The organism is Arthrobacter sp. MYb224, assembly GCF_002975455.1.
In the GTDB taxonomy this organism is placed as follows: Bacteria; Actinomycetota; Actinomycetes; order Actinomycetales; family Micrococcaceae; genus Glutamicibacter.
Window position 1 is genome coordinate 57,186 of the sequence record NZ_PCPU01000007.1, and the last position, 111,344, is coordinate 168,529.

Here is a 111,344-nt window from a genome sequence, read left to right on the forward strand (position 1 = left end):
GGAAATCTGGTCTCTTTCTCGGTCGAGGACGGAACCCCGGTGGCCAAAGGCCAGACGGTGGCAGTCTTGGAAGCAATGAAAATGGAATCACCGGTCATCGCGCATCGCGATGGAGTCTTCACCGCGGCATCGTTTAACCCGGGACAGGCAATTAATCGTGGTGAGTCATTGGGAAGCATCGCTTAGCCAATGCGGGATTCTGCGAAGCACTGGCTAGATTAGAGGAATGAGCGTGAACGAGATCTACACTTCGATTCCGCTGGGCAGCGGATCCACCCATGCGCATACCAGCACCTGGGTGGCCTCGACGTTGCGCCAAGAAATCGCCCAGGGGCGGCTGTTGCCAGGCTCTAAGCTGTCGGAGCAGGCGCTGGCCGACGCGCTGGGAGTCTCACGTAATACCCTCCGCGAGGGGTTCACGCTCTTGGACAGTGAATTGATCATCACGCGAATTCCAAACCGTGGAGTGTTCGTGTCGTCCCCGGGTGCCGCAGACATCCGTGAGATCTACGCGGTGCGTCGCACCATCGAACCCGCAGCGCTTGCGTGGGGGCCCGCTTTGGATGTCCCGGCACTGGCCCAGGCGATCGTCGAGGCGCGCGCCGCGGCCAAAGCGCATGACGTTCCGGGCATGGCTGATGCCAATCAACGCTTTCATGAGTCCGTGGTGCGAGCCACCGGGAGCGTTCACTTGCTCGAACTCATGGGCCGAATTCTCGCCAAAATGCGCTTGGTCTTCCATTCGATGAGTGATGCCCCAGATTTCCATTCGCACTATGTGGAACGAAACGCTGCACTTGTTGAATTGCTGGCCTCCGGCCAACGGAACGAAGCAGCCCAAACCCTACTGGGCTACCTGGATACCGCGGAAGCCGAACTTCTCGACCATTACGAGTCATCTCAAAAGATCTAGGAGCGCTATGCCTGAGTCTTCTTTGCCTGCATTGGCCGAAACGATTGCACGTCGAGCCCACGAAGGGCAAAACGATAAGTCAGGCGCGGATTACATTACGCATCCTGCTCGCGTGGCGGCCAACGTTAGTGAACAAGGCGGTAGCGAAGAGGCCGTCGCAGTGGCCTGGCTACACGACGTCCTTGAAGATTGCGCGGTCACTTCCTCGGATCTTCTGTCTGCTGGGATCCCGCAGCGGGTCATCGATGCTGTCATTTCGGTGACCAAACGTGAAGGGGAACAAATCGAAGATTATTGTGCCCGGGTCCGGGCAAACCCCATCGGACTCATGGTCAAGTACGCCGACCTCGCGGACAATACCTCCCCGGAACGCACTGCGCTGCTTGAGGACGCGGTACGAACCCGGTTGGCGGAAAAGTACGCGTACGTCCACTCATTGCTGGCGAGCTAAGTGCGTCTGCGCCTGGTCGTCCAGTCCTGAGGTATACCAGGTTATGGGACCGGCATAGTCGGTCGTAGATTAATGTCCGGGCTGTGCCGATGACTTGGTGTGCGGAAATCGCTAACCAAAAACTGTCCTCAATACGGTTGCAGAGGCCCCTAGCCGTGCTCGCGAATACGCTGTGTCGTTGAAAATCTGCACGGCATTTTCTCTTCACATGATCCGTGAAGCGCGTAGCATCGAAGTACTAGGTGGGAAGGACCGTGCCGACATGTTTGAGAAATTCACCGATCGAGCACGGCTTGTCGTTGTCTTGGCACAGCAAGAAGCCACTGCTCGAAACGACGACCATTTAGGCACGGAGCATTTCCTGCTCGCTCTGGTGCGAGAACCTGATGGTATTCCTGCCAAAACTTTTGAGGCCCTGAACATCTCCTACGAAAATGTGCGCGAGCAGGTCAACGCGTTGGCAGGCAACGAGAAGTCCGGAATTACTGGCGAGCTGCCGATCACCAAGCATGTAAAGAAGCTCTTAGGGCTATCGCTGCACGAGGCCAAAGAGCTAGGCCATGACTTGGTCGACACCGAGCATCTCTTATTGGGGCTGCTTCGCGGTAGCGAAGGCATCGCGTCCAAAGCCTTCAAAAGGTTGGGAACCACTCCCAACCGAATTCGCCAGGAACTCATTAGGCTCTGGTCTGGTAATTCTGGTGAATCTCAAACCGGCAGCTAAGCCGGTCCTTCCAGCACTTGGGTGATCGCCACCTCATCATGCCTTGGGCCCAGCGTTCTGTTTGGAGAGTATCGTTAGAAACGGCTAGCAGGTCAATTAGTACGTGGCCAGAGCAACTTGAGTGGAGTTTGTCCGCCACGGATACTGCATATTTTCCTTGCGCCGCTGCTGCGACGGACCGAAGCAGCCATACTTTGGTTCATTTTCCGAAAGGACAAGACTTGAAACTGCCTGTAGCCGAACTACACATCCATTTGGAAGGTTCGTTAGAGCCCGAAACGATTTTTGCCCTTGCCGCCAAGAATCGGATCGCTCTGCCCTACCAGTCGGTGGAGGAGCTGCGGGAGCAGTACGATTTTAATAACCTTCAGTCCTTCCTTGATCTTTTCTACGCGAATATGGCCGTGCTGCGCACCAGCGAAGATTTCCATGAAATCACTCGCGCCTACCTGCAGCGAGCACACGATTCTGGTGTTCGTCACGTTGAACTGTTCTTTGATCCCCAAGCACATTTGGAACGCGGGCTGACACTGTCCGACGTGATTTCCGGAATCAGTGCTGGTCTTGATGAAGCCAAGCAGCGTTGGGGCATGACTCATAAGCTCATTGCCTGTTTCTGGCGACACGCCCCGGCAGCCTCTGCCATGGAAATCCTGCAGCTGATTGTTTCCGAAAAGCATGAGATCGATGGAATCGGCTTGGACTCTTCCGAGCTTGGATTCCCTCCTGAGCTCTTTACTGAGGTCTTCGCTTACGCCCGCGAGCACGGCTTGCATCTGGTGGCCCATGCGGGCGAGGAAGGGCCAGCTGACTATATCCGTCAGGCCTTGGACCTGTTGCGGGTTGAGCGCGTTGATCACGGCATCCGTTGCTTGGAGGACCCTGAGCTCGTGACACGCTTGGTCAATGAACAGATGCCGCTGACGGTATGTCCTTTTTCGAATGTGCGATTGCGTGCAGTGGATACCCTGGCAGATCATCCGTTGCCTCAGATGCTCGAAGCTGGGCTGAAGGTTTCCATCCATTCGGATGATCCTGCCTATTTCGGCGGCTATATGGATGCCAACTTTTCGGCCATCACCGAACAATTCTCCTTGACTGCCTCGCAGCTGGCTACGCTGGCCCGGAATTCCTTTGACGGATCTTTCCTCGAAGCGGGAGAAAAAGCGGCTCGCGTAGCCGAGGTTGATGCGTGGCTCGAATTACAGGCGGACGCGGAGCCGCGTTAATTAGAAGTACCGCGATTCCTTGGGGATGGAATCGCGGCACTGGACTCAACAGGTACTCGTACTTTGGGGGTTACGGCACCTGATACATCGAGTCCCTGGCATCGGTGATTAACATATGCCCGGGGGCGTGTCCGATAGCCAGCACAGGACGGGATTCCATGACAGCGGCTTGTGGGGTCACGCCGCATGCCCAAAAAATTGGAATGGTTCCGTCCGGAATGGTGAGTGCATCTCCGAAGTCTGGTTTGCCCAGATCCGTGATGCCTATTTCTTCGGGATTGCCCACATGAACCGGGGCTCCGTGTACCGCTGGGTAGCGGGAAGTGATACGCACGGCGTCCGCTACCTGAGAAGCCGGTATTGGACGCATGGAGACGACCATCGGTCCGGAAATACTCCCGGCCGAGGCGCTGCGAATGTTCGTCTTGTACATAGGCACGTTCACACCTTGGTCGATGTGGGCAACGCCTATGCCATTTTCAATCAGGGCCGCTTCGAAGGTGAATGAACACCCCACGATGAAAGTCACCAGATCATCTCGCCAATACTCGCTCAGATCCGTAGGTTCGGCTATTATCTGGCCGTTTTGGTAGACCGTGTATTTCGGAAGATCGGTGCGAATATCGCCATCGGGCAGTAATTCGTTGCTCGTCTGGCCCGCTTCCAGTACCCCTAGAATCGGGCAAGACTTCGGGTTGCGCTGGGCAAAGAGTAGTACCTCAAAGGCCAGCTCGCGTGGCACGATGATCAGATTCGCTTGGGCATATCCGGCAGCATACCCAGCGGTGGGTACGCTCAGTCCTTGCCGAAAGAGTTTACGGGCTGCTGACGGGGCCATACTGGCACGTTCGTCGCGATGTGGTTCGAGCGGGATCATGAAGTTCTCCTAGATCTCAGACGCGAGCTCAGGCCCACATTTTTGACAGGCCAGTGAGCGACATCCATCCGAGGTAAATGGTCAAGAGCCAAGTCAAGGCGCCAATAATCAACAGCCATGCCGGGTACTTGTAGTCGTTCAGCAAGTCTCGGCGGCGCCAAGCCACCCACAACAGGACCGCAAAGCCAACGGGGAGGATCAATCCGTTGAAGGCGCCGGCGAAGATCAGCAAGGTCTGTGGGGCTTGGCCCAGGAATAGGTAGATTGCGGCGCATACGGCGATGAACGCCACGGTGATCAGATTTCGTGTGCGTTCTTTGGTCACCGATTTGGTGACGAAGGAAACCGAGGTGTAGGCGGCTCCGATGACGGAAGTCAACGCGGCGGACCAGAGGATGACGCCGAAGGTGCGTAGTCCAATATCTCCGGCTGCTGCGCCGAAGGCCTCGGCGGCCTTGTTGTCGCTGGTCAAGGCCACGCCACCGGCAACGACGCCGAAGATGGCGAGGAACAGCAATACTCGCATGACACCTGTGACGATGATGCTGACAACCGAGATGCGGCTAACGGCCTTGACATGCTCGACGCCCGAAGTGCCGGAGTCAATCATGCGGTGCGCACCGGCATAAGTAATGTAGCCACCGACGGTGCCGCCGATCAGCGTTGTAATGACCAAGAAATCTATGTTTTCCGGCATCACGGTGTTCTTCAGCGCTTCGCCAACCGGCGGGGCAGCAATGATTGCAACGTAGAGCATCAACAGGATCATGATCGCCCCGAGGAGTACCACGATCCGGTCCAGTGCCATGCCGGCTTTCTTCGATAGGAAGATGAGAATGGCGATTGCCGCTGAAATTGCGCCACCTATTTTTGGGTCAACGCCCATCATCGCGTTCATGCCAAGACCGGTGCCGGCAATATTGCCAATGTTGAAGACCATGCCACCGATAAATACCAGCGCCGCAAGGAACCAGCCGACGCCGGGAAGCACCTTGTTGCCCAATTCCTGGGCGCGCAATCCGGAGACTCCGATAACTCGCCAAACGTTCAGCTGAACTGCGATGTCTACCAAGATCGAAACGACAATCGCGAAGGCGAAGGACGCTCCTAGCTTGACCGTAAATTCCGAGGTCTGGGTGATGAACCCCGGCCCGATTGCGCTTGTTGCCATGAGGAACATGGCGCCCATAAGGGCTGTGCGCCGTGCCCTACTGCTGAGCTGCGGCTGAGTCTCTGAATGTGCCATGGTTCCATCCATTACAGGTTGCGGTGACTGCGGTCACAAGTCTTGGTGACTCACAGAAGAATACAGGTTGTTCAACAATCTGCACAAGAGGTTGTTCAACAATCCTCTTCCCGAATTTCCCAGAGACCGCGGTTGACCTGTAACTGTGTACACAAACAATGGCACAAGAATTCTTAAAATACGACACCTCGCCCCGCGAAAAACACAACTTCAGAGTTTTTGCGAGCCGAGGTGCCGAGCGAGCATGGCTAGCCCTGACGCGCTTTCATCCTTGGATTCTTCTTGTTGATCACAAAGACCCTGCCGCGACGGCGGACCACTTGAGCACCGGGCACCTTCTTCAGTGCTCGGATTGAATTTCTAACCTTCATACGCTTTCACCTCTTCCCCATATATCCGACTCCTCCTGATCTGGCCCAGTTGCACTCGAAGCGCCATGCAGGGCCAGAAGCTGTTCATCGCTTAGTTCGCAGGATTCCAAGAGCGCCCTGACCTCAGCTTCGCAATGCTCCGAGCCGGTCAATTCCAGATGAGTGCAAGCAACGTCGCTTTCCCATGCCCCGGTTGATTCCATCCAGACCCGTGGCCCAGTACCGGTGAGCGCAACACGTACGCCGGGGCAGCTTGCCATCCAGAGCGTCCCGCGAACGCACATGCAGGTTGCGACTACCTCCGGCAGCACCTCGCGGAAACGGTCGGCATCAAGTGGTCGCTCGACTCTGATGAGAATTTTTGAATCTGCGATCTCCGAATCACCCGCGCCATGCGAGAAATGACCGGGGCGAGACCTAAGAAGGGCTTCGTGCTGGTCATAATCACCCAAAACAACTTCGCTTGCGCCTGAATTGAGCGCCGCATGCGGCGCTAATTCCGCGATCAGCCTCGCCCCATGCTCGTATTGCTCACCGGAAGCTTTTAGATGCTCAGCCGATTCGCCAAGAAGCTCTACGCTCACTCCTTCAACGAGCATCAGGCTATCGGCCAGCGCGAGTTCACGGATCAGGAACTCCCCTGCGGTTCGCTCATCATTTGGCATGGCATTGAAGCCTGACTCCCACAGGGTCCTTCGATCCCAGAACTGGTCTTCCGTCGCGGCCGGGTCCAGCGCGAGGACCACGTGGTCGATTGTGACCCCACGCCCCGCAAGCTCGGAACGCACTATGTCCAAGACCTGATCACTATGCCAAGTAGCCGGCAGCAGTTGGATCACCACGGCATCTTCGCGCCCAGGTAGGAGGCGCAACAGCGTCGGGAGAATTTCAAAGCGCACAGCGCAGCCTATGCAACCGTGCTCGAGTACGGATTCGGCGCGCTCGGTAGCATTATGCTTTCCTTCAACTCGGCGCAGGACACGATTGCCCTCTAGCAGATCGTGGCCAATAACCAGCGCCTCGGGATATTTCCCAAGCAGTCGACTGACGGCGACATCTCGGCAGTGGACTTCCAAAGATGAGACAAAAATAAGCTTCATAAGGCTCGAGCTTACATGAGAATGATTCTCAATATAAATAACGAATACTTCGTGTTAACCGGCAGCGGGCCGCCAAAATCATCAATGATTGATGATTTGGCGGCCCGCACCGTGGAAAATTCCTAGTGGAAGAAGTGACGCGCTCCGGTGAAGTACATGGTGATGCCAGCAGCGTTTGCCGCGGCGACAACTTCCTCATCACGAACCGAACCACCAGGCTGAACGACAGCCTTAACGCCGGCGTCAAGCAAGATCTGCAGGCCATCGGCGAACGGGAAGAACGCATCCGAGGCGGCAACGGCACCTTCGGAACGTTGCTCGGAAGCGGAGCCGTCAACGTTTTCCGCGCCCCCGGCGGCATCTGCACCGGATTCAACCTTCACGCCAAGGGTATTGGCGCGCTCGACTGCAAGCTTGCACGAGTCGACGCGGTTGACCTGGCCCATGCCGATACCCACGGCTGCACCGTCCTTGGCGAGGAGAATTGCGTTCGACTTCGCCGCACGCACCGCACGCCAAGCGAAGGCAAGATCTGCCAGCGTCTTCTCGTCGGCAGCCGGGCCGGCCGCAAGGGTCCAGTTCGCCACGTCGTCACCGGCAGCAGTGATCTTGTCACTGGCCTGCACCAGCATGCCGCCGGAAACCTGACGGAACTCGTTTGCGTTGCGCGCGTAGCCCTCTGGCAATGCCAGCAGGCGGATGTTCTTCTTGGCCGAGAGGATCTCTACTGCTTCTGGCTCGAAGTCCGGTGCGATGACCACCTCGGTGAAGATGCCCTTGACCGTTTCGGCCATTGCTTTGGTCACCGTGCGGTTAGCGGCGATGACACCGCCGAAAGCCGACACCGGATCGGTGGCATGCGCCTTGGCATGGGCCTCGGCGATTGGATTGGCCGCCTCCGGGGAAGCGACCGCAACGCCACAGGGGTTGGCATGCTTGATCACTGCCACCGCGGGCTGCTCAAAATCGAAAGCGGCGCGCAGCGCCGCATCGGCATCCACGTAGTTGTTGTAGCTCATCGGCTTACCGTGCAGCTGGTCCGCCTGAGCAATACCGGCTGGGGCCGCCTCGTCAACGTACAGGGCTGCCTGCTGGTGCGGGTTTTCACCGTAGCGCAGCGCTTCGGCACGCTGCAGGGCTACGCCCGCGTAGGCTGGCCAGTCGATAACACCGTCGCCGTCCTCGTCAAGGAACTGGCTGGCGGTCCAAGAAGCCACTGCGGTGTCGTACGCCGCGGTATGGGCGTAGGCCTTCGCCGCCAGACGCTGACGGGTCTTCAGATCGAAGCCGCCCTCTGCGGCGGCCTCGACGACCTTGGAGTAGAAGGTTGGGTCCACCACGATGGACACCGCTGCGTGGTTCTTCGCAGCCGAGCGGACCATGGCAGGTCCTCCGATATCGATCTGCTCGACAACCTCGTCCTGGCTGGCTCCCGAGGCTACGGTCTGGACGAATGGGTAAAGGTTCACCACGACTAGATCGATCTGCTCGATGTCCATGGCGGACAGGGTGTCCATATGTTCGCCCACGCGACGGTCGGCAAGAATGCCGCCGTGGATGCGCGGGTGCAGGGTTTTCACACGGCCATCGAGCATTTCCGGGGAGCCGGTAACCTGCTCTACCTCGGTGACTGGAATCCCTGCTGCCGCGATCTTCTTGGCGGTGGAACCGGTGGAGACCAACTGCACGCCAGCTTGGTGCAGTCCGGCGGCCAGTTCCTCCAGGCCAGTCTTGTCGTATACGGAAATCAAGGCGCGGCGGATGGCCACACGATCCAAGACGGTCTTACTCACGAAAATGCTCTCCCGGCGGTGAGATGAAAAGGGGCGGGCAACCAATGGTCGCCTTCCCTATTCTAGCGCCGGAAGCAGGCGATTCTTCAGTTCATGTCAGCGCTACTGAACTGGTTGCTCCAGCTGCGGGAAATGCTCGACGAGCTGCTGCGGTGTCAGGCAGAGTTCGAGCAGTTTTTCTGCATGATCGTCGTCGGCAACATAGGCGACCAAGTCGACCTTTGTCCGTTCGTTCAGCTCCTCACGCAATGACTGAGCGACGGCAACGAGGGTGTGATAATAGCGCTTAATTGTGCTCTCCCACCCTTCGCGGGTAGCCAGATCCGTCATCGCATCCGACCAGATTTGGGCGGCCGGGTCTTGGCATAGATCGATAGCGGACCAATGCCAATCGCTCGGTTCCCACTTATCTGAGTAGAAACTGTCGCCATCGTCTTCTTCGAGATCTGCCTCGATGGCACTCAGGACGGCATCGAGATCTTCGCTGTCCCCGTCCTCATCTGCCTCATCGGTCTCATCCGCGGAGTCTTGAAACTCATCCTCGGTTTCGGTGACATGCTCAACGCTGAGCTGCCCCTGAAGATCAGCGTCCGAACGATCCTCGTAGTTGTCGTCCTCGTCGAGATCTTCGCCGCGTTCCACCAGTAAGTCCCGAGATTCGCTTTGGCGATCGCGTTCGAGCGCTTCAACAGAATTTAATGCCAGTAGCGGCATTGCGATGTTCTCGCTCTCCGAGGTGCTGACACCATGCAGGGCAATGGCATAGAAGTTCTGTTCCGGGTGTTCGGCAATCACTTCCGCCGCGTGTCGAAGGGCAGCCACCCGTATCGCCTCTTCGAGAGCGGTCCAATCTACTCCCATGACCAGAGAATACTCCCTTCGGGCCTCGCGCAACAGGCCTTGACGAAGCCGTGCAAAAGGCGTAATGAGATGCGCTGAAGCTACAGATTTCGGTATGCTTCGACGCGAAGCGTGCCGCACTTTATGTGGCCGATCCTAGGAAAGGCCAACGACAGTGCCAACTGCCACACTCCCCTCCGGCACGCACATTGTGCAGGAGCTGCCCTTCAAATGGAAGGTGCAAGGCACCATCTTCATCATTGGTGGGCTGGGCTTCATGTTTGATGCCTGGGACGTGACCCTGAACGGTGCGCTCATCCCGTTGGTGGCCGCCGAATGGGGCCTGGACCGCCCCACGGCCGCGTTGCTTGGAACCTCTAACCTGGTGGGCATGGCGCTTGGCGCTTTCCTATGGGGAGGAATCGCGGACAAATACGGTCGCAAAAATGCCTTCTCACTGACCTTGCTGATGTTTTCGATATTCACCGTGCTTGGCGCGCTCTCCCCTAACTTTGGTTTCTTTGTCGCCTTCCGCTTCCTTGCAGGAGTAGGCCTGGGAGGCTGCATTCCGGTGGACTACGCCCTGGTTGGCGAATTCACCCCGGCAAAACTGCGCGGACGGGTGCTCACGGCAATGGATGGCTGGTGGCCCATCGGCGCGGCACTGTCCTTCTTCGTTTCCGGGTGGGTTATGGCCACTGCCGAGAACTGGCGCTTGATTCTCGCGGTGATGATCCTTCCGGCCTTCATGGTGTTTCTGGTGCGTTTGAAAATGCCCGAATCCCCGCTGTTCCTCGCGGCCAAGGGACGCGAGGTCGAAGCCCGACAAGTCATCGATGAATTGGTGCAGCGTACCGGTGCCGCACCTCGGGACTACGTCATCGAGGCGGCCCCATCTGGCAAGGGACCACGCTGGTGGGAGCAGGTCGTGGAGCTGTGGCGCTACTCGGCCAAGCTGACGGCAACCAGCTGGCTGTTGTTCGTCACCGTCTTGCTCGTCTACTACCTGGCACTGACTTGGCTTCCCACCATCTTGACCGAGGCCGGCATGGCGCAGTCCGCCTCGTTTTTCGCCACCGCGGTGATGGCCCTGATGGGTCTGGTCGGTGTGCTGATCGCCGCCTTGCTCGTAGAGCGAGTGGGCCGCAAATGGCTGCTCGGCATCTCCGCACCACTGGCGGGGATCGTGTTGATCGTGGTCGCCGTCAGCCTGGACGCACCGGCCACCGCGGTGGCCTGGATTCTGGTGTTCGGCGTTGTGGTCCAGGTGGCGATTCCGGTGTTGTATGCCTACGTCTCCGAGCTGTACCCGACCGAACTGCGCGCCAGTGGCTTCGGCTGGGCCTCAACCATGTCCCGCTTTGCCGCGGGCTTTGGTCCGTTGCTCTTCGCCGCGCTTTGGCCGATCGTCGGACTGCCCTGGCTCTTCGCCGGGGCTACCTTCTTGGTGCTCCTCGCGGTGTTGTTCATGGCCCGCTTCGCCCCGGAGACCCGCGGGCGCGACCTTCGCTAGGGACTGCGCAAGCCAAAGGGAGCACGAATGCTTCGTAGTGGACGAGGCGACTTTTTCCTCGCTTACCGAGGTATTGTGAGCTCATGCCTAGGCTCGGAACTGTGCGGCCGCTCGGCGTCACGCGCCGGGTAGCTTTCCCGCTGATTTTCGCGGGCGCCCTGGCGGGAGCGCTGGCCTCCTGCAGCGCGGACACCCGGCCGGATTCGGCCTGCATGCCGCCGGAATTTTCGCTGTCCCAAGGGACCGCGCAGCGCGGAGATCCGGTGCAAATTTCGGCACCAGATGCGGATTGCGACCCTCGCTACGGACCTCAAGCCCAGGTGGAAATCAGCGTCACCGATGCGCAAGGCATCGAAGTCATCCACACCACCGAACCCATGGGCGATGCCGGGAAGTTCAGCTACACCTTCGAAGTGCCGCAGGACATGGAACTTGGCAAGGCGGCTATCAGCGCCTTTCCGCACGCGGTGGACTGGTGCGATGACACCGGGGTGAACAACCGGATTTACGGCGGGCTGGCTATCGTTCGCGCTTCGTGCAGCATTCCCGTGAAAACCTTAGCGATCATCCGCTAGGCCGGCAAGGAATGCCGCCCCGTGCACCGGGCTTCGGGCCAAGAAGCGAAGGTCCTCGAAACCTTCGACGGCCAGTGCCGCGCGGAGGCGCTCTTGATAAATGGGCTGGTGCTCGATTACCCCACCGCCGAGCACCACGGGAGCGGAGATTCCCAGCTGGCCGGCGACAACGCATACCTTGGTCACCACAAAGGTGATCGCCCGCTGAAGAATTTCTTCGGCCGCAGCATCCCCCGACGCAATAGCTTGGAAAACTAGCGGTGCGCACCGGGCCCAGTATTCACGCGAACTTCGCTTGTGGAAGAGCCCAATGAGCTCTTCGGGATTCGCGCACTCGACATGTTCCAGCAACGACGAGGTCAGAGCCGACTCGCGCCGACCTCGGTTGAACTCATCCAGGGCGTGGCGTACCGCCTCACGGCCAAACCAGTAACCCGCTGCTTCGTCTCCCAGCAGGTAATCCCATCCCCCGTACCGTGCGGTCTGCCCGGCGGAATTCAGACCCCAAATCGCTGACCCGGTTCCCAGAATGACCGCGATCCCCAGGTCAGATTGCCCGGCGGCCAGGATCAGCCGCGTATCGTGCACCACCCTGACCTCAGCATCCGGAACAAACGGTTCGATGAGTTTGCGCAGCGCCAGGCTATCGGCGTCGGTGTCGATCCCTCCGGCACCTGCAATCACCAAATCAACCTGCGGTTCGCCGAGTTCCGCGAACGCTTCGCGTAGCGCCTGCCGGGCTTCGTCCAGGCTGACGTTTTGCACGTTGGCGCTGCCGGTGCGAACCTCTGCAACGATCTGGTCGTCCAGGTAGCGCACCGCGTGCGTTTTTGTTCCACCGATATCGAGCGCGATCAGTCGAAGCGGTGCTGATTTACTTGCGTGCGTCGATTCCATGGTGACCTTTGTCTGCCGTCTCTTCGGGCTCTTACCCGGCTTTAGCTTTTCATGGCGCTTGCCCAATGGCCGAGGAAGCAGCCAAACCACCTGCACAGAACGCGATTTTGCAGAACCGTCCACGTGAGAGCGCGGTGGAGAGCTCAACCATTCCGCTTATTGGATAGTCTAAATGCAAGCTTACTGTTCTCAAGGAACCGTTGTTCCGAGAAAGGCATTCATGCATGATGACATCTCGCTGACCACCGGACGCGTCAAACGCGTCCTCAATGAACGAATCCGTCCCTCGGTGTATTCGGATTCGGTCCCGTTCGAGGTGTCGTGGCATGAGCTGCCAGGTGAACCGATCCCCGCCGTGGAAGGTATCGCCCTTGACTACACGCCGACGCAGGTCGGCGCCGCGTGGGGTGCCGCTTGGGGTACCACCTGGTTCAGGCTTCGCGGGCAGGTCCCGGAAAGTTGGGCCGGACGCCGCGTGGAGGCGGTCATTGACCTGGGCTTCGATGCCAACATGACCGGGTTCCAGTGCGAAGGGCTGATTTACCGTCCCGACGGAATCACCATCAAGGCGCTGAACCCGCGCAATCAATGGGTTCCGGTCAGCGAGTCAGCCGAGGGCGGTGAACAACTCGAGCTCTTTTTGGAGGCAGCTTCCAATCCGGTGCTCCTTGATTATCACCCGTTCTTGCCCACCGAGCAGGGAGATATCCTTACCTCGTCCCCGCGCAAGCTCTACACCACTCGCCGCATGGATTTAGCGGTCTTCGAACCGGTCGTCCATGATCTGGTCCTCGACCTTGAAGTGCTGCTGGATCTGCAAGCCGAGCTGCCCGAAGGTCCACGTCGCATGCAGATTCTGCAGGCGCTGGATAACTCAATGGACGTGCTGGACCTGCAGCGCATCGTTGACACCGCGCAGGCTGCACGCGACCGGCTCGCCCAGGTGCTCGCCGCCCCGGCGGAACACAGCGCCCATCAGATTTCGGCGATCGGCCACTCGCATATCGACTCCGCCTGGTTGTGGCCACTGCGCGAAACCATCCGTAAGGTCTCACGCACCTGCTCCTCCATGGTGGAACTGCTGGATTACGATGATGAGTTCCTCTACGGAATGTCCAGCGCACAACAATACGCCTGGCTGAAGGAACACCGTCCCGAAGTGTGGGACCGCGTGAAAAAGGCGGTGGCCGACGGCCGTTTCCTCCCGCTAGGCGGCATGTGGGTCGAATCGGACACGGTGATGCCTTCCGGGGAGTCTTTGGTCCGTCAATTCCTCTATGGACAGAAGTTCTTCCGCGACGAATTCGGGATCACCTCGGCCGGAGTGTGGCTTCCGGATTCCTTCGGCTACTCCCCCGCGCTGCCGCAGCTGATGCGCCGGGCAGGCTTTGAATGGTTCTTCACCCAAAAGATCTCCTGGAACCAGCAGAATAAATTCCCACACCACTCGTTCTTGTGGGAGGGAATCGACGGATCGCGAATATTCAGCCACTTCCCCTCCATGGATACCTATAACTCGCAGCTTTCCGGCGAGGAAGTCGCCAAGGCTTCCCGACAATTCCGCGAGTCACGGCTGACCAACAATTCGATCGCCCCGGTGGGCTGGGGCGACGGTGGCGGCGGAACCACGCGCGAGATGACCGGCAAGGCGCGCCGACTGGCAAACCTTGAAGGCAGCGCCACGGTGAAGTGGGAACATCCCAACGACTTCTTTGACCGCGCCCAGCAAGAGTTGCCAAGCCCTCCGGTTTGGGTGGGCGAACTCTATCTTGAGCTTCACCGCGCCACGCTCACCAGCCAGCACCAGACCAAACAGGGGAACCGGCGCACCGAGCAGCTGCTGGTCGAAGCCGAACTATGGGCGGCCACCGCCACCATCTATGCCGGTGCCGAATACCCCTACGAGCGGATCGACGCGCTATGGCAGACGGTATTACTGCACCAGTTCCACGACATCCTTCCGGGTACCTCGATCGCCTGGGTACACCGCGAGGTGGTGGCCCGGTACGGGCAGGTCATCGAGGAAGCAGAAGCGCTCATTGGCGCAGCGCAGCAAACGCTCGCCGGAACCGGCACGACGTCGCTGACCTTCAACGGCGCAGCCTTTGCCCGTGCGGGCATACCCTTCGGGGCCGCCGGCGAAATTTGCGCAGCCGAACACGAGGCGGTGCAGATCGCCGAGCATGAGGGCGGATACCTGCTGGAAAACGCTCTGGTGCGGATTTTCGTCACCGCCGAGGGTCTGGTGAGCTCCGCAATCGATGTGGCTACCGGCCGGGAAACCATCGCTCCGGGGCAGGTGGCGAACCTATTGCAGCTGCATCAGGACTTCCCGAATATGTGGGATGCCTGGGACGTGGACAAGTACTACCGCAATCAGGTCACCGACCTGCGCGCGGTGGACTCGATGGAGCTTTCCCGTGAAGCGGATGGAAGCGTGACGCTGGAAATTCTGCGCAGCTTCTCGAATTCCAAGATCGAACAACAGCTCGTTCTGGCGCCTGGCTCCCGGACCCTGCAGATCAAGCAGAGCACCGACTGGCATGAGGCGGAGAAGTTCCTCAAGGTCTCCTTCCCGCTGGATATTCGTGCGGAGCATACGATCGCTGAGACGCAGTTCGGCTACCACCAACGAGTCACCCACGTGAACACCAGTTGGGAGGCTGCAAAGTTTGAAACCTCCATGCACCGCTTCGTGCTCGCGCAGGAGCCCGGCTTCGGTGCGGCACTGATCAACGATTCCATCTATGGCTTCGATGTCACCCGCGACTCCACCGAGGCCGGCATCTCCACCACCTTGCGCTTGTCGCTCTTGCGCGCTCCGCGGTTCCCGGACCCGGAAACCGACCAGGGGCGCCAGACCCACCGCTACGGTTTGGTCATCGGTGCGGATATCGCCTCGGCGACCGAGGCCGGAGCCTTGCTGAACAGCGCCGCGCGGGTCATCCAGGGTGCCACGCCGGTGGCTCCGCTGGTCACCCTCGACGGCGAAGGACTGGTGGTTTCCAGCGTGAAGCTTGCCTCCGATCGCTCCGGCGACCTGGTAGTTCGGGTCTACGAGTCGCTGGGACGGCGGGCGCGCGGCAGCTTGAAAATCAACGCAAAAATCGCGGCGGCGAGTACCGTGAGCCTGCTGGAAGATGCGCTCCCCGAGGACGGCCCCGAGGTGGCAGACGCTGAGGTGCGCCTTGCCTTGGGCGCCTTCGAGGTGCGCACGGTTCGCTTCGGCTTGGCCAGCTAGCCGGCTGCAGGCAAGGGGCCCCTGGTCCACGCGCTGTCTCGCGTGGACCAGGTACCCCTTGACGCTCCGTGAGTCGACCGCAGTATCCGGCGCCGCTACTGGATCATCGTCCCGTCGGGTGCGACCGCGTACCAGACTTCGTTGACCCCTTGGCCGGCAACATCACCCGCTTTGCTGTCACTGATGAAGGTGTACAGCGGCATTCCGTTGAGCGTCAGATGCATTTCGCCCTCGGGACTGGTGATAGTTCCAACTTCGCCGGTGACTCCCTCCAGGGTCGGGGTGTCGCTGGTGGTTGTGGCGATCGGCCAATTGGCCAGGCACTCGCCGGTGCAGGCGCTGGTCGTGGTGCCGGCCGTGTCGTTGGTGAAGTAGTACAGGGTCATGCCGTTCGCGTCCACCACGACATCACCCAAACTCGTGGAAGCAACACCCAAGTCAACGCCCGCAGCGGTGTCCATCGGCGCTTCGGAGGTGCTCTTCGGCCCGCCGTACATGCCGCCACCGCTGTCGTCGCCGCTGCCCGCGCCGCCACCGCAACCGGCAAGCAGCAAGGCCGCGCCAAACAACGCCGCGGCGGGAGCAGCAAAATTCCTGCGGCTGATCGTATTCATGATGCATTCCTTTCATCGGACGGGCTGAACGCTCTGGCCCCGGCCAAGCCCGAAACCAGGCGAGGCCATTGAGCAGAGTTGCCCGCAAACTGCCCTCAATGTCTAAGACGCAGAGAAATGTGTTCTGGTTCATGTTTTTGCAAATTTTTCTGCGCATACTTGGAATGTGTATGAACCATTTTCCGTACCGGCGCGTCTTAGTGGGTGAAGCTTTGCCCTCACGACGACTGACCGGAGCGAAGGTGCCATTAGACGCACAGGTAGTCTCCGACATCTACCGCGAGCATGGAGAGGCTCTGCGGCGCTTTGCCTTGCGTGTCGCGGACAATCGGGACGAGGCCGAAGATGTGGTGCAGGAGACCGTGCTAAAAGTTTGGAAAGCTGCGCCGGTATTGACCGGCTCGCTGCGCAGTTACCTGTTTGCGACGGCGCGCAATGTGATTATCGATCGGCACCGCCGGGCGGCTGCCCGAATCTCGGCCCTGCCCTTGGGCGAAACCGAACCGGAAGCCAGCGACTCCTCACGGGAAATATCCGAGGCCTTGGACCGGATACTGATGGAAGAAGCGCTCATGCGCTTGAGCTTCGAACACCGCAAGGTAGTTTTGCATCTGCATTATTTCGGTTCCACGGTGGCGCAGGCAGCACAGGATCTTGGTATCCCGGAGGGCACAGTGAAATCGCGGGCCTACTACGCGATGCGTTCCCTGCGCGGGATCTTAGAGGAGATGGGGGTTGGGCAGTGAACGAGCACCTTGATCTTGGAGCGTATGTGCTCGGCGGGCTGAGCCCTGATGAGCGGGCGGCCTTCGAATTGCACCTGTCCGGATGCTTGGAATGCCAACAGGAAATGGCTGCCTTCGCTCCCGTGGCCAGCCGTTTAGGTTCGGTGGACGCGGGCACTGCCCGGACCTTGCTGGAGCCGCGCCCCACCGAACCAGAGGCGAGGGACGAGGTTGATTTGCTGGACTCCTTGCGTGCCCGGCGTCGCTCGCGGCGCCTGATTCAACGTTCGGCGATCGCGGTCGCGGTCGCAGCTTCGGTGGCCGCCGGAGTCTTCCTGGCCCCGGTAGTGCGCCCGTCCCCAGCGCCGGATGCCAGCTATGAGGTTGTTGGCCTCACCGGGCAACAGGTCGGTCTGGGGCTGAACGCAAAGGCCTGGGGCACCGAACTCCGATTCGAAGGTAGCGGCCTTCCCACCCAGGGCACGCTGTCGCTCTGGGTGGTCGATTCCACCGGCGCGGTGGACCAGGCTGGCGCTTGGAGCGCCACGACAACGGGCAAGACCCAGATGACCTGCGCAGTACCAGTGCAGCTGGAGGAGATTGCCTCGATTCAGTTGCGCGACGTCGATTCGAAGGTTCTCGCCGAGCTGCACTTGCCTGCGCATCCCGCACCGCAGCCAAGCTAGCTGCTAGCGGTCCGCAGCCCGTGATCCTGCCATCCGGTTGGCCCCGGCCAGCGTGGCGGGAAAGAATTCAGCCGCTCCCGGTACGACCCTCGCTCAGCCCGCGATGTGGCCGGCGAACTTCCTACCAAGGAGATGGCTCGTAGTCCTTGAGGAAGCAGCCGTAGAGGTCGATGCCGCGTTCCCCGTCGACGATCGGCTGGTAGACCCGGGCCGCCCCGTCGATCAGGTCCAGCGGCGCGTGCCAGCCCTCGGCGACCATGCGGACCTTGGAGTCATGCGGGCGCTCGTCGGTGATCCATCCGGTGTCCACCGCGGACATCAGGATCCGGTCGGTGGCCAGCATTTCCTCGGCGCTGGTGCGCGTGAGCATGTTCAGCGAGGCCTTGGCCATATTGGTGTGCGGGTGCCCGGCGCCCTTGTAGCGGCGGGAGAACTGGCCCTCCATGGCCGAGACGTTCACGATGTACTTGCGGTGCGCGTCGCTCGCGGCCAACGCCGGGCGCAGCCGCGAGGCCAGCAGGAACGGCGCGGTGACGTTGCACAGCTGCACCTCAAGCATTTCCAGCGCGTCGACGTCCCCCAGGATCTGCGTCCAGGAGTTTTCGGTGACCACGTCGGGCACCAGCCCGCCGGCGTCGATCGCGGTGCCGGTGGCAATTTTTTCGACGGTGGCCGAACCCGCGGTCATCGCTAGTTCGGCGAGCGCCTGCGCATCGTATTGCGCGTGGGCTGCCGGTGCCAGCAGGGCTGAATCTTCGAGCCGGAACGCGCTGGCCAGCGCCTTGGGGTGTTCTGCCGGCGGATTGGCCTCGCCCCACAGTTCCGGTCCGCCGCGCACGAATTCGAGCTCAGCCGGAAGTTGCTGATGCTCGGCTTCGATCAGGTGCTGGTAGGAATTGGTGGTGCGCCGCACCGTCTGGGCCGCGTTATTGATCAGGATGTCAAGCGGACCTTCGGCGGCGACGCGGTCGGCCAGCGAGATCACCTGAGCGGGGTCACGCAGGTCGATTCCGACGATGCGCAGCCGGTGCATCCAGTCTGCCGAGTCTTCGATCGCGGCGAAACGCCGGACCGCGTCGCGTGGGAAACGCGTGGTGATGGTGGTGTGGGCGCCGTCGCGCAGCAGGCGCAGCGCGATATGCATCCCGATTTTTGCCCGGCCACCGGTGAGCAGTGCGCGTCTTCCGCTGAGGTCTGCGCGGGCGTCCCGGCGTTCGCGGCCCTGCGCGGCACAGGCGGGGCAGAGGTAATGGTGGAAGGCATCGACCGTGGTGTAGCGCTGCTTGCAGATGTAGCAGCCGCGCGGGCGCAGGTATTCACCTGCGCTTTGCTCCGCGGCGGAGGAACTCAGATCCAGACCCAGGGTTTCGTCATCCAAGCGATGTGGCGAGCCGGTGGCGGTGCGTTCGATGACCGCCCGGTCTGCCGCGGTGATTTCGGCGCGCTTCTGGGATTTGCGGTGGCGTTTGGCGGCCTTGAACATGTTGCTGGTGGCACGGCGGACGGCGATATGCCGCTCATCCTCGCTGGGAAGCCGGTGCACCATGCCCAAGACCTTCAGGGCGGTTTCGAGTTCGGCTTCGGTAAAGTGGGCGTCGTCGCCGGTGGGCTCTGCCGGGTGTGGATGTTCAGTCATGTCGCCATCCAGTCTACTTTGTGCCGTTGCTGGCTACTTGCCCGTTGCCAGATCCGCCAAGGTATCGATCAGCAAGCGGCGTTCGACCAGCTTGATGCGTTCGTGCAAGGTGTCTTCGGTATCCTCGTCGCGCACTGCCACGGCTTCTTGACGTAGGATCGGGCCGGTGTCTACCCCGGCGTCGGCGATGTGCACCGTGCAGCCGGTGACCTTGACCCCATAGGCCAAGGCGTCCCGCACGCCGTGGGCTCCCGGGAAGGAAGGCAGCAAGGCCGGGTGAGTGTTGATGTACGTGCCGTCGAAAGCATCGATGAATTCCTCGCCGACAATGCGCATGAATCCGGAGGAAACCACGTAGTCGGGCCGGTAGGACAGGCACTTTTCGGTGAGCTCATGATTCCACTGCCCGCGGTCGGCGTAGTCCTTGAAATTGACCACGAAGGTTTCGATGCCGGCGGCCGCCGAACGCTCAACGCCGTAGGTGCCGTGCTTGTCCGCACCGACTGCGGCGATCTCTACATGAGGCAATTCGCCAGTTGCCACGGCGTCAATGACCGATTGAAGGTTCGAACCGGTTCCGGAAACAAGTACAACAATGCGCATACAGGCTATTCTACGGTTCCTTTGGCGTGCGGTTATCGCCGCCGCCGGCAGGTGAAGTAACGGCGCTCACAATAGCTGCGCTGCACAGCCTAGACTGGGCAGAAGCGCAACCAGAAAAGGAGCATGCCATGACCGAGATCATTCCGGATGACAAGAATTGGACCTTCGTCCTAGAATCCGTCTGCACCGAATGCCATCACGACGTGAGGAACGTGTCTCCAGCCGATGTTATCGAACAGCTCCCCCAGCTCGTCGACCGCTACCTGCTCGCATTGCGCCGCCCGCAGGCGCAAGAGCGCACCAGCCCGACGCGTTGGAGCGATCAAGAATATGTGCTTCATGTAGCCGAGATGCTGGTGACGATGACTCGCCGTTTGGAGCTTATGACCACTCAGGATGATCCGACCTTCCCCAGCTGGGACCAGGACCAGGCCGCCGAAAAGGGCAACTACAACCAGCTCGAAGTCGACGAGGCAGCAGCACGGTTGCGAGCCGCAGCCTCGCTCTATAGCAACAAGCTGGCCCGCATCGACAGCTCCGACTATGGCCGCAAGGGGCTGCGCTCCAATGGCGCAGCCTTCACCGTAGCTACTTTGAACCAGTACGCTTGGCACGATGTACTGCACCACATTTGGGATTTGAAAGCCTAGCGGACTACTAGGAGTTATTTATTTCAACCGTTTTTTGCCCCGCGGATCTCCTTGATTAGACTGCTTGATAAGCACGCCAAATCCTCACAGTTCAAGGACCGCAAGAGTATGAAGAATCATCACGCCGGCAAGGTATTGGTCTTGGCTCTCCTCGGGCTGTTCATGCTTTCGGCCTGCAGTGCCGATACCGCGTCCGAAGAAACTACCGCCCCGGTTCCGGACGCAACCGAACTAATGCCGGTGTTGAGCGAAGAAGCTGGAGACGCAGACCGGCTACCGGAGGGTTTCGAGACTTCCGAGGCCTACACCGCCGAAGCGCTGAGGATGTTGGCGCAGTCGAGTTATGGCGACCATTTTGTGGCCGAAGGCGTCAACGGCGAGCTCTGCTTGATCACCGTGGCCGCACCAAAAGAGCAAGGCATGGAACCCGAAGTCGCCGCCTCAACCTGTCCACCGGTCGAGCATGTGGCCGAGAACGGTATCCTGCTAGCGGTAACCGGCGGCGAGTCGAGTTTCGACGTGGTGACATTCCTGTTGCCACCGGATATTTCAGAGCAAACCGCCACCGAGACGATCAACAAGCTAGTACCCAATAATCACACCGGCCTTCGTCCTGCGGTGGAAATCCTCAGCAATGATTCGGCCGTCTTGCTTGTCATGACTTCAGAGACTTCTCAGGAACTGGGCGATTTCCAGCTTCCCCGCCCGAATGGTGATTCGCTGACGATACGGCCATTGGATTAAAGCAAAAACGAACACCTTGGAATCTCAGATGCAATGATCTACGCTGAAACGCCAAAGTGCTCGACAGTTGATTCGGTCCATACGCGGGTGCGCCACCACCGCAGCGCTGTGCAAAAAGATCGCATGCTTTTCTGCGCCTCTCGCCCCGCTGGCTACAAGGCCCAACCAACTCGGAGGCCGGTTGCCCTTCGCTGAATTGAATGCGAACCTGAGGTTGCCGGGGTTTTCTATCCTTCTAGTACGGGATCAGTTTCGAACAAGGGAGCAACCAGATAGCCGATCGCGGTACCCAAACCAATTTGCAGCGCCAACGCGCCGGCGGTGATCCACATATGCGGGCCCAACTCGGTCAGCCGGCCAACGGCCAAGGAACCCGAAGATAACCATGAACCGCTCAAGCTCACGAGACCGGCGACTATTCCGGTGAAGATTGAAAGGCACATGGTGGACAGGCCAAGGGAGAGAATTGTAAAAGGGATGCGGCGGGCAAACCAATCTTCCAGATGGTTTTCTCCCACACGAAGGAAGTACCAGCCAGCAACGATTCCGGCAACTACCGGGAGCAAGAGAAATAGCCATTGATTTCCCGCTTCGCCCGAGGGCAATGCCGCGAAGAGCGGCATGGACGGCAGCGGACCCACGGTGGTTTCCAACGTTGAAAGCGTGCTTCCGGCGCCGATGCTAAAACCGCCACCGCTAATCCAAGACAGCACCCAAAATACCGCATTCGGGATCAGCCCCAGCTGCAGCAGGGTCAGCGCAAAGGAACCGATGGGGCCCGGACGCAGCTCCTGGTAAATATTTGCTACATCGGCCCAGTGCAATCCCACGGTCACACTCATCAAGATGCCGGAAATAGCTACGGCGGCCATATATCCGATGAAACCGGCCACGATGACGTGCCATACATAGGATCCGGCCCAACGCCGATGTGGCGAGACACGCGATATATGTGCCGCAACGTCGACGCCGATGAGCCTGCCCCAGGTACCGGCTTCCCGGCGTGCGCCAAAGATCAGTCCGATGAAGGCGATGATCAGCGGGATAAAGGTCGCCGGCACGACGTCTGCCCTCGCGTATGCGTTACTCGCCAGGAAGGCCATGCCGGTGCCGATGGCACCATAGGTAATGAATGCCCCTGCAAGGCCTTGCCACAACTGGTCGGTGTATGAGGCCCTCGCGATTCGCCGCCCTGCGCGCCAGCAGAAAATGAATGGCAGCAAGCTCAAGCCCAAGGGCAAAAGTGTCAACCACCCGGAGGCCGAGCTGGGATCTGCCTCCGGTCCGAGGTTCATGACTTCTAGCGGAACCCCGTGAATCAATAGCCACAGCAGGCCGCCAAATTGCAGGATCGTTTCAAAGGATTCTTCGAGGAACCCACCGCTGAAATACACCGCAACCAGGGGCACGATCAGCAGCGCCATGCAGAACACGACAGATTGCACAATCTCGAACACACCCTGCAGGGCAAGGGGCATTGGCCATCCGTTGCGCAAGCGCAGCATCACGGCTTTCATGGGTTTCTTTTCGCGGCTCATCATCTTCAATGGTGCCACCATTGCCGCCGCCCACCGAGAAGCGACGCGCAACGGCAACCCATCAGGTCATCGGACCGGAAGCTAGTAACTTGCCGGAGCAGCTGCCTGTCCATCGTCCTTAAAGCTCGCGGCCAATGCCTCCGTGGCCCGGGCAAGCAAGGCAACGTCGGCACCGACACCCACATAATCGGCGCCGGCTTCGATGTACTTTCGCGCAGTTGCCTGATCGAAGGCATTCACTCCGGCATATTTGCCGGCGGCTTTTGCTGCCTCGATGGACTGCAGCACGCCGGAGACCACATCCGGGTGGCCTTGCTGACCGATCACGCCCATTGATGCTGCCAGATCCGAGGGGCCGATAAAGATCCCATCGACACCTTCGGTGCCAACGATCTGGGCGACGTTTGACACCGCCTCAGCCGACTCGATCTGCACCATCACGGTGATCGTATCGCCTGCACGATTAAGGTAGTCGGGAATTCGGTTCCAGCGCGCCGATCGCGCCAGCGCCGAGCCGACACCGCGCACGCCAAGCGGCGGATAGTTGCATGCGGCGACCGCGCTAGCCGCTTGCTGGGCATCGTTGACCATCGGAATGATCAGCGACTGCACGCCCAGATCCAAGAACTGCTTGATAACGACCGGGTCGTTGACCGGCGGGCGCACTACCGGGATGGTGGAATAGCCGCGCACCGCTTGGAGCTGCGCCAAGATGTTCTGCAGGTCATTGGGTGAATGCTCGGCATCGATGAATAGCCAGTCAAAGCCTGCGCCCGCGCAGATCTCTGCGTTGAGCGCCGAGGCGGAGCAGACCCAGATGCCGGTGAGCGCATGGTCTGCCTCGCGCAGCGCGTCCTTGAGCGACGGGTCGGGTTCTACTCGAAATGACATGTCACGGTTCCCATCGGTCCGTAGTCCGCAAAGACCGTGTCGCCCTTGTCCACCGGCATGGGACGGGTGAATGAGCCGGCCAGGATGATCTCCCCGGCGTTGAGCTTGTCCCCGTGCGGAGCGATTTTATTCGCCAACCAGTACACTCCAGCGGCCGGGTGGTTTAGCACGCCCGCTGCGACCCCGGTCTCTTCGATGGTCTGGTTCTTGAACAGGATGCCCGAGACCCAACGCAGGTCGATGGCATCCGGCTTCATCGGTGTGCCACCGATGACCATGGCACCCATCGCGGCGTTGTCGCTAATGGTGTCGACGATGCTGCGGCCCTTCATCTCAATGCGGGAGTCTAGGATCTCCAGGGCCGGAATCACATATTCGGTGGCCTCCAGCACGTCAAAAATATTCGCGTTTGGGCCTTCAATATCTTTCTTCAGTTTAAAAGCGAGTTCCATCTCCACTCGTGGGAACGTGTATTGATCCCAGTTGAAGGTGCACCCGGTGTCCAGCACCATATCTTCGAAAATGATGCCGTAGTCAGGTTCGGTGATTCCGGTCGCCATCTGCATGGCGCGCGAGGTCAAGCCGATCTTCCTGCCTGCCAAGACACGGCCGTTGGCTTCGCTGCGCTGGCGCCACAGGTTTTGCACCCGGTAGGAGTCCTCGACGGTCATTTCCGGGTAGCGTGCGGTCAGGAGCGGCACGGGCGTACGGGTAGCGCCTGCCTCGACAAGTTCATCGGCAATCGCCGTGATAATTTCCTCGGATAGCATCGACGGCTACACCTTTCGCATTCGAATTAAATCTACATGGGCTTTGTGGATGACATAGCTCACAAGTAAATATGCTATCGAGCTTCAAGGCTTCTGGCACATCGTACTAACATCCGCCGCCCGCAACGTCCGGAGGCAACGGCTAGATCGTGGATCAGCTTTTGCTCCCCTGGATGTTCGCCAGTAGGGCTTCGAACGGAAGTGTGGTTAGCGGGTCGTTGGGGTTTGCCGTGTCGCTGACCGATGGAGCAATCGAGCGCGTATCCGCCAGATCGGTATCGGCTTGGAGGTTTCCTCCATCCGCGGCAAGGGCCACAATGACCTCGCGAGCCACCCGCCGGGTGCGTTCGGCCAGGGTCCCGGCAAGGCCCTCGCCGCCAAAATCTTCCGAAGCGGCAAAAACGGTAGTAGGCATGATCTGCGTACGCAGGTAGGAGAAGATCGGTCGCATGGCGTAGTCCACGGCAAGTTGATGGCGCTGCGAGCCGGCAGTTGCAGCCAAAACTACCGGCTTTCCGTCCAGCGACCTCGGATCCAGGATGTCGATAAAGGATTTGAACAGTCCCGAAATCGAGGCCGAAAAGACCGGAGTGACAGCCACCAGTACGTCGGAATTCACAACCGCATCCACGACTTCCTGCAGCGCAGGTGGAGCGAACCCGGTAAGCATGTTATTCACGATGTCCTGCGCAAATTCACGCAATTCTACGTTGAGTACGTCGGCTTGGACTCCTGCACCGGCCAGTTCCGCTGCGACGCTTTCACCGATCTGGCGCCCGAGCAGCGAGGTGCTCGAAGGGTTGCCCAGTCCGCCGGAGATGACCACGATTGATTTGCTCATTATTCCCATCCTGAATCCAAATTTTATATGCGTATGCATGTAATAACGGGCGGGCGGTTGATTCTATTCCCGCCCCGGCGCGAATGCCCCTGCAGCTCATCTTGGGAACTTGTTTTCATTATTGTGACGGTCGCAAAGATATTGATACGATGATCTTTATGAGCAATGACCATGCAGAGTCCAAGAATCAGCGCGACATCGAGTCCGGCGTTCGCACCGATTTCCGAAATGCCATGTCGTACGGAAGCTACCTGGATTTGGAACGCATCCTTTCGGCCCAGCACCCGGTCAGCGTCCCAGAGCATCACGACGAAATGCTGTTCATTATTCAGCACCAGACCAGCGAACTCTGGCTGAAGCTGATGCTGCATGAACTGCTCGAAGCTCGCCGACTGATCGACTCGGACGACCTCGGCAAGGCCCTGAAATGCCTCGCTCGTGTGAAACATATCCAGAAAACCCTCACCGAGCAGTGGTCTGTTCTCGCAACGCTCACACCACGCGAATACGCGCAGTTCCGTGGTTTCCTCGGCTCATCCTCGGGTTTTCAGTCATTCCAATACCGTGCGGTGGAGTTTATCCTCGGCAACAAGCACGAAGGCATGCTCAAGGTGCACGAATCAGACCCGAAGGCACACGAAACGCTCACCGAGCTACTTAACGAACCAACACTTTACGACGCCTTCCTCGCTGCGCTTTCGCGCAAGGGCTACCAGATCTCCTCAGAAATCCTCGAACGCGATGTCACCAAGCCCTGGGAATTCCAAGCGTCGCTAGTGCCAATCTTCAAGGAAATCTACGAGTCCGAAGATACCGTGTGGAATCTCTACCAGGCCTGTGAAGACCTAGTGGATCTGGAAGACAATTTCCAAGCTTGGCGCTTCCGCCACTTGCGCGTGGTGCAACGAACCATCGGCTTCAAATCCGGGACCGGCGGCTCATCAGGCGTCAGCTTCCTGAAACGCGCACTGGACCTGACCTTCTTCCCCGAGCTCTTTGCGGTGCGTACAGAAATTGGCTCCGACTAGCCCCCTTGCCGCATTCGCCCTTGATGATTTCGAGTCTAGGACCGGTAGCGCGGCGTCGGTGGTACGCACCATTGCCGGCCTCTACCTGCGCCATGAGACAACGCCGGTTCCACGTCCCCGAATCATTGAGATGGCTCGAGCGGCAGGGGTGTCGACTCCCGCAGCACAGACCGCTGTTTCGCGGCTCATCGACCGCGGTGTATTGGAAACCGCGGGGCCTGCGGCACTTTCGGTGACCACGCCCGCTATGGCGATGTTTGCCCGCGGCAATAGGCGTATTTTCACTCCGCGTTGCATGGAACATTCCGATCGTTGGGTCCTTGTCGCTTTTTCCTTGCCGGAAGCCCTGCGCGCCACCCGGCATCAGCTGCGCAAACATTTCGTCCAGTTAGGTGGAGGCCTCGTCTCGGCTGGCCTGTGGATCTTCCCCGAATATTTGCAATCCGAGGTCTTGGAAGTCCTGGGAGCCTTGGACGCGAGGAACTACGCCACGCTTTTCATTTCGGAGACATTCGACCACCCGGGATCGGCCCGTGAAGCCTCCGCACAGTGGTGGGACTTGGACAAATTGGCCAAACTCCACCGCTCTTTTCTTGCTGCCACGGCGGGACTCGACGCGACGTCGATAGACGCTGAAGATGCCTATCTCGGCTATGTCGTGCTCATTGATGCGTGGCGAGCCATCCCGTACCTTGATCCGGGTCTCCCCGAACAGATGCTCCCCGATAACTGGCCTGGCCAAGCAAGCCGGGAGCGGTTCGTGGAAATTTCGGCCGCCTTCAAAGACCGGGCTGCGGCACATGCCGAGCACCTGCTGCGCTTGGCGGGCTGAAATCCTTCGATTAGCGCCAGACGGGCTCATCTGTGCCGTAGGGAGCCGGCGGCCCTGCATAATCAAGTGCCAGGCCTCCACACGATAGAGCTGGCGGGGCATAGGTCAGTTCTCCGAACGTACTGTTGATCTTGCGCACTGCGGGTTGACCCAGCGGTTCGATGTCCGCAGTTGGCAAGGGCTGCTCCAGCAGTGCCGTAGCCGTGCGAACCAGCGAGAATCTCGCGTGGCCGGTCATTCCCTGGGTTCTTCGCGCAGCCGCCAAGGACACCACGGCCGCAGCCATCCCGTATCCGGTTGCATGATCCAGCGCCTGCACCGGCAATGCGCCCGGTCTGCCCTCGGCGTCCCGGTAGATATCCGCGATACCGCATGCGGCTTGTACGATGCTGTCGAAGCCACGACGCTTTGCGTAGGGGCCGGTGTCACCCCATGCGCACAACTCGACGATGATTAGATTCGGATAGCGTTCGCGTAGCTGCTGAGTCCGCAATTCGTGCGCCGCTAAAGCACCGGGACGGTACCCGAGTAAAACCACGTCTGCTTCGCTCAACAGCTCATGCACGGTGTTTGCCTGCCGCAGATCGCGCAGGTCAATTTCCGTGCTTCGCTTTCCGAATCCGGTTTCTATGTACTGGCCCTGCAGTTCGGGCATTTGCGGAGGATCGACACGTAGGACGTCGGCCCCCAACATCGCTAGGGTACGCGAGGAAGTGGGTCCCGCTATGACCCGGGTGAAGTCCAGGACGCGTAGCCCTCGAAGCGGCTTGGCTAAGTCTTGAGAATATTTCCACAATCGGCCCTGCGACACCTCGCTCATCGCGAACTCGACCCAAGGTCCGGCGGCAGCCGCTTGCCCCATTGCCGTAGCTTGCCATTGCGCGCGCGTTCGAACCTCTGCCGCGATCCCTCCGCAGGCGGTGATCAGTTCGACGACGTCGCCGGCTTCAACCATCAGAAGAGACTCAGCGAGCCGTTCGGGGCGGTCAATCCTCAAGGCTTGGAGCAGGGCGCGACGGTGATGCGGATAATTCGCGTGCGTGCGTATCCAGCCGTCGCTCGTTTGATAGAACCCAGAACAGGCATCGAACGCATCTCTTCGTTGCCCAGCGATGCGCAAGTGTTTCGTGGAAGCAAAGGCGGCGGCAGCCCTGCGAGCATCGATGGTGAACAAATCTTGGCTGCCGGTCAGCTGATTAACCGCCGCGGCACATAATTCGGTGGAGGCAATCGTTAGCCCCTCAACGTCCAAAGGCCCACCCCACCACCGCCGGGGCCCACTCCAGTTCTTTGCACGCAGAGCTGGAAGCAGCCCACACTGGGCAAATTCGGCATCGAGTGAAGGCACATCTCCGAGCTGGGAGGTACTCATCCCCGCGTGAACTGACTTTTAGGCATGTGGCTAGCGTGCCATTGCGCTCAATCACAGGCAAATGCTGCGGATACCGCGGTGCCTGCCCTGCAGACGCAGGGTTAAACACCTTGAGCTCGTGCCATTACCCAGCTGGGTAATGGCACGAGCTCAAGACCAAAAGCGAAATTAGTTCGCTGGTACGTTCAGGGTCTGACCAACCATGATCAGATCTGGGTCATTCAACTGATCGTCGTTCAGCACGAACAATCCACGCCAGTCCTTGACGCCCAAGCTGTCAGCAATCTTCGCAAGAGTATCGCCGGACTTTACGGTGTAGTCCTTGCCCGAGTCGGTAACCTTGATGTTGAAAACTGGTGCCTGAGGTGCCGCTTCAACGTGCTTGCCAGCGCTTGGCTGCGTGACCTTCTTGGAGCTACCGGTGCGCTCCAACGACTGCGAAGGCGCAGCCTTCTTGGTGGTCTGCTGCTTAGGCGCTGCCTGCTGCTTTGGCGCTGCCTGCTGCTTTGGAGCCTGCTTCTTTGGAGCTTCCGGAGCCGAGTTGCCCGATGGCGTGCCGCTCAGCCCAAGCTTCGCCGAGCAAGCTGGCCACGCACCCCAACCCTGTCCGGCCTGGACCTTGGTGGCGATACGAATCTGCTCGGCCTTCGAAGCCTGGTTAGGCATGCCACTGCCGCCGAATGCCTTCCAAGTCTGAAGCGAGAACTGCAAGCCACCGTAGTAACCGTTGCCGGTGTTGATGGACCAGTTGCCACCGGATTCACACTGTGCAAGCTTGTCCCAGCTGCTAGCCGCGGAAGCCGGCACGGTCGAGGCGACGACTGCGGTGCTTGCTACTGCTACGGCGGCCAAGGTGGCTCCACCGCGACGAATGATGTTTTTGGTCTTCTGCTGGATCATGACTCTCCAGTGCCCTTCCACGCTCAGGCCTTCCTAGGCCATCCCTGTGCACCGCTCTGCGTCGCATTTCGACTTTTTTTGAAGTACTGCCCTGGTGAGCGGTTTGGAAGTCCCGGCAGTAGGTGTTTCCCCATAACACTGCGAGTGTTATCGAAACGTTATAAATGACCATAGCGCACGACCCCGCACCCTACGCAACTCAGGATTCTTTCAGAAACCCTGTAAATACAGGTCAAAACGGCCAAAGAAATTTTTTCGACGATCCCTTTTTTGGGCGATTTCTTCGAATCCACCGCCGAAGTTGTTATCTTTTCTAAGTGGATCTTGCTTGTGCTTTTGTGATACAGCTTCCACCGTTTTCTCGCTGTGTCCTCCACCTAGGTTCACTGCCCGATGGTGCACTAACGAGAAAGTTTGTTTCCTCACCGTTCGCCACCTCCTTGCCTCCCGAGCCGCTGATTGGGAAACTTCGATCCACTTCTAACTGCCGCCTCACCGCACGGTATTTAGGTAGTGTGGGACTCGGAATAACAAGTAGTGTTTCTGCAAAACGGCAGATAAGGGAACCCGATGGCATTTAGCGACCGACTGACCAAGGAACGAGTCAGGGAGGCCTTGAGCTGCTATCCCCGGGCGATGCGAGAATTCTTCCGAATCGACGGGCTAGACGGAGCCGCTTCCCTTTCCTACTATATGGTTCTAGCGATGTTCCCCGGACTGCTGGCACTGATCTCTTTGCTTTCGCTGGTTGGAGCAAGCGAAAGTAGCACTCAATGGATTATGGATCTGATTCGCCAAAGCCTCGCTGCTAGCGGACAGCAAACCGGCGACGCCCAGCAACTAGTCGAAACCGCTGAGCAGCTACTCACCGGCCTCGCGAGCTCAGCCAAGGGCACATTTTGGGCCATTTTGATTGGTTCCCTCGGTGCCCTGTGGAGCACCTCCGGATACGTGACCGCATTCAGCCGGCAAATGAACCGGCTTTTCGGTGTACGCGAAGGTCGTCCACAATGGAAGAGACGCCCGCAAATGTTTGCCATCACCGTGCTGATCATGGTCGTGGCCGTGATTTCTTTGGCACTGCTGGTAACGTCCGGTTCGATCGCACGGGCCATGGGAAATCTTTTCGGACTCGGCGACAGCTTCGTGCTGCTGCTGAACATCGCCAAACCGCCAGCCCTATTTGTGATGATCCTGCTGGTTCTTGCCTTGTTGTACCACTTCACCCCGAACGTTAGACGCGTAAAGTTCCATTGGTTTTCCCCAGGAACATTTACGGCTCTGATAGTTCTTGGCCTTTCCGCAGTGGGATTCACCGTCTACCTCGCAAAATTTGCAAGCTACTCGGCCACATACGGAGCGATTGGCGGCGTCATTGTTCTCGTTCTGGCCTGCTGGATCAGCAATATCGCACTCATTATCGGGGCATTGGTAGACATTGAATTTACCCGTCTGCGCCAACTACGAACCGGCCTTGCCTCAGCAGCTGAGGTGCATCTTCCCTTGCGCGACAACACCATGGTGGCTCGCGAACAACTTGCGGTTTACAAGGACTTAGTCCGAGCCCAGGAGATTCGCATCAATCATGGCGGAGATCCATTACAAGATATGGAAATTGACCCGGCCGGACGGACCAAGCGCAAAACAAAGTGGCTGCCGGTTGGCATTGCGGCTGCCACGGCTTGGCTGGTGTCGCGTAGCCGTGCGACTAAAAAGCTAAAACAGCCGAAGAAGACTCTGAACTCCTAAGAATATGCCGGCTCCGCCCAACGCCATGATGACCAACAGCCAAAGCGTGGCAAAGGTCCCGGTGGCGCGGGCAATCAGGTAAGCATCGGATTGCTCAATGTCACGGCGCCGCCAAGTATGAACTGCCAAGACCTTGAGGTAATCACGGATTCCCGAGCAAAGCAGGAATCCGCCAAGGAGCAAGGCCAAATATATGTAAGCACTGGACGGTGCAAAGAAAACGACTCCGAGAGCGACCAAAGCGCTCGCGCTGCACACGACAAATGCTGGCCAGTTACGCACGAAAACTAAGGCAAGCACAAAGAACAACGCGTATATGCCCAAGGCTCTGCCGGCATAGCCGGCGGCAGTGGCCCACAATAATGCAGCCGAGACTAGAAGTGGCGCGGGATAGCCAAAGATCCCAGAAATAATGATCGAGACCTTTCCCCGACCACGGCTGACAACTTCGCCGGAGTGGTCCCAGCCGAGGCGGAGCCCAGTGACGAAGCGCCCGGTGAACAGCGCACTGATTACATGTCCTAGCTCATGGACCAGAGTGGAATACATTCCGGTAATTCGCCATACCGGGCGTGGAAGTACCAGCCCAAGGACAAGGACTAATAGGATTGTCCATTGCCCGGAGACGAGATCAACAGGTTGCGATTCCCATAGCCGAGCCCAAGCTCCATTGAGATCTACAATCATGTTCGCTCCAGATGCATTTCGATCGTCGATTTCTCTCATTCTTTCAATCCCTAGCGCATTCCCCGAATTGCCACTTCGACCATGCACCAACTTCTGGGGATGGTCACAGGTGAGAGCAATACGATTAACGGCAGCATACTGTTGTCGTTTTCTGGAGGTTTCCTTGTCTCGCTTAGCTTCTACCGCCATTGCCGTCACCGGATTGACTGGCGGATACGCCACGGGTCGCATCACCAAGAAGCGCCCACTTGCCGCGGTGGTGTTGGCAGCAGCCGGTACCGGGGCATTCTTCATCTGGAAAAAGGATGCCGGAACAGCCAAGGCAATTGCCTTGGTCGGCGCATACCTCACTGCTTTCGGTGCATCGCACCCATTGTCAAAGAAAATCGGAGCTTGGCCAGCGGTCAACACGGTCACCGCCGCGGTGGGTGTTCTTTCGCTAGTTGTCGGCGGCGCGACGAAGCCTTCGCAAGACTAGGCAACGGACATCAATTGGTCGGGGCAGAGTGCTACGTTGACTAGGTAACCACCCAGTCTGCGAAAGGCACCGCCCCCGTGTTCTTCTTTGGTGATCAGTTCGTCTTTTCGGCTAGTGACCTTGCGGTCGCAGTCGACTGTCATTTTCAATCGTTGTGCCTGCTGGATGTAAAACTCGGGCGCCGGGGAAAGACCGAGTCGGCTACCGACGAAATGCTTGTAAGAACCGCGGAGCTCGGAGACGTCCACGAACGAAACGTGCTTGCGGAACTAATTGAGCAATACGGTGACTACGACCCGCAGTCCGGCACCGGCGTCAAACAGCTCCTCACAAGACCCGAACACAATGCTGCGTCCTTGCAGGCAGCGCACCGCGAAACCATCCAAACGCTTCGCAGCGGTGCGGACGTCATCTTCCAAGCTACGTTCTTTGACGGCTCTTTTATCGGATTCGCCGATTTCTTGGTTCGCCAGCCCGACGGCAGCTGGGCTGTTTGGGACACCAAACTCGCAAGGCATGCCAGGGTATCCGCATTGCTTCAAGTTGCCGCCTACGCAGACCAACTGCAAGCCGAAAACATAGCCGTACACCCACAAACAACATTGGTTCTTGGCGACGGTACTCACTCGGTGCACCGAATCGACGAGATCCTCCCGGTGTTCCGCGCTCAGCGCGAACGATTTATCAAGATGGTCGGTGAGCACTCCGCAGCCAATGGCCCGGTGCTCTGGGATTCGGACACGATACGCATTTGTGGCCGTTGTGATTTCTGCGCGGAGCAGGTGAGCACCACACGCGATGTGCTGCTGGTAGCCAATATGTCGATGGTGCAACGTGAGAAGCTTCGCCGACAAGGAATCTTCACTATCGACCAGCTTGCCGCAACGAACGCCAAGGAAGGCACCTCGCTGGCCCGCACGGTCGATCAGGCAAGAATGCAATTGGGTTTGGGACAGGTGGACGGTACCGAGCAGGGGGTGTCCTACCGGGTGAAGTCGTCGCAAACGATATCGACGCTGCCCAACCCCGACCAAGGTGACATATTCTTCGACTTCGAAGGCGACCCGCTATATCAGGAACCCGTCGATAACTCGTGGGGATTGGAATACCTATTCGGGGTCATTGAAAATGATACTGGAGCACCGGTATTCCGCCCCTTTTGGGCACACAGCCGCGCCGAAGAACGACAAGCCTTCTTGGACTTTATTGAGTACGTGCAAGCGCGCCGTCAGCGCTTCCCGAACATGAAGATCTACCACTACGCGGCCTATGAAAAAAGTGCACTACGTAAACTCTCACAGGTTCATATTGCAGGAGAAGACGAAGTCGACCAGTGGCTCCGCGACAATCTACTCATTGATCTCTATGAAACGGTACGAAACTCGTTGGTGGTGTCCACCCGTTCGTATTCAATCAAGAAGCTTGAACCGCTATATATGAAAGAGCATCTGCGCTCCGGTGATGTCACCGATGCGGGTGCTTCCGTGGTCGCCTATGCCCACTATGTATCTGCGCTGGCCTCCGGTGCTGATGCGCAGGCAGCGCAGATTCTCGAATCAATCGCTGACTACAATGAATACGATTGCCTGTCGACGCTTCGCTTGCGCGATTGGCTCTTGTCGCTCGTAGACTTCCAGCCACAAAGGCATCCTGATGTAGAGCTTTTGGACGAAGTCCCCGACGAATATGAGCCCACCGAAGAAGAGCTACGGCTCCAAGAATATTTGGCCGGGCTCCCGCACAACCAAGCACTGAGTGACGATGACCGGGCAATCGCCATGGTCGCGGCGGCCACTGGCTACAATCGCCGCGAGAGAAAGCAGTTCTGGTGGGAGCATTTCGACCGGCTCTCCGCACCTATGGACGATTGGTCCGAGGTACGCGGCATCTTCACGGTGGACTCCGCAGAGCTACTTGAAGATTGGCATAAAGCAACCGAACGCGCCCGGACGTTGACCAGAGTCACCAAGCTTTACGGAACTCTGGCCGAAGGATCACTGCTCAGCCCGGGCACCGGGGTCTTTGCCATGTTTGCCGCACCCCTGCCCGAAGGCATGGAAGCAGGCGACGACGCGCTTCGCGGCGGAGCTTTCAACGCCACGGTGGTCGAGGTTGGCGAAGGATGGATTGCCATCGCAGAAAAGACCAGTGGGAAAGTCTCCGAGTACGGGTCTTTCCCCGTCGCGCTCACCCCAGGCCAGCCAATAGCCACCAAAAGCATTGACGAAGCATTGGCACAGATCGCCCAAGAGGTCGGTGCCATTGTCCCGGAGCTACCGCAACAGCCTGGCATAGATATTCTGCGTCGAATTCCACCGCGGTTGAAAACCCTAGCTACCCCGACCGCCCCAGCAATAGTGGACGGTAACGCCCAAGTTTATCCTGCCTTGGTGGAAGCCCTGAAGGACCTGGATCATTCTTATCTTGCTGTTCAGGGCCCTCCGGGCACCGGCAAGACCTTTGTCGCTTCGCATGTGATTCACGAATTGGTTAAGGACGGCTGGAAGATTGGAGTCGTCGCCCAATCTCACGCGGTAGTTGAAAACGTTTTGCGCAAGGCCATCGAAGCAGGCGTGCACCCCGATCAGGTTGCGAAGGAAGTCAAGCACAAGGACCCTGTGCCGTGGACTGGTATCAGCGCCGCGGCGATTGACGATGCGATCCGCTCTGCAGACGGTGCGCTAGTTGGCGGCACCGCGTGGACGATGACCGGCAAACGGATCCCGGCCGCGAGTTTGGATTTATTGGTCATCGACGAAGCCGGACAGTTTTCGCTGGCTAACACCTTGGCCGTTTCACGGGCAGCACGTAACCTTCTGCTGCTCGGAGATCCGCAACAGTTACCGCAGGTAACCCAGGGTTCTCATCCCCAGCCTGTGGATGAATCAGCATTGGGCTGGCTATCCGAAGGTCGCCCGGTACTACCGGAGGAATTGGGCTACTTCCTTGCAACATCATGGCGCATGCACCCGCAGCTTTGCGAAAAAGTCTCGGCGTTGAGCTACGACCACAAGTTGTTCTCCGCGAAGGCCGCGGGGCTCCGCGAACTGAGAGGAACAGCCCCTGGCGTTGAGACCCGCATCGTGCAGCACCGTGGGAACACGACCAGCAGTGCCGAAGAAGCCTCAACCATTGCGGGGCTAGTCCGCGAGCATCTGGGAATGCTGTGGAATCCGGGTGGCGGGAAGGAACCGCGGGTACTGGCCGAAGCAGACATTCTTGTCGTGGCCGCCTACAACGCCCAGGTGAATCTGGTGCGCGAGATCCTTGACGGGGAACAGCTTTCCGGGGTGAAGGTCGGCACGGTGGACAAATTCCAGGGTCAAGAAGCACCAGTGGTACTGGTGACAATGGCCTGTTCAAGCGCCGACGATGCTTCACGAGGTATCGATTTCCTGTTGAACCGAAATCGCATCAACGTGGCCATCTCCCGAGGCCAGTGGAAAGCGGTGATCGTGCGTAGCGAGCGACTCACCGACTTCCTGCCATCGAATCCCGCCGCATTGTCGCAACTCGGTGCTTTCATGGCGCTTTAACCATTGGCCGTCCATCGATTCGGCGCGTCTTTCACCGCGCCGAATCGATAACTTCTGCTACGTCAAAGAAGGACTTCAGCACGGGCCGATCCCCGCGTTGCTCTTTGTCGAATTGCAGGCCATCGACGTTTATTCGCATCTGCCGCTGGTAATCATCGCGTTGCTGCATCCATGCGGTGATGGTGCCGTCTACACCGTAGAAGTACATAAACCCTTCCTTCTTCAACAGCTCAAATCGTGCACCCGAGTATGACCCGGTGCGAGCGATATCTGAGCCAAAAGGGTAAATGAACTGATCGGTTTCGCCCAGGATTGGTTCGACTTCGTCCTTCCACAGCTTCATGTCACGTTTGAAACGGCCCAGGCTCACGGTTCCGGTTGCGATATGACCCCATGAATGAGAGGCGAAGACCCACCCTTCCTTTTTCATCGCCTCGGCGATTTTGGTTGCTTCTTCCCGGTCCTTTTTAAGATTCTTACTATCCGGATATTGGCTTTGCGAAGTCCGGTAGCCGAATACACCGTTATAGCCGGTCATGGCGATGATCCCGCGAGCATCCCGGTAGGAAAAATCCGGATGCTCGGCTACAAAGTCATCGAGCACTGTGGTCACGTCGTACGCGCCCACATGCTTCTTACCGTCACCGTCTACATATTCGTTTCGGACGTTGCCCTTCTTATCGAGCACCAGCCGGTCGGCGAAACCATCGCCTTCCATATATTCGTAGTAGCTCAGGTCATCAAGGGATAAGACGATGGGTTTTTTCCCGGCCGGAAGCATAATTTCCCGGTAGCTCATATTTTTCTTCTTATCGAGACCGGCGAAGTCAGCAGGGTTGACCAGCACGAAATCACGGCTGTGCAGCTCTTGGAGGATCGCTTCAAATTCCTTTTGCGTCACCATATAGTCCCGGTAGCCCTGTGCCCTATTGTCTTTATCGAAGGCGCGCTTCGGATCAACAACGAGCGAGTGGAAGAATAAGTGCGGAATCTGGTCGGGGTGTTCCCACGCAGAGGTGCCCTTCTTTTCAGATTCGAGACCCCGAACCAAGTCGTTGAGTTTGGCGCTAGGGTCTTCCTCCGCCAGTTTGATGGCGGCGTTGTAGTCGTACCCGTCGGCAAGTCGATTGATCTGGGCAAGGACGCCTTCTTCGCGTGCAGCTTCATCTGCAGCCTTTTGAGCCTCTACGGCTGCTTGAGACGCGCTACTAGCAGCTATTTCAGGGTCGACTTGGTCACTACAACCGGCCAATGCCAAGACGACTGTGGCCACTACCGCGATCTTGATGTGCTTCACTTCGCATCTCTCTCCTCGTAGCGGCTATCCCCATGGACGCTACGATTTCTCCTTGCCATCACCTTGTTTCCGACCTTACACATACTTATCTGGGGTTTGTACCCTTGGACGCAGTCGGCCGGGCAACAACTTGGCAACACTTTTCACTTCACAATTTCTCACATGAACCTTCAGGCTCGATGGCTTAGAATTGATAGGTTAGGCGTCGAAAGATCAAGGATGTACATGCAGCCCTCGCATCGCGCGAACAGCTTGTGGCTTCAGTCCCAGCAGTTCAGGAGTTCGGCAGCATATCGGCTTCTTACCGCGCAGCCTTGGGCTGTTGCCTTTATCCGATCAGAATTTACTGCGGACAAGCCACGTGTAGCCCTAGAACTTTTCCATGCTTCATTGGATTCGTTCTTGAAGCTCGCTCGCACCAGCGACGAACAGATTCCCCAAACGTATTCCGCCCAAGACTTCGCCGAGGTCTGGGTCAAGCAGGGAATCTTGGCCCGTCCCCTGATCGACGGGCGTTTCGTCTACGAACCGAGCGCACAGACCTTGCGTACCCTGCGTTTCCTCGCAGATTTTTCGGCTGACGACTCGCACCTGAACTCTTCTCGCTTGAATACCTTGCTGTCCTCGCTGGAGTCCTTAGCCCACGAGACAGATCCAGACCCTGAAGCGCGTATTCGTGCCTTGGAGTCACAGATTGCCATGCGGCAAGCGCAGATCAATGAACTGCGCACCGGTGATGCTCCTGCGGTGCTTTCGCGTGCCACCGCGCTGTCCGCGACTCGCTCGGTGCTTGACTTGGCTTCGAGCCTTCCTGCCGACTTCCGCCTAATGCGCGACGGGGTTCAGGAGATGTTGCATTCCCTACGGGAAGGCATCTTGGACGCGTCTACGGCAAAAGGCGTTGCGGTAGGCCAAGTCTTAGAAGCCGACCGCCAGCTCCGTTCAACCGCCGAGGGCGAGACCTTCCGGGGCTTCACGGAGTTCCTCAACTCTCCAGACGCGCAACAGCGTTTCCGCGCCGCACTTTCTGAAGTCCTAGAACGCAACTTCGTGGACGACCTCGATACTCCGGAACGCCAGATTCTGACCAATTTGCTTCGTGAGCTCCGACGTCAGGCAGCAGAAGTCCATACTTCGTACGGAAAGCTCTCCGAATCGCTGCATGCCTTTGTTCAGTCTGAGGACTACCAACAAGCACAGCTTCTGCGCCAGGCGGTACGTAGTGCTGAAGCGGCGATCGTGAAGTCTGTGACGCTCAGGCCACGCAGTGCTTTGGCTCCGCTTGAACTTTTCGCCCCACAGTTCATGACGCTTGCTGGCCTAGGCATCTTTGACCCGTCCGAGCATGTGGCCCCGCCGCCGTTGGCGGCAGCACCGGACTACAGCGCCTCCGATATCGTGCGCACCCCATCCACTCCGCAAGCGAATATGGCTTTCCTCCGTGAGTCGGTAACAAGCAAGCTTGGCCACCGCTCAGAGGATCGGCTCCCGCTCGATGAAATTTTCAATGATCTGCCCGAAGAGCACCGCCATCTGAATACCGTGCGTGCCTTGATCGAAATAGGCCGGACCAACGGCGAATCACTGAGTGAAACGGATTTGATGACCATCACCTTCCGGCAGGTTGATGGTTCTGAACGTACAGCAATTCTTCCCGCCCTAACTTTCACGAAGGAGCCGCTATGACCAGCACAAATTCATATGCTGCACCCATCACCGAATCGCTCTTTGAGGGAGACCGCGGCAACTTCTCATTGGAGCTGCGGCAATTACTAGTACGTTTGCTACGCGGCCCCTACCTCGATGGGTCAACCGACCCGGCGGCTTGGCAGCTATTGCTAGACCAGCAGGAAGTAGTAGGAGCCTATGTTTCGGAAATTTTTCTGACCATCTCCATGGACACGGATCGAAAAATTGCGATGCTTACTCCAGCGCAAATCGATCAGGTGCACACCTCTCCGATTGCCCCGCGCCGCGCCTTGAAGCGCGACGAAACCTTGCTCGCGCTACGCCTGCGCCTACTGCTGGAACAGCATTCCGGCACCGGAACCGACGCAGTCCTTTCACGAAGCGCCATGCATGAGATCTTGGCCGAACATCGTAGTCCCTCCGATCGCGATGACAAACGCTTTGCCGAATCCTGTGACGCGGCAATTGCCCGGCTGAATTCCCTGCGCTTGCTCACCGGCACGGAATTAGCCGACGAATTCAGGATTTCTCCGGCCCTAGCGATGGCCCTGCCCATTTCACGAATCGAAGATATTCCCCAATATATCGCTGCGATCAATGCAAACGAATCGACGCTGAATCTGTCCGCCGACACTTCCGAAGAACTGTCCCTGGATTCAACCGACCTGGTGCAGGAGTAGCCGATGAGTATAGAAATGACCCTCCCGCTCGGTGGCGCCCTCAACCCGGGACAGCATCGGCTCTGCCGGATCCAGATCGTTAACTGGGGCACTTTCCACGGCCTGCACAACCTTGAAATTGATCGCGCTGGAACGCTGGTCACCGGACACCCCGGCGTGGGTAAGTCGACCTTGTTTGATGCCATGGGGCACATCTTCTTTGCGACCCCCAAGCTCAACGAGTCTGCAAACGATGCCGCAACTCGCGCCGATCGCCGCACCACCTTCTCCTACCTGCGTGGCCGCAAGTTCAAGACCAGCTCGGGCACCGTCTATCAGCGCCCCGGCGCTACATGGAGCGCCATCTTGCTGGGCTACGAGGATGGCCTGGGCAACACCGTCAGCATTGGCGCGGTTTTCGACCTGCCAGACGCAGGGTTAGAGAATCAGGTGTCCAAGCATTATCTGCTCAGTGAAGGCGCGCTGGATATTGCGGAGCTTGAACATCATGGGCCACGACGTTTTACCGTGTCTTCGCTGTCCAAGTCTTTGGAACCAACCGAGGCATTTGATACGCACAAGGCCTTCATCGAACGTGTCCGCCGCCGCCTTGGGGTGGAAAGCGACAAGGCTTTTGCCTTGCTTCGCACCTTGCAAAACGGCAAAGGGTTGGCGAAGGGTGTCAACCAGTTTTTCCGTCACGAGGTGTTGGAAGAACCCACCACGCTGAAAGCGGCAGCGGCGGCGGTGGAGGACTTCGCCCATCTGCGCGGCATCTACCGTCAATTGGATACGGCGCGCGCACAGCGCGATGTGCTGGCCCAGGTTCCAGAGCAGGATCAGGTTTATCGAACGCTCGCCCAACGCATCGGCGAGACCGAACAGCTGCTCAATAGCGATCTGCAGCAACTCGATGCCAAGGTCCGCCAGCATATTCTGCGCAACGACTTGCACCGTCATCAACGCGAACTAGCCGAGCTCAAGGAACAAGAAGCTGACATTCTGGCGCGCAAGAGCCGGACCGAGGGCCAGCTTCAGTCGCTCGCGGCGGCCCACGATTCCGCTGGTTCAGCCTCGCTGATGCTACTAGAGCGTGAGGCGGATGCGGCACGCAAGGCACTTTCGGAAAAGGAATCCGCGTTACGCGCGTTGCAGGAACAGGCGACCGCTGCCGGCTTGAACTTCGAGTTCAGCGCCACCGGGCTCGATGAGCTGCGCGGGAATGCCGCCCGGACCATGCAACAGCTGGCTTCCATCACCAAAGATGCGCAGACGGTTGAGTACGAGGCCATGGCCTCGCTGATGGCGCTGCGCAAGCGTGCAGAAGCATTGGACGAGCAGATTCGTTCCTACCAGCGCCGTGGCACGAATATCGATGACCGTTCAGTGGCAGCACGCAGAGCCATCGCATCGGCTTGTTCCTTGAGCGAAGAGCAGTTGCCCTTCGCTGGCGAACTGATGGATGTGGCCGCTGACTCGGCCATCTGGCGGCTGGCTGCCGAAAAGGCATTGCGCTCGCTGGCTCGCACCATTTTGGTGCCAGGCGAATTCCTCACCCAGGTAACGCACGCAATTGACGAACTCGACGGATTGGGTCGAGTACGTTGGGTCGATACGTCGGTCAAACCACGCGAAGCAGAAGCCGGACCGGCCGATTTGGTCAGCAAACTCGACTTTGCTTCAGGTGAAGCGGGAACCTGGCTGCGCACCAAGATCACCGCCGATTATCCGCTGGCCTGTGTGGAGAATGACGCGGCGATGCATGTGCATCCCAAGGCCATCACTCCCGCAGGAACCATCAAATCCGGTGCGGGTAGCTTTGAACGCGATACCCGCAGCGTCCCGGCCTCTGATTATCTGCTTGGTTTCACCAACGAATCCAAAATTTCGGAATTGCAGAACAAAGCCGAACGCCTCAAGGAACAGATCCTGAAAGCCCAGGATGCCGCCGATGAACGGACGGCAGCAAAAAACCAAGTCGTTGCGAAGTCTCAGCTGCTTGCGGCCATCGTTGCCGACGAACGCAATTTTGCCCAGCTAGATGCTTCAGCTGCGCTAGATTCCCTGCGTCGCAGCGAGCAGAAGCTCGGCGACGCACTGGTGCTTTCGGGCGATTCTTCGAAAATTCGCCAGCAGATCGAAAACGCAAAGGCAGATTCTGAGCAGTTGGTTGGCGACCTCGCGTTGGTGCGCTCGCGTATTGATGATCTAGAGCTACAGAACGAACGTGCGCAGAAAGTGCTCGCAACCACCGAAGGTGAGGATGCAAACGGCAACTGGGTCTCCGCTGTCCCTACTCATCTGCGTCACCATGCGATCCTTGGCCCGATTTTGGAACAGGTGGCTGCGGGCGATTGCCCGCCAGTAGATTCCATTGGCGAAGCCTTCGCCGAGGTCAAGGTGCAGCTAGGCGGCCAGCTCAACGATTTCTCCTCGCAACGCCATGAAGTAGGTGGGGCGCTAAGCGACACCTTCAAACGCTTTGCCCGAGAATTCGGTACCTCGCACGCGCAGACGCACGGAACAACTCCGGAAGCCGCCGAGCACTATGCCAAACTGCATGGTCAGATCGTTGCAGACGGATTGCCCCACCACGAAGCACAGTTCCGCGAGTACTTTGCCAACCGTTCCTACGAACGCTTCAGCGACCTGTTGCAGCTGCTTGACGAGGAACGCCGGATGATTTCCGAGCGAATCAAACCGCTAAACCAGATCCTTGCCGATGTCACCTTCGAACATGGCTCGATGCTGCGGTTGGAAGTTGAAAACTCGATTCCCGTTGAGGCTGAAACCTTCCGCAAGGAACTGAAGGCGGCATTAAATGACGCCTACACCACCAAGGAAGAAAGTACTCTGGCGAAGTCCTACCAGGCACTTGAAGCCCTAGTTTCCGCACTGAGCGATCCAGGCTTGAACGCCTGGCGGTCTACCGTGCTGGATGTTCGGCAACACGTGGTGATTAGCTGCAATGAGCACAAGCCGAACGGAGAGGTGGAGACCGGCCTGGAACCTGGCACGCTATCCGGTGGTGAGGGCCAGCGCTTCACGTCCTTCATCATGGGCGCAGCCCTGGCCTATCAGTTGGGCTTTGCCTCGGCGGGTTTCACTTCCTACGGCACCGTGATGATTGACGAAGCGTTCATCCAAGCGAACTCCGAATATGCGGCAGCTGGCATCCGTGCGCTGCAGGAGTTCGGTTTCCATCTGGTTCTGGCGGCGCCGGAAGACAAGATCGATTTGAGCCACCACCTGGGTTCCATTATCGATATCATCAAGCATCCGGGATCTAATATCTCCGGCTTCGTCACTACTGGTCGCTCCCCGGCGCTGGCCACCACCATTACGCTGCGTGGTTAGCGCGGCAAGACAACAGGCAGCACCCAGCCCTGCTCCCAGGAGCATTTCGGCAAATTAAACACGACGGGGTCGGAATAGTTGCTCATCAACTATTCCGACCCTTGCCGCATCATCAATTACTCGGTAGCGAGCCCCTCCACCGGAGATAGCTTCGCCGCACGACGTCCTGGTGTAATCGAAGCAAGCAACGCTGCCAGGAGGCTCACCAGCAGAACCGCCGCCAGCTGCAGCCATGGGATCTCGTAGCTCATACTTCCCACGCTGGACAAGGCGCTGTGCGCACCGAGCAATCCGTAGACCGCGCCGAGAATGAGTCCCAGCAAGGCTGCCACGCCACCGATCAGCACCGCCTCCGTGGCAAGCATGGAACGCAACTGCTTCTTCTTCAGCCCCAATGCGCGCAGCAGGGCGTTTTCCCGGGTGCGTTCGAGCACCGACAGGCTCAACGTGTTGGCCACGCCGATCAATGCGATCAGCACGGCTACGGCAAGCAGACCCGAAACGATCATCAGCAACACGTCGATAATCTGGGAGAACATTGCCTTCTCCGTCACGCCGCCGGAAATCATCGAATTTTCAACACCCGCGACATCCGCAATGGATTCCACCAGCTCAGTGACCGCCCCATTGGAGAGCGACGGATCAACCTTGATCGCTACCCCTGACATCCCCTCCTTGTCGGAGATGCCTAGTTTGGCTGCGGTGTTTTCGGTCAATGTGTTCGAAACGAAGCTTGCCGAAGTAGTTCTGAGCTTCACCGGCTGACCGTTGACCGTCGCGTGGTCCGCCTCGATCTGCCACCAGGTCGAAAGCAATTCGCCATCTCGTGGAACGATCTGCTCGTCATGGACTACCGATGCGTACGACTCCGGGTCGACAACCATCGCGTACTCTTCGCTCGAGGAACCGTCGGGGAATTCGGTGGCAACGGTGCGCATGGTGTACGCCGACACGCTTTCAACGCCCTCCAGCTCGGCGAGCTTAGGCGCCACGGAGTCACTAGTCAAAGTGTCTTGAGCCACCGTCAAGTCGATCGGGTATTCGCCGCTGATGCTCCCATTCAAGGTGGCCTTGGCACTCTGCCCGCCGACCATGATCATCGAGACTAGCGTGACGCCGATCAGCAGCGCGGTGGCAGTAGCGGTGGTGCGTCCGGGGTTTCGAACGGCGTTGAGCGAAGCCAGCCTGCCAGCCACCGAGCGACCGGTCATCAGCTTGCCGATACCGAACACCGTGGCCGGAACAAACAACGAGGCCAGCATCAAAATGCCGGGGAAGGACAACAGCCCACCGGCGAAGGCAATCAGCAGCTCGGAATTGAGTGCTCCATAGGCTAGCAAGGCTGCGCCTGCGAGCGTCAGTAACGAGCCGAAGATGATGCGTACGAGGCCTGCACGGTTCTTGACGCTGGCCGCATCAAATGGGCGCAAGGCGGCAAGCGGGGCCAGGCTCATGGCTCGACGCGCCGGCAGCCAGGCAGCCAGAACAGTCATCACGATACCGACGGCCAAAGGAATAATGATGCCGCGAGCATCCACGGCCAAAGTTGCGTAGGACATTTCAGGTACTAGATTTCGCAGCAGCTGAATCAGGCCTGCCATCAGTGCCACGGCCAGAGCTACACCCACCACCGAAGCGATAACGCCGATCAGCAGCGCTTCGATCAGCACCGAGCTGCGGATCTGTGCGCGTTTGGCACCCAGGGTGCGCAAGAGCGCCAGCTCGCGGGTGCGTTGCGCGATGACTACCGAGAAGGTATTCATCACCACCAGACCGGTGACTATCAGCGCGACCAAGGCAAAGACCAGCAAGATGATGGTCAGCTGATCGGTTCCTCCGGTCATGCTTGCCACGTCGTCGAGCACCTGTTCGTCGGCGGTGTTGACCACCACATCGACCAAGTCCTTGCCATGGAAATACTCGGCCACTGCGGCTTGGGTTTGAGCGACGTCCTTCTCCGCATCGATCACCAGCCTGTTCAGCTGGGCATTCTCGCCTGCAAAGCGTTCCCAAGCGTCTTCTTGCATGGCGAGCTGGGCGAAGGAGGAAGACATCGGATCGGTGGTAGTCTCCACGATTCCGACGACTTTCAATTCACGCATCTTCGCGTTATCCTCCATGCTCGACAACGCGACGGTGTCGGCAACTGAGAGGCCCATCTGCTCGGCATGCTCCTGGTCGATCACGACCTCATCGGCGCCCAGCGGGGCACGTCCCTCGAGCATCGACATACCCGAGAGCTTATTTTCTGCGGAGATGGGTTGCAGCATTACGGTGTAGCCGTTGTCGCCGGTACGCAATGCTGCGCCCATGACTCCGTCGCCATAAACGCCTGAGACTTCGGGAAGATCACGGATTTCACGGACCGTATCCATGCTCAGCATGCTCGTGTCGCGATCGTTGGGTGTTAGCTCCCAATCGACCGAGGCCACCAGGTCGGCGTTCTTATATGAGTCGCCCAAGCTATTCTTTAGCGTTGCACGCGTAGAGGAATCCACCGCGAGGGTGGCGCCAAGGAAGGCCGTGCCAATGGCGACGGCCAGGAGCACGGCGATATACCGTCGCGCATAAGTTTTAATGTTCGCTATTGCTACCTGAAGCATGATCCTACTCCGCTAGGGAGGCGAGAGCCTCGGTGACGCTGGCTACGGTGGGGTCTTCGAGCGAACCGACGAGGTTTCCATCCTTCATCAGCAATACGGTGTCCGCGTAGGATGCTGCAGCCGGATCGTGGGTGACCATGATGATGGTCTGTCCCATTTCGCGGGTGGAGGTGCGCATCAAGGAGAGCACTTCAGCACCGGTTCGAGAGTCCAAGTTGCCGGTCGGCTCATCGCCGAAGACGACTTCAGGGCGGGTGAGCAATGCACGAGCTACGGCTACGCGCTGCTGCTGTCCACCGGAAAGCTCGTGTGGTTTGTGCGTCAGCCGGTCACGCAGACCCAACGAATCGATGACGACGTTGAACCATTCACGGTCGTGCTTCTTGCCGGCTAAGGACAGCGGCAGCAAGATGTTGTCCCTGGCATTTAATGTTGGAACGAGGTTGAAGGATTGGAACACGAAGCCGATCTGCTCGCGGCGCATAGTGGTCAGCTGGTCATCGTTGAGTTCGGTAAGGTTCTTGCCACCGATGATGATTTCGCCAGAATCGGCGTTGTCCAAGCCCGCCAAGCAGTGCATCAGGGTCGACTTGCCAGAACCTGAGGGTCCCATGATTGCGGTGAAACGGGAACGGGCAAAGGCCACATCCACTCCGCGCAAAGCTTCGACTCGGGTGCTGTCACGACCGTAGCTCTTGCTTAGTCCTCGAGCTTGGACTGCATAGTCGGTTACCTGCTGTGTTTCAGTTGTCATGCATCAATTATATAAAGCTCCTAGCCAATTGAGGATCGGTCAGAAGGTTTGCATCTACGCTGCGGGAGTCATACCACGGGATGAGAGAGCCTCCCGGTACCCTCATCCCGTGCACGGTCACGAACGCCTAGCACTGCGAATGGTAGTCCGAGTCGCGGTGGCTTCGGGGTTCGATCTGGAAGGTTGAATGCTCGATGCTGACCTCAAAATGATCCGCCACGCACTGTTGAAGTTCACGCAGCAGTTGACCGGCCGCACCGGCCGTGAACATGTGGTCCTCGGCGACAATATGCGCGGTGAGCACCGGAAGGTTCGAGGCAATTTGACTGGCGTGCAGGTCGTGAACGGCGATCACGCCCGCCTGTTCTTCCAAGTGCCGGCGTACCGATTCAAGGTCCAACCCACGGGGCGTTGATTCGAGCAAGATATGCGTCGTCTCCCCCAGAAGCTTCACGGCGCGTGGCACGATCAGCGCGGCAATGACGAGCGCTGCGACCGAGTCCGCGCTCGCCCATCCGGTGAAATGGATTGTCAGCGCGGCAATAATGACCGCTACGGATCCCAGTGCGTCATTCATGACCTCGAGGAACGCAGCGCGCATGTTCAGATTGGCCTCGCGCCCCGCGGAGATGATCCACATGGCTAGGAGATTTCCGGCCAAGCCGACGATACCGAAGATCAGGAGGCCTTCGGCGTGCACCTCTGCCGGTACAAAGAGGCGACGAACCGCGTCGATGGCCGCGTAGATGCCGACGGCGAGCAACAGTGCGGATTGTAAGGTCGCGGAGAGCACCTCGGCGCGGCGGAACCCCCAGGTGCGTTTGAGTGTGGGCTTGCGCTGAATCAGATTGGCTGCGGTCAACGCAAGCAAGAGCCCCACCGAGTCGGTCAGCATATGGGCCGCGTCGACGAGCAAAGCCAGCGAGTTGGTAACTAGCGCGCCAATAATCTCCGCGAGCAAGATACTCACGGTAATCGCAAATGCCCATGCCAGCCTGGTGCGGTTCACATTTGAGTGGTCATGTTCATGGCCATGGCCAGAAGTGTGCTCATGCCCCATGCCCTAGGCCTCCAGAGATTGGTGCGGGTGAGCTTCGTGCCATCGATGACCGCTGGCGCTGGAACTTGCCAACTTCTCCGCTTGGGTGAGAATCATTGTCAGTTGCGTGGTCTCAGTAAGGGAATAGAGACTTGCACGTCCCTGCGTGCGCACGGAAACGAGATCGCTTTCGCGGAGGCAAGCCAGATGAGCGCTGACGGTGCTTTGCGCTAGCCCAAGGTGTTCGGTCAGCTCTTTGACCTTGTGTTCACCTGTTTTGAGATGCACCAGGATGAGCAACCGCGTGGGGTCAGCTAGGGCGTGGAACAACGCTGCCATTTTCATGCGTTGAGTTGCTCCAAGCTTTGCATCGACAAAAGACTCTATTATCGCCATATGACGATAATAGCTCGAGCTTCTGCAAATGGCCGTTTATGACTCTGCGTCCTCGATACGCAAGTGGCATGATGATTTCATGAGTGAAGATTTAGTTATTGGTGCAGACGGGTTGGCCCGCCCGCAATGGGCCGCAAGCAACGCGCTGCTGCGCGAGTACTACGACACCGAATGGGGCATGCCTGTCACCGGGGAACAAGCCCTGTTTGAACGACTCAGCCTAGAGGGCTTCCAGTCAGGTTTATCGTGGGCCACAATTCTGGCCAAGCGCGAAAACTTCCGTTCCGCCTTTCAGGGATTCGACCCGCAGTTGGTCTCGGCCTACGGTGAGCAGGATTACGAGCGACTCATGGACGATGCCGGTATTGTCAGAAATAAACTCAAGATTCGGGCAACCATCGCCAACGCTCAGGCGACGCTCGCATTGCGTGACGATGGAGGCCTGTCCCAGCTGATCTGGTCTTTCAAACCTGAAAGCACCCCGTTCCCACGCACCTTGGCTGAAATTCCCACGCAGAGCCCGGAGTCCAGCGCGCTGGCCAAATACCTCAAAAAGCGTGGCTTTAAGTTCGTTGGCCCAACGACTATGTTCGCGCTAATGGAGGCTATTGGGATCGTTGATACGCACCTAGTCGGCTCACATCGCCGCGGCACCTCTGGCGTCTGGCCAGCCTAGATGAAGTTCACGGTTCCAGTGGACGGAGTTCTGGATGCCTCGCACGCACTCTCGGTCCTGGCTATCCATTCATTGCCGAATCAGGAGCGGCTGGATCGCGAAGCGTCGAGCGTCGTCCGCGTGCTACGCATCGATGATCAGCTCCACGAACTCAAAATACTGCTCGGCACCCACGAGGCCACGGTGCACACGCAAGCCCCAAAATCGCTGCACCCCAGACTCGCCAAGATCATTAGCACCTGGCTAGGCCTAGCTGACTCGAATGAGCTCAGTTATCAGCAACTGGCCACCATCAGTGCCCTGCAGCCAGCATTGGACAACTTCCCGAACCTGCGGCTTATCAGCTACCCGGACCTCTTTGAGGCGCTCGCCACGACAGTTCTAGGGCAACAGATCTCAACGAGCGCAGCCCGAACCCTCGCCACCCGATTCGTCGAAGCGCTCGGAGAACTTCACGCCTGCGGACTGCGGGCGTTCCCCGATGCGCACGCCACCGCGCAACTAACCGCCGAAGAACTCCAGCAGGTGATCCGCTGCCCGCTTTCCCGCGCAGAGACGCTTCTCCGGGTCGCCACGTGGTTTATTCACACCGGCGGGCGTCTAGCCGAAAACCATGACGAGTTCCTCAGCAGCCTGCTCGCCCTGAAAGGCGTTGGCCCCTGGACACGGGACTATGTTGCATTGCGTGGCTTACGTCAGAAGTCCATATTCTTGGATACGGACTTAGTAGTGAAACGGGCCATGCGCCAGTTGCGCATCCCAGACATTGAATGCCTTCAGCTTCCAGAAGGCGCTAGATCACTGGCCACCGTCTTGTTGTGGGCCTTCGAAGCAAACAAAAATTGAGACGCACCGACAGATTCTAAGCCGATACGTCTCAATTTTGCGGTTCGGCTGATTGAGCAAGCCAGCTGATCCCCTGTTTACAATTTTCCTGGTACCGCCGGCAACTACTGCATGGTGAGTAAGCCACCTGGTAGCAACCGAACGATCCCCGTCGATCAAATTGCTTGCCTTCCCCGTCCACACACGGGGTAGGCATTGACCTTAGCTTACGGCAAATTCAGCCAATAACGTCAAGCATCAATGATCATATTTCCGATTATTAAGCTTAGGGGTGCCTAATTAACCGAACTTGCAGTTCACGGATCATTTGCACTGCAGGCCCAAGGCTCCATCCAGGCCAATTGCGTTCGGGCTACTCGTTGAATATTTGACCCACGGGCGTCCGCTTTTCAGCTTGGAATACATCTTCCGCGCGGCCAAAAGCCCAGTAGGCCGACAGCGACATATCCCGACGGTCCACGCCACGCTCGTCATAGAAATAGGAGCGCAGTGCCTTCATCACCTCACGCTCGCCATGCGCGAAAACTTGCACCCGTCCGCCCGGCCAAGGGTGCTGGCGCACTGCCGACTCAAGGGTTGAGGCCTCCGGGGTAAACGCCGCGCCGCGATGGATCCAGCGGATATCAACACCACGGGGTGCGCGCATTTCAATTTCGTCCCCTGCGCCTTCGACCTCAATGAGCACCTGCCCCACCATGTCTTCACGCATGGCCTCGAGCGATGCCGCGATCGCAGGAATCGCAGTCTCATCACCTACGAGGAGGTGGAAATCGAATTCGCCCTTGGGCTCATACATGCCACCGGGGCCCGAGAAGCAGACAGAGTCGCCGATCTTCGCATCACGCGCCCACGGTCCGGCCAGCCCATCGCTTCCATGGACGACAAAGTCAACTTCAATAGTGCCCGCGGCCGCATCGGAACGGCGCACCGTATACGTCCGGCGCACCGGCATATCTTCTCCGGGCAGCCGTTCGCGCAATTCATCCATGTCGTAGGGTAGCGTCAAGCCCAGCTCCGGCTTGGCGAAAAGTATCTTGATGTAACGGTCTGTCGCTGATTTGTCGACGAAATTCTCAAACCCAGGGCCACCAAAGGTGAGGCGAACCAGGTGTTCCGAAATTTGCTGCCGCTTAACAACCTGCAAAACAACTTGCGGGCGCACCGGGCGCCCACCCTCTGCTCGTGCCACAAAAACACTTCCTAACTGAATAAGACTAGATAGACCTACCCTAATTCATTTACAGCCCACCAGTTATCGCGCGAACGTCGATGGACCTTCCAACACAGCCAATGATTCACGCTCCGCGATGCTCAAACGTTGCACGCGTGAAGTTAATGGGTCAAAATAGGCCAGCGTTGTCGAGGCCTTTACGCAGACGTGGCCCTCCACAGGATCTCGGAATTCATAACAAATATCAAAACTCGCAGGCTTGATATTCGCTACCCACAGATCGACTCTGACCGGAACATTCCGATATTCCAGCGGCCTGGAGTAGCGCACGCGATGCTCAACAACAAGGATCTGCACCCCATTGGGGACCGCGGAGAATATATCCACCTTAGGCTTGGAACCTGGTGCGCCCGTTCCGCCAGGTACGCCGAAGCCAGCGATTCGCGCCTCTTCCATAAGCCGAATCAGATTGACGTTGTTGACATGTCCATATGCGTCCATGTCGCCCCAACGCATGGGTACTTCTACGCACAGTACCGAGCCGGACATTATTTTTCCTCCCCCAAGCGATCATCGGGACGAATCACATCATAAGCAGCTAATTGCTCTAGGATCTGGGACCCGTCGGGCTCGTAGCTCCAGCGAATGCCTGGTGTCGTGCGGCGCAAATCAGTTGAACGCCCACCGGCGAGCACCGCTTCGGAGGGCGTCAATTGACGGATGACTATCGTGTGCACATGCTCCGGGTAGCGCCGGGCAAACTCCGCGTAAATCGTCGGATCATGCTGCCCGTCGTCTCCGATAAGCATCCACTCAATGTTTGGAAATTCCACAGCGAGCCTGCGCAATTGGTCAACTTTATGTTGCATACCGCTACGGAACCAGCCTCGGTCGGTTGGCCCCCAATCGGTCAGAAGCAGCGGACCCCGTGGATACAAATTGCGCGAGATGAATCGTTCCAGAGTCTGCGCAACATTCCACGCACCGGTAGAAAGATAAATTGTTGGGCTCGTCGGGTGCTCCGCCAAAACGCGTTGCATCATCACCGCCATACCCGGCGTCGCGACGCGGGCATGCTCCGAAAGCACGAAGGAATTCCACGCGGCGAGCAGTGGCCTAGGCAGCGCCGTCACGACAACCGTGTCATCCACATCGCTAATGATGCCGAAACGTTGCGTCTCGTCGATGACGAGAATCTGCGCGGTGGCGGATTGCCCATTGTGGGCAGTGATTTCAATATCGTTCCAGCCAGCTGGCAGATCCACCGAAAGTTTGACATCTAGGACGCCGCCGCGGTCCGCGAGGACTTCGAACCGCTTTCCGTCAGCAAGCACAGTGACTTTCCCAAAAGGAAGTACCGCCGAGGTGAAGTTGCGGAACCCTCGGATCCCATCTTCGACAACCTTGGCATGGTGCTTGCCACCCTCGAACGCGCCGGGTTTAGCCATGACCACGCGAGCGAGAACCCGCACCCATCCGCCTTTTTTGGCCGCATATCCGTACCCGTTGTAAGGAAGGATAACCGGACCCAATCCCTTGTCGATGGCACGGCGTGCTCGCCATTGCAGGACATGGTCCTCAAGTCGCGAGGCTACGTGGCGTGCGACCCTATTACTTGCTGCATGGCTCATGTTAGTAGTCTTTCATGTTCGGCGACTGCAACGCGTCTAAAAACAAATGCGTCACAAACTCTTGAACTTTTCTACATAACGTAGAAAACTAGTTGCATGAGATATCAGCACACTAATGATGCTCCAGTTTTGGTGCTCACCGAAGAACAGTCCTGGGAGCTATTGGCTCACACGGCACATGGCCGAATAGCCACTGCGGCGGCCGGAACCGTGGACATCGTTCCGGTAAATTACGCGGTGCATAAAGGAAATATCTACCTACGCACTGCGCCGGGAAACAAACTCGCTTCGATGGTCGTGAACTCCTCGATTGCTTTGGAGGCCGACGGAATCCTTTCCGACGAGGCCTGGTCCGTAGTGGTGCACGGTACCGCAGAAATTTTGGAGCACGAAGCAGATATCAATGAGGCTCTCGAAAGCGGTGTCAGCCCCTGGGCACAGAGCATCAAAGATTTTTGGATCAGAGTGACCGTCAACTCGATCTCCGGTCGTCATTTCATCCTCGGTGAGCAACCGGAAGCCATCTAATCCCTCCGCATATGCGGTAGCAACACGATGGGCTCGCGGACAGCACATTGTCGATACCGGCCGCGAGTCCAGATTCTGCAGTTTGCTGCTACCTGCGATATTCGTAGAATCCTTCACCGCTCTTACGGCCTAGTTTCCCCTCGGTCACTTTCTGCGTGATCAACGGGTGCGGTTGGTCCACCTCCTCACCGGTCTCTGCGTAGGTCGCTTGGGCAATGAAATCGATAACGTCCAGACCCACGAGGTCCATCAGCTCAAAAGGCCCCATCGGGTGCCCCAGCGCGGTACGCGCCGTGGTGTCTATATCTTTGATGCTGGCAACCTCCGCAGAAGCCAGATTGAGCGCTTCACGCTGTATTGCCCCCATCATGCGGTTAGCAATGAAACCCGGGATTTCTTTATTCACCAGCACCGGCTCTTTCCCTAGCGCGCGGGCGACCGCCGTCACCGCCTGGATGGTCTCATCACTGGTTTGCTCGTTGCGCACAATTTCTACGCACTTCATGACCAAGGCGGGGTTGAAAAAGTGCATATTGCAGACCTGGCTCGCGCGCCCGCTGGCCTCAGCCACTTGGGACGAAGCCAAGGTCGAGGAATTGGTTACCAAGATGGCATGAGCTGGAGCGTTTTTGCCCAGTTCGGCGAAGATTGAGCGTTTAATGTCTAAACGTTCGACTGCCGCTTCGATCACTAGGTCCGCTTGGGCCGCGCTAGCGTCCAGCTCGGTAGATTGGCTCAGCCGTGCCAAGGCGGCGTCGGCAAACTCTGCCTGCAGCTTGCCCTTAGCGACACGTCCGGCGGCCCAACTTTCCAGATCGCTGCGAGCCGCGTCCAAAGCGCTGCCCGAGATGTCCTGCAGGATCGTGGTGTAACCGCCCAGTGCGCAACTCATCGCAATCTGCCGGCCCATAGTTCCGGCGCCGATGATCAGAATAGTCCTAATATCCATTAGTTCCTCTTCCTAGCCGCGGAGATACACGGTAGTGGTGTGGGTATAAAACTCGCGGGCGGCGGCTCCCTGTTCTTTCGGCCCGTATCCGGATGCTTTCGCCCCGCCAAATGGTACGTGCGGATCGGCTCCGGCAGATTCGGAGTTCACATGCAAAATACCGACGTCCAGGCGTTCTTGCGCGCTAATCGCCGTAGCCAGGTCGCGAGTGAACAGCGCAAGACTCAACCCGAATTCGGAATCCGCGGCGGCTTCGAAGGCGGCCTCGGTTCCGGAAACGCGCAGCACACTGAGTACCGGGGCGAAGAATTCCTCACGCCAAGCGCAATTTTCCCGACCCCGAGAATCGCTTGGGATGCCAAGCACGGTCGGTGCCACGTAGTTTCCGCTGGCTGGAACTGCGCCCTCGAAGATAACGGTGGCGCCTTCCGACCTAGCTTTTGCGACGCCCGCCCTGACCGATTTCGCCGATTTGGCGTCGATGACCGGTCCCATCTGGACCCCTGGATCCAGTGGATTTCCGGTTACCCAGTTTGCCAGTCGCGAGGTGAGCTTTTCCAAGAATTCATCGGCAATCGAGTCATCCAAGATCAGTCGACTCGTAGCGGTGCATTTTTGCCCGCTGGAGCGGAATGCCCCAAAGAGTACCTGTTCGCTGGCCAGGTCCAGGTCTGCATCGGCCAGCACCACCGAGGCGTTCTTTCCACCCATTTCTGCTTGCACTGGGATGCCACGCGCAGCACCCATAGCGCAGAGCTTTCTCCCGACACCTGTGGATCCGGTGAATGACAAGCCCTCCAGATGGGGGTGGCTCATGATCGAGTCTCCCAGTGCGCCCGGACCGATCACCAGGTTGAGCACCCCGGCAGGTAGTCCGGCGGCTTCGAAGGCTTCGACCAACCGCACCGCCAGCAGCGGGACCAGGCTCGCCGGCTTGAAAACCACGGTATTTCCGAAGATCAGCGCGGGGGCGATCTTCCAGGCGGGGATAGCTATCGGAAAATTGAATGGGGTCACAATGCCCAACACGCCCAAGGGCTTATGCGAGACCAAGATCTGCTCCCCAGCGCGCGGAGATTGGAACATTGTTCCGGCGCTACGTTCGGCTTCACCTGCATAATAGGAGAGGATCTGTGCCGCACGGCGTACCTCGCCTATTCCTTCTGCGAGCGTTTTACCTTCTTCACGAGTAAGTTCCGTACCGATTCTCTCCGCATGCTCCGTGAGGTAGGCCGAAGCTCTCAGCAGATAACTGGCACGTTCGGCCATCGGGGTGGCCGCCCACCCTGCCTTCGCCGCGTTCGCGGCTTCAAAGGCTTCAACTACCTGGTTGGCATCTGCCGCTTGGCCTGCGGCAACAATCAAGGAGGAATCGGCGGCGCTGGTGGAGCTGAGCTCGCTGGCGTTTCCCGGAAGCCAGACACCGTTCAGGTACTGGCGAAGGCTTTCCACTTTCGTCTGCTGTGTCATATTCTAAGTTTTTCCTTGTACTGATTTTTAGCGGAAGGCCGGGACACCGGTGAGCTTATTACCCAAAATCAAGGTGTGTACCTCGTCGGTACCTTCGTAGGTGCGCACCGACTCGAGGTTATTTGCGTGACGCAGTGGCGAATAGTCCAAGGTGATACCGTTTCCGCCAAGGATGGTGCGCGCTTCGCGGCAGATCGCGATTGCTTCGCGGCAGTTGTTCAGCTTGCCAACGGATATCTGGTGCAGGTCGAGGGTTCCTGCATCTTTCTGGCGCCCGATATGCAGGGCGAGGAGGAAGCCCTTGTTGATTTCCAAAGCCATATCCACCAGCTTCTGCTGGGTCATCTGATAACCGGCCAATGGCTTGTCGAATTGCAGCCGTTCCTGGGAATACTTCAGCGCCACCTCGAAGGAGTCACGCGCCGCTCCCATGGCGCCCCAGATAATGCCGTAGCGGGCTTCGTTGAGACAGGAGAATGGGCCCTTGAGATCGAGAACGTTCGGTAGCACCGCGCTAGCTGGCAGCCGCACATCGGTCAATTCGATCTCGCACTGGATCGAAGCTCGCATCGATAGCTTCGGCTCGATTGGTGTGGCCTTGAATCCAGCGGTCTCGGTAGGGACCACGAACCCGCGGATGCCTTCGTCGGTCTGCGCCCAGATGACGGCAACCTTTGCCACATTTGCCAAGCCAATCCAGCGCTTCATTCCGTTGATCACCCAGTCGTCCCCGTCGCGGCGGGCAAAGGTCGTCATGCTCGACGGGTCGGATCCGGCGGTTGGCTCCGTCAGGCCAAAGCAGCCGATTGCTTCGCCGGAGGCCAGCTGTGGCAGCCACTCTTGTTTTTGTTCCTCAGAACCATGTTTGTAAATGGCGCTCATGGCTAGCGATCCTTGGACCGAGACGAAGGTGCGCAGTCCGGAGTCGCCGGCTTCCAGCTCGGCTCCCGCAAGCCCATATTCGACAGCCGAACGTCCTGCGCAGCCGTAGCCTTGCAGGTGCATGCCCAGCAGACCGAGTTTGGCCATTTCTGGAACGATTTCCAGGGGGAACGTCGCTGTTTCGTACCAGCTGGCAATGTTTGGTTTGATGTTTTCGTTCACGAAGGAGCGGACCTGATTCCGCAGGGCAAGTTCTTCGCCGCTGAGCAGTGCATCAAAATTGATCAGGTCTGCTGGGTCAATGGCGGTGTTAGGTGAAGGGGCAATCATTTGAGCTGTCTCCTTTAGAGGCTGGTGGTGCTGAGGAAGATATGCTGGTGTTCACCCAAGGCCGGGGGCACTAGCCGATATGTGGGCTTAGTTCGGGACAGGACGATCGGGTTGGCAATTTGCCGGGAGCTTCGTCCGGTTTTTAGATCGTTGATCGTTACCACCGGTTCCAGTCCTAGCTCGTCGGCGAACTCCAAGGCTTCAAGAACCGAGTTAACCTTTCCTGCAGGTACTCCGACCTCCATGAGTCGATTTGTCCACTGGGCCGCCGATCCTCGCCTGGTGACTTCTTCGATCAGGTCTTTGAGTTCCTGCCGGTGTTGCACACGCGAAAGATTGTCTGCGAACCGTGGATCTTGCGGCAGGTTGGTCAGTCCCAGCTCTGTGCCAAGGGCGGTGAACTGGCGGTTGTTTCCCACCGCGATCACCATGACACCATCAGAAGTTGCGAAGGTTTCATAGGGCGCAATACTTGGATGTGCGTTCCCCAAACGCGGTGGCGGATTACCGGTAACCGCGGTGCTGCTAGCTTGATTAGTCAATCCCGCCAGCAGGGAGGTCATCAATGAGATTCCTATATTTTGCCCCTGCCCGCTAATATCCCGTTCCCGAAGCGCCAAGAGTATTCCCGTCGTGGCGTTCTGTGCCGCGAGGACATCAACCAGCGCCACTCCCACCTTGCTTGGCGTTCCATCGGGCTCACCGGTGATGCTCATCAGGCCTCCGACCGCTTGAACCAGAAGATCGAAGCCTGGCAGCGAGGCGCCGAGCCCATCGCCAAATCCCGAAATTGAGCAGTAGACCAACGCAGGATTCGATGCTCTCAAGGACTCGTAGTCCAGGCCGAACTTGGCGAGCACGCCCGGACGAAAATTTTCCACGACAACGTCGGCATCTCGGATGATCTCGCGCAGCTCGGTTAGTTCCGCGGAGTTGTTGAAATCTACAACGATTGCCTGCTTATTGCGGTTCACTGCCGAATAGTAGGTACTCACCCCGTCTTCGGTGACCGGCGGCAACCATGCCCTGGTTTCATCTCCATCTCGGCTTTCTACTTTCAGCACCTCGGCGCCAAAATCGGCCAGCGTCATGGTGCATAACGGACCGGCGAGGATGCGGGAGAGGTCAACGACCTTGATTCCTTGCATTGGTTGAGTCATCGGGTTACCTACGTTCTCGTCATCGAAAAACGTTGTTACATGTTGCATGCAACTGTATGGCAAATGGTCTCTGTGTTCAAGACCACCCCTATATGTTTATGGCTCTAGAAGATCAATTCGTCCAAGCGCGTCAAATAGCGCTCGGCCTCAAGTCCCGGGGTCCGCGCGCAGACAGCCGTCACGAGCATCTGCGCAGTACGAAGCACGTGGTTGCGCATCGCAGTAGCCGCGCCAGATGGGTCACGTTCCAAGATGGACTTCATCAATTCATCTCGATCGCTGGCCAGGTCTTGGCTGGTTCTGGCCTGAGGAATCGTTACTTGTCCGTGCGCGAGCACCAGGTTGCGCAACTCCCCCACGATGCCGTCAAGTTTGGCGTTGCTTGCCAGGCTTAGCAGATAGAGGTGGAACTTTTTATCTGCCTCCAGCGTTGCCCGGCCATCCCCGGTCTGCCCCACCTCAAGCATTTCACGGTGCAGCTCACGAAGAGTTCCGAGGTCTTCTTCGCTAGCATTGAGCACGGCTCGTGCGGCTGCAGGTGGCTCGACGATCAGCCGGACCTGAAATACCTCCACGATGTCGTCTAGCGAAATCTGGTTCACGCGCACGCCACGATTTTTCGCGACGGTCACGATGCCCTCTTTTTCTAGTAGCTGCAGCGCTTCGCGGACCGGAGTGCGTGAAACTCCGAGCTTTTCGGAGATAGCAATTGCCGAATAATGGTTGTCCGGGGTCATTTCGCCGGACACGATAGCAGCGCGGATCTTCGTGGTGACTTGCTCGGTCAACGATTCTTTGGGCGAGATCGGTTGCATGCTACTCATATTTGAAGTCTATCTTCCCCTGTCAATGTGGGCGCTGAACACCCCGCTGCACTTTTGCGCTGCGGGATTTCGTTCCTCGCGGATTCCGGTGCCGGCGTTCGCCAATACCGCGGTGCACCAGGCTCCCATGCTCCTGAGATCCTGCGGTTTTGAACTCTATTGGGCGTCGTATTACTTGGTTCGTGAATGCTTCTTCACAGACTTCGCTCTTCTGCCAGCGGTCTCAGTCAAAAAGATTAAGGTGCACTTAGAACACCAAGATAGGGTGGAACCGTGAATGCTCAGATGACTCCCACCCGACTAGCTCTGGCCGAATCGCTGCGTCAGGCAGCACTGATTGCCGCGCTCAAAGCTGCACCACAAGTTCGTGAAGCATTCCGCGGAAGTGTCGGCGCCGAAGAAAAAACGAACGCCCATGATCTCGTCACCGATGTAGACCGGCAAAGCCAAGAGATCATTACCCAGTCGCTACGCGAGGCCTTCCCAAAGTCTTGGGTACTCGGCGAAGAGAACATAGCCGCGGACTCAGGCATAGCCTCCCCGACCGAAGTGCAATGGATTGTGGACCCTATTGACGGAACCAGTAATTTCGTTCACGGCGTCGCGTTCTTCTGCATTTCAATTGCCGCGGCAATCGACAACGAGTTGGTCGCAGCAGCAATAGTCGATCCGATCTCCGGAGATCAGTTCAGTGCCAATAGTCAGGCTGCTTATCACAATGGGGAATTATTGAGCCCAGGCAATCGACCTGAACAAGCACGCGCAAACTTGATGACAGATTACCCGGGAGCCGAGTCCATGCTTAAGGACGGCCCCTTGGCGCTTGAGCTCTTTGGGCAGTGGATTCAGGATTTCGCCACCGTGCGGCGCAAAGTTTCTGCCGCTCTGGGGCTCGCTCATGTGGCCGCCGGCTGGTGCGATGCAAGCGTGGGGTTCGATACGAAGCCTTGGGACGTGGCCGCGGGAGCGCACCTGATTCGAATGTCCGGCGGAAGTTACCGAGGCTTGGCTTTCGGCAAGCAGGTGGCCGCTGACCATCTCTGCGAAGGTTTCATCGCCCAAGGCCCAGGAGCCGACTACGAGTCGTTGGCTCGATCAGCCTCGCGGGTTCATCAGTTGAGAAGCCAGAGCCAAGTCAAACAAATCTGACAATACCCAGATTCTTATCCGGTGCACCACAGATTGCTTGGCTTCGGTCGTACCATGAGTGCATGACACCACGTATCCAACGAACTGCACATTCCGCCGTGCAGCATCATGGTGGCGGAGGGTTGATCCTCGGAGGAATCGGAGCCATGTTGCTCTTCGGTATCTTCGCAGTGATGTTGGCAAGCCAGTCCCTAGACTGGGTGCCACTGCTCATAGGCATCAGCCTGGGCTTCTCCACATTAATGTTTGGCGTGGTTTACCACTTCACGCACTAACAAGAGTCACTTCGGCGCCCCCTTCGAAGGGCGCCGAAGCTATGCCTTACTCGCCTAAATGCGTCGGGGCGAACATGCGTAAGAGCGTCTGAACCACGATGACATTTGGGCCTTCTCCGGCGAATGACTCGCGTAACGCGTCACCGATCTGGTCAGCTTCGACCAGTCGCGCAGGAACTCCGAAAGCCTGGGCTAAGGCAACGAAATCCGGGCGTTCCAGCTCGGTGGCCGTTGCCTTGCCAAAAGCCCCTTCCATGTATTCACGCAGAATTCCATAACCACCGTCGTCAACGATCAGCCAAGTGACCGGCACGTTGTGCTGTTTTGCCGTGGCTAATTCTGCAATGGAGTACATCGACGAGCCATCACCGGAGACCGCGAGCACTCGCGCTTGCTCGGGCGTAGCTCCCTCGATCTGCAAGCCGATGGAACCTCCAATGGCCGAGGGGAAACCGAAACCTAGGCCACCGGCACCCTGCGCCGAATGGAACTCTCCCTGGCGCGAATCCCAGCAGCTCCAACCCCAATAAGCCGCAATGGTCATATCCCAGAAGGTCTGCATTTTCGCGGGCACTGCCTCGCGGATATCAGCCATGAACCTTCGTTCATGGTCCAGGCCCTGCTCCGCCAGCCGTGCCTGCACCTTTGCCAAGGTCTGGGTGACGACTTGAGTCGGGCTCTGCCCATGCCAATCTGGCCCGTTGGGCAGGCTTACTTCCTTAAGCTTCGAAGTTAGGAACTGCAACGCCGCCTTGGCATCCGCGCGGATACCCAATGCTGGCGTATTTGACTCAAGGACGCGCGGTTCGGCATCAATTTGGATTATGTGCCCACGAGGTGCGAGCGAGAAATAGTTGCTGGAGACTTCGCCGAGCGCTGAGCCCACGACCACCAATACGTCAGCATCTTCGAGAACTTCGGTGACATGCCGATCCTCCACCCAAGATTGCAAAGACAATTCGTGATCCCACGGGAATGCACCGTTGCCTCCCGGGGTGCAAAGCACCGGGGCATTGAGCTTCTCGGCCACCTCCAGCAATTCGTTTTCGGCTTGGGCCCGACGGACACCTCCGCCCGCAACAACCACCGGTCGCTTTGCTTCCGAAAGCCAGCGAACCGCTTCATCGATCAATTCCACACGTGGTGGATGATCGTAGGCTTCGGCAAGGGCATCACGCACCGGAGGAATGAGCACCGATGCCAGCAAGACATCCTGCGGAACTTCGATCCAGACCGGCCCCATCGGCACGGTGATCGCCTGCGCCCAGGCATCTTGGATCGCCGAGGGAATACCCGAGGCGTGATGCACCGTCTGCTGGAACTTGGTGACGTTTGCGGCCGAGGCCTTCTGGTCATCGAGCTGGTGCAGCATGCCTTTTCGGCGAGCGCCCAGTCCATCCAAAGGAATCTGGCTGGCAACCACCACCATGGGCACGCCGGTGGCATAGGCTTCCTGCAAGCCGGCGAGGGCGGTCAGCGCTCCCGGGCCGGTAGAGAGGAAAAGCACTCCGACCTCTCCAGTGGCCCTGCTGTAGCCGTCGGCGGCGAAGGCCGAGTTGTTTTCTACCCGGGAAGAAATGAATTGCAGATTGGAGCGTGAGAGCGCATCGAACAGCCCCAGCGCATGTTGTCCAGGAATGCCGAAGACCGTTTTCGCGCCGAGCGCTGTCAGCGTCTCAACGACGAGATCTCCACCGTTACGTTGTACTTCGTTGCCCATTAGTTGTTCTGTCCGTTCAGCTGACGGTATTCGCTGATCAGGCTGATCAGGTCATAGGTGACATGTGAGGCAGCGACGCCGGTTAGCTCCGCATGATCGTATGCCGGTGCCACCTCCACGATATCGGCTCCCACGATTTTCAGCCCGCGCAAGCCGCGCAAGATTTCCAGCAGTTCGCGGCTGGTGATGCCGCCTGCTTCCGGGGTGCCGGTGCCCGGTGCGTGCGCCGGATCCAGCACGTCGATATCGACCGAAATGTACAATGGGCGGTTGCCGATGCGGTCCCGAAGTTTCGCGACGATCTCTTGCACGCCCTGATAGTAGACATCTGAGCTGGTGACGATGCCGAAACCGAAGCGCTTGTCGTCTTCGAGGTCTTTTTTGCCGTAGAGCGGGCCTCGGGTTCCTACATGGCAGATCGCCTCGGTATCGAGAATGCCTTCCTCCACCGCCCGCCGGAAAGGGGTTCCGTGGGTGTATTCGGCTCCGAAGTAGGTGTCCCAGGTATCCAGGTGGGCGTCGAAATGCAACATTGCTACCGGCGCACCGGCACGTTGCGAGGCCGCACGCAACAAGGGCAATGCGATGGTGTGGTCGCCACCGATGGTCACCAGCGTTGAACCGTCTTCGGTCAGCTCCAGCGCATTGTGCTCGATGGTCTCGATGGCCTCGTTGATGTTGAACGGGTTGACCGCCATATCACCGGCGTCGGAAACCTGGCTCAAAGCGAAGGGGGAAACCTCGGTGGCCGGGTTGTATGGGCGGATCAACCGAGAGGACTCACGGACGTGGTTTGCTCCAAAACGTGCGCCGGAACGGTAGGAAACACCGGAGTCAAAAGGAACACCGACGATCTTGATATCGGATTTCTGGACTTGGTCCAGCCGCGGAAGCCGTGCATAGGTGCCGCCTCCAGCATAGCGCGGAATTACCGCGGCATTAATGGGTCCGATGTTCCCATTTTCTTCGATCCGGACTTCTTTCATGAGCGCTTCTTCCCGGCACACTCGACAAGAGTTGCCTAATATGAAACATGAGTTTCCTCCCATGCTATTTATCGGTGCGCTGACCGTCAAGGTGCAATCAACAGCGAAGCCACGAAAACCGGTTTTTGCTGGTTAAAACAGCGATCCCGCAACACCGATTGGGTTGCGGGATTAGGTCGCTGATTTGGAACGTGAAAATGCGATGAAGCGAATAGTGCGCATTCGCAGGAAACGAGTTACCCGTGCCACCGGGCCAAGTCCGCAGCGCCGATCAGCCCGGCATCCGAGCCAAGCTCGGCTCGTACAACGCGAGCAAACGGCCGGTAGCCTCGCCCCGGCAGTAACTGCCGGTAGGAGGCCTCCGCCTGTTCGACCAGGCAGGTAGAAGCAGACCCAAGTCCCCCGCCGATGACCACGACACCAGGATCCAGCACAGCCGCAAGATTCGAGATTCCCCTCCCGAGCCATCGGCCCATCTCATCGATGAGCTCCATGCAGGCAGGGTCGCCATTGACCGCCAATGCCGTCACCATCGCTCCGCTCACCTTGGCTGGATCCGCATGGCAGGCTTCACGCAGGCTATGCGCCCGCGGAGAATCCAACCGGACAAGCTCCGCGCCTTCACGGCCCAGTGCGTTGCCCGACGCGTATTGTTCCCAGCACCCTCGATTTCCGCACGGGCAACGATGGCCGTCCACCACCAAAGTCTGGTGCCCGAACTCCCCTGCGACGCCAAAACTGCCACGCAGAATACTGTTGCCGAACATGATGGCACCGCCGATACCCATGCCAAGGGTCAGGCAGACGCTCAGCTCTTCGCCTCGCGCAGCTCCGAAACGATGCTCGGCCCACCCTGCGGCGTCGGCATCATTATTCAGGACGACCTGGCGGTTCATCTTCGACTCAAGACGTTCACGCACCGGCTCATCACGCCATGCAAGATGCGGGGAGAAGAGGACATGCGAACCGCTTCGGTTAATCCAGCCGGCGGCCCCGACGCCCACGGGCATATGAGCATCCCCGTCGCTGAGCTCGCTGACTACCTCGGCAATAGAATCTTCGGTCAAGGCTGCGCTCCGGCCCGGAGTAGGGCGGAAGCTTCGGCGAAGAATCCGGCCGTGGCCATCGACCACGCCCCCGGCGATCTTCGTCCCGCCGATGTCTATGCCGACCGCAAGGTTTTCGGTAGACATTTCACCCTCCCAATGCGCGAATGTAGTTCAGCAGCTAGCCTTCGAAGGACTTCTTGCTGCTCGCTACCAATGCCCGGTCCACCTCATGGAACCCAAAACAGAAACCTGCCGAAAGCACGAAGGACTTAATCGCAATCTCGTCGAGTTCATCCGCCACATATACCAGCTGGACGGGCCCGGCAAGCACAAGTAGCACCAGCGTCCACACGGCATATACCCAAGAGGTTTTCGCCTGTGCCATCTGCGGGTATTGAGAACGACGGTGAATAGTGCGTAAGCCGATGACCAGAATGACCCCCGCCAGAATCGCCGCCCCAGCGATGAAGAAATAACGTTGAGTGCGGATCAATGTCATGGTCACACCAATTAAGACACCGAGAATTGCAGACATCCACCAGCTCGCGGAGCGCAGTTCGACCAGTTCAGCCCGTGGCTCGCTTTCCGTCACGGAGCTCCCTTCGGTTATTTATCGGCGTCGAGAAAAGTTGTTGACGCTATGTCAAGGATACGCTTTGGGCTTTGCCCGGCCGAAACCCGGCACGGACGGAAAACGCGCAAACCCTTCAAAAGCGCATTGCGGTTTTGGTCAGAGCAACAGCGTCCAGGTCACTACGGCGGTCCGGTCCGAAGTATTTTCCCAACTGTGCGGCTCACGGCCCGGGAAGGTTACCGTATCGCCCGCTTGCAGTTCAATGCGGTCCTCGGGCAGAACCAAGGTAAATTCTCCGGAAATCACGTGCAGAACTTCCACCTTGCAATCCACCGAATACAGCTCGGCTTCCCCCGAGCCCTGAGGCGCGACCTCTGCCCTAATCATCTGCACCCTGGTCTCGGCGCGGGGAGTGACCAGTTGTTCGGTGATCCCTTGACCACCCAAGGCGATTCGCGGCGCGTGCTCCAGCCTGACCAATTTGGTTTCAGGTACTGAGAAGAGCTGTCCAACCTCTAAGCCCAACACTTCGCAGAGCCTGAGCAACGTCGACACCGAAGGGCTAGTCAAGTCTCGCTCCACGCGAGACAAGAACCCCTTGGTCAGTCCGGACATTTCGGCCACCTGGTCGATGGTCATTCGTCGGGTTTGGCGTACCCCACGCAAACGGGCGCCGATATTAATCGACGAGCCGGTGGGCTCTACGGGCAGTGTTTTCATGCTCTCCCACCATTTTGACACCGGCGCAGCCCTAGCTTGGCAGTACCCGGCCTACAATTCCGCTAAACCAATCCGGTTCAGGTTCCTACACTGCGTCAGTTTACCAATAGGCAACGAGAACTTCGCCGAACTCACGCTTCAGTCCTGAAGTCAGCAAACAAGCCCTCAATGCGCCGTCGCTGTTTATTCAATCGCCATGAAACTAGACTCGGCACATGGATACCGATAGCAATCCGTCCTCCAAGAGACTTCGGAACTATTTGAACGAGGCCCGAAACACCGTGCTCTGGAAGTGTCAGGGACTCTCCGAAGAGTTGGCCCGCCGTCCCATGACGGATACCGGAACACACATGCTTGGTGTCATCTACCATCTAGCAATCACCGAATACGGTTATTTCGGCGAGTGCCTAGGTCGTGTGCCCAACGATCGGCATGTGCTTCAACTACTGCAAAGCGATGATCCGCAGATCGACTTCCTGCCTCCCGCCAGCTTCTCCGTAGAAGATGTTCTCGCGTTGTATCGAAAGTCCATCGCATTCGCCGAGCAGACGCTCGATGAATTGAACTTAGAGTCCCCGGCTGAGGTCCCCTGGTGGTCAGTGCATCGGCATACCACCGTGGAGCATCTCATTGTTCATATGATCGCGGAAACCTCCCGGCATGCTGGGCATCTTGATATCGTCCGAGAGCTTCTCGACGGACAGGTAGGACTGCGTGAACAGGCGAGAAATATCCCCGGCTTTAGCCCTGAGCAATGGAAGCAACAGCGCTCCACCCTGCAGCGAATCGCCGAGCAGTCCTAACACCGGTCTTGGTTAAAGCTCGCTCAAACCCCTAGCCGGGCACCGCCTCAAAGTGCTCGCATAAGCTCGCACCAGCTCGGATGGCCTCATCCGAGCCCAGCGGCTAGAGCACCAGCTTTGAAATCCTCACCACGCAAATGATTCGGATCCCCTTCCCTTCCTCGCACGCCTGAAGATCTCGAAGGCCAAGGCCTCGCCTGCGACGATGGAACTCTGGTTGATCGCTGTAAGGAGCTGGCAGGCTTGGGACTTGGCCGTGACTTTCACCCTCGCAGCATGCGCTCCGGCAGACTCCGGGATCTCAGGCAATGCAACCTTGCCGGGGAAAACTCGTTGTCCTTCTCAGGATTGCAGAATGAGAATTACCTGCGCAGCGTACAGCTCACAGACGCGAACGGCATCGTGCGCTTCACCAGCATCTTCCCCGCGTATTACGCCGGACGCTGGCCGCATATCCACCTCGAAGATTGCCCGGCCCCAGAACTCGTTCACCGATTCGGCCAACGCTATCGCCAACTCAAAGGCAGCCCTGCCCCAAGAGGCCCGTAATGCGGTGCATGCAGCGACCGGTCACGAGCGGTCGGCAACTAATCTGAAGGGCGCCACCTGCGGCGAAATCACCTCCGGTTACGCCGTAAAGTTCGAAGTCGAGGTCAACCCCTGGACCGAACCCCGCGACGGGGCATGCCTGGCGGTGGCCCCGGCAACGACGGCGGGCCGGCAGGAGAATCACCGGTAATGCCGGATGGGCAGGGCCCCGGCCAGCAATCTGCACCTTCGGCGAGCGCAGAATCCTAATCGGCACGGGGCCGTGCACCATGAGACCCGCGAGAGCTGCGTATGACGTTTCACTACGCGGCCGGATGGCGCACCGGTGTAACATCGTGGTGTTGCTTCACGAGATGCGGCGCCAAGCTCCGACTGGCCGCACACCAACCCCAGGTTCATGGGTGGTTCGGATGAAGAAGCGGTCCGTACGCCAATCGGCTACGGGCAAGAGCTCTTTTAAGGGTCCACGATAGTTATGGCTTTAAACGTCCTTCCCATTATCGACCTGCAAACCGGCCAGGTGCAGTTTCCGCTTCGCGGGGTCTGGGTCAGCTATTACGTCACGGACCCGCACCTGCTCACCCGTTTGCTAGCCAGAACCGTGGGTCCGCCGAGCTTCGATAGTCAGCGCGAGGAACTTTCGGTATTCGTGGCAGTTCGGGGGCAAAACGCTGGCACCGCCCACGTATTTAGTCTTGCCAAATTCCCAGTGCTTGAATCGCTCACTAAACTAGGGGGTTGAACCTAATCCGGATCATCTGCCCGTGAACATGATCCAATCTGCCGCAGGAGACGCATCCCCGTGATGGCCCAAACCTCAACTCCCGAACCAACCAAGGCGCAGATCCGCCGCTGGCGCCAGTACATGGCCGATGAGGTCGCCGAAGGCGCGATCTACCGTGAACTGGCCGAAAAGCGCACCGGACAAGAACGCCAAATTCTCCGTGGGCTAGCCGAAGCGGAAGAACGCCACGAAAATTACTGGCGAACCAAGCTCGGCGAACATGTACGCCCGGTCCGCCCGTCCATGCGGCGCACAATGTTGCGTTTCATGGCCCGTCATTTCGGTTCGGTGTTTGTCTTGGCGCTGGCCCAACGCGCCGAAGGCAACTCTCCCTACGCCACCGATCAGGACGCCGCTCCGCAAATGGCGGCGGACGAGCAGGTGCATGAGGAAGTCATTCGTGCTTTGGCTACGGTCGGCCGGTCCCGGTTGTCCGGCAACTTCCGAGCCGCAGTATTCGGGGCGAATGACGGTCTGGTCTCAAATCTAGCCCTGGTCATGGGCATCGGGGCCACCGGTGTGGCCTCGTCCCTCGTGCTCTTCTCCGGAATTGCCGGCCTGCTGGCTGGCGCGCTGTCCATGGCTGCCGGGGAATTCGTGTCAGTCCGTTCCCAACGTGAGCTTCTCACCGCGTCGCGCCCTACCCAGGTCACGCTTTCTGCCGCCCGCGACCTCGATCTAGATGCCAACGAATTGGTCTTGATCTACAAGGCACGTGGCATGAACAATGAGGATGCCGAACACCGCGCGGCAGAACGCATGGGGCTGTTTACCTGCGATTGCAACCCCTCCTTCTCGCTCCATCCAGAAGTTCGCAGCGCGGAGCTGGAACGCGAACATGAGGAGCTAGGTTCGGCACCGGGAGCCGCCATTTCTTCGTTCATGTTCTTCGCTTCCGGCGCAGTTATTCCGATCCTGCCTTACATCTTCGGGCTCACCGGGCTAGCTGCGGTGAGCGTGGCAGTCGCTTTGGTCAGCATCGCGTTGCTGCTCACCGGCGGCGTCGTTGGCCTGCTATCCGGCGCGTCCCCGCTCAAACGCGGCATCCGTCAGCTGGCCATTGGCTTGGGTGCGGCCGCTGTAACCTACTGCTTGGGTTTGCTCTTCGGCACCACCGTGGCTTAGCTCCAAGAAGCAGACTACTGGCCGTTGCCCCAACATGATGCGTCGTGGGGCAACGGCCGGTCTCGTTATTAGAACCGCGTGCGGCGCCGCAATGGAGTCATTGTTTCAATGAATTCGACAGCTTCTTGCACCGAGTCCACCAAAGCTATCCTGCTTTCCATGGCCCTCCCGGCGGCAAGCGCCTGCAGCAAGGGCCAGACTGGAAGCTTCCGGGTCCAATGCTCGCGGCCCACCAACACAATGGGAGCTACGCGAGCGCCAGTCGCGTAGTAGTTTTCGCAGGCGTCTTGGAATATTTCCTGGACTGTCCCGGCTGCACCGGGAAGCACAATGATTCCGCCATTTGCCTGTTCGAGCAGGATGGCTTCGCGAATCGAGTTCGTGAAAAACTTTGCTATATGCGTGGCGAACAGGTTCGGTGGCTCATGGCCATAAAACCAGGTGGGTACGCCCATTGAACTTTTCGTGCTGGGGAATTTTTCACGCACTCGCAATGCCGCACGCGCCCAGGCAGTCCGATGACGGATCGCGTCCGGAGCTTGTGCGAGGATATCCACGGCTCTACCGATAGCCGTTTCGTCATAGTCTGCAAGCCACGCGCCGGCGTTAGCCGCTTCCATGGCCCCTGGTCCCCCACCGGTAACAATCGAATAGCCTCGACCGGTCAGCATTGCACCGAGCCGTACTGCATCGGCGAATTCTTGCGTGCCACGTGCTACCGCGTGCCCACCCATGATCCCGATCATGGGTGTCTCGGCAAATACCCCGTCGTAAACAGCATTCAACATGGCCTGGCCAATATGGTGATCATGCAAAGTCGTTGCCATCGTGCTGTCATCGGTAGAAAATTCCGCAGGTGAATTTGCTTGCGAATAGGTATAGATCTGCGCGTCGAGCACCTGCGAGTAGGGCGCTTCCTTGATCCCCGCGTAGAGCTCTAGCGGGGAATAGAGCTCACGTTCGGAAATATTGAAGGGCAGTTGCGCTCCGGTACTCATGCATAGCCCGCCGGTTGCTTCCACGAGCGAACGTCCGGCCTTGGAGTAGACGCAATCAATAAAAAGGCAGTCGGCAAGGTCCAAAGCGCCTAAGACCGCGTCCCTAGCTTGAAGATCAACCCGGTGTACGCGCCAGTTTCGGGCAAGCGATGCTTGGGTTTCCATGGCTTCGGCGGCGAGCCTGTCGAACTCAATCACTGTGGTGATATTGACCGCTCGGGCGGGGAGGTGGGGCCACACATGAGACATGCACCTACGCTACCTTGAACACAAGTGATTATTCACAGTTAGCGTCCTCAACTTTCACCTACGCCCCGAACGTGAAACGATGAGAGGATGACTGATTCTGTGCCACCACTCATTGACGCAAGGCACCTACTGGCGTACCTGGGTGACGTTCCATTCTTCTTCGGGCAACAACTTGCCAAGAACGACGAATCAGTGACTGAGGTCGCCTTTGACGAAACCTCGAGTGTCATCTCGGGTACCGTCCTCGAAGATGGTCAGAAGTTCTCACCCACTCTCACGGTAATTCGCAGCGCTTCGGGCTGGTCCATCGACGTTTCGGCCTGCAGCTGCGACAAAGGCTCGATCTGCCCACATATCGCGGCGCTGTCCCTCACCGCCAATAAGATCGCAAAGCTGCCCCGCCCGGCGGTCGTCCAAGAGCAAAAGACCGTTGCCGCTTGGTCCCAGCAAGTGAACACCTGGTTTGAAGAACCCGAGCCGGGGCCCGCAGACGGACTCTTAGGGTCCCCAAATGACCCGGTCGTGGCCATGGCCTTGCAGTTCATGGTCTTTGATTCGAAAAATACCTCCCAGCAACAGCAGTGGATGCCTTCGGGAGCGGTCCCCCACCCCACGCGCAACAAACGCTTCCGTTTGGGCGTCCGCCCCATGGTGCGCAATTCCGAGGGACGCTGGGTTCGTGGACAGCTGCGCTGGACTACCATAGCGTTCAAGACTTACGGCTGGAATATGCTGCGCAATCAGCACCATTGGTTCACCCGTTTTGCTGCGCTAGCTCGAAGCAACACTCAGCTGCAGTTTAAGGTCGACGAAGACTGGCTGTTCCTCGATGAGTATGCCTCGGATCTGCTGTGGCCAATGCTTGGCGAAGCTCAAGATCTTGGCATCGAGCTGATTAGCACCCGCAATGAGACCAGCGTGAATATTGACCGCCAGTCCAGATTTGAGTTGCTCGCCGACCTCGGCCAGGACAAATCGCTCACCGTGGCTGGACACTTGAACATTGCAGGTCAGGGCCTAACGCTCAACGCAGAGACTCCCAGCGGAACGATCTCGGACCACGGGTTCTATGTTGAATTGGAAGCACCTGAACAAATCTGGTTGGCGCCAAGCCAAGAGATCGTTCCCGCTCAGCACCGCCGCTGGTTTCAGAATCGCGAACCCTTGCAGGTTCCCGAAGATCAAATGCAGGACTTCTTCGCCGGTTCGTACGCGCGCCTTGCGCGCCGTTTCAATCTGCGCAGCATAAGCAAGGATCTAGTACTTCCCGCCCTGGCCCCGCCGATGGTCCACGCTGATGTGAAATTCATGCGTGAGGAAAAGGAAGATGGCAGCATCAAGGAATCTGCCACCATTGATTTCCAGATCCACTACCCGGGAGTGCCCAACGACCGCGAGGTCTATGACGCCCAGGCCGAGGATTCTTTGCGTAGCACGGTCAATGACGTCTTCGAGCGGCACACAGGCATCAGCAACCACGACTTGGACTCGAAGTTCTTCTCCGGTGAACACATGATTGTTTTTGTTTCGGAGCTGCTGCCCGCCCTACATGGCCTGTCCATCATGAAGATCACCGAAGAAGGTATTCGCCCGGTTTACCGTCAACTACGTGAACTTCCGCGGCTGAAGATCAACGCGGTGAGCCACGAACGCAATGACTGGCTTGATTTGGGCTTGCTGATCGCCGTAGGCGACCATGAAGTACCTTTCTCCACCATTCTCGAGGCGCTCACCAGCGGTGCCATGAAGGTCAAGCTTCCGGATAACACCTGGTTCTCACTGGACCACCCGTTATTTGCCAAGCTGAAGGCGCTGGTCGATGAGGCTCAGGCGCTGAATGACAAGCCCAAGGATGCCGACCTGAAGCTCTCGGTCTTCCAAGTCTCGCTCTTCGATGAATTTGATGAGCTTGCCGAGGGAATCGAAGGTGCCGACCTATTTATCGGGCGCATGCGTTCGCTCCTGCGTGTGGCGGAAGGTGAAGAGGCCGAAGTGCCCGATACGCTCAATGCCACCTTGCGCCCGTATCAGGTCGAGGGCTATCAATGGCTTGCGCGCCTGTACCGAGGCGGTTTTGGCGGCATTCTTGCCGACGACATGGGACTGGGCAAAACCCTTCAAACCATCGCGTTAATGCTTCACGCACGCAAACTCTGGGATGACCCGAAGCATGTGGCGCAGCTACCAGCCGCTCAGCGAAACAGTGCCCCCTTCCTCGTCGTTGCTCCAAGCTCCGTTGTTTCCAACTGGGAGATGGAGATCAAACGGTTCGCTCCGAGCCTGAGCGTGATCACCGTAGAAGGTACCCTCGGTTCCGAACGCGATCTGAACGAACTAGTGGCCAACTATGACGTCATCCTGACCACCTACACGCTGCTTCGGCTCAACGATGAGATGTATGAATCCCAGCGATTCGCTGGCCTGATCCTGGACGAGGCTCAGTTCGTGAAGAATCGTTCGACCAAGGCCCACCGCAGCGCGGTGAATATCCAGACGAACTTCAAGCTGGCGGTCACCGGCACGCCAATGGAGAACAACCTCGCCGAGCTCGGCGCGCTGCTTTCGTTGACTTCTCCATCGCTGTTCATGAATACCAGCCGGTTCAACCGCCAGTTTGCCCGCCCCATTGAAGTGCTAGGCGATAAGGAAACCCTGAAGTTACTGCAGCGCCGCGTGAAACCTTTCATGCTGCGCCGCACCAAGGAATCTGTCGTCTTGGATCTCCCCGCCAAGCAAGAACAGCAGGTCTTGGTGCGTCTGAGCGAAGAGCACCAGCATGTGTACGACACGCATCTGAACCGTGAGCGACAGAAGATCTTGCACCTTGTTGAGGATCTGGACCGCAACCGCTTTACAATCTTCCAGTCCCTGACCCATCTACGCATGCTTGCCTTGGAACCTTCGCTGGTTGACCCGGAACTTGCCGAAATCCCGGGCTCTAAGTTGGAAGCGCTCTTCGAGCAGCTTGAGGATGTGCTCAGCGAACAGCACCGCGCTTTGGTATTCTCACAATTCACTTCCTACCTGAAGGTCCTTGCGGCAAAGTTGGAAGCACGTGGTATCCCGTACGTATATCTGGACGGCAACACACGCAACCGTGCGAAGGTCATTGAGCAGTTCAAGGACGGCGAAGCGCCGCTGTTCCTGATCTCGTTGAAGGCCGGCGGTTTTGGCTTGAACTTAACCGAGGCCGACTACTGCTTCCTACTTGACCCTTGGTGGAATCCTGCCGTAGAAGCGCAGGCGATCGACCGCACCCACCGAATCGGGCAAACCCGCCAGGTGATGGTTTACCGGATGATTGCCCAGGGCACCATCGAAGAAAAGGTTGTTGCTCTCCAAGAATCCAAGCGGAAGCTGATCTCCACGGTTATGGACGAAGCCGATGGATTCTCGAAGGCTTTGACGGCTCAGGATATTCGCGGGTTGCTCGAATAACAGCTTTATTACATCTGCGTTGTTTGACGGGCTTTTACCAGCGAATCGCGCTATATTCAATATGTCTAGTTGCGTGTTCTCTGCCACACTGAGCGCAGGCAAAGAGGCAAGCCCCGGAGGTCTTCTCCGGTGGCACAACGCAAGATGAAGGCGGTTATAACCGTGTCCCTGATTAAATCGGAGACTCTGAGTACACCGAGTGACGACTGGATGAGCGCATCGGTGAGCACTGAACAAGATCGTGTGGTGATTGAAACCGAGCAGGAGCGTCTGTCTCTGGACAACGAGCGGCTCTTGGAAAAGATCCGGCGAGTTATCGCTTCGCCGCTCGAGGAAATTTTCTATAACCCAAAGCACCGGATGCTTTTGATACCTGGTGCTTTCGCGGTCATCGGCTCCTCGTTCTTGAGGGTCGACACGGACGCAGCTGCTGGCCTACGCGGCTAGGACATTGTCCGAGTACAGGTAAAGCCCCACGGCATCGAAAACCGATGCCATGGGGCTTTTTCGCGTCTGCGAGTTGCCTAGGGCTTAGAGAGCCGCGAAAACTTCGCGCAACAGGACGGCAGTCTCCGAAGGAGTCTTGCCTACCTTCACGCCGGCAGCTTCGAGAGCTTCCTTCTTGGCCTGAGCGGTACCTGCCGAGCCGGAGACGATGGCGCCAGCGTGGCCCATGGTCTTGCCCTCGGGAGCGGTGAAGCCAGCCACGTAGCCAACAACTGGCTTGGTGACGTTGGCCTTGATGTAGTCGGCTGCGCGCTCTTCAGCGTCGCCGCCGATCTCGCCGATCATCACGATGGCCTTGGTCTCTGGATCAGCTTCGAAAGCGGCCAGGGCATCGATATGGGTGGTACCGATGACTGGGTCGCCGCCGATCCCGATGGCGGTGGAGAAGCCCAGGTCGCGCAGTTCGAACATCATCTGGTAGGTCAGGGTACCGGACTTGGATACCAAGCCGATTGGGCCCTTCTTGGTGATGTTGTTCGGGGTGATGCCGACCAGTGCTTCGCCTGGTGTGATGATGCCTGGGCAGTTAGGGCCGATAATGCGGGTGATCTGGTTGCCGTCGGCGTCAACCTTCGACTGTGCCAGCGCCCAGAACTCGGCCGAGTCCTGCACTGGAACGCCTTCGGTGATGACTACGACGAGGCCAACCTCGGCCTCGATAGCTTCAACGACTGCGTCCTTGGTGAACTTAGGTGGGACGAAGACGATCGATACGTCTGCGCCGGTCTCGGCCTTGGCCTCAGCCACGGTGCCGTACACCTTGATGTCCTTGTCACCGTGGGTGACGGTGGTGCCGGCCTTGCGGGCGTTCACGCCACCGACAATGTTGGTGCCAGCCTTGAGCATCAGGGCGGTGTGCTTGGTGCCTTCGCCGCCGGTGATGCCCTGGACGATGACCTTGGAGTCCTTGTTCAGGTAAATGCTCATTGTTCGCTTATCCCTCTTACTTCGCTGCGTTGGCGAGCTCGGCAGCCTTGTCGGCGCCCTCGTCCATGGTTGCTGCCAGGGTCACCAGTGGGTGGTTGGCTTCGGCCAGGATGGCGCGGCCTTCTTCAACGTTGTTGCCGTCAAGGCGGACAACCAGCGGCTTGTTAGCGGAATCGCCCAAGGTGTTCAGCGCGCCAACGATGCCGTTTGCTACGGCGTCACATGCGGTGATGCCACCGAAAACGTTCACGAAGACCGAATTGACCTGTGGGTCATTCAAGATGACGTCCAGGCCTGCAGCCATAACCTCAGCCGAGGCTCCACCGCCGATATCCAGGAAGTTAGCTGGCTTCACGTTGCCGTGGTTCTCGCCCGCGTAGGCTACAACATCCAAGGTGGACATAACTAGGCCAGCACCGTTACCGATGATGCCTACTTCGCCGTCCAGCTTGACGTAGTTCAGGCCAGCGGCCTTTGCCTTGGCTTCCAGTGGGTCTGCTGCGCCCTTGTCCTCAAGCTCTTCGTGAGCCGGGTGGCGAACCTCGGATGCGTTCTCATCCAGGGAAACCTTGCCATCCAGTGCAACGATGTCACCGGCACCGGTCTTCACCAGCGGGTTCACCTCAACGAGGGTGGCGTCCTCTTCCTTGAAAACAACCCACAGCTTTTGCAGGGTGTCGGCAACCTTTGCGCGCAGTTCTTCAGGGAAACCTGCTGCGGCAACGATTTCGTCGGCCTTGGCAGCGTCGATGCCAACCAATGGATCGACGGCGACCTTTGCCAGTGCGTCCGGACGCTCAACTGCGAGCACCTCGATCTCCATGCCACCTTCTACCGAGCACATGGCCAGGTAGTTACGGTTTGCACGGTCCAGCAGTACCGAGAAGTAGAATTCCTCAGCAATGTCGGCGCCCTGGGCGATCATGACCTTGTTGACGGTGTGGCCCTTGATGTCCATACCGAGAATGTTGGAAGCGTGCTCGAAAGCCTCGTCTGCGGTCTTGGCAACCTTAACGCCGCCAGCCTTACCGCGGCCACCGACCTTGACCTGTGCCTTAACTACAACAACGCCGCCGATCTTCTCAGCTGCGGCTTTGGCTTCTTCCGGGGTGTAAGCGACGATACCGGCAAGCACGGGAACCCCGTGTGCCTCGAATAGATCGCGCGCCTGGTACTCATACAGGTCCACGGGTTTGTGTCCTTCGTTCGAAGTTCATGCTGACTCGCGACATGGCCATAAATCGAAATCCATGCCACGCCCTAGAGAGCGCAACGTAACTATCGGCAGTCATACGGCGCCGTAGCCGTGCGCACCTCTCAGACTATCCCTACTTTTACAAACTTCCCACTTTTACAGGCTGTAGAGAACCGCCGAGCAGCCTGTCGCCGGTTTCAAGAAACCTCAAAGCGCGCGCCAAAGATTCTTCGGTTAGTCAACCATTTCTAATGGCGCGTAACGCAATAGAAGCCGTTTTTCCGAGTCAGCAAATTGCACTTTTGCAACCGTCTTATCACCGACACCTTCGATCGCGATAACAACACCCAAGCCAAAGCCAGAATGTTTCACGTTTTGACCAACCTTTGGAATGACAATTTCTTTGTTCTGCTGCACGCGCTGCTTGGCCACCGGAGCGGCGTTGTGCCCACGAGATGCAAAATTCGAAGCATTGCCGGCACCCCAATGAGATCCACGGTCATACCGACTCGTGGCGAAATTCACCGTTCCGTTACTCGCACCCCACCCTGAAAGCTGGGCTCCTTCACGCTTCCAGTCCAACAAGTGGGAAGGAATTTCATCGAGAAACTGACTTGCAGGGTTATATTGCGACTGTCCCCACAAGCTACGCTGTTCGGCACGCGTCAGGTACAACCGTTCCCTAGCCCGCGTTAGCCCCACATACGCTAAACGTCGTTCCTCTGCCAATTCCTTTTCGTCGGTCATGGAACGCTGGTGCGGAAAGACTCCGTGTTCCATGCCGGTCAGGAACACTACCGGGAATTCCAGCCCTTTCGCGGTGTGCAGCGTCATCAGCGTGACCACACCTTCACGAGCCGCCATTTCTGCGCCTTCGCTATCCGTAGGCGCCTCGGGAATCTGATCTGCGTCGGCCACCAACGCCACCCGCTCCAAGAACCCTTCCAGGCCCCCCTCCGGCTCATCATTCACATAGTCACGGACCACCGCGACGAGCTCTGCAAGGTTTTCTACCCGGGATTCATCCTGCGGATCGCTCGACGCGCGAAGCACCTCGAGATATCCGGTCTGCTCCAGCACCGCTTCCAGCGCTTCGGCCGGGCCGGAGCCTTCTGCAACAGTCTTCAAATCGTCCATCAAAGACACAAAAGCCGCGGTCATCTTGATGCCACGAGTCCCTAGACCCGGGGCTTCATCGGAACGGCGCAACGCTTCCATAAATGAGATCCGGTCGCGTTCGGCTAGCGCTGCCACCGCTCCTTCGGCTCGGTCGCCGATGCCGCGTTTGGGCTCGTTGAGGATGCGGCGAACGTTAATGTCGTCTTCGGGATTCACCAATGCTCGCAAATAAGACAGGGCGTCTTTGATTTCCTTGCGGTCGTAGAATCGGGTGCCGCCAACCACCCGATACTTTAGATCTACGCGCATGAGCTGCTCTTCGAGAGCTCGGGACTGAGCGTTGGTGCGATAGAAAATGGCTACATCGCCCGGTCGCACGTCTTCTTCGTCGTTGAGCCGAAGGATCTCCTCTGCGATCCAGCGCGCCTCGTCCCCCTCGGATTCGCCCACGTAACCGGTGATTTGATCGCCGTCCCCGCTGGCCGTCCACAGTCGTTTATCGTTGCGGTCCGGGTTCCGTTTGATCACTTCGTTCGCTGCCGAAAGGATGTTCTGGGTGGAACGGTAGTTCTGTTCAAGTTTGATCGTCGCCGCGTCTGCGTAATCCTTTTCGAATTCCACAATATTGCGAATATCCGCTCCACGAAACGCATAAATCGACTGATCGGAGTCGCCGACCACCGTCAGTTCGCCAGGCATGGTCAGCCCATCAGGTCCGGTTAGTTCTCGTATCAACGAGTACTGCGCGTGGTTCGTATCCTGATACTCGTCAATCAGCACATGGCGGAAGCGGCGACGATAGTTGTCCGCCACCGCTGGGAAGGCCCGGAACATGTAAACGACCTGTCCAATCAGGTCGTCAAAGTCCATCGCGTTCGCCGCGCGCAGCCGTCGGGTATAGCCCCGGTAGACCTCTGCCACGGCTCGCGCGAACGGATCATTGGTGTTCATGGTGGAGGCGAAATCTTCTTCGTCGATAAGTTCGTTCTTCAACGACGAGATCTTGTGGGCGATGGCCTTGGGCGTGAACCGCTTTGGATCAATGTCCAGTCCCTTGGCAATAAGCGTGATCAAGCGCAGGGAGTCGGCCGAATCGTAGATCGAGAAGTTCGACTTCAAACCGATAGTTGCCGCCTCACGGCGCAGAATGCGTACACATGAGGAGTGGAAGGTAGAGATCCACATCTTTTTTGCCCGATCTTCACCGATCAGCGCGGAAGCGCGCTCACGCATTTCCGCTGCGGCTTTGTTGGTGAAGGTGATAGCAAGAATTTCGTGCGGTCGGGCCCGTCCGGTAGCTAGCAAATACGCAATGCGATGAGTCAGCACACGGGTCTTACCAGAGCCAGCACCAGCAACGATCAAGAGCGGACCGCCGTGATAGCGAACTGCCTTGTCTTGCTGTTCGTTCATCCCCACCAATAGCTCTTCGGGCGTTGGTAAAGTGCGCTGTGCCGGCTCCGCGGCGAAGTCATCGTTAAGGAAATCCATGGTGAAGCCAGTCTACGTGGGCTCTGCGACGGTTTCACCGACCTACCCGGCATAATGGACGGTATGGCAAAGAACGTTAAGAAGAGCAAAGAGTACCGCAAGCCAGCGCATTTCCAAGATGAGCAGGCCAAGAGGCTCGGTCAAGGACTGCGAGATTCTGCGCAGCAACGTGAATCCACTTCCAATCCGATGCTGTTGATATCGGCGGGGTTGGTCACGTGCGTGTTCCTCTTTGTGTACTACCACCTGCTCACGATGCACCAGATGACCGATCTCAGCAACGGGTTAGCCATGCCAGATCAGCGTGTCTTCGGTTACACGGTGTCGGATATTGAAGCGCTACGTGCAGCCATGGATTCGGATGCCACCGGACAGCTAAATTATCTTCACAAGACCGCCGGATTGCTGTTCCCGTTGCTGACCGGGCTGTTTTCCATGCTGATCTTCATTCGGTGGATCCCCAACCGTCAGATGCGCTGGCTGGCCTGGCTGGCACCGTTGCTGTTTGCGGTGACCGACCTGTGGGAGAACTTTGCCATTGATTCGCTCTTCGGCGCGGAACTCAACGAAAGCACCGTCGTGCTCGCTTCGATCCTGACCACGATTCGGTGGGCCACGCTATTCATCACGGCTGCGCTAGTCTTTGGCTTGGCGGCTCGTCGTGCGAACAAGGCGATGATTAAGAAAATGGCTCAGATTCGACAGCAGTCATCCTGACAAATTCATCATCAACTTCCTAGTAGGATAGTGTTGATGGCGCGCTTAGCGCCTGCGCCCCTGTAGCTCAGTAGGATAGAGCGACCCTCTCCTAAAGGGTAGGCCGTCGGTTCGATTCCGGCCAGGGGCACCAACAAAAAGTTGAGGTCCCGCTCCTAACCGGAGCGGGACCTCAACTTTTTGTTGGTCTTATCGAACGACTTAGCGCAGTAGCAGTGCGGTAGCCTTCGGCGAGAGCGAGGCATCCATGACGACGCATGCGCCACCGATGGCGCCAACCTGCGAGCCTAGGCTCGAGGTGCGGGTACCGACCTCGTGGACTGCACGTAGCCCGAAGCGACGCTGAACGGCTTCATCGACTTCATCAGCAACGAGCTCGCGAACCTTGTCCCACTGTGGACCGCCGAAGACGATCTCGCGGACGTCCAGCGCATTGGCCAGCTGTCCGGCGACTTCACCCACCCGAATCATCGATTCAATGATCAGCTCCTTGGCGACGGCGTTGCCTTCCAGCGCAAGTTCGGTGAGACGGTTGATGCCTTCGGAGCGCTGCTCCGGGCCCATGATTTCGTAGGTCGGCAGTTCCAGTCCGCGTTCCTTAGCCTGGGCGGCCATGAACTCGTAGGAGGTGCCTGTAGCCAAGCAATCGTCGGCGCCGCACTCTTCGCAGGCGACGGCCTTGCGTCCGGTGGAGTAATGCCCGATTTCGCCAGCGTTGTTGCTCGAACCGTGGTGGACTTCGCCGTCGATGACGATACCTGCGCCGAAGCCGTGGCCGCAGTAAACGAAGACGAAATCATCTGATTTCTCTTCCTTGGACTGCCAACGCTCACCGACCGCAGATGCGATGGTGTCCTTTTCGATGATTACCTGCAAGCGCAGTAGCTTACGAAGTGGATTGACCAGCTCTACATCTGCCCAGCCATCGAGCAGCGGTGGGTTGAGCACCACACCGTCTTCGACGTTAACCGGTCCGGGTACGGCAATGCCGACACCGACGATGTGTTTTTTCGGCACACGAATCTCGGAAATCAATTCCTTGACCGTGTCTGCCATCAGCTGGATGGTTTCCGCGGCTACTTCGAGATTCGGTACATCGATACTGCGCTCACGCAATACTTCGCCGCGCAGGTTCATGGCCACGAAGGTCAGCACGCTTGGGTCAAGATGGATGCCGATGGACACTAATCGGTTTCCCTCTAGTTCCAGAACGGTTCTCGGCTTACCTGGACCGGACACAATGGTTCGGTCTTCGCGAACGATGCCATCGTCAAGAAGACGACGAACGACGTTTGAAATTGTCTGTGGTGAAAGTCCAGTCGAACCTGCGAGCTCCACACGGCTGATGCCGTCCGGGGCTCGTCGGATGGACTCAAGGATAACCGCCTGGTTAAAATCGCCAAGGCGGCCTAAGTTTGTTCCCCGTCGCATTAAAGCTCCATAGATCTATAAATTTGATGGATCGATCTCTCTATTCCAACATCCGGCCAAGACGTCGTCGTACGATCTGAAACTGCGAGTTCTCTAATCACGACGTTGCTCAACTAAAAACGTTGGAGATCCAATAATGCACGTTACCATTCGTCACGAGTTTTCACACGCGATATTGTGTTTTGGTGATGAAAAATTTAACTATCTCGGCAGCGTGTTTAATCAACGATCAGGGACAAATTCTTCTTGTTCGGAAGCGTGGGACTTCAAAATTCATGCAACCCGGCGGAAAACCGGAAGCGGGCGAGACACCCTTAGAGACCGTGATGCGCGAGGTACATGAGGAATTAGGGGTGAAGTTCGAGGAAAAAGACTTTGCAGAGTACGGCCAATGGCTTGGACCGGCGGCCAATGAAGCAGACACCTCAATACAAGCCTATTTGTTCGGCGCAAGATATAACGGTTCCCCCAAACCATTAGCCGAACTCGAAGAGCTCATGTGGATCCACCCCCACGATGCCCTATTGCGTGATGACATCGCCCCACTATTACGCCAGCACGTATTGCCTACCCTTCTCGCTCGGAGAAACGCTCCCAACTAACGAGCAGATATGTAGAAGAGTTTGTCACGTGGCGTTGAGGACCGACCTCGAACCACTTTCATTGGTGCCCGCGGCCATGACAGCTCACCGGTTCTCTGGCATCGCCACGAGTTCCGCGTAGTGCAGGAATATGGCGCATAAGCTGCTTTAGTTGCGATCCGGGTCCTGGGCCGAATTGAACTGAGTTTCATAGAACTTTGAGTAGGCGCCTTGTGCGCTTAGCAAGCTCTGATGCGTTCCACGTTCAACGATGCGTCCACCGTCGATCACCAAAATTTGATCCGCTTGCCGGATCGTTGAAAGCCGATGGGCAATGACCAAAGCCGTGCGGTTTTCCAGCGCCTGGGACAGCGCCAGCTGCACAGCAAGTTCACTGCGTGAATCCAAAGCTGCAGTTGCTTCGTCGAGAATGACCAGTCCCGGATTCGCCAGAATCATTCGGGCGATCGTCAGGCGTTGGCGTTCACCGCCAGATAGCCGGTATCCGCGTTCCCCGACCACCGTGGCCAGTCCGTCCGGGAGGGCTTCGATTTGGCTCCGCAACTGCGCGTCTTCCAAAGCCGACCAAAGTTGCTCTTCGCTGGCGTCAGGGTTTGCCAGCAACAAATTGGAGCGTACGGTCTCGTGCAACAAGTGCCCGTCTTGGGTGACCATGCCCAGTTCGCCATATAGGGACTTGAGGGTGATATCGCGCAGGTCGTGTCCGTTGAGCGTGATAGCACCGCCACGCACGTCGTAGAGCCGTGCGAGCAGCTGCGCGATGGTCGATTTACCAGCGCCGGAAGAGCCGACCAACGCGACGGTGTGACCGGGCTGAATTTCAAAGGAAATATCGTGCAGAATCTCTTCGCCACCGCGTTTGTCGAGCACCGCAGTATCTTCCAGCGAGGCTAGCGACACTTCCTCGGCACTCGGGTAAGCGAAGTTCACCTTGTCGAATTTCACTGCCACAGGCTCTACTGGAAGGGCAATCGCGTTCGGGGCGTTTTTGATCAGCGGTTCGAGGTCTAGCACCTCAAACACCCTGTCGAAGCTAACCAGCGCGCTGGTGATCTCCACGCGGGCGTTAGCAAGTCCCGTAAGCGGCGTATACAGGCGGATAATGAGCATCCCGAGCACTACCACGTCACCCGCCGCCATCTCGCCACGCAAGGCATAGAACCCGCCCAGTCCGTACACTAGGGCCAGCGAAAGCGCCGCGACCAGCCCTAGCACCGTTACAAATGCGAATTGCCGCATGGTCATCTTGATGCCGATGTCGCGTACTCGCGCAGCCCGCAATCCAAATTGCTCGGATTCTTCGTTGGGACGCCCATAGAGTTTGATCAGCGTAGCTCCGGGTGCGGAGAATCGTTCGGTCATCTGGGTGCTCATTGAAGCGTTCAGATCTGCCGACTCCTTGCGCAGCCCAGCTAGGGACTTTCCGAAGCGTCTTGCCGGCAGCAGGAACAGCGGGAAAAGGACCAGCGCCAGGATCGTGACCTGCCAGGAGGTAGTGAGCATGACGATAGCGGTCAGGATCAGTGCAACTGCATTTGAAACGATTCCGGATAAGGTTCCGGCGAAAGCGGCTTGGGCCCCGATAACATCTGAATTGAGCCGGGAGGTCAGTGCTCCGGTGCGAGTTCGTGCGAAAAACGCGATGGGCATCTTCTGCACGTGGTCAAATACCTTGGTGCGAAGATCAAAGATGATTTGCTCACCGAGGTTAGAGGACTGCCAGCGTACGAGCATCGCGAATATCGAATCGAAAACGGCGACTACCACCATAACGATCGCCAAGTTCCGCACGGTCTCCCAACTGCCTTGCGCCACGATTGCGTCAACGACTCGTCCGGCAAGCACCGGTGTGATGACAGCAATTGCCGCTGACAATACAGAGAAAATCACGAAGATTATCAGACGTGCTTTATAGCTGAGTGCGAAGTCGAAAACACGCCGCGGGGTCTCTGGACGATATGCACGTCGCTGTTCGCTCTTTGAGAGCTGCCACAGCGTACTCCACGCCGCGCCTTCCATACTCACGAGTTACCTCCGTGATTTGTTCAGATTAGTACTAACGTCTCAACATCTCACGGAGTCCGAATATTTCCTAGCTGGCATGAAGGTATTGAGCCCATGAAGAATCAATATGGTCAAGTCCGGAAACCAGATGCCCTCCCACCCTTGGCTGATGCGGTGTGAGCAACAATTGCCATCCCAATTGCGAGAGCATCTTGTCGGCCTTGCGGCTGTTACACGACAAGCAGGCCGCTACGAGGTTCTCCCAGGTATTCTGCCCGCCTCTGCTGCGCGGAATTACGTGGTCGATGGTGTTAGCGGTTTTTCCGCAGTAGGCGCAGCGGAAGTGGTCTCTACGAAGAACGCCCCTACGGGTCACATGATTCATGTTCCTGTAGGGGCGTCGCACATATCGTTTTAACACGATCACGGTGGGGCGCGGTAAGTCGCCGTGCGAGCTGCGCACGGGTGACTCGTGATCTTGCAAAATGATTGTTGCTTTCTCGGCAAGCACAAGGAGCAAGGCGCGACGGAAAGTCACCACCGCTAATGGCTCATAACCTGCGTTCAAAACCAACGTTCGCATTCGCATATTTCCTTCAATGAGCTTGTGTGCATCACTAGAAGTTGATGACGACGAGCTCGTCGCAGTTAGATCTCTTGCCGTTAGCCTATGCGATATATTGCCGATTTGGCTTCAAGATTAGGAAGATATTCGTTGATTTTCATCGCGAAGTAGCCCGTAGTTCACCCGGTTAAACGACCATTGGCCACTGAACATTACGTTCGATGGCCAATGGGAGCAGGCTGCTTAGCCAGCTAGAGTGTAGTAACCGTACATCGGGTTGCGGGTCACCGAGTGGATCATGGTATCCACGGTTGGGTTCTGCGCGCCGATCATCTGGCCTCCACCTAGGTAGATGCCTACGTGGCCGCCACCGTTCTGGAACACCAAGTCGCCCGGCTTCGGGCTGCTGGTGCGCTTGAACTGGCCGGATCCGAGGATCGCGGAGGTGCCACGAGCGATGTTGATGCCGTGCTGCGCGTAGACGTACTTCACGAAGCCAGAGCAGTCCCAGCCGCTTGGAGTGTTTCCGCCCCAGACGTATGGAACGCCCGAGTACTTCGAAGCCGTAGCCGCGATACCGGTGAGGTTCTTGCTCGGGACCGAGGATTCCTGCTTGGTGGATTCCTTCTTGGTCTCAGTTGGCGCGCTCTGCTGGCCATTGCCGCCGCGGTTCTGGCGGGTCATTGGTGCCATGGAGTCCGAGCTACCCGAAGAATCGGAGTTGCCCGAGTTTTCGCGAGTGGTTGGCTCGATGTCATCAGCGACAGCGATAACGACCGGCTCGGGCTTTGGCTCAGCAGTGAAGCTGGCGCGCTCGATCTCGACGTTATCCGCCTTCTTGGTGGATACCTTGACTGCCTTGACAGCAACGCGTTCCGGGTTGATCGTGTCAACCGGGGAAGCTGATACGTCACGTGGGGCGGTTGCCTGACCTGGTACGCCCAGGGTGACGATCAGACCGGACGCAGCAGCAACAACGGCTGCCTGACGTCCGACCGAGCCTGCATTCGAGGACACTGCCTGCGAAATGCTAGCAAGTGGGTTGGTACGTGCTGCTGGGGCGCGGTGGCGTCCCGGCGCTTGACGCTTGGTCACAATAAAGCCTCTCCTTGATACCTACGAGGTAAGCTGTCGGGTTCGAAGTGGAGTTACCTCGGTGGATTCGAAGTTTCCTTCTCTTCCACTTAACCCCTAGGGTTGTTAGCCAAAACTAACGACCCGATGTTGGTTCCCCCGTCACTGCCGTACGAGTTGTGTATAACTGCTCATTGCGCGTTGGCAGTGCTCGGTTCTCACGCAATGTTGCTCAAGGATTCCCCTTGGCACGCTGTTTAGCCTATAGGACTATCTTTCAAATGTCACGTTTTGATCACGGTAAGGTGACGAACGTCGTTATAACCAGCCGGCGGGGTCTTTGAACTGACCGTCGACAATTACTTCGAAGTGCACATGCGGTCCGGTGGAATTACCGGTGCTACCAGCCAAAGCGATGACATCTCCGCGCTTGACGGTGTCTCCCACGTTGACTAGTAGTTGCGAATTGTGGCTGTACCCGGTTTCCAGGCCGTTTCCATGGGCCAAGGTGACCCGCTGACCGGAATGACCTGCCCATCCGGAGACTGTGACCTTGCCCGATGCTGCGGCATAAACCTTTGTGCCGCTCGGCACACCGTAATCTGTGCCACTGTGGATCATGAAGCCGGCGCCAGTTGGGTTCTTGCGGTGCCCAAAGCTTGAGGTAATGCGGTTGCTATCCACCGGACGCTCGAGCAATCCACCGGTCGAACCGACCTTCTGAATGTCGCCGCCGGAAGCGGTGAGGATTTCAGAGAGCTTTTCTTCGTTGGCCACCTTGGGGTTGATGTCGGACTTCAAAGCCGCACGCTGCACATCTAAGCCAGCATCGCTTGGAGCTTTAACATCGACCACTGCGGAAGTTGCGGTGCGCTGCGCGCCCGCTACCACTGGGCCCTCTTCAGGCACGGCGCTACTGAGCTGCGGAGAAACCGCGGCTAGTGCCAAACCCGATACCGCGGCAACAGCAGCGATCTTGTGGGTAAACCCAAGTCGGGAAGTCTTTTTTGGCGAAGCGCGAAGGCTCTGAACGAGCTCTTCGTTACTTGCTACTACGCCTTCAGGCGCAACAACTGGCTTAGCTGTAGGTAGGGCAATGACGTTTCCGTCAACATCCTGGGTAGCAAGAGTTTTCTGCGTTGGCGCAACGCCGTAACGCTGACCCGACTCAAAGCGGCGCCCGACATAATCGGCGCAAAGCGGCTCTGGAACTGCTACTGCTTCGACAGCGGCTGCGCGTGATGCGCGGCGACCAACGGATCGTTCTGTGGCGGCCGCTGCGATCTCAGTGATCGCATCGATCTCGACGTCTGCGGCACGGCGTCGACCCGTCGTCCTGGTTTCTGCCAAAACATTCCTCTCATATCTACACCTGCGAAGTTAGCTGTCGGGTTCGGCCCTGAGATTGGTCCGGTCCTGCCTGTTGGCATGACTTCACCCCAAGACGAAGTATTCGTCGAATGAGTGGGTTCCCCGCTATTGCCCTTAAAAATCATTTCGCATCCAAGAGGCAGGACAATACTCGGCGTTTACGCTCTCGGAATCGGCACCAGTTAGACAACTGGCACCCTTTGATAACCCTACCGTTCGATCGGAAAAGTTACAATTTCGTTACCTTATTTAGTGCGTACAAAAACGTGCGCACTGACTTCGACTGGCAGTTCCAGCGCACCTTCGACGCCCTGCACGCGAACCACGACGTAATCATCTGCGCGCTCTAAACTAACGATCGCTCCGGGCCGGATTCCGCCTTCGTTCAGTTGTCCGAGCAGGATTGGGTCGGTCTGGATCGGCTCTGCAAGACGCTCAATGGCCACCGGGCCAATGTTCCCGGAGAGCAACGCGTTATCTAGATTCTCGACCTCATGTGAGATTTCGGTTACTTTTGGCCCGCCAAGGACTTCAAGCCCGGGAATTGGGTTGCCGTACGGAGAGACCGTGGGCTTGCCCAGCAGGTCGTATAAACGACGCTCGACACGCTCGCTCATCACGTGCTCCCAGCGACACGCCTCATCATGTACATATTCCCATTCAAGACCGATCATGTCCGATAGCAAGCGTTCGGCCAGCCGGTGCTTACGCATCACGCCCGTTGCCAGTTCGTGACCCTTTTCGGTTAAGGCAAGATGACGGTCGGTAGAAACCACAACGAGCCCATCGCGTTCCATTCGAGCGACTGTCTGCGACACGGTGGGGCCGGAATGCCCCAGACGTTCTGCGATTCGCGCGCGCAAAGCCACGATCTCCTCTTCTTGAAGCTCAAGAATGGTACGCAGGTACATCTCGGTTGTATCAATTAGGTCAGACACGTTAGCCACTCCTGGAAGTCACAACAGTTAGGTTCGCATAAGAAATCGGAACGTCAGTATGCAACTCTACTTGGTATAGCCGCAATCCCTGCGACGGCCTCGTAGTTTGCATGTCGTAACCGACGGTCTCGTTTTTCTCTCATCTCCCGCAGTTTGCGAAGATGTTAACTGAAACGTCGTAACTATCCTGAACTATTCCTTCGCGCTCGCGATCGGTCGGGAAGTCAGCACCTTCAATCAAAACGCTATTAGAGGAGCGAGATGAGCACCGGCATCAACATTCCAAGGAACCTTCTGCCAGCCGACGGACGATTCGGCGCAGGACCGTCCAAGGTTCGCCCCGAGCAAATTCAGGCAATCGTGGACGCAGGTGCCGACCTATTGGGCACCTCCCACCGTCAGGCGCCGGTCAAGAATCTGGTTGCGTCCGTGCAGGATGGCTTGAAGGAAATGTTTAGCGCACCCGAGGGTTATGAGGTGCTTCTCGGAGTTGGCGGCGCCACCGCATTCTGGGACGCTGCAGCATTCTCCCTAGTGCGCAATAAAGCTCAGCACTTGTCCTTTGGTGAATTCGGCTCGAAGTTTGCCAACGCTACCGACAAGGCCCCATTCCTTGCGGCCTCCTCGATTATCACCTCCGAGCCTGGTTCGGTTCCGAGCCCCGTTGCCGAAGCTGACGTGGATCTCTATGCCTGGCCGCATAATGAAACATCCACTGGCTCCGCTGCCCCGGTCAAGCGCGTTCCGGGTGCCAACGAAGATTCACTGATCGTCGTTGATGCAACGAGTGCCGCTGGCGGCTTGGATGTAGATCTGGCGCAGACCGACGTGTACTACTTCGCCCCGCAGAAGAACTTTGCTTCCGACGGTGGCCTCTGGATTGCATTCGCCTCCCCCGCAGCAATTGCACGCATCGAGGAGATTGCAGCTACCGATCGTTGGATCCCAGACTTCTTGAATCTGAAGACTGCGCTGGACAACTCGTTGAAGAACCAGACCTACAACACGCCGTCGTTGACCACCTTGGTGACTCTCGATGCGCAGGTCAAGTGGATCAATTCCAATGGCGGCTTGAAGTGGGCGGCGGCTCGCACCGCCGAGTCAGCTGGCCAGATTTACGCATGGGCCGAGGCTTCAAAGGTTGCCACGGCATATGTAGCCAACCCGGATCACCGCTCAAACGTCATCGCCACGATCGACTTCGACGACTCGGTGGACGCGACGGAAATCTCCAAGGCGCTGCGCGCCCACGGCGTGGTGGATGTTGAGCCATACCGCAAGCTCGGCCGAAACCAGCTGCGTATCGCGACCTTCGTGGCTATCGATCCGAGTGATGTCGCGGCACTGCTGAAGAGCATTGATTATGTCATCGAGCAGCTCTAACTTCTGAGCGAGCAAAAGCGATCCGCGGTTTCACCCCATTGGGGCGAAACCGCGGATCGCTTTCGTTTTTCTAATGCCTCGCTCCGCTAACTTTCCTTGCGTGTCCGGTTACGCTGGGCTGCGCGGCGACGAGCCGCCGTGCGTTGCGCGGTGCGTCGCCGACGCACCTGACGGCGCGCAGGGGTTTTGATTCCCTGTTCGGACGTCGCCTCCTGTTGGCCGGTTGCTTCGTGTTCGGCTGTGGCATTGGTCGGCTCCGACAAGTCCTCCAGGGTTTCGTTCCCAGCGGGATCGGCAGCGGTGTTCTCTGCGCCGGAGTTCTCAGTTGCGGTTGCACTAGGGTCAGGTTCATCCTTGGGCTCTTTGGCCTCGGCTTCCGCCGCCTCGATTTCTTCTTTGACTAAGCGCTCGGCCCACGGGACCCATGCCGGTGCAAGAAGTGCGTCTTCACCGGCAACAATGCCAGCTTCGCAAACGGTTAGGTCTTTAGCTTTTGCTCGTGGCACCCGTGCGATTGTCGCGAACCAAGTCCAGCCCCGATAACCCTTTTTCTGGGAGACAAATCGATGGGTGACTAATCGTTCACCTTCGGGCGTGGCTCCGAGATACTCACCGATCTCCGTTTCTGCCGCGATCTCGATGAGTGCGTTGCGCGCAACATCAACCGCTTCCGCGAGGGTGGTGTCTAACTTGGGTTTACGGGCCATTATTTAAACGTCCAGATCATCGGCTACCGCGCGTAGCACGGTAGCAACCTTTTTGCCGTGTGCTTGTTCAGGATATCGCCCCTTGCGCAAGGTATTGGATACCTGATCAAGAACCTTGATCAGATCCTCGATCATTGCGGCTTGCTGCTCGGGATTCTTCCGTTTTGCGCGAGCCACCGACGGAGCTTCCTCCAAGATGCGCAGGCTCAGCGCTTGAGGACCACGGCGGCCTTCGGCCACGCCAAACTCCAGGCGTGTGCCCGGGCGCAGATCATGAACGCCTTCCGGCAGCGCCGCGGCGTTCACGTATATCTCTTTACCATCTTCGGTGGTAATGAATCCGAAGCCCTTGGCCTTTTCGTACCACTTAACCTTGCCGCTAGGCATGATCCCTTACCTCGTTCGTTTCTCGTGCTGTAGCGCAAATCAGTGCAACTAATTTACTTCACGCTACGCCTTTTCATATCTCCGGATCCATGGAGCATTCATCCGGGTCGTACATATACTTCTACCGGGTGCTCAACGTACGGATTCGAATTAAGTCGAATACCTTAGATTATGACACCTTGAGGCCCGCAACTTCACCTTGAGTCACGGCGGCTGCATTAGAAGCGCTGTATCGTTAATAGCCGTGAGCGCTTCATCGATTACCTTGACCGTCATTTCCCGCACCGCAATTACACTCGCGGTCCTCTCGGCATTGTCCCTCATGACGGTCCTCGTGTTGTATTTCAAGGAAATTTCAATCCCGCCGATCATCATGGCATTCGGCGTTTTCGGTTTACCTCTGGCCTTCATACTGGCCGGCGTGGTCATCATCGGTAATATCCGAAAACGCCGCAACAGCTAACCGCCACTCCCAGAGGGCTCTCAGCAGACTCCCAGTCTCCGCGTGCACACTGGGTTTATGAGTGCAAAAACCCCAGAGGCCAAACTCCTTGTCGTGGATGACGAACCTAATATCCGCGAACTTCTATCAACGTCCCTGCGATTCGCCGGTTTCCAGGTGGTCGCCGCAGCCAACGGCCGCGAGGCTCTCGCAGCCGTGGAAGCAGAAGAACCAGATCTCGCGGTTCTGGACGTCATGCTTCCAGACATGGACGGCTTCACCATCACCCGCAAGCTACGCGCTGCCGGACGGCACTTCCCCGTGCTGTTCCTGACTGCTCGCGATGACACCAGTGACAAGGTCACCGGCTTGACTGTCGGTGGAGATGATTACGTCACCAAACCATTTAGTCTTGATGAAGTTGTCGCCCGCATTCGTGCGGTGCTACGCCGCACCGCGACGGGCGAAGAAGAGAACGCCACCATAGTGGTCGCCGACCTTGAACTTGATGACGACGCACATGAGGTGCGTCGAGCAGGCGAGGTCATTGATCTATCGCCTACCGAATTCAAGCTGCTGCGCTACCTGATGATGAACCCGAACCGCGTACTGTCCAAGTCACAAATCCTGGACCATGTCTGGGAGTACGACTTCAACGGCGACGCTTCGATCGTTGAATCATATATTTCCTATCTGCGTCGCAAGGTTGACCGCCCCGAGTGGCCTGCTCTGATTCAGACCAAGCGCGGCGTCGGATACTTGATGCGTACCCCGGACCGCCGCTAGGGCCGATGCCGCTTGGTGGCCCAAGGGATTGTAAAGTCATTACATGCAGGCATTTAGAACGCTGTGGCGTCGCACTTCGTTGCGCACCAAATTGGTGATGTTGATGTGCGCGCTGATGATCTGCGGCGTCGGCGCCACGGCGTTCGGCTCCGCACACACACTTCGCATCTCGATGACCAACCAGATCGATGATCAGCTCAACGTTGCTGGCCCCACCATGGGCTTTGGCCTGAACAAGGCCTACCAGTATTCCTTGGACAATGATCAATCTGGCAGAAACGCTGGCATCGATTCAACGTTGCTGGGGCTGAACCGCTCCTATGCGGACATTCGAGATATAAACGGCAAGATCGTCTACATCATGCCTCGAAGCCGGGTTACCCCCGGTAACACCAGCGACACTCCCCTGCTCGCGCCAGTGCAAATGGCCGAGCTGGCTAAGACACCGTGGGCACCCGTGACCATTCCGGGCATCCACTCCGGCTCGGCCGGCTGGCGTGCCATGATCGTTCCGCTGCCTACCAGCGAGATGAATGTTTTCATTGCGCTTCCGTTGGAAAACGTTAATGACACGGTTCAAAAGACCGCCATCCTCGTCTTATCAACCGGCCTGTTGGCGACCTTGCTCATGTCAATGATCGCCTACGGATTAACCTCCCGGTCATTGCTTCCGCTGATCCGCGTCGAACGCACCGCAGCCATGATTGCCGAAGGAGATCTATCCCAGCGTGTACGCAATTATCCGCCGGAAACCGAAGTCGGCAGACTCTCCCGCTCCTTGAACGCAATGCTTGCACAGATCGAGCGGGCCTTCCGCGACCGTGAGGCCTCGGAAAACAAGATGCGTCGTTTTATCCAAGACGCCTCTCATGAGCTGCGCACCCCCCTAGTGACCATCCAGGGCTATTCGGAGTTCTACCGCCATGGGGGACTTGCCGACTCCGAAGCGCTGGATTCAGCTATGGGACGTATCGAAGCCGAATCCAAACGCATGGCTCACCTGGTCGAAGACCTGCTTATGCTGGCCCGGCTCGATGAGCAGCGCCCCCTCGAAAAGCAATCGGTCGACCTGCTGGTACTCGGACAGGACGCCGCCGAGGACACCAAGGTCCGAGCGCCACTACGCAAAGTTACCTTGGTCGGATTGGACACCAAGTATCCTTCTCCAGCCAGCACGGTCGGCGATGACGCGCGCATCCGCCAGGTCATTGCCAATTTGATCACCAACGCACTGCGCTACACCCCCGAAGACTCAGCTATCGAGATCGCCGTGGGAGTTCGTTCTCTCGTGGCAGGTGCCATGGATGCGGTGCTCGAGATTCGAGATCACGGACCGGGCATTCCAGAGGATGACGCAAACCGTATCTTCGAGCGCTTCTACCGCACCGATAGCTCGCGTCAACGCGAAACCGGCGGCTCGGGCCTGGGGCTGGCGATCGTCGCCGCGATCGTCCAGCAGCACGGCGGTTCGGTTGCGCTGAGCGAAACTCCTGGCGGGGGCGCAACCATGGCCATCTGCCTGCCCTATGTGCCGATGCAGGAGCCGCGTGACCACGAGCAGCAGGACGAGGACTAGAACCCGCGTTTATGTTGTCCACAGCATGTGGGAGCTTCGCGCTGCGCTTGTGCTGCCCGCCCTATGGTGATCTCATCTATCGGATCTCCCCGTAAGGCAGGATCACCCCATGAGTACCTTTTCAACCAACACCGGCGAAATGCAGGTCAAGTCGCAGGCGGTCATGAACACCATCGACAGGTTGCGCTCCGAAGTTTCCACGATGCAGATGAATCTGGATCAGCTTCAAAGCACCTGGCAGGGTTCGGCCGCCGCTTCCTTCCAGTCGATTGTGGCCGAATGGCGCAGCACTCACGTACGCATCGAAGAGGCCTTGAGCAGCATCGCAACGGCGCTAAACCATGCGTCCATGCAGTATGAAGAAGTCGAACAGGTCAACACCTCGCTGTTCCGCTACTGAGCCGTTGGAGCGGGTCCCTCGGTACGCTTAGATCATGAGCATACTGATCGACCCGCCACGCTGGCCCGCTCACGGGACACTCTTTTCCCATTTAGTCTCCGACACCTCGCTGCTGGAGCTGCACCAGTTCGCCAGCCGCATGGGCATCCGGCAGAGAGCCTTCGACAGGGACCACTATGATGTGCCGCAGGAACGCTACGAAGAGTTCGTGGCGGCCGGAGCCCAGGAAGTCTCTGGTAGCGACTTGGTCCGCGCCTTAGTCCATTCCGGACTTCGGATCCCTGCCCGGTTCCGCCCCGAACGGCTCAATCCCGCATTGCTGAAACGGTGGGAGCGGACCTTGCCCGGGCAACGGGCCATGGCTGAGGATTTATTGCTTCGCTGGAGCCAGAAGCACCGCCGCTATCACGATCGAGTACACCTGCTCGCGGTCCTTGAGTCATTGGACTGGCTCTGCGGCACACAGGTTGAGGCGCAGGATCGGCAAATATTGGAGTTGGCTGCTTGGTTTCATGATGCCGTCTACGATGGCACCGCCGAGGACGAAAAAGATTCTGCAAACTTAGCAGCGCGCAGCTTGCATGGGCTGATTACCGATAGGGCTCTTGCCAAGGTTCAACAATTGATTCTGCTGACCATCGAGCATCGACCTGCCGAAGGCGATCTGCTCGGAGCGTTGCTCAGCGACGCAGACCTAGAGGTTTTGGCACGACCAGCCAAGGCCTATCAACGCTATGCCCAAGCTATCCGGGACGAATACGATCATGTGCCGGCAGCAGACTTTGCCCGAGGCCGAGCAAGCATTCTTCGTGAGCTCCTGCGAAAAGACCGGCTGTATTGCACCGCGTCTGCTCAGGAACGCTGGGAAAAACAAGCACGGGCGAACCTTGAGGCCGAGCTTGACCGACTCCACGTGCAAGCCTGAGAACGCTCAAACGCACTCTGCTTGCCGGTTAACGACCCGAGGGCCTGCTTCGTGGTGAAGCAAGCCCTCGGGTTCAGGTTGTCCTGCGAGACAGGTGCCTGGGAAGTACGGAAGCTTAGAAGCCGCCCATTCCGCCCATGCCACCCATGTCGTCGCCACCTGGCATGGCAGCGCCAGCAGGAGCTGGCTTATCTGCAACGACTGCCTCGGTGGTGAGGAACAGACCTGCGATAGATGCAGCGTTCTGCAGGGCCGAACGAGTCACCTTCACTGGGTCATTGACGCCGGCTTCCAGCAGGTCAACGTACTGACCGGTGGCAGCGTTCAGGCCGTGGCCAGCTGGCAGGCCCTTGACCTTGTCGGCGACTACGCCTGGCTCCATGCCGGCGTTCAGTGCGATCTGCTTCAGTGGTGCTTCGATGCCAACACGAACAATGTTCGCGCCGGTGGCTTCGTCGCCTTCCAACTCAAGCTTGGCGAATGCTGCGGCGCCTGCCTGAATCAGAGCCACGCCACCACCGGCGACGATGCCCTCTTCAACAGCTGCCTTAGCGTTACGCACAGCATCTTCGATGCGGTGCTTGCGCTCCTTGAGCTCCACCTCGGTTGCGGCGCCGGCCTTCAGCACAGCGACACCACCGGAAAGCTTTGCGTGGCGCTCCTGCAGCTTCTCGCGGTCGTAGTCCGAATCGGTGTTCTTGATTTCGGCTGCGATCTGCGCCTTGCGGCCCTCGATAGCGTCGGCGTCGCCGCCGCCTTCAACGATGGTGGTCTCGTCCTTGGTGATAACGACCTTGCGGGCGGTACCCAGAACTTCGAGGCCAACGGTGTCCAACGACAGGCCGATTTCCTCGGAAACAACCTGGCCACCGGTCAGCAGTGCGATGTCGGTCAGCATTGCCTTGCGACGATCGCCGAAGCCTGGAGCCTTGACGGCTACAGACTTGAACAGGCCACGGATCTTGTTCAGGATCAGGGTGGCCAGTGCTTCGCCCTCTACGTCTTCGGCGATGATCAGCAGCGACTTGTTCGACTGCATGACCTTCTCCAGCAAGGAAACCATATCCTTGACCGAGGAGATCTTCGAGTTGACGATCAGGATGTAAGGGTCTTCCAGCACGGTCTCCTGACGCTCAGCGTCGGTGACGAAATATGCGGAAATGTAGCCCTTGTCGAAGCGCATGCCCTCGGCCAGCTCCAGCTCAAGGCCGAAGGTGTTGGACTCTTCTACGGTGATAACGCCCTGCTCGCCAACCTTGTCCAGTGCTTCGGCGATCAGTGCGCCGATTTCTGGATCGCCAGCGGAGATCGAAGCGGTAGCAGCGATCTGCTCCTTGGATTCGATCTTCTTAGCAGCGGTGAACAGCTCGGCGGTGACGGCTTCTACAGCCTTGTCGATGCCGCGGCGTAGCGCGATTGGGTCGGCGCCGGCAGCAACGTTGCGCAGGCCTTCCTTGACCAGAGCCTGAGCGAGCACGGTAGCGGTGGTGGTACCGTCACCGGCGACGTCGTCAGTCTTCTTGGCAACTTCCTTGACGAGCTCGGCACCGATCTTCTCGTATGGATCCTCGAGCTCGATTTCCTTGGCGATGGACACACCGTCGTTGGTGATAGTGGGTGCGCCCCACTTCTTCTCCAAAACAACGTTGCGGCCGCGTGGGCCCAAGGTCACCTTAACGGCGTCCGCCAGAATGTTCAGGCCGCGCTCAAGTCCGCGGCGTGCTTCCTCGTCAAATGCAATCATCTTGGCCATAGTGGCTTTCGGTCCTTTCGGGGACGATTTTGCGAAAATGCAACCGACAGACAGCGCCCGCGACGGACGAGCACACCGTTGCCGGCATCGGGCCGACAATTCGGATTAGCTCTCGCTATCTGAGGTATTCTTCACGCTCCGTGCGTTGAGCAACCGCCGAGACGAAAGGGTTCGATTCTAAAACGAACAACCGATCGGCATTAGCAGTCGTAACGCATGAGTGCTAATACAAATATTGGCACTCTCGCATGGCGAGTGCAAGCTGATCGGCTGTGAGCGAAGCTAATTATTACTTCGAGTTCAACGTATCGTCAGCGCCAAGGACGACCGAAACTCGGTTGGGGATGTTCCGGGTCTGCAGAACCTCATCGATGTTCAAGACTTCGGCGGCTTTTTCCGCGGTGGTCCGGTAGGCCTCGGACATGTAATACACCGTCGAGGTCTCGGCGTCTCGGGTCCAATTATCCGTCACGATATTCGTGAAATCAGCCTCGGCAAGCAATTCTTCGCCTGCCCCTGCAGCTCCTGCAATACTTGCGCCGTTGTACACGCCGATGAGTTGTCCGTACAACACGTCAGCGTCATCGATGGTGCTAGACGGAGTTGCGCTTTCGGATGCGGCTTCGCTTTGGTCAGAAGAGCCTTCGCTCTCCGCCGGTGCCGAGGTTTGCCTCGGTTCGGACCCTGCTAGACGATCGGCAACGCCTGGACCAAAGAAGAATCCGGCACCACCAATCAACAACACCGCAATCGCGGACAGAACTACCCAACGAAGCTTGCTGTCCTTGCCCTTGGTGGCGGCAGACTGCGCCCAGCCGTGGGCATGATGCGACCCAACGCGGGTACTAAACTCCGGAACGCGATCGAATTCGTCACGTGGGTAGTTGGTCATTCTTGTCCTTGCTCGAGGTCTGGCTGGCCGAGGCCGGCTATGAACTTAGCGTTCCCCGCCGACGGTACCGCTCACACGACGCTTAGTAGATCGAAGTCTACGCAACCGCTTTACCAGCATTGGGTCATAGGCCATCGCCGCATCCGTGTCGATCAGCTGGTTGAGTAGCTGATAGTAGTTTGTCGGCGAGATAGAGAACTGCTTGGTAATAGCTTGTTCCTTGGCTCCGGCATACTTCCACCACAGCTTCTCCATGTTCAAGATCTGTTGCGAACGCTCATCCAGCTCGGAATCGGGGTTCATCACGAAATCCACTAAAACCTCATTGCCAGCCATACGTTCACCTCATCCTAGAACTTCGAAAAGTCGGGTTTATTCATGCATATTTATCCACGCGTGGTGGACACACCACCGATATTCTAACCAATCAACCAACGCCGTGCCGTGTAACGCGGCACAACCGCGCCGGAAAACCGGCAGAATGATTGCCATGAACAACGAGCAGCCCGCCCTTTTCGACGCTCCCGAGCCTACCGCGCCGCCGGCATATTCCACCGAAGACTTCCCCTTCTTCTTTGGTGCAAAATCGCTGGCAAGTCGCGGGTTTATCGCCGCGGATTGGGTTTCCACTTTGGAACCGCTCGATGGCGTGTTGCAGGAAATCGCACGTAAGTTGGCGGCACGCTCACAGGCTGGCGAGCAGATACTCCCGGCCCCAGAGGTGATGTTGCGCGCACTATCGCTACCCGTAGCCGAGATCAAAGTCCTGATCATGGGTCAAGACCCCTATCCGACGCCCGGACAGGCGAATGGCTTGGCCTTCGCCGCAGCGAAGAACGTGCGCCCCCTGCCGCGTAGCTTGCGCAACATTTACAAGGAGCTGTTCGTAGATCTTGGCGTGCCCGAAGCTGGGCATCCAGACCTCGGCGCCTGGCATGAGCAAGGGGTCATGCTGCTCAATCAGGTTCTCTCTGTGACTGCGTCTAACGCCGGCAGTCACCAGAAGCTTGGCTGGGCACCGGTAGTTGAAGCGATTATCGCTACGCTCAATGCCCGCAAGGTGCCGGTGGTGGCTGTTCTGTGGGGTGCCCACGCACAGAAGCTTGGTACCCTGATGAACAATATGCCCCAGCTTCGCAGCGCTCATCCTTCCCCGTTGTCCGCTTCACGTGGATTCTTTGGGTCAAAGCATTTTTCGCAAATCAATAGGCGCCTGGCCGAAATCGGCCAGGCGCCTATTGAATGGAAACTGCCGGCCGGCTAGCGGCGGCGGATGCGTCGGCGTTCGCGCCGTGCGTTGGAGGCCAGCGGACGGCACAGTGTGTCGCCGAAGACCACACCACCGGCGATGGACAGCATGATTGCAAACGCGTTGAACATTTCCACCAGGCCGGCGAACATTTCATCCACCTCGAAAACGATGCCGTACATGGCCCGGAAGATCATCAGGCCAGGCAGCATGAACATGACCGCGGGGGCTGCGATCACCAGCTGAGGTGAATTCAGCTTGTCCGCCAGGAAGCGCGCAGCGAAGCCAATGGCCGTGGACACCACCGCTGGCGTTGCCCGAGCGCCAAGCCCGACCTGCTCCGCCAAGAGCAGCACCAGATAGCCGCCGACCGCGATCAACGCGGTAGGCAGCAACAAGCGCTGTGCGGTCTGCTCGGTGACCGAACCGGCCAGAATGGCGACTGCTACCAAGGCGATCAGCATCCATGTCGGATAATCGGTGGCGACGATTTTATGGACATCCACCTTGTCCCCGCCCAATACGGATGAAACCACCAACGCCGCGGAGATCCCGGAAAGTATTGCCGTATAGGTCAACCCAGCGGAAAATAGACGTCCGACCGCGGTGACCGGGAAGCCATTGATTGCGTCTTGCAGCGCCGAAACAAATCTGCCAGAAGGCAGCAGAAGCAAGATGCCACCAGAGACTACCAACGCCGGATCCAATGGTGCGTGGACCTGATGGCTAAGCAAGGCTATTCCGGTGACGGTAAAAGTCGAGGTCGCCACGGTGAAGAACTCTGGGACCCGCCATCGGGATCCATACCGGCCTATCTGCGAGATCAGCCAGGACGAAGCCATCGCGACGAGTGCACCGAGCCATGAACCGCCGATGAACAGGACGAAGGCGGCGGCGAAAACCGATTGGCCAACCGCAACGAACCAACGCGGGAAAGGCTTCGGCTTCCGTGTGATCCTTTTAAGCCGCTTGGCAGATTCGGTCCGCGAAACACCGCCAGCGATGATGTCCGAAACCAGCTCGTGCACCATCACCATGCCCGCGTAGTTCGTAGTGTACGAACGCACCACGCGCAGGATAGAGTAGCTCTCAGCTTCTGGCGGGCTGTAGTTCAGGTGCAACGATTGATTGGTGATATCCACGTCTAGGTGGCTAAGCCCTAGGGCTGCGGTCACCGCGATGATGCTGGTTTCCACTTCCAAAGCACCAGCCCCATAGCGAATCAGCGTTTCGCCAAGGTCCAGCGCAAACTCCATGGTTCGCCGCGCCGAAGCATCTTGATCGACGTTGACCCTAGGGTTCGCGTAGGGGGTGCCGCGCAATCGGTCAACGACCTTCAGCGCCTCAGTCGGCGGCGTATCCGAGATCCACATTTTTGCCAGCAAACGGCGAGCCACCGGGTTGGCCCGTGTAGGCATCAGTGTAATGCCGTCATCAGAGGTGTAGACCTGGCCGGTACGCGACTCGATATCCGCCACGTCCGCTGACGCAACGCTCGCACTTACCGCGGTATTTAGCGGTAGCTCGGAGGCCATGGTCGTCTCAAAAGACGCCGTCTCGGGAAGGTGCCCCATGTTGATTTCACTCGTCGAAATACGAGGTAGCGACCCGGCCAATGGCGAAGGATCTTCTCCTGGATTTTTCGAATCCGCGTGCTTCTCACCATGGTCTTGCTGCGCCACGAATCACTCCCCCTAGGCTCTTGTTCTATTCGTCATCCTCACGATACAACCACGGCAAGTAAAGCGGGAGAATGGAATCAAAATAGGCCGAGTATCCCTGAACACATCTGGCATTTTTGCTGTCGGAAATAAATTTATCGGTGGACTGGTTACCCACTTAGATGCAATTGCATGGAAATCTAAGAGAAGAGGATCATTGTGAGTTCCATCGGTCAAACAAGCCTCCGGCCTGAAATTGGTGTTGAAACTTTCGGGGATCTCTCCGAAGACCAGCAGGGCAAGCAGTTATCGCACGCTCAGGTTATTCGCAACGTCATCGTCGAAGGGCAGAAGGCCGAAGAAGTTGGCCTTGATTTCTTCGGCGTTGGTGAACATCACCGAGACGATTATGCTGTATCGTCGCCGGAAATAATTCTCGCGGCGCTGGCGCAAGTCACCGACAAGATCCGCCTCGGTACCGCGGTAACGGTGCTCTCCAGCGATGACCCGGTTCGGGTGTACGAGCGCTTCGCAACGCTCGATGCCATCGCGCAGGGACGTGCCGAAATTATCGCCGGACGCGGATCCTTCATCGAGTCCTTCCCGTTGTTTGGGCTCAACCTCGAGGACTATGAGTCTCTCTTCGAAGAAAAACTCGATCTCCTGGCTAAGGTCCGATCCGGAGAGCCCGTGACCTGGTCTGGAGAACACCGCGGCGCTTTGAACAGCCAACAGCTGTACCCGCTATTGGAAAACGATGCGCTCACCACTTGGGTGGGCGTCGGCGGCAGCCCGCAGTCGGTACTTCGCGCCGCTCGCCACGGCCTTCCACTCTTTCTCGCAATCATTGGCGGCCAGCCATCAGCCTTCGAGCAGCTAGTTCAGCTTTACCACCGCGCGTTGAAAGAGCTGGGCAAGCAACCTCAAAAGGTGGGTGCGCACTTCCACGGATTGGTTGCACCGACCGATGCGGAAGCTCTCGAACTGTTGTGGCCGCACTATCAGCGCACCATGAATCGCTTGGGCGCCGAACGCGGCTGGCCGCCGGTTAGCAAAATGCGCTTGGAGGCCGCTATGGGGCCTGAAGGTTCCATGATGGCCGGTAGTCCGCAGACCGTCGCCACCAAGATGGCGAAGGTCACCAGAAGCCTCGGACTAGGTCGAGTAGACATCAAATATTCGGCAGGCTCTTTGCCACACGAGACCATGCTCGAGAGCATCGAGCTGCTTGGCAACGAAGTCAAACCGCTGGTTCACGAGTTACTCGCCAAATAACCACCGGCAACGCGCGATCCACTAAAAGCAGTTAAATAAAGAGAAAACCACCGCCGGCGGTGGTTTTCTCTTTATTTGGTGGATCTTACTGGACTCGAACCAGCGACCTTTCGCGTGTGAGGCGAACGCTCTAACCAACTGAGCTAAAGATCCATCTTTGCGTCAACCTCCCGGTCAAGCACCTAAACGATCTTAGCGGTCTTTGCCTTGGCCGCAAAATCGGCGCCAGCTGCCCCACAGCTAGCGGCTACGTCGCCCATCACGCCACCGTCCTAGGGCAGGAGCTCAAGAGAAAAGCCGACTACGGCAGACCTAAAATAATAGTGCCTTTCGTTTATCTAGATTTCACTTTATTGCCCCTATTTTCTCTTGCTAACGAGCAGAGATTGAATGCATAATTTTTTTAGTTCCTCGAGCTCATACTGGGCCCTGCAAGGACGTTGCCGTAAGCCACCGGCTGCGGTCCCCTGAAGGCCAACGAAACCCATTGCTCTGCGTCCCACACAACAGCAATAGCCAGATAGTTCGTTCGTCTTAGCATTTAGGACGGTTCCCAGTGCGCCCTACCCTTCGCTATGCCCTGTCATCAACAGCTCCTGCTGGTGCCGCACGCACCGAGATGGCGACTTTGTATCCGGAAATTGATGATCGATGGAATCAAAAAATTGACCGCGCACGTTGTGTGGTCAGCGTCCGTGACTCAGGTGTTCTGGTCGCAGCCGGAGTCGTGCACGACGCGGTGCTGGCTCCAACTAGCGCCATGGGCGCGCTTGAATTAGGCTGCATGGCGGTCCGCCCGGAATATCGGCGCCAAGGCATACGCCAGCAAGTGACAGACCTACGCCTGGAGTATGTGGTGCAGGCAGGCTGCATACCCATCACCGTCATCGATTCGGCAAATCCCAGCTCCTGGGCAGCCTACGAACGCTCCGAGCGATGGGAACGCGAACGAACTTTCGAATCCGACGGGCGGACCAAGTACATTTATCGCGCCACTGCTCTCGCATCGGATTGGTTGTCTCCCCCACCGCAGCGTGACATCGCCTCCAGCACACTGGCTGGCCACTCGGTTCGACCTTTGCCGAGCTCTTGGCATTCGCCACAAGTTCACACAACCAGATGAGCTAAAAGAGCGCTTCTTGTAGCTCATCGACGAGCTCATGCCCTGGCACTGGCACGACCTCACCGGCTCGGCGAGCGCGCGCCGACTCATGCAAGTCGATCGGAGTAACTTTCAACACCGAGTCAACCATGGCATTTAGGAACTGAGCGGTGCCGACATCTTCGGGCACCGGGTGGTGCACCGCCTTGACCTCTGGCTGCTCGGCACTGTCATCCCAGTCCACAAGCAAAAGTCCGGTCGCTGTATAGCCAAAGCCATCGCCGAAATCGCGCAGCTTGCGGATCATGTCCACGGTACGTCGGAAAGCTGCCGGTTCGGTTTCTAAAATGGTGGCGCGTTGCACGAAGTAGAAGCCGACGGCTGCCAGCGGGTAGCGGGCACGCAGGTTGGCCGCGTCCCCGTAGGCTTCTTCGTACCGATTGGACAGGTTCTTGCCGAAGGAAGAAGTCATTGCCTTGGTGCTTAATAGCAACTCCGGTCCCGTGGACCAGTGGGTCATCACCACGTCGGTCTGCTTCATGTAGGCGCGGCCCAGAATCCTGGCGTCGGTGCTTCCGGCCTTGCCGGCCAGGATTGCTTCATGCAGCTCGTCGGAGAGCCGTTCGGGGAGCTTGCGCAGCAATTCGAGGATGTCCGAAGACAACACCCGTGGCGCTTCCGCGCGCGGCCAGACGAGGTCTGCGTCGAACCCCGCCCGGCGGAGTTCATGGGCTAGCCAAGCGTCGACGCCCTGGGCAAAACGACCGGAACGGGTCGCGGCCTTAGAACGCACCGGAATGCTTAGCAACCGCTCGAGAACGTCGAAAGAAGGGTTGAACTCCTCGGTGACGGCGCCGTTAAGGATCCACGGCGAATCTTTGAGCGCAGATATCAACGTCGCGTCGTATTCGGCGAAGGCCAGGGATTTCTCGACTGTGCCTGATCCCACGATTAGTTCTCCACTGCCTTAGCTCGGGACTTGCGTCGTTCCAGCATGTCTTGGCGTGCGCCGCGTAGCGCACCGATCGCGGCAGCGTCTAGCTCCAGCATCATTCCCAACACTATTTCGTCTACCAGCTCCGTAGCTTCTTGCTTACGGCCATGCAGCAGATGTTCGCGGACCTCGTTTTTGATGGATCGCAGCGGTATTGCATGCTCGGCGACCAACTGGGTTGAGGGCACTGGAAGCTTATCCGCCTCGCCGGGTTCCAGCTTCAAGATGCCTCCCCCGTAGGAGCGTCCCACCATTTCGGCACCCAGCATAGTCAAGGTATTAAGCGAAGCCAGAGGCAGCAGCTCACGTCCCAGCTCACGCACATCGGCCCCGAGGTATACCCCATGGATTGAATTGATGTGATGCACACCTGCATGGTTAGTCGTCAGCCGGGGAGTGTCAGCATTCATATAGGTCATGAACAGATCAGGCACCGACAACAACGGGACCCGCCACCAGGGAGTACGCATCCGGCACTTATAGGCTTGGTCCACCGACTCCAGCTCGCCGCGGCCAATTAAGCGCTCTCCCGCGGTGGAGGCGCCACCCTGGGGCCGGAACATCAAGGTCGCCAAGCCGTGCTCCCCGAGTCGCTGCCATTGCTTAGCGTCTAGTTCCAAGCCGCGAAGATGCCTAGAACCGGGAGGCGATATTTCCACCAGGTCGCTCGCGTCCAAACCTAATTCCTCGGCCCGCGCCGGGCTGAGCGTAAACCATTTATTGTTGCCGGTCACCGCGCCCAGCGAGGTCTCTCCCCAGCCCTGCAGATCAATAAACCCGCCGGTAGCATGCGCCTGGTTGAGTATCCCCTGAGCTTCAAAAGTCACCAAGGACCCGGTCCAACGGTCACTTGGACGCTTCGGAGTGTGGATTGCTCCCTCGCCGAGTCCAATCAGATCCTTGGCATTACGAAATTGGTGCAGGCTGAAGGAGTCGCTGGAACCGGTCTGATAACCCTCCGCAAGCAACAGCACCACTTCTTCCTGCGCGTCGACGAATAGCCGCTGTTCGAAGACCGCGAGATGCACCTTGGCGAAACGTTCAAGCAGCATTGCACGCACGGGCCCCGCATAGTTCACGAACATCAGCTCTGCCGGGAGCACTAGGGCCAGACGACCGCCGACCTTCAGGAAGCTGGTGGCGTGCACGACGAAGGCCGCCCACACGGAGGCAAGCTCGTTCAGCTCGACTCCGGAGCGCCGTGCGGCTTCGCGCGAGATCTTGCGCTGGGCTCCGCGGTGCAGCTGATAACGCACGTACGGGGGGTTGCCAATCACCGCATCCATATCCGCGGTGCCTGGGATATCAAAGAAATTTGCGTGCTGGATCCTAGCCTGTGCGCCTTGTTCCGCGAGGATTGCGCGTGCCGCCAGCACCGAAGGCTCGTGAAGCTCCACCCCGAATAATTCGCTGGCGCCGCGCCCATCGTTGGTGACTTGGGCAGCGGTCGCCAAGAATTGGGCTTCGCCACATGAGGGTTCAAGCACACGACGACCCTGCTCGCCTAGCGCCCACTCGGTCATGAACCGGGCTACCGGCTCGGGGGTGAAGTAGGCGCCCCGCTCATGCCGAGCGGCGCTCCCTACAATATTTATCTTGCTCTTCAACACACATCGATCTTTCCATGGCCACCAGACGTTTTGGCAGGGCCAAGACGATCGCCGCACACCGTGCGAAACACCGGCAGACTTCGCGACTGGCAGGTTTTACGGCGGGGCAAGTTTCTTATCTGCCTATTCTACGTGGCCGGCCTGCAAAGCTCGTTAGTGCTTGGCACGCAGCTTGTTGATGCCCACGACAGCGGCGGCAACCACGCAACCAATCAAGAATCCGGCGATGCAAGAAAAGGCGGTATTCGTCACCCAGCCCAAGATCGCCCCGGCCGAACCGGTAGCCTCGTGCACCAGCAGTTCCATATGATGCACAAAACCGTAGGGGGCGTGCCAGCCCAGCTCGTCCATCCCGACCAGAATTAGGTGGCCACCGACCCAGAGCATCGCCACCACACCTACCTTGCCGAGGATCGACATCACGATCGGCATGGCCTTGACCAGGCCACGGCCAACCTTCTGCGACAGCTTGGATGCCTTCTGCGCCATGTGCAGTCCAATGTCATCCATCTTCACGATCAGCCCCACCGCACCATAGACCACCACGGTCATCAGGATAGCGATCACAATCAGGATTAGCGCGCGATTCAAGAATGGTTCGTGGGACACTTCGTTCAGCGAGATGACCATGATCTCCGCTGAGAGCACGAGGTCTGTCCGCACCGCCGCGCCGATGATCGCTTTTTCGTCGCGCACTCCCTCCTTGCCGCCCGGTGTGTGGTGCTTGACCACGCCCATCGCTTCAAGCAGCTTTTCGGCCCCTTCAAAAACAAGATAGGCACCTCCGAGCATCAGGATCGGGGTGAGCGCCCACGGAGCGAACTGCGAAAGGATCAGAGCCACCGGAAGGATGAACAGCATCTTGTTCCGGATTGACCCAACGGCGATCTTCCAAATGATCGGAAGCTCCCGCTTGGGCGATAGCCCGGCCACGTATTGCGGGGTGACAGCCGCATCGTCGATGACGACTCCAAGCGACTTGGTGCTTGCCTTCGCAGCTCCCATAGCGATGTCGTCGAGTGACGCCGCCGTGACCTTTACGAGGGCTGCGACGTCATCCAGAAGAGCCACGAGTCCACCGGCCATGCCAAAACTCCTTGAGATATTGTTCGGTCGTTTTGGTGCCACCGTACAGGCGCCAGAATCGACAAGGAAATACACCTGAAGTTTAGCGCCCTGAGTTGCCCAGAAACTGTGAGACACCAAAAGAATGCGGATTTTTCGGGGCAAGCCACGGTCGATCCGCAGATGCGGTTGGGAAATAAAAGACCCTCGCCGAGGTTCAAGCTTGAACATCGGCGAGGGTCATCCGAGCCCCCTATCGGATTCGAACCGATGACCTACGCTTTACAAGAGCGTTGCTCTGGCCAGCTGAGCTAAGGAGGCGTACTGCATAAGAATATCCGAAGACTGCGCCCGACTGCGAATCGAGACTTTGGCGGCGTTAACCACCCGTGGGGAGCGCACCGCTAGCGATGCACTCCCCACGGGAATCGTGTCAGAGCGGCAGAAAATTATCGACCGCAGTTCACGCAGCTTTAGGCAGTCTAGGCGTTGGCCTTGATGGCCGCCTCAACTGCTTCGACAAAGTCCTGATTGGCAAGGTCCATAACCTCGCCCTGGATGAAGATGCTCGGAGTGCCCAAGACACCGTCGTAGCCGGCAGCTAGTGTTGCAGTTTCCACGAACGGACGGTAGGTTCCCTTGTCGATGCAGGACTTCACCGAGTCTGAAGCGCCGGCGGCAATCGCCATTTCGGAGATCTCAGCATTCTTCATTTCGCCCTGATCGTAGTGCCCCCACAGAGCGCTGGCAAAGTCCAAGTAGGCTGCTGGGCTCTGGTCAGCTACACAGGCCAGCGCGTTGGCCCCACGCGAAGAGAAGTTCGTTGGCGAGTTTCCATCGAGGAAGCCGACGTTGCGGTATTCCAAGGAGATCTTGCCGTCCGCCAACCACTGCTTCATCTGCGGCCCATACTTGCTTTCAAATTCAGCACAGTGGACGCAGTTCGCATCAACAAACAAGGTCACGTTGATCGGCTCGCCCTTGGCGCCCACGGTCAGATCGCGTGGTTCGGGAGTCGCCGGCTTCGAATCGGGAGCGACAAGTTTGGTGTTGTCGATCTTCACACCCGAGGTATTTGCAACGGTGGTCGGCGACGTCAACAGAATACCGCCAGCGGCGTTGCCGCCCTGAGGCGCGGCTCCGGCGTCCGGAACCTTGGCGTTGTTATTCTGCACGATGAGCACAACCACCAGGACCACGACCAAAACGACAGCAGCCAGCACGCCAAGCTTGACGAAGAGCGACTTGCGTTTCTGGGCCGAGGCCTGAGCAGCCTGCAGCTGCGCGGCCTTTTCACGGGCGCTAGCGTTGCGCTCCGCTTTGGACGGACGCGAGTTGTTTGTAGACATAAGTTCGAATGTTCCTTGGCTCAACGGAAATACTGTAATCTGCTTCCAAGCTTAGCCAATGGAATGGCCGCCCTCCCCCGTAATTGCCAGATTCCCCAACCTTCACAGGTTGCGCATAACATTCGCCAACATGATGCAAAGCCCCATTTTGGGGTTATTTGAGACTTCAACCAAGTCATGCCGGATAAGTTCATCTTTGGGCCTCATTCGGCGTTAAAAGCCCATCCGCGCCGCTTCTCACGTACATTGAGTGATGGAACACAGTTTCCTCCCGCTTCCGGCTAGCATCCGGAATCCGGGATGACAGTGAAGTTGAGCTGACAAAGAGGTCATTCACTTACAACCGACAAAGCTGCGAGGTTTTCTTCTCGCAGTAAGTACGTGGCCAGGAGGTTTACGGTGGGTAATGAACTAGCAGGCGTAGCGGAAGGCAATTCCCATGACTTTGTAGTGGTGGCTAACCGGTTGCCGGTGGATCGGATCACGCTTCCGGATGGCACCCAAGGGTTCCAGCGTTCTCCCGGCGGTCTGGTCACCGCGCTCGAACCGATCATGGCTGCCGCGGATGGCGCATGGGTCGGCTGGCATGGCGGAATCGACGAAGAGCTCGAAGAGTTCGACAAGGACAGCATCCACCTCGTTCCGGTCCCGCTCAGTGAACAGGACCTAAGCCTCTACTACGGCGGATTTTCGAATTCCACCCTCTGGCCGCTCTATCACGACGTGATCATACCTCCGGAGTACCACCGCACCTGGTGGGACCGTTACAAGAAGGTCAACCAACGTTTCGCTGACGCGGTGGTGCGAACCGCCGCGCACAATGCCACCGTGTGGGTCCACGACTACCAGCTGCAGCTGGTTCCACAGATGCTGCGGATGGCACGCCCCGATCTGAAGATCGGCTTCTTCCTGCACATCCCTTTCCCCGCCGCCAGCCTGTTTTCTCAGCTGCCTTGGCGCACCCAAATCCTGGAAGGTCTGGCCGGAGCCGATCTAGTCGGCTTCCAGCGCGAGACCGATGCGTCCAATTTTCTACGCTGCCTGCGACGGTTCACCGACTATTCGACCAAGGGGCACGAAGCTACCCCGTCGTCGACGCATAAGATTCAGAATCTGTGCCGCGCTGTGGCCCATCCGATCTCAATCGATACCGAAGAAATCGCCAAGCTGTCGCGTGATCCGCAGATCATTGCCCGCGCCGCACAGATTCGTTTGGAATTGGGCAATCCGAAGACAATCATGCTTGGCGTGGACCGGCTGGACTACACAAAGGGCATCAGGCACCGGCTGAAAGCCTATGGCGAGCTGCTCAACGATCAGGCACTTCGCGCCGGAGATGTCTGTCTGATCCAGGTAGCCAGCCCAAGCCGTGAAAACGTAGATTCCTATATGGAGCTGCGCGATCAGGTAGAACTGATGGTCGGCCAGATCACCGGCCAACACGACACGCTGAGCCACACCACGCTTCGCTACTTACACCACTCCTATCCGCTGCGCGAGATGATCGCCCTATACCTAGCCGCCGATGTGCTACTGGTGACAGCCCTGCGCGATGGGATGAACCTAGTGGCCAAGGAGTTCGTGGCATCCCATCAGGATGGTCGTGGAGTCCTTGTGCTTTCCGAATATACCGGTGCGGCCGATCAGTTGACCCAGGCGGTGCTGGTCAACCCTCATGACATCGATGGCATGAAGGCAAGGATCGTCGAGGCGGTCAACATGGACCAATCCGAACAGGCACGACGCATGCGTCGAATGAATCGCCATCTGCTGGAACATGACGTGACCCGTTGGTCCGCTCGCTTCTTGGAAGAACTCGCCGAAATCAATTCGCGAGCGAACCAAATCAACGCCGTAGCCAGCCGTTAATAACATCGCCTAGTCTGAACGGAACGACAGTGCCGAATCTCGCGCCCGAATTACGCGCCGATCTCTCCACCTTCGCCGGGCACCGGCGAATCCTGGTTGCTTTGGACTTCGACGGTACGCTCTCGCCCCTCGTGGACCGCCCCCAAGACGCCAGGCCTTCCACGCGGGCCGCACAAGCCTTTGACGAACTTGCGCGACAATCCGGCGTGCACACGGCGGTGGTCTCCGGCCGGAACCTTGAATCGCTCACGGCGGTGTATCCGGCCCCCAGACCGGACAACTTGATCGGCTCCCACGGAGCTGAACGGCGCGTTCCGTCCGTAACCCCGGATGCGCCAGAACAACGGGAACTCACCGATGCCCAGCGGGAGAACCTCACGGAAATCACCGCCCGGTTGAGCGAAGTCGCGCAGCGGCATGAGGGAGTCAATCTGGAGCACAAACCCTCGGCTACCGTCCTGCACGTACGCCAAGCCCAAAGTCCTGGCATTGCCGAGGCCGCCTTGGCCGAGGGGAACCACGCCCTCGCGCACTTGCCGGAAGTGCGCCTCATGGCAGGAAAGGCGGTGCTAGAGGCCTCGGTCCATGCAGGCGACAAGGGACAGGCTTTGCAATGGTTGCGCCAGGTTCTCGATGTTGATGCGCTGCTCTTCGTCGGAGATGACGTCACCGACGAGGATGGCTTCCGGATCCTCACCCGTGAGGACCTCGGAATCAAGGTAGGCCCAGGCCCTACACTGGCCGCGCACCGCATTTCTGGGCCGGAGATACTGTCCGAACTTTTGGAATTGCTGCTTTCTATGCGAGACTAAGGTGTCCCATATCACTTTCACTACGGATCGTCGGGCACGTACCTGCCCGTGAAAGGATTGTCATCATGGCAACTGTGACCTTTGAAAAGGCCACCCGAATTTACCCGGGCGCACTTGTGCCTTCAGTCGACGCAATTGATTTGCAGATTGAAGACGGGGAATTCCTTGTTCTAGTTGGCCCATCGGGCTGCGGCAAATCGACTACCTTGCGCATGCTAGCTGGTCTCGAGGAAGTCGACTCCGGGCGAATTCTCATTGGCGATAAGGACGTGACTAACGTTCCGCCAAAAGACCGCGATATCGCCATGGTCTTCCAGAACTATGCTCTTTACCCGCACATGACGGTCGCTGAAAACATGGGCTTCGCCCTGAAGATCGCCGGCGTCGATAAGGAAGAACGCAATAAGCGCGTCCTCGAAGCTGCAAAGCTGCTGGATCTAGAAAATTATCTAAGCCGCAAGCCGAAGGCGCTCTCCGGCGGCCAGCGCCAGCGCGTCGCCATGGGACGAGCAATCGTTCGCTCGCCTCAGGTCTTCCTGATGGACGAGCCGCTGTCGAACTTGGACGCCAAACTTCGCGTGCAGACCCGCACACAGATCGCATCGCTGACCCGCCGACTCGGTGTCACCACCGTGTATGTCACCCACGACCAGGTGGAAGCGTTGACCATGGGTGACCGCGTGGCGGTGCTCAAGGACGGCGAAATCCAACAGGTTGGCACTCCCCGTGACCTCTACGACCGCCCACGCAATGTTTTCGTGGCCGGATTCATCGGATCTCCGGCAATGAATCTCATTGAATTGGAGGCCTCTAACGGTCAGGTCGCCTTTGGCAACACTTCCTTGCCCGCTCCTGGCGCGCAGGGTGCAACCACCATGGGCATCCGACCGGAGGATCTGACTCTCGCCACCCCAGGCGAGGGTGCAGAGCTGATGGTGGATGTGGTCGAGGAGTTGGGTGCAGATGCTTATGTCTATGGCACGGCCCAGCTAGGCGGCAAGAGCCAAACCATCGTGGTCCGAGTCAACGGCCGCACCCCGCCTGCCCGCGGCCAGAAACTGCATATCCTGCCGCTAGGGCAGCACGTGCACCTCTTCGACACCGCCTCGGGCCTGCGTCTAGCTGATTAGTCTCCGAAAGCAATAAGACCGGTTGTAGGACTCGTTAGAGTTTCACAACCGGTCTTTTGCGGTCCGTACGGGAGGACGTGGAACGGTGGTTAAACATCGAAGGTCCCGAGATATTTCTCGGGACCTTCGGTAAAATATGCCCGGCGATGACCTACTCTCCCACACCCTCCCGAGTGCAGTACCATCGGCGCAGTGGGTCTTAGCTTCCGGGTTCGGTATGGGACCGGGCGTTTCCCCCACGCTATGATCGCCGTAACTCTAACCCTCACGGTCAAACCGTGGGAAAATTACAGTGTCATTCGCAGTTGCGATAACTCAATAACTATAACAGGGCCAGGCTTCTAAGGGCCAATCGATAGGCTCCTATCCGACGGTGCCCTTCGCCACACTAAATACAATTCGGTTGCAGCCTGTGCAGCTGATAGACACTGCCCGCCCTCCGACTCCTGAGCCGGTACAGGACATGCGTGCAGACCGCCGAGCGCGTATCGATTGCTGCCATATGCGCTGCGTCAACGCCGAGTTTATTGATTCGGATTCGCCGCGGCAGAACGGCTTATATTGCAAAGTTTATTGCTCAGGGCCGGCGTGAGCAGCTGTCTGTCGGAGCTGTATGTACGTTGATTGAAGTTAAATTCTGGCCAATGAGTTCAATATCATTGAGCTGGTCGAGTTTCTGGGCGCTCAACCCGCCATTCGCCGTATGCGGACGTTTCCGGTTGCGCCAATCCTCGATGTAGCATTACCGCAGTCCTAACCGCCACCCGTCTGGTGATCACGCACCGTCGTGTTCTTGAAGGCACTCATCGGTTTGCCTCGATCCCCAGCTCTTTCATGATCGACAAAACCGTCGACTTCGGTATGTCGTCTTCCTAGTGCTTGCGGATCAGGTCCACCAGTTGCCCGGCGCCGTCTACCCCATTTCGATGCTTCGTACTCGTGCTGGACCGGCGTGCTGCGCCTGGCTCACAGCGCTTTAGCTTCGCTCGGTTCCTGTGATGGGCTCATCAATCAACCGGCGGAGCACTACACAGCGCCGACAAGAACAAAGCCTATGCAGGAAGATGGAGTAGTGACTATCGCGCCAGAGCTCTATGGAGTGCACCATCGCGGGGAAGGAGTCGTCGATCAGAACGACTGGGTCAAGATCCAGAAATTCAACCCTGGTTAAAGCACTAAAAGGTCCCGCCCCGCCAGGCAGAACCACACACCCCCGCACACCCCGCGGGTTAAACAGGTGAGGCCCCCACACCAACAGGTGCAAGGGCCTCAAACCATCATACTAAGTTAAGTCCGGCGGTGACCT

101 protein-coding genes, 3 tRNA genes, 1 rRNA gene, 2 pseudogenes and 3 riboswitches (1 of these 110 only partly in view) are annotated in these 111,344 nt (G+C 58.1%); of the genes and pseudogenes, 46 read left to right on the forward strand and 61 right to left on the reverse strand.

The annotated features are described in order from the left end of the window. From CQ017_RS13745 to CQ017_RS13765, 5 genes are all read left to right on the forward strand, one after another. On the forward strand, positions 1-186 hold the final stretch of the coding sequence (locus CQ017_RS13745; protein WP_105554168.1) for a biotin carboxylase N-terminal domain-containing protein. It extends 1,551 nt beyond the left edge of the window; only the last 186 of its 1,737 coding nucleotides appear in the window; the start codon falls outside the window, past its left edge; the stop codon is at positions 184-186. A 40-nt stretch (positions 187-226) separates the two neighbouring features. Continuing rightward, positions 227-913 (forward strand): GntR family transcriptional regulator, encoded by a 687-nt coding sequence (locus CQ017_RS13750; protein ID WP_096289074.1) that lies wholly within the window; start codon positions 227-229, stop codon positions 911-913. A gap of 7 nt (positions 914-920) precedes the next feature. Continuing rightward, positions 921-1,364, forward strand: coding sequence for an HD domain-containing protein (locus tag CQ017_RS13755; RefSeq protein WP_105554169.1), 444 nt, complete (start codon positions 921-923; stop codon positions 1,362-1,364). Between the two features lie 208 nt (positions 1,365-1,572). Continuing rightward, the gene (locus CQ017_RS13760) at positions 1,573-2,088 is read left to right on the forward strand and encodes a Clp protease N-terminal domain-containing protein (protein WP_105554170.1); all 516 of its coding nucleotides are present in this window, start codon (positions 1,573-1,575) and stop codon (positions 2,086-2,088) included. Positions 2,089-2,126: 38 nt separating this feature from the next. Further along, the gene (locus CQ017_RS13765; protein WP_181150556.1) at positions 2,127-3,317 is read left to right on the forward strand and encodes an adenosine deaminase; all 1,191 of its coding nucleotides are present in this window, start codon (positions 2,127-2,129) and stop codon (positions 3,315-3,317) included. Positions 3,318-3,387: 70 nt separating this feature from the next. On the opposite strand, the gene CQ017_RS13770 is transcribed toward CQ017_RS13765, so the two are convergent. The 6 genes from CQ017_RS13770 to CQ017_RS13795 form a co-directional block, all read right to left on the reverse strand. Further along, positions 3,388-4,194 (reverse strand): putative hydro-lyase, encoded by an 807-nt coding sequence (locus tag CQ017_RS13770; RefSeq protein WP_219843947.1) that lies wholly within the window; start codon positions 4,192-4,194, stop codon positions 3,388-3,390. 28 nt (positions 4,195-4,222) lie between these two features. Further along, positions 4,223-5,440 carry an NRAMP family divalent metal transporter gene (locus CQ017_RS13775; RefSeq protein WP_105554171.1) on the reverse strand — a complete coding sequence of 406 codons (1,218 nt, stop codon included), beginning with the start codon at positions 5,438-5,440 and terminating at the stop codon, positions 4,223-4,225. A gap of 248 nt (positions 5,441-5,688) precedes the next feature. Further along, the gene (ykgO, locus tag CQ017_RS13780) at positions 5,689-5,811 is read right to left on the reverse strand and encodes a type B 50S ribosomal protein L36 (protein ID WP_096289084.1); all 123 of its coding nucleotides are present in this window, start codon (positions 5,809-5,811) and stop codon (positions 5,689-5,691) included. Continuing rightward, positions 5,808-6,911 (reverse strand): GTP-binding protein, encoded by a 1,104-nt coding sequence (locus CQ017_RS13785; RefSeq protein ID WP_105554172.1) that lies wholly within the window; start codon positions 6,909-6,911, stop codon positions 5,808-5,810. The genes ykgO and CQ017_RS13785 overlap by 4 nt, the downstream gene beginning before the upstream one ends. A gap of 122 nt (positions 6,912-7,033) precedes the next feature. Continuing rightward, positions 7,034-8,704 (reverse strand): bifunctional phosphoribosylaminoimidazolecarboxamide formyltransferase/IMP cyclohydrolase, encoded by a 1,671-nt coding sequence (gene purH / locus CQ017_RS13790; protein WP_105554173.1) that lies wholly within the window; start codon positions 8,702-8,704, stop codon positions 7,034-7,036. Between the two features lie 102 nt (positions 8,705-8,806). Then, positions 8,807-9,565: a DUF4303 domain-containing protein gene (locus CQ017_RS13795; protein ID WP_105554174.1), complete on the reverse strand. Its 759-nt coding sequence runs from the start codon at positions 9,563-9,565 to the stop codon at positions 8,807-8,809. 154 nt (positions 9,566-9,719) lie between these two features. Here CQ017_RS13795 and CQ017_RS13800 point away from each other — a divergent pair, with 154 nt between their 5' ends. Beyond that, positions 9,720-11,057 (forward strand): MFS transporter, encoded by a 1,338-nt coding sequence (locus tag CQ017_RS13800; RefSeq protein ID WP_105554175.1) that lies wholly within the window; start codon positions 9,720-9,722, stop codon positions 11,055-11,057. Positions 11,058-11,140: 83 nt separating this feature from the next. Next, positions 11,141-11,632, forward strand: coding sequence for a hypothetical protein (locus CQ017_RS18425; protein WP_258133664.1), 492 nt, complete (start codon positions 11,141-11,143; stop codon positions 11,630-11,632). Here the strand turns inward: CQ017_RS18425 and CQ017_RS13810 are convergent. Beyond that, positions 11,615-12,529, reverse strand: coding sequence for an N-acetylglucosamine kinase (locus CQ017_RS13810; protein ID WP_105554176.1), 915 nt, complete (start codon positions 12,527-12,529; stop codon positions 11,615-11,617). The two genes, CQ017_RS18425 and CQ017_RS13810, sit on opposite strands and share 18 nt — an antisense overlap. Positions 12,530-12,749: 220 nt before the next feature. Here CQ017_RS13810 and CQ017_RS13815 point away from each other — a divergent pair, with 220 nt between their 5' ends. After that, on the forward strand, positions 12,750-15,770 hold the full coding sequence (locus tag CQ017_RS13815; RefSeq protein ID WP_105554177.1) for a glycoside hydrolase family 38 C-terminal domain-containing protein: 3,021 nt from the start codon (positions 12,750-12,752) through the stop codon (positions 15,768-15,770). A 95-nt stretch (positions 15,771-15,865) separates the two neighbouring features. Here CQ017_RS13815 and CQ017_RS13820 read toward each other — a convergent pair whose 3' ends face one another. Continuing rightward, positions 15,866-16,384 (reverse strand): hypothetical protein, encoded by a 519-nt coding sequence (locus CQ017_RS13820; RefSeq protein WP_105554178.1) that lies wholly within the window; start codon positions 16,382-16,384, stop codon positions 15,866-15,868. Between the two features lie 242 nt (positions 16,385-16,626). Here CQ017_RS13820 and CQ017_RS13825 point away from each other — a divergent pair, with 242 nt between their 5' ends. Beyond that, positions 16,627-17,130 carry a sigma-70 family RNA polymerase sigma factor gene (locus CQ017_RS13825; protein ID WP_105554230.1) on the forward strand — a complete coding sequence of 168 codons (504 nt, stop codon included), beginning with the start codon at positions 16,627-16,629 and terminating at the stop codon, positions 17,128-17,130. Next, a complete protein-coding gene (locus CQ017_RS18175) occupies positions 17,127-17,795 on the forward strand; it encodes an anti-sigma factor (protein ID WP_181150557.1) in 669 nt (222 codons plus the stop codon). Before CQ017_RS13825 ends, CQ017_RS18175 begins: the two co-directional genes overlap by 4 nt. Before the next feature lie 121 nt (positions 17,796-17,916). Here the strand turns inward: CQ017_RS18175 and CQ017_RS13835 are convergent, their stop codons facing one another. Then, on the reverse strand, positions 17,917-19,431 hold the full coding sequence (locus CQ017_RS13835; RefSeq protein WP_181150558.1) for an SDR family NAD(P)-dependent oxidoreductase: 1,515 nt from the start codon (positions 19,429-19,431) through the stop codon (positions 17,917-17,919). Positions 19,432-19,464: 33 nt separating this feature from the next. Then, positions 19,465-20,034, reverse strand: a complete 570-nt coding sequence (gene purN / locus CQ017_RS13840; RefSeq protein ID WP_096289096.1) for a phosphoribosylglycinamide formyltransferase — start codon at positions 20,032-20,034, stop codon at positions 19,465-19,467. 128 nt (positions 20,035-20,162) lie between these two features. Between purN and CQ017_RS13845 the strand changes: the two genes are divergently transcribed. Beyond that, the gene (locus tag CQ017_RS13845) at positions 20,163-20,684 is read left to right on the forward strand and encodes a DinB family protein (RefSeq protein ID WP_096289098.1); all 522 of its coding nucleotides are present in this window, start codon (positions 20,163-20,165) and stop codon (positions 20,682-20,684) included. 108 nt (positions 20,685-20,792) lie between these two features. Then, the gene (locus CQ017_RS13850; protein WP_105554179.1) at positions 20,793-21,428 is read left to right on the forward strand and encodes a hypothetical protein; all 636 of its coding nucleotides are present in this window, start codon (positions 20,793-20,795) and stop codon (positions 21,426-21,428) included. A gap of 227 nt (positions 21,429-21,655) precedes the next feature. Here the strand turns inward: CQ017_RS13850 and CQ017_RS13855 are convergent, their stop codons facing one another. The 4 genes from CQ017_RS13855 to CQ017_RS13870 all read right to left on the reverse strand — a co-directional run bounded on the left by CQ017_RS13855 (position 21,656) and on the right by CQ017_RS13870 (position 25,468). Further along, complete coding sequence (locus CQ017_RS13855) at positions 21,656-22,945, reverse strand: DUF6350 family protein (RefSeq protein ID WP_105554233.1); 1,290 nt, start codon at positions 22,943-22,945, stop codon at positions 21,656-21,658. Between the two features lie 102 nt (positions 22,946-23,047). Further along, positions 23,048-23,857 carry an aldolase/citrate lyase family protein gene (locus tag CQ017_RS13860; protein ID WP_105554180.1) on the reverse strand — a complete coding sequence of 270 codons (810 nt, stop codon included), beginning with the start codon at positions 23,855-23,857 and terminating at the stop codon, positions 23,048-23,050. After that, positions 23,842-24,627: a 2-oxo-hept-4-ene-1,7-dioate hydratase gene (hpaH, locus tag CQ017_RS13865; RefSeq protein WP_096289106.1), complete on the reverse strand. Its 786-nt coding sequence runs from the start codon at positions 24,625-24,627 to the stop codon at positions 23,842-23,844. The genes CQ017_RS13860 and hpaH overlap by 16 nt, the downstream gene beginning before the upstream one ends. A gap of 154 nt (positions 24,628-24,781) precedes the next feature. Next, positions 24,782-25,468, reverse strand: a complete 687-nt coding sequence (locus tag CQ017_RS13870; RefSeq protein WP_096289108.1) for a CE1759 family FMN reductase — start codon at positions 25,466-25,468, stop codon at positions 24,782-24,784. Positions 25,469-25,626: 158 nt separating this feature from the next. On the opposite strand from CQ017_RS13870, the gene kynA reads away from it, so the two are divergent. Next, entirely contained in the window at positions 25,627-26,496 is an 870-nt protein-coding gene (gene kynA, locus CQ017_RS13875) for a tryptophan 2,3-dioxygenase (RefSeq protein ID WP_105554234.1), read from the forward strand. A gap of 130 nt (positions 26,497-26,626) precedes the next feature. After that, positions 26,627-27,328 (forward strand): PaaX family transcriptional regulator C-terminal domain-containing protein, encoded by a 702-nt coding sequence (locus CQ017_RS13880; RefSeq protein ID WP_176484311.1) that lies wholly within the window; start codon positions 26,627-26,629, stop codon positions 27,326-27,328. 10 nt (positions 27,329-27,338) lie between these two features. Here the strand turns inward: CQ017_RS13880 and CQ017_RS13885 are convergent, their stop codons facing one another. The 3 genes from CQ017_RS13885 to CQ017_RS17905 form a co-directional block, all read right to left on the reverse strand. Next, positions 27,339-28,700 (reverse strand): CoA transferase, encoded by a 1,362-nt coding sequence (locus tag CQ017_RS13885; RefSeq protein WP_105554181.1) that lies wholly within the window; start codon positions 28,698-28,700, stop codon positions 27,339-27,341. A gap of 168 nt (positions 28,701-28,868) precedes the next feature. Continuing rightward, on the reverse strand, positions 28,869-29,600 hold the full coding sequence (locus CQ017_RS13890) for a transglycosylase family protein (protein ID WP_096289114.1): 732 nt from the start codon (positions 29,598-29,600) through the stop codon (positions 28,869-28,871). A 210-nt stretch (positions 29,601-29,810) separates the two neighbouring features. Continuing rightward, positions 29,811-30,026 (reverse strand): hypothetical protein, encoded by a 216-nt coding sequence (locus CQ017_RS17905; RefSeq protein WP_146112493.1) that lies wholly within the window; start codon positions 30,024-30,026, stop codon positions 29,811-29,813. A gap of 210 nt (positions 30,027-30,236) precedes the next feature. Between CQ017_RS17905 and CQ017_RS13895 the strand changes: the two genes are divergently transcribed. Beyond that, positions 30,237-31,349, forward strand: coding sequence for a YihY/virulence factor BrkB family protein (locus tag CQ017_RS13895; protein ID WP_258133681.1), 1,113 nt, complete (start codon positions 30,237-30,239; stop codon positions 31,347-31,349). Here CQ017_RS13895 and CQ017_RS13900 read toward each other — a convergent pair. Further along, positions 31,317-32,075 carry a M50 family metallopeptidase gene (locus CQ017_RS13900; RefSeq protein WP_176484312.1) on the reverse strand — a complete coding sequence of 253 codons (759 nt, stop codon included), beginning with the start codon at positions 32,073-32,075 and terminating at the stop codon, positions 31,317-31,319. The genes CQ017_RS13895 and CQ017_RS13900 overlap by 33 nt on opposite strands. A 124-nt stretch (positions 32,076-32,199) precedes the next feature. Between CQ017_RS13900 and CQ017_RS13905 the strand changes: the two genes are divergently transcribed. Continuing rightward, a complete protein-coding gene (locus CQ017_RS13905) occupies positions 32,200-32,514 on the forward strand; it encodes a hypothetical protein (protein ID WP_096289120.1) in 315 nt (104 codons plus the stop codon). Between the two features lie 212 nt (positions 32,515-32,726). Beyond that, on the forward strand, positions 32,727-36,050 hold the full coding sequence (locus CQ017_RS13910) for a bifunctional RecB family nuclease/DEAD/DEAH box helicase (RefSeq protein WP_258133667.1): 3,324 nt from the start codon (positions 32,727-32,729) through the stop codon (positions 36,048-36,050). 31 nt (positions 36,051-36,081) lie between these two features. Here CQ017_RS13910 and CQ017_RS13915 read toward each other — a convergent pair whose 3' ends face one another. Then, the gene (locus CQ017_RS13915; protein ID WP_096289124.1) at positions 36,082-37,347 is read right to left on the reverse strand and encodes a polysaccharide deacetylase; all 1,266 of its coding nucleotides are present in this window, start codon (positions 37,345-37,347) and stop codon (positions 36,082-36,084) included. A gap of 225 nt (positions 37,348-37,572) precedes the next feature. Here CQ017_RS13915 and CQ017_RS13920 point away from each other — a divergent pair, with 225 nt between their 5' ends. From CQ017_RS13920 to CQ017_RS13930, 3 genes are read left to right on the forward strand one after another with little or no spacing between them, the layout of a single operon-like run. Next, on the forward strand, positions 37,573-39,033 hold the full coding sequence (locus CQ017_RS13920; RefSeq protein ID WP_105554184.1) for a DUF3375 domain-containing protein: 1,461 nt from the start codon (positions 37,573-37,575) through the stop codon (positions 39,031-39,033). Then, the gene (locus CQ017_RS13925; protein WP_105554185.1) at positions 39,030-39,716 is read left to right on the forward strand and encodes a DUF4194 domain-containing protein; all 687 of its coding nucleotides are present in this window, start codon (positions 39,030-39,032) and stop codon (positions 39,714-39,716) included. Before CQ017_RS13920 ends, CQ017_RS13925 begins: the two co-directional genes overlap by 4 nt. A gap of 3 nt (positions 39,717-39,719) precedes the next feature. Next, on the forward strand, positions 39,720-43,052 hold the full coding sequence (locus CQ017_RS13930) for an ATP-binding protein (RefSeq protein ID WP_105554186.1): 3,333 nt from the start codon (positions 39,720-39,722) through the stop codon (positions 43,050-43,052). A gap of 116 nt (positions 43,053-43,168) precedes the next feature. On the opposite strand, the gene CQ017_RS13935 is transcribed toward CQ017_RS13930, so the two are convergent. The 4 genes from CQ017_RS13935 to CQ017_RS13950 all read right to left on the reverse strand — a co-directional run bounded on the left by CQ017_RS13935 (position 43,169) and on the right by CQ017_RS13950 (position 47,793). After that, the gene (locus tag CQ017_RS13935; RefSeq protein WP_096289131.1) at positions 43,169-45,655 is read right to left on the reverse strand and encodes an ABC transporter permease; all 2,487 of its coding nucleotides are present in this window, start codon (positions 45,653-45,655) and stop codon (positions 43,169-43,171) included. A gap of 4 nt (positions 45,656-45,659) precedes the next feature. Continuing rightward, positions 45,660-46,409 carry an ABC transporter ATP-binding protein gene (locus tag CQ017_RS13940; protein ID WP_096289133.1) on the reverse strand — a complete coding sequence of 250 codons (750 nt, stop codon included), beginning with the start codon at positions 46,407-46,409 and terminating at the stop codon, positions 45,660-45,662. A 127-nt stretch (positions 46,410-46,536) separates the two neighbouring features. Continuing rightward, positions 46,537-47,469, reverse strand: coding sequence for a cation diffusion facilitator family transporter (locus CQ017_RS13945; protein WP_096289135.1), 933 nt, complete (start codon positions 47,467-47,469; stop codon positions 46,537-46,539). A gap of 3 nt (positions 47,470-47,472) precedes the next feature. Continuing rightward, on the reverse strand, positions 47,473-47,793 hold the full coding sequence (locus CQ017_RS13950) for a metalloregulator ArsR/SmtB family transcription factor (RefSeq protein ID WP_308727320.1): 321 nt from the start codon (positions 47,791-47,793) through the stop codon (positions 47,473-47,475). A gap of 130 nt (positions 47,794-47,923) precedes the next feature. Here CQ017_RS13950 and CQ017_RS13955 point away from each other — a divergent pair, with 130 nt between their 5' ends. Together CQ017_RS13955 and CQ017_RS13960 are read left to right on the forward strand one after the other, a co-directional pair. After that, positions 47,924-48,520: a DNA-3-methyladenine glycosylase I gene (locus CQ017_RS13955; protein ID WP_096289275.1), complete on the forward strand. Its 597-nt coding sequence runs from the start codon at positions 47,924-47,926 to the stop codon at positions 48,518-48,520. Continuing rightward, positions 48,521-49,366 (forward strand): DNA-3-methyladenine glycosylase, encoded by an 846-nt coding sequence (locus CQ017_RS13960; RefSeq protein ID WP_105554187.1) that lies wholly within the window; start codon positions 48,521-48,523, stop codon positions 49,364-49,366. 352 nt (positions 49,367-49,718) lie between these two features. On the opposite strand, the gene CQ017_RS13965 is transcribed toward CQ017_RS13960, so the two are convergent. The 3 genes from CQ017_RS13965 to CQ017_RS13975 all read right to left on the reverse strand — a co-directional run bounded on the left by CQ017_RS13965 (position 49,719) and on the right by CQ017_RS13975 (position 52,168). Continuing rightward, positions 49,719-50,555 carry a siderophore-interacting protein gene (locus CQ017_RS13965; RefSeq protein WP_096289141.1) on the reverse strand — a complete coding sequence of 279 codons (837 nt, stop codon included), beginning with the start codon at positions 50,553-50,555 and terminating at the stop codon, positions 49,719-49,721. A 63-nt stretch (positions 50,556-50,618) separates the two neighbouring features. Further along, on the reverse strand, positions 50,619-51,086 hold the full coding sequence (locus CQ017_RS13970) for a thioesterase family protein (RefSeq protein WP_096289143.1): 468 nt from the start codon (positions 51,084-51,086) through the stop codon (positions 50,619-50,621). Next, positions 51,086-52,168: an App1 family protein gene (locus CQ017_RS13975; protein WP_096289145.1), complete on the reverse strand. Its 1,083-nt coding sequence runs from the start codon at positions 52,166-52,168 to the stop codon at positions 51,086-51,088. Before CQ017_RS13975 ends, CQ017_RS13970 begins: the two co-directional genes overlap by 1 nt. Positions 52,169-52,264: 96 nt before the next feature. Here CQ017_RS13975 and CQ017_RS13980 point away from each other — a divergent pair, with 96 nt between their 5' ends. Then, on the forward strand, positions 52,265-52,696 hold the full coding sequence (locus tag CQ017_RS13980) for a pyridoxamine 5'-phosphate oxidase family protein (protein ID WP_096289147.1): 432 nt from the start codon (positions 52,265-52,267) through the stop codon (positions 52,694-52,696). A gap of 88 nt (positions 52,697-52,784) precedes the next feature. On the opposite strand, the gene CQ017_RS13985 is transcribed toward CQ017_RS13980, so the two are convergent. The 5 genes from CQ017_RS13985 to CQ017_RS14005 form a co-directional block, all read right to left on the reverse strand. Next, entirely contained in the window at positions 52,785-53,645 is an 861-nt protein-coding gene (locus CQ017_RS13985; RefSeq protein ID WP_096289149.1) for a 3-hydroxyacyl-CoA dehydrogenase family protein, read from the reverse strand. A 12-nt stretch (positions 53,646-53,657) separates the two neighbouring features. Beyond that, a complete protein-coding gene (locus tag CQ017_RS13990; RefSeq protein ID WP_105554188.1) occupies positions 53,658-55,115 on the reverse strand; it encodes an aldehyde dehydrogenase family protein in 1,458 nt (485 codons plus the stop codon). A 27-nt stretch (positions 55,116-55,142) separates the two neighbouring features. Then, positions 55,143-56,327 carry an acyl-CoA dehydrogenase family protein gene (locus CQ017_RS13995; protein WP_105554189.1) on the reverse strand — a complete coding sequence of 395 codons (1,185 nt, stop codon included), beginning with the start codon at positions 56,325-56,327 and terminating at the stop codon, positions 55,143-55,145. Between the two features lie 14 nt (positions 56,328-56,341). Next, on the reverse strand, positions 56,342-57,487 hold the full coding sequence (locus CQ017_RS14000; protein WP_105554190.1) for a CaiB/BaiF CoA-transferase family protein: 1,146 nt from the start codon (positions 57,485-57,487) through the stop codon (positions 56,342-56,344). 104 nt (positions 57,488-57,591) lie between these two features. After that, positions 57,592-58,311 carry a GntR family transcriptional regulator gene (locus tag CQ017_RS14005; RefSeq protein WP_105554191.1) on the reverse strand — a complete coding sequence of 240 codons (720 nt, stop codon included), beginning with the start codon at positions 58,309-58,311 and terminating at the stop codon, positions 57,592-57,594. Positions 58,312-58,584: 273 nt separating this feature from the next. On the opposite strand from CQ017_RS14005, the gene CQ017_RS14015 reads away from it, so the two are divergent. After that, the gene (locus tag CQ017_RS14015) at positions 58,585-59,460 is read left to right on the forward strand and encodes an inositol monophosphatase family protein (RefSeq protein WP_258133669.1); all 876 of its coding nucleotides are present in this window, start codon (positions 58,585-58,587) and stop codon (positions 59,458-59,460) included. A 62-nt stretch (positions 59,461-59,522) separates the two neighbouring features. Next, positions 59,523-59,735 carry a hypothetical protein gene (locus CQ017_RS17910; protein WP_146112495.1) on the forward strand — a complete coding sequence of 71 codons (213 nt, stop codon included), beginning with the start codon at positions 59,523-59,525 and terminating at the stop codon, positions 59,733-59,735. Positions 59,736-59,781: 46 nt separating this feature from the next. On the opposite strand, the gene CQ017_RS14020 is transcribed toward CQ017_RS17910, so the two are convergent. The 5 genes from CQ017_RS14020 to CQ017_RS14040 all read right to left on the reverse strand — a co-directional run bounded on the left by CQ017_RS14020 (position 59,782) and on the right by CQ017_RS14040 (position 64,784). After that, on the reverse strand, positions 59,782-61,455 hold the full coding sequence (locus CQ017_RS14020) for a thiamine pyrophosphate-binding protein (protein WP_105554194.1): 1,674 nt from the start codon (positions 61,453-61,455) through the stop codon (positions 59,782-59,784). Further along, positions 61,455-62,441, reverse strand: a complete 987-nt coding sequence (speB, locus tag CQ017_RS14025; protein ID WP_105554195.1) for an agmatinase — start codon at positions 62,439-62,441, stop codon at positions 61,455-61,457. The genes CQ017_RS14020 and speB overlap by 1 nt, the downstream gene beginning before the upstream one ends. Positions 62,442-62,677: 236 nt before the next feature. Next, positions 62,678-63,634 carry an ROK family protein gene (locus tag CQ017_RS14030; RefSeq protein ID WP_105554196.1) on the reverse strand — a complete coding sequence of 319 codons (957 nt, stop codon included), beginning with the start codon at positions 63,632-63,634 and terminating at the stop codon, positions 62,678-62,680. A gap of 34 nt (positions 63,635-63,668) precedes the next feature. Next, positions 63,669-64,082, reverse strand: a complete 414-nt coding sequence (locus CQ017_RS14035) for a hypothetical protein (RefSeq protein WP_105554197.1) — start codon at positions 64,080-64,082, stop codon at positions 63,669-63,671. A gap of 138 nt (positions 64,083-64,220) precedes the next feature. Then, the gene (locus CQ017_RS14040) at positions 64,221-64,784 is read right to left on the reverse strand and encodes a helix-turn-helix domain-containing protein (RefSeq protein ID WP_096289169.1); all 564 of its coding nucleotides are present in this window, start codon (positions 64,782-64,784) and stop codon (positions 64,221-64,223) included. 215 nt (positions 64,785-64,999) lie between these two features. Here CQ017_RS14040 and CQ017_RS14045 point away from each other — a divergent pair, with 215 nt between their 5' ends. From CQ017_RS14045 to CQ017_RS14065, 4 genes are all read left to right on the forward strand, one after another. Beyond that, positions 65,000-65,587 (forward strand): DinB family protein, encoded by a 588-nt coding sequence (locus tag CQ017_RS14045; protein WP_105554198.1) that lies wholly within the window; start codon positions 65,000-65,002, stop codon positions 65,585-65,587. Between the two features lie 355 nt (positions 65,588-65,942). Further along, positions 65,943-66,326, forward strand: a complete 384-nt coding sequence (locus CQ017_RS17915; protein WP_146112496.1) for a hypothetical protein — start codon at positions 65,943-65,945, stop codon at positions 66,324-66,326. A 154-nt stretch (positions 66,327-66,480) separates the two neighbouring features. Then, a riboswitch (SAM riboswitch) is annotated at positions 66,481-66,593 on the forward strand. Positions 66,594-66,611: 18 nt separating this feature from the next. Then, positions 66,612-66,878 carry a hypothetical protein gene (locus tag CQ017_RS14060; protein ID WP_105554201.1) on the forward strand — a complete coding sequence of 89 codons (267 nt, stop codon included), beginning with the start codon at positions 66,612-66,614 and terminating at the stop codon, positions 66,876-66,878. A 63-nt stretch (positions 66,879-66,941) separates the two neighbouring features. After that, complete coding sequence (locus CQ017_RS14065; RefSeq protein ID WP_105554202.1) at positions 66,942-68,045, forward strand: VIT1/CCC1 family protein; 1,104 nt, start codon at positions 66,942-66,944, stop codon at positions 68,043-68,045. A 68-nt stretch (positions 68,046-68,113) separates the two neighbouring features. Here the strand turns inward: CQ017_RS14065 and CQ017_RS14070 are convergent, their stop codons facing one another. Then, the gene (locus CQ017_RS14070; protein ID WP_258133671.1) at positions 68,114-69,241 is read right to left on the reverse strand and encodes an LOG family protein; all 1,128 of its coding nucleotides are present in this window, start codon (positions 69,239-69,241) and stop codon (positions 68,114-68,116) included. 150 nt (positions 69,242-69,391) lie between these two features. Here CQ017_RS14070 and CQ017_RS14075 point away from each other — a divergent pair, with 150 nt between their 5' ends. Next, complete coding sequence (locus tag CQ017_RS14075; RefSeq protein WP_181150559.1) at positions 69,392-72,730, forward strand: DEAD/DEAH box helicase; 3,339 nt, start codon at positions 69,392-69,394, stop codon at positions 72,728-72,730. A gap of 129 nt (positions 72,731-72,859) precedes the next feature. Then, entirely contained in the window at positions 72,860-73,177 is a 318-nt protein-coding gene (locus CQ017_RS14080) for a hypothetical protein (protein WP_105554205.1), read from the forward strand. Between the two features lie 84 nt (positions 73,178-73,261). Here the strand turns inward: CQ017_RS14080 and sucD are convergent, their stop codons facing one another. The 3 genes from sucD to pcrA all read right to left on the reverse strand — a co-directional run bounded on the left by sucD (position 73,262) and on the right by pcrA (position 77,969). Continuing rightward, positions 73,262-74,164, reverse strand: coding sequence for a succinate--CoA ligase subunit alpha (gene sucD, locus CQ017_RS14085; protein ID WP_105554206.1), 903 nt, complete (start codon positions 74,162-74,164; stop codon positions 73,262-73,264). A 16-nt stretch (positions 74,165-74,180) separates the two neighbouring features. Next, the gene (sucC, locus tag CQ017_RS14090) at positions 74,181-75,353 is read right to left on the reverse strand and encodes an ADP-forming succinate--CoA ligase subunit beta (protein WP_105554207.1); all 1,173 of its coding nucleotides are present in this window, start codon (positions 75,351-75,353) and stop codon (positions 74,181-74,183) included. Between the two features lie 240 nt (positions 75,354-75,593). Continuing rightward, positions 75,594-77,969, reverse strand: a complete 2,376-nt coding sequence (gene pcrA / locus CQ017_RS14095) for a DNA helicase PcrA (protein ID WP_105554208.1) — start codon at positions 77,967-77,969, stop codon at positions 75,594-75,596. Between the two features lie 63 nt (positions 77,970-78,032). Here pcrA and CQ017_RS14100 point away from each other — a divergent pair, with 63 nt between their 5' ends. Beyond that, a complete protein-coding gene (locus tag CQ017_RS14100; protein WP_105554209.1) occupies positions 78,033-78,686 on the forward strand; it encodes a hypothetical protein in 654 nt (217 codons plus the stop codon). A gap of 56 nt (positions 78,687-78,742) precedes the next feature. Then, positions 78,743-78,819: transfer RNA gene (locus CQ017_RS14105), tRNA-Arg, on the forward strand. 68 nt (positions 78,820-78,887) lie between these two features. Here CQ017_RS14105 and CQ017_RS14110 read toward each other — a convergent pair. Both CQ017_RS14110 and CQ017_RS18430 read right to left on the reverse strand, forming a co-directional pair. Continuing rightward, the gene (locus CQ017_RS14110; protein ID WP_258133682.1) at positions 78,888-79,871 is read right to left on the reverse strand and encodes an ROK family protein; all 984 of its coding nucleotides are present in this window, start codon (positions 79,869-79,871) and stop codon (positions 78,888-78,890) included. A gap of 81 nt (positions 79,872-79,952) precedes the next feature. Then, positions 79,953-80,117 (reverse strand): annotated as a pseudogene (locus CQ017_RS18430) (winged helix-turn-helix transcriptional regulator); the annotation flags it as partial. A 188-nt stretch (positions 80,118-80,305) separates the two neighbouring features. Between CQ017_RS18430 and CQ017_RS14115 the strand changes: the two are divergent. Then, positions 80,306-80,719: an NUDIX domain-containing protein gene (locus CQ017_RS14115; protein WP_181148547.1), complete on the forward strand. Its 414-nt coding sequence runs from the start codon at positions 80,306-80,308 to the stop codon at positions 80,717-80,719. A 147-nt stretch (positions 80,720-80,866) separates the two neighbouring features. Here CQ017_RS14115 and CQ017_RS14120 read toward each other — a convergent pair whose 3' ends face one another. The 5 genes from CQ017_RS14120 to CQ017_RS14140 form a co-directional block, all read right to left on the reverse strand. Further along, complete coding sequence (locus tag CQ017_RS14120; RefSeq protein WP_105554212.1) at positions 80,867-82,744, reverse strand: ABC transporter ATP-binding protein; 1,878 nt, start codon at positions 82,742-82,744, stop codon at positions 80,867-80,869. 67 nt (positions 82,745-82,811) lie between these two features. Then, positions 82,812-83,306, reverse strand: coding sequence for an HNH endonuclease (locus CQ017_RS14125; RefSeq protein WP_105554213.1), 495 nt, complete (start codon positions 83,304-83,306; stop codon positions 82,812-82,814). A gap of 225 nt (positions 83,307-83,531) precedes the next feature. Beyond that, positions 83,532-84,383, reverse strand: a complete 852-nt coding sequence (locus CQ017_RS14130; protein ID WP_258133673.1) for a C40 family peptidase — start codon at positions 84,381-84,383, stop codon at positions 83,532-83,534. 3 nt (positions 84,384-84,386) lie between these two features. Continuing rightward, a riboswitch (cyclic di-AMP (ydaO/yuaA leader) is annotated at positions 84,387-84,556 on the reverse strand. Between the two features lie 124 nt (positions 84,557-84,680). Then, the gene (locus CQ017_RS14135) at positions 84,681-85,712 is read right to left on the reverse strand and encodes a M23 family metallopeptidase (RefSeq protein ID WP_105554215.1); all 1,032 of its coding nucleotides are present in this window, start codon (positions 85,710-85,712) and stop codon (positions 84,681-84,683) included. 2 nt (positions 85,713-85,714) lie between these two features. Then, positions 85,715-85,900: riboswitch (cyclic di-AMP (ydaO/yuaA leader) on the reverse strand. 78 nt (positions 85,901-85,978) lie between these two features. Continuing rightward, entirely contained in the window at positions 85,979-86,671 is a 693-nt protein-coding gene (locus CQ017_RS14140; protein WP_096289201.1) for a metal-dependent transcriptional regulator, read from the reverse strand. 261 nt (positions 86,672-86,932) lie between these two features. On the opposite strand from CQ017_RS14140, the gene serC reads away from it, so the two are divergent. Continuing rightward, a complete protein-coding gene (gene serC / locus CQ017_RS14145) occupies positions 86,933-88,054 on the forward strand; it encodes a phosphoserine transaminase (RefSeq protein ID WP_105554216.1) in 1,122 nt (373 codons plus the stop codon). Positions 88,055-88,140: 86 nt separating this feature from the next. Here the strand turns inward: serC and CQ017_RS14150 are convergent, their stop codons facing one another. Both CQ017_RS14150 and CQ017_RS14155 read right to left on the reverse strand, forming a co-directional pair. Next, the gene (locus tag CQ017_RS14150) at positions 88,141-88,761 is read right to left on the reverse strand and encodes a DUF3027 domain-containing protein (protein WP_105554217.1); all 621 of its coding nucleotides are present in this window, start codon (positions 88,759-88,761) and stop codon (positions 88,141-88,143) included. A 3-nt stretch (positions 88,762-88,764) separates the two neighbouring features. Beyond that, the gene (locus CQ017_RS14155) at positions 88,765-89,148 is read right to left on the reverse strand and encodes a cold-shock protein (protein WP_096289207.1); all 384 of its coding nucleotides are present in this window, start codon (positions 89,146-89,148) and stop codon (positions 88,765-88,767) included. 244 nt (positions 89,149-89,392) lie between these two features. Between CQ017_RS14155 and CQ017_RS17920 the strand changes: the two genes are divergently transcribed. From CQ017_RS17920 to CQ017_RS14175, 5 genes are all read left to right on the forward strand, one after another. Further along, positions 89,393-89,611, forward strand: coding sequence for a hypothetical protein (locus CQ017_RS17920; protein WP_146112497.1), 219 nt, complete (start codon positions 89,393-89,395; stop codon positions 89,609-89,611). A gap of 57 nt (positions 89,612-89,668) precedes the next feature. Then, a complete protein-coding gene (locus CQ017_RS14160) occupies positions 89,669-90,376 on the forward strand; it encodes a response regulator transcription factor (RefSeq protein WP_096289209.1) in 708 nt (235 codons plus the stop codon). Positions 90,377-90,419: 43 nt separating this feature from the next. Then, entirely contained in the window at positions 90,420-91,952 is a 1,533-nt protein-coding gene (locus CQ017_RS14165) for a cell wall metabolism sensor histidine kinase WalK (RefSeq protein WP_105554218.1), read from the forward strand. A gap of 109 nt (positions 91,953-92,061) precedes the next feature. After that, positions 92,062-92,352 (forward strand): WXG100 family type VII secretion target, encoded by a 291-nt coding sequence (locus CQ017_RS14170; RefSeq protein ID WP_096289213.1) that lies wholly within the window; start codon positions 92,062-92,064, stop codon positions 92,350-92,352. Positions 92,353-92,386: 34 nt separating this feature from the next. Then, positions 92,387-93,277 (forward strand): DUF4031 domain-containing protein, encoded by an 891-nt coding sequence (locus CQ017_RS14175; RefSeq protein WP_096289215.1) that lies wholly within the window; start codon positions 92,387-92,389, stop codon positions 93,275-93,277. Positions 93,278-93,392: 115 nt separating this feature from the next. Here CQ017_RS14175 and groL read toward each other — a convergent pair whose 3' ends face one another. From groL to CQ017_RS14190, 3 genes are all read right to left on the reverse strand, one after another. Continuing rightward, positions 93,393-95,030 carry a chaperonin GroEL gene (gene groL, locus CQ017_RS14180; RefSeq protein ID WP_096289217.1) on the reverse strand — a complete coding sequence of 546 codons (1,638 nt, stop codon included), beginning with the start codon at positions 95,028-95,030 and terminating at the stop codon, positions 93,393-93,395. Positions 95,031-95,319: 289 nt separating this feature from the next. After that, positions 95,320-95,922, reverse strand: a complete 603-nt coding sequence (locus CQ017_RS14185) for a LytR C-terminal domain-containing protein (RefSeq protein ID WP_105554219.1) — start codon at positions 95,920-95,922, stop codon at positions 95,320-95,322. A 45-nt stretch (positions 95,923-95,967) separates the two neighbouring features. Continuing rightward, positions 95,968-96,258 (reverse strand): DUF3263 domain-containing protein, encoded by a 291-nt coding sequence (locus CQ017_RS14190; protein ID WP_096256066.1) that lies wholly within the window; start codon positions 96,256-96,258, stop codon positions 95,968-95,970. Positions 96,259-96,412: 154 nt separating this feature from the next. Here CQ017_RS14190 and CQ017_RS14195 point away from each other — a divergent pair, with 154 nt between their 5' ends. After that, complete coding sequence (locus CQ017_RS14195) at positions 96,413-97,186, forward strand: uracil-DNA glycosylase (protein ID WP_255248544.1); 774 nt, start codon at positions 96,413-96,415, stop codon at positions 97,184-97,186. On the opposite strand, the gene CQ017_RS14200 is transcribed toward CQ017_RS14195, so the two are convergent. Then, a complete protein-coding gene (locus tag CQ017_RS14200) occupies positions 97,183-98,853 on the reverse strand; it encodes a threonine/serine exporter ThrE family protein (RefSeq protein ID WP_258133678.1) in 1,671 nt (556 codons plus the stop codon). The two genes, CQ017_RS14195 and CQ017_RS14200, sit on opposite strands and share 4 nt — an antisense overlap. A 198-nt stretch (positions 98,854-99,051) precedes the next feature. Here CQ017_RS14200 and CQ017_RS14205 point away from each other — a divergent pair, with 198 nt between their 5' ends. Next, positions 99,052-100,107: an Atu2307/SP_0267 family LLM class monooxygenase gene (locus CQ017_RS14205; RefSeq protein WP_258133679.1), complete on the forward strand. Its 1,056-nt coding sequence runs from the start codon at positions 99,052-99,054 to the stop codon at positions 100,105-100,107. Between the two features lie 76 nt (positions 100,108-100,183). On the opposite strand, the gene CQ017_RS14210 is transcribed toward CQ017_RS14205, so the two are convergent. Further along, positions 100,184-100,260: transfer RNA gene (locus tag CQ017_RS14210), tRNA-Val, on the reverse strand. A gap of 403 nt (positions 100,261-100,663) precedes the next feature. Here CQ017_RS14210 and CQ017_RS14215 point away from each other — a divergent pair. Further along, a complete protein-coding gene (locus tag CQ017_RS14215) occupies positions 100,664-101,230 on the forward strand; it encodes a GNAT family N-acetyltransferase (RefSeq protein ID WP_141393627.1) in 567 nt (188 codons plus the stop codon). A 1-nt stretch (position 101,231) separates the two neighbouring features. On the opposite strand, the gene CQ017_RS14220 is transcribed toward CQ017_RS14215, so the two are convergent. From CQ017_RS14220 to CQ017_RS14240, 5 genes are all read right to left on the reverse strand, one after another. Next, the gene (locus CQ017_RS14220; protein WP_096289223.1) at positions 101,232-102,158 is read right to left on the reverse strand and encodes a hypothetical protein; all 927 of its coding nucleotides are present in this window, start codon (positions 102,156-102,158) and stop codon (positions 101,232-101,234) included. A gap of 2 nt (positions 102,159-102,160) precedes the next feature. Continuing rightward, positions 102,161-103,813, reverse strand: coding sequence for a class I SAM-dependent DNA methyltransferase (locus CQ017_RS14225; protein ID WP_105554223.1), 1,653 nt, complete (start codon positions 103,811-103,813; stop codon positions 102,161-102,163). A gap of 153 nt (positions 103,814-103,966) precedes the next feature. Next, positions 103,967-104,899, reverse strand: coding sequence for a DUF808 domain-containing protein (locus tag CQ017_RS14230; protein ID WP_096289227.1), 933 nt, complete (start codon positions 104,897-104,899; stop codon positions 103,967-103,969). Positions 104,900-105,125: 226 nt separating this feature from the next. Further along, positions 105,126-105,199: transfer RNA gene (locus CQ017_RS14235), tRNA-Thr, on the reverse strand. 161 nt (positions 105,200-105,360) lie between these two features. After that, positions 105,361-106,227 carry a thioredoxin domain-containing protein gene (locus tag CQ017_RS14240; protein ID WP_096289229.1) on the reverse strand — a complete coding sequence of 289 codons (867 nt, stop codon included), beginning with the start codon at positions 106,225-106,227 and terminating at the stop codon, positions 105,361-105,363. Positions 106,228-106,626: 399 nt separating this feature from the next. On the opposite strand from CQ017_RS14240, the gene CQ017_RS14245 reads away from it, so the two are divergent. From CQ017_RS14245 to CQ017_RS14255, 3 genes are all read left to right on the forward strand, one after another. Then, complete coding sequence (locus tag CQ017_RS14245) at positions 106,627-108,096, forward strand: trehalose-6-phosphate synthase (RefSeq protein ID WP_105554224.1); 1,470 nt, start codon at positions 106,627-106,629, stop codon at positions 108,094-108,096. Between the two features lie 29 nt (positions 108,097-108,125). Continuing rightward, complete coding sequence (gene otsB, locus CQ017_RS14250; protein WP_176484316.1) at positions 108,126-108,908, forward strand: trehalose-phosphatase; 783 nt, start codon at positions 108,126-108,128, stop codon at positions 108,906-108,908. A gap of 65 nt (positions 108,909-108,973) precedes the next feature. Further along, on the forward strand, positions 108,974-110,038 hold the full coding sequence (locus tag CQ017_RS14255; RefSeq protein ID WP_096289235.1) for an ABC transporter ATP-binding protein: 1,065 nt from the start codon (positions 108,974-108,976) through the stop codon (positions 110,036-110,038). Between the two features lie 138 nt (positions 110,039-110,176). Here CQ017_RS14255 and rrf read toward each other — a convergent pair. Both rrf and CQ017_RS18435 read right to left on the reverse strand, forming a co-directional pair. Beyond that, a 5S ribosomal RNA gene (gene rrf, locus CQ017_RS14260) occupies positions 110,177-110,293 on the reverse strand. 513 nt (positions 110,294-110,806) lie between these two features. After that, positions 110,807-111,046: pseudogene (locus CQ017_RS18435) on the reverse strand (IS3 family transposase); the annotation flags it as partial. Positions 111,047-111,344 lie beyond the last annotated feature (298 nt).

Bases quoted from the DNA above. Each gene is read 5' to 3' on its own strand.
- CQ017_RS13750 (WP_096289074.1), top strand. From the start codon at position 227: ATGAGCGTGAACGAGATCTACACTTCGATTCCGCTGGGCAGCGGATCC.
- CQ017_RS13755 (WP_105554169.1), top strand. From the start codon at position 921: ATGCCTGAGTCTTCTTTGCCTGCATTGGCCGAAACGATTGCACGTCGA.
- CQ017_RS13760 (WP_105554170.1), top strand. From the start codon at position 1,573: ATGATCCGTGAAGCGCGTAGCATCGAAGTACTAGGTGGGAAGGACCGT.
- CQ017_RS13765 (WP_181150556.1), top strand. From the start codon at position 2,127: ATGCCTTGGGCCCAGCGTTCTGTTTGGAGAGTATCGTTAGAAACGGCT.
- CQ017_RS13770 (WP_219843947.1), bottom strand. From the start codon at position 4,194: ATGATCCCGCTCGAACCACATCGCGACGAACGTGCCAGTATGGCCCCG.
- CQ017_RS13775 (WP_105554171.1), bottom strand. From the start codon at position 5,440: ATGGCACATTCAGAGACTCAGCCGCAGCTCAGCAGTAGGGCACGGCGC.
- ykgO (WP_096289084.1), bottom strand. From the start codon at position 5,811: ATGAAGGTTAGAAATTCAATCCGAGCACTGAAGAAGGTGCCCGGTGCT.
- CQ017_RS13785 (WP_105554172.1), bottom strand. From the start codon at position 6,911: ATGAAGCTTATTTTTGTCTCATCTTTGGAAGTCCACTGCCGAGATGTC.
- CQ017_RS13795 (WP_105554174.1), bottom strand. From the start codon at position 9,565: ATGGGAGTAGATTGGACCGCTCTCGAAGAGGCGATACGGGTGGCTGCC.
- CQ017_RS18425 (WP_258133664.1), top strand. From the start codon at position 11,141: ATGCCTAGGCTCGGAACTGTGCGGCCGCTCGGCGTCACGCGCCGGGTA.
- CQ017_RS13810 (WP_105554176.1), bottom strand. From the start codon at position 12,529: ATGGAATCGACGCACGCAAGTAAATCAGCACCGCTTCGACTGATCGCG.
- CQ017_RS13815 (WP_105554177.1), top strand. From the start codon at position 12,750: ATGCATGATGACATCTCGCTGACCACCGGACGCGTCAAACGCGTCCTC.
- CQ017_RS13820 (WP_105554178.1), bottom strand. From the start codon at position 16,384: ATGAATACGATCAGCCGCAGGAATTTTGCTGCTCCCGCCGCGGCGTTG.
- CQ017_RS13835 (WP_181150558.1), bottom strand. From the start codon at position 19,431: ATGACTGAACATCCACACCCGGCAGAGCCCACCGGCGACGACGCCCAC.
- purN (WP_096289096.1), bottom strand. From the start codon at position 20,034: ATGCGCATTGTTGTACTTGTTTCCGGAACCGGTTCGAACCTTCAATCG.
- CQ017_RS13845 (WP_096289098.1), top strand. From the start codon at position 20,163: ATGACCGAGATCATTCCGGATGACAAGAATTGGACCTTCGTCCTAGAA.
- CQ017_RS13850 (WP_105554179.1), top strand. From the start codon at position 20,793: ATGAAGAATCATCACGCCGGCAAGGTATTGGTCTTGGCTCTCCTCGGG.
- CQ017_RS13855 (WP_105554233.1), bottom strand. From the start codon at position 22,945: ATGAAAGCCGTGATGCTGCGCTTGCGCAACGGATGGCCAATGCCCCTT.
- CQ017_RS13860 (WP_105554180.1), bottom strand. From the start codon at position 23,857: ATGTCATTTCGAGTAGAACCCGACCCGTCGCTCAAGGACGCGCTGCGC.
- hpaH (WP_096289106.1), bottom strand. From the start codon at position 24,627: ATGCTATCCGAGGAAATTATCACGGCGATTGCCGATGAACTTGTCGAG.
- CQ017_RS13870 (WP_096289108.1), bottom strand. From the start codon at position 25,468: ATGAGCAAATCAATCGTGGTCATCTCCGGCGGACTGGGCAACCCTTCG.
- kynA (WP_105554234.1), top strand. From the start codon at position 25,627: ATGAGCAATGACCATGCAGAGTCCAAGAATCAGCGCGACATCGAGTCC.
- CQ017_RS13880 (WP_176484311.1), top strand. From the start codon at position 26,627: ATGGCTCGAGCGGCAGGGGTGTCGACTCCCGCAGCACAGACCGCTGTT.
- CQ017_RS13885 (WP_105554181.1), bottom strand. From the start codon at position 28,700: ATGAGTACCTCCCAGCTCGGAGATGTGCCTTCACTCGATGCCGAATTT.
- CQ017_RS13890 (WP_096289114.1), bottom strand. From the start codon at position 29,600: ATGATCCAGCAGAAGACCAAAAACATCATTCGTCGCGGTGGAGCCACC.
- CQ017_RS13895 (WP_258133681.1), top strand. From the start codon at position 30,237: ATGCGAGAATTCTTCCGAATCGACGGGCTAGACGGAGCCGCTTCCCTT.
- CQ017_RS13900 (WP_176484312.1), bottom strand. From the start codon at position 32,075: ATGAGAGAAATCGACGATCGAAATGCATCTGGAGCGAACATGATTGTA.
- CQ017_RS13910 (WP_258133667.1), top strand. From the start codon at position 32,727: ATGCTTGTAAGAACCGCGGAGCTCGGAGACGTCCACGAACGAAACGTG.
- CQ017_RS13920 (WP_105554184.1), top strand. From the start codon at position 37,573: ATGCAGCCCTCGCATCGCGCGAACAGCTTGTGGCTTCAGTCCCAGCAG.
- CQ017_RS13925 (WP_105554185.1), top strand. From the start codon at position 39,030: ATGACCAGCACAAATTCATATGCTGCACCCATCACCGAATCGCTCTTT.
- CQ017_RS13930 (WP_105554186.1), top strand. From the start codon at position 39,720: ATGAGTATAGAAATGACCCTCCCGCTCGGTGGCGCCCTCAACCCGGGA.
- CQ017_RS13935 (WP_096289131.1), bottom strand. From the start codon at position 45,655: ATGCTTCAGGTAGCAATAGCGAACATTAAAACTTATGCGCGACGGTAT.
- CQ017_RS13940 (WP_096289133.1), bottom strand. From the start codon at position 46,409: ATGACAACTGAAACACAGCAGGTAACCGACTATGCAGTCCAAGCTCGA.
- CQ017_RS13945 (WP_096289135.1), bottom strand. From the start codon at position 47,469: ATGGGGCATGAGCACACTTCTGGCCATGGCCATGAACATGACCACTCA.
- CQ017_RS13950 (WP_308727320.1), bottom strand. From the start codon at position 47,793: ATGAAAATGGCAGCGTTGTTCCACGCCCTAGCTGACCCCACGCGGTTG.
- CQ017_RS13955 (WP_096289275.1), top strand. From the start codon at position 47,924: ATGAGTGAAGATTTAGTTATTGGTGCAGACGGGTTGGCCCGCCCGCAA.
- CQ017_RS13960 (WP_105554187.1), top strand. From the start codon at position 48,521: ATGAAGTTCACGGTTCCAGTGGACGGAGTTCTGGATGCCTCGCACGCA.
- CQ017_RS13970 (WP_096289143.1), bottom strand. From the start codon at position 51,086: ATGTCCGGCTCGGTACTGTGCGTAGAAGTACCCATGCGTTGGGGCGAC.
- CQ017_RS13975 (WP_096289145.1), bottom strand. From the start codon at position 52,168: ATGAGCCATGCAGCAAGTAATAGGGTCGCACGCCACGTAGCCTCGCGA.
- CQ017_RS13980 (WP_096289147.1), top strand. From the start codon at position 52,265: ATGAGATATCAGCACACTAATGATGCTCCAGTTTTGGTGCTCACCGAA.
- CQ017_RS13985 (WP_096289149.1), bottom strand. From the start codon at position 53,645: ATGGATATTAGGACTATTCTGATCATCGGCGCCGGAACTATGGGCCGG.
- CQ017_RS13990 (WP_105554188.1), bottom strand. From the start codon at position 55,115: ATGACACAGCAGACGAAAGTGGAAAGCCTTCGCCAGTACCTGAACGGT.
- CQ017_RS13995 (WP_105554189.1), bottom strand. From the start codon at position 56,327: ATGATTGCCCCTTCACCTAACACCGCCATTGACCCAGCAGACCTGATC.
- CQ017_RS14000 (WP_105554190.1), bottom strand. From the start codon at position 57,487: ATGACTCAACCAATGCAAGGAATCAAGGTCGTTGACCTCTCCCGCATC.
- CQ017_RS14005 (WP_105554191.1), bottom strand. From the start codon at position 58,311: ATGAGTAGCATGCAACCGATCTCGCCCAAAGAATCGTTGACCGAGCAA.
- CQ017_RS17910 (WP_146112495.1), top strand. From the start codon at position 59,523: ATGACACCACGTATCCAACGAACTGCACATTCCGCCGTGCAGCATCAT.
- CQ017_RS14020 (WP_105554194.1), bottom strand. From the start codon at position 61,455: ATGGGCAACGAAGTACAACGTAACGGTGGAGATCTCGTCGTTGAGACG.
- speB (WP_105554195.1), bottom strand. From the start codon at position 62,441: ATGAAAGAAGTCCGGATCGAAGAAAATGGGAACATCGGACCCATTAAT.
- CQ017_RS14030 (WP_105554196.1), bottom strand. From the start codon at position 63,634: ATGTCTACCGAAAACCTTGCGGTCGGCATAGACATCGGCGGGACGAAG.
- CQ017_RS14040 (WP_096289169.1), bottom strand. From the start codon at position 64,784: ATGAAAACACTGCCCGTAGAGCCCACCGGCTCGTCGATTAATATCGGC.
- CQ017_RS14045 (WP_105554198.1), top strand. From the start codon at position 65,000: ATGGATACCGATAGCAATCCGTCCTCCAAGAGACTTCGGAACTATTTG.
- CQ017_RS17915 (WP_146112496.1), top strand. From the start codon at position 65,943: ATGAGAATTACCTGCGCAGCGTACAGCTCACAGACGCGAACGGCATCG.
- CQ017_RS14060 (WP_105554201.1), top strand. From the start codon at position 66,612: ATGGCTTTAAACGTCCTTCCCATTATCGACCTGCAAACCGGCCAGGTG.
- CQ017_RS14065 (WP_105554202.1), top strand. From the start codon at position 66,942: ATGGCCCAAACCTCAACTCCCGAACCAACCAAGGCGCAGATCCGCCGC.
- sucD (WP_105554206.1), bottom strand. From the start codon at position 74,164: ATGAGCATTTACCTGAACAAGGACTCCAAGGTCATCGTCCAGGGCATC.
- pcrA (WP_105554208.1), bottom strand. From the start codon at position 77,969: ATGGATTTCCTTAACGATGACTTCGCCGCGGAGCCGGCACAGCGCACT.
- CQ017_RS14100 (WP_105554209.1), top strand. From the start codon at position 78,033: ATGGCAAAGAACGTTAAGAAGAGCAAAGAGTACCGCAAGCCAGCGCAT.
- CQ017_RS14115 (WP_181148547.1), top strand. From the start codon at position 80,306: ATGAAAAATTTAACTATCTCGGCAGCGTGTTTAATCAACGATCAGGGA.
- CQ017_RS14125 (WP_105554213.1), bottom strand. From the start codon at position 83,306: ATGCGAACGTTGGTTTTGAACGCAGGTTATGAGCCATTAGCGGTGGTG.
- serC (WP_105554216.1), top strand. From the start codon at position 86,933: ATGAGCACCGGCATCAACATTCCAAGGAACCTTCTGCCAGCCGACGGA.
- CQ017_RS14150 (WP_105554217.1), bottom strand. From the start codon at position 88,761: ATGGCCCGTAAACCCAAGTTAGACACCACCCTCGCGGAAGCGGTTGAT.
- CQ017_RS14155 (WP_096289207.1), bottom strand. From the start codon at position 89,148: ATGCCTAGCGGCAAGGTTAAGTGGTACGAAAAGGCCAAGGGCTTCGGA.
- CQ017_RS14160 (WP_096289209.1), top strand. From the start codon at position 89,669: ATGAGTGCAAAAACCCCAGAGGCCAAACTCCTTGTCGTGGATGACGAA.
- CQ017_RS14165 (WP_105554218.1), top strand. From the start codon at position 90,420: ATGCAGGCATTTAGAACGCTGTGGCGTCGCACTTCGTTGCGCACCAAA.
- CQ017_RS14170 (WP_096289213.1), top strand. From the start codon at position 92,062: ATGAGTACCTTTTCAACCAACACCGGCGAAATGCAGGTCAAGTCGCAG.
- CQ017_RS14175 (WP_096289215.1), top strand. From the start codon at position 92,387: ATGAGCATACTGATCGACCCGCCACGCTGGCCCGCTCACGGGACACTC.
- groL (WP_096289217.1), bottom strand. From the start codon at position 95,030: ATGGCCAAGATGATTGCATTTGACGAGGAAGCACGCCGCGGACTTGAG.
- CQ017_RS14185 (WP_105554219.1), bottom strand. From the start codon at position 95,922: ATGACCAACTACCCACGTGACGAATTCGATCGCGTTCCGGAGTTTAGT.
- CQ017_RS14190 (WP_096256066.1), bottom strand. From the start codon at position 96,258: ATGGCTGGCAATGAGGTTTTAGTGGATTTCGTGATGAACCCCGATTCC.
- CQ017_RS14195 (WP_255248544.1), top strand. From the start codon at position 96,413: ATGAACAACGAGCAGCCCGCCCTTTTCGACGCTCCCGAGCCTACCGCG.
- CQ017_RS14230 (WP_096289227.1), bottom strand. From the start codon at position 104,899: ATGGCCGGTGGACTCGTGGCTCTTCTGGATGACGTCGCAGCCCTCGTA.
- CQ017_RS14240 (WP_096289229.1), bottom strand. From the start codon at position 106,227: ATGTCTACAAACAACTCGCGTCCGTCCAAAGCGGAGCGCAACGCTAGC.
- CQ017_RS14255 (WP_096289235.1), top strand. From the start codon at position 108,974: ATGGCAACTGTGACCTTTGAAAAGGCCACCCGAATTTACCCGGGCGCA.